We start from the raw sequence: 115,343 nt of genomic DNA, 5'->3' as shown, positions 1-115,343 counted from the left end.
TGGAGTCTTCTCCAACAGCGCTTTCTTTTTTGGCGGTGCGCGTTATTCGCGCTTGTTGTCTCCTCGTTCCTCGCCCCTATATCCTGCTGTGACGCGAACTGAGGGAGAGAATAAAGGAGCACCCAATGCACCACAAGTCAGCATTTACCCCTACGAATTAGGTTTTTTCTGACATTCGTGCGCCAGGGTGATGAGCGCATGCCCCACTCGGGTGCATTCACCACCGGCCCCGCCCACTGCTTCGCCCGCCACTCCCCGCGTCATTCGTCCCGATTTACGGCTGTTGCGACATCGTCCGGAAGAACCGGCTGCGCGCCGCGAGCTCACCCACCAGCCCGCGCCGGAAGGCCAGCACGCAGATGATGAAGATCGCGCCGATGACGATCGTTACCGACTCGCCGAGCGTCTGGAACCACGTCACACCGGTGGCCGTCGCGAGCCAGTTGCCGATGTCGCCGAGCTTGTTCTCCAGCACGATGATCACCACCGCACCGACGACCGGGCCAAGCATCGTTCCCAGACCGCCCACGAGCGTCATCAGGATCACCATGCCGGACATCGTCCAATGAACGTCGGTGAGCGTCTCGAAGCCGAGCACCACGGTCTTGGTCGAACCGGCGAGCGCCGCGAGCGTTGCCGACAGCACGAACGCGAGCAGCTTGAAGCGATCGACGTCGTAACCGAGCGAGATCGCACGCGGCTCGTTCTCCTTGATCGCCTTGAGCACCTGACCGAACGGCGAATGCACGATGCGCATGATGAGCAGGAAGCCCAGCGCGAAAATCGCGAGCACCACGTAGTACAGCGTGAGATCCGAGTCGAGCGGCAGCACACCGAACAGGCTGCCGCGCGGTACCCCTTGCAGGCCGTCTTCACCGCCGGTAAACGGTGCTTGCAGACACAGGAAGTAGAGCATCTGCGCGAGCGCCAGCGTGATCATCGCGAAGTAGATGCCCTGACGCCGGATCGCGAGCAATCCGATCACCAGCCCGAGCACGGCCCCCGCCACCACGCCCGCGAGAATGCCGACCTCCGGCGTGAAGCCGAGATTGCGAATCGCGTAGCCCGTGACATAACCCGCGCTGCCGAAGAACGCCGCGTGACCGAACGACAGCAGCCCCGTGAAGCCCAGCAGCAGATTGAACGCGCAGGCGAACAGCGCGAAGCACAGCACTTTCATGACGAAGACCGGATACGCACCGGCGAACGGTGCGACGATCAATGCGAGAAGCGCAAGGGAATACAGCACGCGTTGTTGCATCTGTTGTTGCATTGTTCCGCCCCTTACTTTTGTTTGCCGAACAGCCCAGCCGGGCGCAGCAGCAACACGATCACCATGATGACGAACACCACGGTCGCAGACGCCTCCGGGTAGAACACCTTGGTGAAGCCTTCGATCACCCCGAGCATCAGACCGGTAACGATCGAGCCCATGATGGAGCCCATGCCGCCGATCACGACCACCGCGAATACGGTGATGATCATCGACTGCCCCATGAGCGGCGAGATCTGGATGACGGGCGCGGCGAGCACCCCGGCGAACGCGGCGAGCGCGACCCCGAAGCCGTACGTCAGCGTGATCATGAGCGGCACGTTCACACCGAACGCTTCCACGAGCTTCGGGTTCTCCGTGCCTGCGCGCAGATACGCGCCGATCTTCGTTTTCTCGATGACGAACCACGTCGCGAAACACACGATGAGCGAGGCCACCACCACCCATGCGCGATAGTTCGGCATGAACATGAAGCCGAGGTTGGTCGCACCGGAGAGCGCGTCAGGCGCGTCGAACGGCTGTCCCGACACGCCGTAGATCGAACGAAAAACCCCTTCGAGCACGAGCGTGATGCCGAACGTCAGCAGCAGACCGTACAGATGGTCGAGCTTGTAGATCCAGCGCAGCATGGTGCGCTCGATCACAATGCCGACGAGGCCCACCACGACGGGGGCGAGAATCAGCATGACCCAGTAATCGAGGCCGAGATAGTTGCCGCCCATCCAGGCGAGCATGGCACCCAGCATGAACAACGCGCCGTGCGCGAAGTTAATCACGTTGAGCAGGCCGAAAATCACCGCCAGGCCGAGGCTCAGCATGGCGTAGAACGAGCCGTTCACGAGTCCGAGCAGCAGTTGGCTCAACAGCGCCGGCAGAGGGATGCCTAGTAATTCCATCGAAATCGATTCTCTGGGAGAAAGGTCGCGACGGGACACGCGTCCCGCCGCTATCAGCTATCAATGCATCGCTGACTTGCCGTGCTTACTTGAGCTTGCAGGTCGATTCGGCTTCGGTAGTGAAGGCCTTGTCGCCTGGAATCGTAGCGACCACCTTGTAGTAGTCCCACGGCTCCTTCGATTCCTTCTTCGACTTCACTTGCATCAGGTACATGTCGTGGACCATCGTGCCGTCCTTGCGGATGTAGCCCTTGCTGTACATGTCGTCGATCTTGATCTTGTGGAGCTGCTCCATGACCTTGTCGGCGTCTGTCGTGCCAGCGGCCTGCACGGCCTTCAGATACGTCGTGGTCGCCGAGTAGTCGCCCGCTTGCAGGCTCGACGGCATCTTCTTCATCTTCTCGAAGTAGCGCTTGGCGAAGGCGCGGGTCTTGTCGTCCTTGTCCCAGTACCAGCTATCGGTCAGGTACATGCCCTCGGTGTTATCCAGACCGAGCGAGTGAATGTCGTTGATGAACACGAGCAGACCGGCGATCTGCATCTTGCCCTTGATGCCGAATTCCTTCGCGGCCTTGATCGCGTTGATGGTGTCGCCACCGGCGTTCGCCAGACCCAGCACTTGCGCCTTGGAAGCCTGTGCCTGGAGCAGATACGACGAGAAGTCCGACGCCGAGAGCGGGTGACGCACCGAGCCCACCACCGTGCCGCCGTTGGCCTTCACCACGTCTGACGTGGACTTCTCCAGCGCGTGACCGAAGGCATAGTCGGCCGTGAGGAAGAACCACGATTTGCCGCCGGCTTTCACGACGGCGGAGCCCGTGCCGCGTGCGAGCGCGACGGTATCGTAGGCGTAGTGCACGCCGTACGGCTGGCACTGGTCGTTGGTCAGGGCGTCAGAACCGGCGCCGACGTTGATGTAGACCTTCTTCTTCTCGGCCGAGACCTTGTTCATCGCCAGGCCGGTGCCCGAGTTGGTACCGCCGATGAGCATGTCGACGCCGCCGCGGTCGAACCATTCGCGGGCCTTCGAGGCCGCAACGTCCGCCTTGTTCTGGTGATCGGCCGTGACCAGTTCGATCGGCTTGCCGAGCACCTTGCCGCCGAAGTCGGCAATCGCCATCTTGATGGCTTCGGCGCCGCCCTGCCCATCGATGTCGGTGTACAGGCCCGACATATCGGTAATGAAACCGATCTTCACCGTATTGCCGTCGGCACGGGCCTGCGAGGCCATTGCCGCAAAACCGACTGCAGCCGCAACGGCCAACACCTTCATGCGCATCGTCATCTTCGTCTCCTTCGTGGATTTGATCGCCTGGGTCCATCGCCCGGCACGCATGCGCGCCGGGTAGCTCACCTCATACGCCCAACAACTCATGTAGCACCGGCATCTTCGTCTCCAGCTCCGGAGCGCCGAAGCGCTCCACGATCTTGCCGTGCTCCATCACATAGAAGCGATCGGCCAGCGGAGCCGCAAAACGGAAATTCTGTTCCACCATCACGATGGTGTAGCCACGCGCTTTGAGCGTGGTGATCATGCGCGCCAATGTCTGCACGATCACCGGCGCGAGACCTTCGGAAATTTCGTCGAGCAACAGCAGATTGGCGCCAGTGCGCAGAATGCGCGCGACCGCCAGCATCTGTTGTTCCCCGCCCGACAGGCGCGTGCCCTGACTGTGACGACGCTCCTTCAGGTTCGGAAACATGTCGTAGATCTCTTCGATCGACATGCCGAGTGCGCCGTCCTCGCGACGACTGCCGCTCACGCCGATATACGGCGGCAGCAGCAGGTTTTCCTCGCACGAAAGACTCGCGAAAATTCCGCGTTCTTCGGGGCAATAGCCCACACCGTGATGCGCGACCTTGTACGTCGGCAGATGAATGGTTTCTTCGCCGCCGATGCGAATCGATCCCTGACGCTGTCCGGTCAGTCCCATGATGGCGCGCAGCGTGGTGGTGCGCCCGGCGCCATTGCGACCGAGCAACGTGACGACTTCGCCACGTCCCACGGTCAGATCCACGCCGTGCAGAATGTGCGATTCCCCGTACCAGGCCTGAAGGCCTTCGACTTCCAGTGCGGGCACATTTGCGCCTTTGCCGCGCTCGCCGCGCGGGTTGCTGCCGCCGTTACCGTACATAGCCGTCCTCACCCGTGGGCTCCCTGCAATTCGCCGTCCGCGGTGCCCATGTAAGCCTCCATCACCTGCGGATTCTTCGAGACTTCGTGATACGGCCCTTCGGCAAGCACCTCGCCGCGCTGAAGCACGGTGATGGTGTCGGAGATGCCCGCGATCACGTTCATGTTGTGCTCGACCATCAGAATCGTGCGCCCTGCCGACACTTTCTTGATGAGCGCGGTGACGCGATCGACGTCTTCGTGCCCCATGCCTTGCGTGGGTTCGTCGAGCAGCATTAGTTCGGGTTCCATAGCAAGTGTGGTTGCGATTTCGAGCGCGCGTTTGCGGCCGTACGGCAATTCCACGGTGAGCGTATGGGCGAATTCGGTGAGGCCGACTTCCGCGAGCAATTCCATGGCGCGGGCGTCGAGTTGGTGCAATGTGCGGCTGCTGCTCCAGAAGTGGAACGCGGTGCCGAGGTTGCGTTGCAGACCGATGCGCACGTTCTCGATCACGGTGAGGTGCGGGAATACGGCGGAGATCTGAAACGAGCGGATGATGCCGCGTCGTGCGATTTGGGCGGGCGCTTCGCGGGTGATGTCTTCACCGTTGAAGGTGATAGTTCCGGCGCTGGGCACGAGGAATTTCGTGAGCAGGTTGAAGCAGGTCGTCTTGCCGGCGCCGTTCGGTCCGATGAGCGCATGAATAGTGCCGCGCGCGACGCGCAGGTCGACCCCGTTCACGGCGGTGAAGCCACGAAACTCTTTCGTGAGTCCGCGGGTTTCGAGAATGTAATCGTTGTTCGCCATGTCTCCTGCCACATTCCTGGTTGGCGGTGCATGGCAGGTAAGCGCCACGACACCATCGTCTGTGACAACCGCAAGGCAGGCAGATGACGCTATGGTTCGCGTCGCCGGCAAAGTGCCTTGCGTCCCGTAGGTGGCGCCGAATTCTTGGTTCGTTCGCACATAGGGAATCGTTATTGTGTGTGGTTTGCTGCAACGCGATCATTGGGATTTGCACTTAGCTTCACCGTCCCCGAAACACGCATGCTCACACGTGTTGCAGAACGTTCGGTCACATTCCCCAGAGGTGCCCGCAGCCCTTATGGCAAAAGGCTTTTGCGGCACACGCAAATGCACTCCCGATAGCTTTTCGCGATGAGCGTTCGCCGTTCGCGCGAGCGACATTAGGTATTACTACGTAAGTTTTTCGATGCGAATCCGGGAATCCGGAAAAAATGGTTTTCGACCGGCCGTTTATTTCCACTTTTAACGCAAGACTGTCGCTCACCGCCCGTTGCCCGCGCCAGGGGCATCAGAAATCGGAATATCACCAAACCCACCTACCTTGGACCGTGAAAGGATTGACCTGCCTCCATCGAGGCGTTCTTTACTTTCCACAATAGGAGACTGTCATGAAGGAAATCCGACTTGAATCGAGCGTTTTGGCCAATTGGACGCAAGCAGCCATCGCACTTAAGTAAATCCGACTGACAACAATGGGCACCTTAGGGGTGCCCATTTCTCCATCATGCCAACCTATTTCAATCGAGACATTTTCCTGCAAGTCTCAAAAGAACAAGTGGTGCTGTGGAACGTGCGAGAACATCGCCAATACTCGATCGATTCGGCCCACGCCAAACGTTTGGTCGAGCTTGCGTTGGAAAGCGCGTCACTCGATGCATCAAACCCCATCGACGAAGCATTGCTCAACGGTGGCGCAATTTCGAACGCACCGTATCCGCCCGAGTCGTGGGGTTGGGATGCATTGGCCAGAATTTTTCATATCGGTACCAGTGATATTCCTCAGCCTTCGCCGCCGACCTCGGGTGCTCAGTGGGCCAATAGCAATCTGGCCGCATGTGCTAACGCTGCCAAGCATCCGATCCCGCCCGCCCGTGACACGACTCGCGGCGACAGCTTGCGCCTCCCTCCTCCAGACGTGATGCGCCTGCAGACGGCGTCATTTTGGGAATGCTGCAAGACTCGAAGCACTTGCAGGGAGTTCACTAGCAAGCCAACCGACCTGCAAGACGTCAGCACAGTGCTCTACGGCTCTCTGGCTTTTCTGCGTGAGCGAACAGAAAACGTCCACCCGTCCGTTCCCTCCTCGATCAACAATCGGCGCACCAGTCCCTCAGGAGGAGGTCTGAATGCATCTGAGGCGTATGTCGTGTTTCAAAACGTGGCAGGCGCTCCGAGTGGCCTATTTCACTACAACCCCATTAGTCACACACTTGGTTGCATCAAACATTCACTTAGCCCGGATTGGTTGTCTTATGCCCTCAGCGATCAATACTTCTCCCGAGAACTGGGTTTCGGTGTTTTCCTAGCGGGCAGGCTTGACCGCATGTGGTGGAAATATCCCCACTCCCGGGCGTACCGGGTCTCCTTGCTCGATATCGGCCACTTGTCGCAGACCTTCCTGCTTTGCGCCACAGCTTGTGGTCTACATACATGGCTCTCGGGAGCATTCCGCGATCGAGAAGTTCGCACACAGCTATTGATCCAAGACGATGGCGAGCAACCGCTATTCTTCGTCGGTGCCGGACATGGCACGGGTGATGAGCTGGACCCTGAGCGCAGAGCCATCCTTTCCAATTCCGAATCGATCGGAGCGTCACCATGACCGCGACTGCCTGCCCTATCAGCGATTGGGACACGACATCCTCAGTACGATCAAAGCCGATGACTTATGGCTGCCTTGGTCTGCCGAAATCTGAGATCCATGGCCGAGACTGGTTCTTTCGGAACGCACTCCCCTATTTGCACAAACCTGATTTCGCAAACTTGGGCGAGCCCGTCATCCAATCGCTACTTGCGGCGAACCTCATCTACTTCCTTGAGTACACAACCCTACTCGAACATCGGGTCGTGAATCGATCCGTGGAATCAATCGCGCACGGTGAACTCCCCGCACCTATTCCCGATGAGTTCCGCTCGACGGCTCTGAAAATCTATGTAGACGAGGGATATCACGCAGTCATGTCCTCGGACCTCGCGTCACAAGTTGGCATTCATTTTGCGTTTGCGACGGAAGTCCCACGAACGTTTCCTCGTATCGAAAAGCTAATGGGCATCGCGAGCAGCACTGTCGAAAGCGACCGGCCGTTGATCTCGTTCCTGATTGGCTTCGTCTCAGAGACCGTCATAACGCGCGCCTTTCTACAAGTAGTTCGCCCTACCCTCATATCGCCCGTTTACCGAGTGCTTCGAGATCATCTTCACGATGAGTGGCGCCACAGCCATTATTTCTCGAAGCTGTTCCAATTGGTTTGGGAGAAACTGCCCCCACGTCAAAGGACTCTCTGCGCGAACACATTGCCGCAGATTATTCTCGAGTGCTTCTCGCTAGACAATGACTGGTTATCCAAAACACTTTCAGCACACGGCATCTCATCCGAATCCATCGCTGAGATAACCTCAGAGCGCGCCACAGTATCCGCACTTCGCCATAGGGCTCGCGACGGTGCCAAAGCGACATTGGCCGCTCTGGCCCAAAGCGGAATACTGACGTCGCCGGCCTATCGTTCCGCATTTCTCGACGCCGGCTTGCTTGTGAAAGAGGAGTGCTCATGACGCCTGTCGCAGCCATCGCTCTTACCAGTGCGCTCACCGCGCTTAGCGCATTGCCTCTAGACGTCATGCTGCCGTCGTTCGGTGCGATCGCCGACGAGTACGAAACCAGTGTCGACGCAGTGGCGTCCCTCGTGGGTTACTTCGCGATAGCCTTCTCAATGCTGCAACTTGTCGTTGGCCCACTCTCCGATAGGATAGGCAGACAGCGTGTGCTTATCTTTGGATTGGCGATCGCAACGATTGGGGCGATCGGTGGCACTTTGGCGCAAACGTACACCGCTCATCTGGCATTCCGTCTGATACAAGCGTGTGGCTGCTCATGCTTCGTATTGGCACAGGCCATTCTTCAAGACACTTTCCCTGGAGAAACCGGACTGCGTGCCAGAATCTTCAACGTCACATTCGGTGGCCTATGTATTGCTTGCTCGCCGTTGCTCGGTGCTGTGCTACAGGAAAATTTCGGGTGGCGAGCGAGCTTTTGGCTATTTTCTGCGATTGGAGCCGGCGTTTTCCTGCAAGTGCTGTCACATCCCAGTGACCGGAATCACACTTCGACGCTAACCCTGGCAAGTTGCGCACGACGCTATCTTCAAATAGCAACAAATCGTGCTTTTTTTGCATATACGCTTCTCGGCGCAATGGCTTTCGCATCTCATTTCGCGTTCGTCATTCTTTCCCCAAGCCTGTTTATCGAAGCCCTCAAGTTCTCCTCGTATGACTACGCCTACACGCTGTTGTTGTACGGTGCCATATATCTACTCGGCGGCTTCGTCGCAAACCACGCATCCAGACAGATCACGGTTTTCAAACAGATCCAATTAGGCATCGCGCTTCTGAGTGTTGCCAGTGTCGTCATGACCACGCTTTACGTTTGGCTTGGCGACCATTTTGCGACGGTGATAGCACCGATGCTGTTGGCAACGTTGGGCACCACCCTCATACGCCCGGCAGCGGCAACCCTGTCCATGAAAATTTTCGAAACACATGCGGGCACTGCGGCAGCCGCAGCAGGTGCCATCCGATTCTCGATGGCGGGAATCATCAGCATCGGCGTCTCCAGCGTTCCGCTATCTAAGTTTCTTCTGCTCGCACTGCTGCTTCTGAGCGCAGCCGCAATCTGCATGGCCATTCAGTGGGTCCAATTCAAGCGCGACGCTGCGGAGTTCGTATGTTGAAACCCTCGCCTCTTCTAAGAGACCTGCACGGCGACTCGTTCGCGTCACTCAGTCAACGCACGCAACATGACTTCGCAATAGCCTTGGCCGAGACTTCGTCCATCGGCATCGAGAAAGCGCAAGAAAAAGCGTCTCAACTCTACGCACGCATTCTGCCCGAGGGACAATACACAAGCGGGCACAAATTCTGGGACATCGTCGATCCGTCCAACGGGAAATCCATTGGACAGGTGTGGCTGAAAATCACGCCAGACGGAGCAAGCGCATTTCTGTACGACCTTTTCATCGCTCCCCCCTTTCGACATCAAGGATTTGGCCGCGTTACGATGACGGCCATCGAATCGTTCGCCAGCGAGCGAGGTTGTAGCTCGATAGAACTTCACGTATTTCCCGAGAATACGGCCGCCCGGCGGCTTTATCACGGCCTGGGCTACAACGACACCAACTCGCCGAATGTTCTCCGAAAATTTTTCCTCCCTTGCCCGACCCTACTTCCCTGACTTGCGCGCCGCGCGAATCATGTCGCTCGCGCGTTCGGCGATCATGATCGTCGGCGAATTGGTGTTGCCCGACGTAATCGCCGGCATGACGGACGCATCGACCACGCGCAGGCCCTGCACGCCGCGCACGCGCAACTGCGCGTCGACGACGGCATCGGGGTCGTCCGCGCGCCCCATGCGACACGTGCCCACCGGGTGGAAGATCGTCGTGCCGATGTCGCCTGCCGCGCGCTTCAGGTCGTCATCGCTCTGGAACGACGGCCCCGGCAGATACTCGCGCGGCTCGTAGCGGGCGAACGCCGGTGCGCCCACGATACGGCGGGTCAACTTGATGGCATCCGCCGCCACCTGCAAATCCGCTTGCGTCGACAGATAGTGCGGCGCGATGTTCGGTGCGACGCGCGCATCGGGCGACGTCAGATGCACATTGCCGCGCGACGTCGGGCGCAGATTACAGACCGACGCGGTGAACGCATTGAACTTGTGCAGCGGCTCGCCAAACTTGTCGAGCGACAACGGCTGCACGTGGTATTCGAGATCGGGACGCGCCACGTCCTCGCGACTGCGCGCGAACGCGCCCAATTGCGACGGCGCCATACTCATCGGCCCGCGTTGCGCGAACGCATATTGCATGCCGATCTTCAGCCTGCCGATCAGACTGTTGGCGGTGAGGTTGAGCGTTGTCACGCCGCGCAGTTTGTACACCGTGCGCAATTGCAGATGATCTTGCAGGTTCTCGCCGACACCGGGCACATGCGACACGACATCGATGCCGAAACCGCGCAGCCGTTCGCCATCGCCCACGCCGGACACTTCCAGCAGATGCGGGGAATTCACCGCCCCCGCGGCGAGAATCGTTTCGATATTCGCGAGCGCCGTAAAGTCGTTGTTCCCCCCGCGGTACGCCACGCCCGTGCAACGCGTGCCCTCGAACAGGAGACGACTCACACTCGCGCCCGTAATCACCGTGAGGTTCGGTCGCTGCGACGCAGGCCGCAGGAAACCCTTCGACGCACTCCATCGCACGCCGCGCCGCTGATTCACTTCGAAATAGCCAATGCCGAAGTTGTCGCCGCGATTGAAGTCGTCCGTTTTGGGGATGCCGATCTGCTCGGCCGCGTCGGCAAACGAATCGAGCACACGCCACGACAAACGCTGCTTCTCCACGCGCCACTCGCCGCCACTGCCGTGAAACTCGGTGCCGCCCGTGTAGTGATCTTCGCTGCGCTTGAATAACGGCAGCACGTTGTCCCAGCGCCAGCCGTCGTCGCCCGTCGCGTCGGCCCACACGTCGTAATCCTCGCGCTGGCCGCGCATATAGATCATGCCGTTGATCGACGAACTGCCGCCCAGCACCCGTCCGCGCGGATACGCCAGCGAGCGCCCGTTGAGCCCCGCTTCCGCCTGCGTGCGATACAGCCAGTCGGTGCGCGGATTGCCGATGCAATACAGATAGCCGACGGGGATGTGAATCCAGTGATAGTCGTCTTTGCCGCCCGCTTCGAGCAGCAGCACGCTGACGTCGGGGTCTTTCGTAAGACGATTGGCCAGCACGCACCCGGCTGACCCGGCCCCTACGATGATGTAATCGAAGCGCTCATGCTTCTCCGCCTGCTTGCTCATTCCCGCGTGTCTCCGTCGATGGCGCGGCACTCGCCATGGTGCGGTGCCGGCTCTGGTGCGGCACCCGAGTGGGATGGACTGGCGCCACCCGTATCGGGTTCATTTTTGTCGTGATATTGCGCGCAAGCCGCCGTTAGGCCCCAGCTTACTTCGCCACCGGCATCGTGAATTCCGCGCCCTTGGCAATGCTGTCCGGCCAACGCTGCATCACGCTCTTGTAACGCGTGTAGAACCGAATGCCCTCTTCCCCGTAAGCATGATGATCGCCAAACAGCGAGCGCTTCCATCCGCCGAACGACTGCCACGCCATCGGCACCGGAATCGGCACATTGATGCCCACCATGCCGATCTTCACCTGGCGCGAAAACGCACGCGCCACGCCGCCGTCGCTCGTGAAGCATGACACGCCATTGCCGAACTCGTGCGCATTGATCAGTTCGATGGCGGCCGCGAGGTCGGGCACACGCACGACCGCGAGCACCGGCCCGAAGATCTCGTCGCGATAGATCGTCATTTCGGGGGTGACGTGATCGAACAGTGTCCCACCGAGGAAGAACCCCTGTTCGTGCCCCGGCACTTGCAGTGTGCGCCCGTCCACGAGCAAGGTTGCGCCAGCGTCGATCCCTTGCGCAATATAGCCTTCGATCTTCGCCTTGTGCACGGCAGTGACCACCGGTCCCATCTCGGACGCCTCGTCCACGCCCGGCCCCACGCGCAACGCCTTCACACGCGGCACCAGCGCATCGACCAGCCGATCCGCCACCTGCCCCACCGCCACGGCCACCGAAATCGCCATGCAACGCTCGCCGGCCGAGCCGTAGGCGGCGCCGATCAACGCGTCGACGGCCTGATCGAGATTCGCGTCGGGCATCACCACGAGATGATTCTTCGCCCCGCCCAGCGCCTGCACCCGCTTGCCGCGTCGCGTACCTTCCGTATAGATGTACTCGGCAATCGGCGTCGAGCCGACGAACGACAGCGCCTCGACGTCGGGATGCGCGAGCAGCGCATCCACGGCGACCTTGTCGCCCTGCACCACGTTGAACACGCCGTCGGGCAACCCCGCTTCGCGCAGCAATTCGGCGATCAACAGGCTCGCCGACGGATCGCGCTCGGACGGCTTGAGCACAAACGTATTGCCGCAGGCGAGCGCAATTGGGAACATCCACATCGGCACCATCACCGGAAAATTGAACGGCGTGATACCTGCGCACACGCCCACCGGCTGGCGCAGATGCCAGTTGTCGATGCCACCGCCAATGTTGTCGCTGTGCTTGCCCATGAGCAGATTCGGCGCGCCGCAGGCGTATTCCACGACCTCGATGCCGCGCGTGACTTCGCCGCGCGCATCGGAGAACACCTTGCCGTGCTCTCGTGTGATGATGCGCGCCAGTTCGTCCTGATGTTCGTCGAGCAACGCCTTGAACTTGAAGAGTATGCGGGCGCGCTTGAGCGGCGCCGTCTCGGACCACGACGGCAGCGCAGCCTTGGCTGCCGCAACGGCTGCATTCACGTCCTGCACGCTGGCCAGCGCCACGCGCGCACTGACGGTGCCCTCTGCCGGATTGAAGACGTCGGCGAAGCGCTCGCCGTCGCCCGCTACACGGCGGCCACCGATGAAGTGCAGCACGCTCGGAATATCAGCATTACTCATGTTCGTCATGTCCATTTCCCCGATTCCGGCGACATCGATGCTCCGGCCGCCTTCTCGTTATGCCCAACGCCCGCCCGACGGCGCGCGCCACGTTGAACACCGAGGGTACTGCCGCGACGGACCGTAATCCAATGAGAAATTATGAAAAGCAATATAAGATCTACTTATGTTGCTCGGCCGATGCCTCGCCAACACGACGCACGCCTAGCGCCCACCGCGCACGCCTGACGCCATCCCGACGGTCTTTGTATGGAACTCGCCCATCTCCGCGCTTTCGTCGCCATCGCCCGTGAAGGCAATCTCACGCGCGCCGCGCAACGACTGCATCTGACACAACCGGCCGTCAGCCTGCAGGTCAAGGCATTGCAGGAGGCGCTGCGTCTTACGCTCTTCACTCGCACGGCACAGGGGCTGGCGCTCACGCGAGACGGTCAGGCGCTGCTGCCGCAGGCCGAGCGCATGCTCGCCGCGCTCGCGGATCTTCAGCAAGCCGCCGGTGCGCTGCGCGAAACCGTGCGCGGACGTCTTCGCATCGGCACCATCCTCGATCCGGAATTCACCCGGCTCGGCGCGTTTCTCAAGCGCCTGGTCGAGTCGTATCCGCAGATCGAGACTGCACTGCGGCACGGCATGTCGGGTTCCGTGCTGCAACAATTGGAGCGCGGCGAGCTCGACGTCGGCTTCTACATCGGTAGTCCCGACCCCGAGCGCTTTCACGCGATCACGCTCACCCCCTTCTCCTATCAAGTGCTCGCCCCCGCAGGCTGGCGCGAGCGCGTGGCGCGTCGCGGATGGCGCGAACTCGCCGCCCTGCCCTGGATCTGGACACCGCCCGAATCGGCCCACCATCGCCTGCTCTGCGCCTTGTTCGATGAGGCGAACGTCTCGCCCGTGAAGGTCGCGGAAGTGGATCAGGAGCCGTCGATGCTCGATCTGGTGAAGTCCGGCATCGGGCTGTCGCTCGTGCGCGACTCGATTGCATTGCGCGAAGCGCGGGCGCATGGTCTGGTGATCGCCGACAGCGTGTCGGTGCCGACCGAGCTCACGTTCGTCACGCTCGCCTCGCGGCGCGAAGCGCCCGCCATTGCCGCCGCATTGCAACTGGTCGCGGCCGTCTGGGCGTGATCGTCCCACACCCCCGGATCGCAATTCGAGCGCATAATCCATGCCTGCTCAGGCCTTCGTTTCACGACATTCGAAAGGCCAACTTCCCCGCAATTCATTGTCATGACGTGGCGCGTCCCCCTATGACGTGCCATGCCAGATGTTCGCTAACGCTCTAGAATTTAATTCTCTCTTCGAGGAGTCGATCATGTCTGATGTGCGAATGGAACGCGATACTTTCGGTGAAATTGCCGTACCCGCCGATCGTCTGTGGGGGGCGCAAACGCAGCGCTCGCTGCAGAACTTCAAGATTTCTACCGAGAAGATGCCGCGCGAACTCGTGCGCGCGCTCGCTCGCGTGAAACGCGCCGCTGCCGAGGTCAACAAGGTCCTGGGCGTGCTCGACGCGAAGAAGGCCGACGCCATCGTCAAAGCCGCAGACGAAGTGATCGCAGGCCAGCATGACGACGAATTCCCGCTGGCCGTGTGGCAGACCGGCTCGGGCACGCAGTCGAATATGAACATGAACGAAGTGCTCGCGAACCGCGCCAGCGAACTGCTCGGCGGCGTGCGTGGCGAAGCGCGCCGCGTGCATCCCAACGACGATGTGAACAAGGGCCAGTCGTCGAACGACGTGTTCCCGACCGCCATGAGCGTGGCCGCCCTCGACGCCCTCGTGAATCACCTCAAGCCCAGCGTCAGCCAACTGCGCGACACGCTCCACGCGAAGGCGCGCGCCTATGACGATATCGTCAAGATCGGCCGCACGCACTTGCAGGACGCCACGCCGCTCACACTCGGCCAGGAAATCTCCGGCTGGGTCGCACAGATCGATCACGGCCTGAAGCACGTTGACGATGCCCTGCCCCACGTGGCCGAACTCGCCCTCGGCGGCACCGCCGTCGGCACGGGCCTGAACGCTCCCCCCGAATTCGCGAAGACGGTCGCCGACACGCTCGCGCGCGATACCGGCCTGCCGTTCGTCACCGCCCCGAACAAGTTCGAAGCGCTCGCCGCGAACGACGCCGTCGTCCACGCGCACGGCACGCTCAAGACGCTCGCCGCCAGCCTGATGAAAATCGCCAACGACGTGCGCTGGCTGGCCAGCGGCCCGCGTTGCGGCATTGGCGAGTTGCAGATTCCGGAAAACGAACCGGGCAGCTCGATCATGCCGGGCAAGGTCAACCCGACTCAATGCGAAGCGATGACGATGCTGTGCGCTCAGGTGCTCGGCAACGACGTGGCGATCAACGTCGGCGGCTCGATGGGCAACTTCGAGCTGAACGTGTTCAAGCCGATGCTCATCCACAACTTCCTGCAAAGCGTGCGCGTGCTCGCCGACGGCGCCGTGAGCTTCAACGACAACTGCGCCATCGGCATCGAACCGAACCGTGCCCGCATCAGTTCGCTGCTCGAAGAGTCGCTCATGCTCGTGACCGCGCTCAACCCGCACATCGGTTACGACAAGGCCGCGCAGATCGCGAAGAAGGCGCACAAGGAAGACACCACGCTCAAGGCGGCCGCCCTGGCGCTTGGCCACGTCACGGCCGAGCAGTTCGACGCCTGGGTGCGTCCCGAGCAAATGGTCGGCAAGCCCGGCAAGGCGTAAGCCTTAGCACCGTCACCGCGCATGCCCATCTCGCCGCTGCCGCCGCTGCATTGCCTGATCGCTTTCGACGCCGCCGTGCGTCACGCGAACTTCACCCGGGCGGCCGCGGAGCTCAATCTCACGCAAAGCGCCGTGAGCCGTCAGATTGCGCAGCTCGAGGAATTCCTCGGGCGCGCGCTCTTCACGCGCGAGCATCGCAGGCTGCGGCTGACGGTGGCCGGACAACGCTACGCCGAGCAGATTCAGCGCCTGCTCGGCGAGTGCGCCGAAGCCACCGCCGATCTCATGAAGCGGCGCGGCGATCTGGAACTCACGGTCGCCTGCTCGTCCGGTGTGGCCGTGTTGTGGATGACACCGCAACTCATGCGCTTTCGCGCCGCCCACCCCGACGTCAAAATTCGCGTGATCGTGAAAGACGGCATTACGTCGCTTTCCGCTTCGGAATTCGATCTGGGCGTGTATTACGTGCGTAACGACCTACCGCCCGATTTCGCCGGACGGCGTCTGTTCGACGAGGAAGTCTTCCCCGTCTGCTCCCCCGCCTATCTCGCTGGCCGCAAGCTCACCCCGGCCGATCTCGTGAGCGAGACACTGCTCTTCATCGAAGACGGTCAACGCAAATGGATGTCGTGGCCCGACTGGTTCGAGCTGCAAGGCGTGGCCGCGCCGAAATTCCCGCGCATGGTGAGCGCCAATTACTATCCGCTGCTCGTGCAGATGGCCATCGAAGGCGGCGGCCTGGTGATGGGCTGGCGTCACATGATCGATCCCTGTCTCGACGCCGGCCTGCTCGTTCGGACCTGCGATGCAACGGCAAGTCTGGGCGGCGGCTACTATCTGGTGTGGCCTGCCGAGCGCCACGAGCATGCCGCGGCACGAATTTTCCGCAACTGGATTTACTCGGAAACTCGTTTCCCATCATAGGGGTTACGTGACATTTCGAAAGTTGCCATGCGCTGCACGCATGGCAACATGCGGAATTATCGTTTTGCTTGTCATTTTGTCTGAACTACTTTCTGTCATATCCGCACACGTCTGGCAGCGGCTTTGGCCGAATTTTGCCGCGCGGGCAGACGTGATCCGACAAAAAAGCAGGCGTATTACCGGCATGACGTGAAGGCAAAGCACGCGACGGACGCCACCCATCCTCCGGGAGACCCAGATGCAGGCGACCTACGCAGTGCCTCAAGACAACATGGCCCGTCAGCGCCGTCACGCGATCGTGGCGACGGTGATCGGCAACGGTCTTGAATGGTTTGACTTCACTGTCTATAGCTTCTTCGCGGCCATCATCGCGAAGCAATTCTTCCCCACGGGCGACGACCTGTCGTCGTTCCTGCTGGCCGTTGCGACCTTCGGCGTGGGCTTCTTCATGCGCCCGGTCGGCGGCATCGTGCTCGGCGTCTATTCCGACCGCGTGGGCCGCAAGGCAGCGCTCTCGCTCACCATTCTGCTCATGGCTGCCGGTACCGCCATGATCGGTCTGGCCCCGACTTACGATCAGATCGGTCTGGCCGCGCCCCTCATCATCGTGCTCGCCCGTTTGCTGCAAGGCTTCTCGGCCGGCGGCGAAATGGGTGGCGCAACGGCCTTCCTGACGGAATACGCACCGCCCAATCAGCGCGCGTACTACTCGGCGTGGATTCAGTCGAGCATCGGCTTTGCCGTGCTGCTGGGCGCCGCCGTGGGCACGTTCGTGACGACCGAGCTCGACAAGGCATCGCTCGAATCGTGGGGCTGGCGTGTGCCGTTCATCGTCGGCATGCTGATCGGCCCGGTCGGTTTCTACATCCGTAACAAGATCGACGAGACGCCGACGTTCCAGCACGCCGAAAAGTCCGATACGCCGCTGCGCGACGTCTTCTCGAAGTATCCGAAGGAAACGCTAGCCAGCTTCTCCATGGTCGTGCTGTGGACGATCTGCACCTACGTGCTGCTGTTCTACATGCCGACGTATGCCCAGCGCGTGCTCAAGCTGCCCGCCTCGGACGGTTTCACCGCAGGCATGGTCGGCGGCGCGATGATTCTGGTGTTCGCCCCGGTCGTGGGACGTCTGGCAGATCGCTTCGGCCGCCGTCCGTTCCTGTCGGGCTCCGCTGCGCTGATCCTGTTGCTCGCATGGCCGATGTTCACGTATCTGAACGTTGCGCCGGGCCTGCACTCGCTGCTCACGTTCCAGATCGTGTTCGGCTTGCTGATCGCCTGCTACACGGGTCCGATTCTCGCGGCGTTCGCCGAGCTGTTCCCGGCGAAGGTGCTCTCGACTGGTCTGTCGGTGGCGTACAACTTCGCCGTGACGATCTTCGGCGGCTTCGCAGCGCTCATCATCACGTGGTTGATTGCCCGCACGGGCAGCAACATGGCCCCGGCGATCTACGTGATCATCGCGGCGGCCATCAGCCTGGTCGGTACGCGCTTCGTCAAGCCGCTGCCGAAAGACGCCAAGGCCTGAGTTTCCCCCAGAACAAGGCGCGCCCCACCCGGCGCGCCTTGTGCATTTTTTCTCAAGGAATTCCCCATGTCCCCCACGACCGTTACTCTGCTTCGCGGCGGCAACGTCCTCGATGCAGCCGTCGGCCGCCTGCTCGAACGTCACGATGTGGTCATCGACGGCAATCGCATTACGTCGGTCAGCGCCACGCCGCTGGATGTGCCCGGCGCCACCGTGATCGACGTCACCGGCAAGACCGTCATGCCCGGCATGATCGACTGCCACGTGCACGTGCTCGCGTCGCACCCTAACCTCGGCACCAACGCCAGCCAGCCGAACGTGCTCACCGTGCTCAAGTCGCTGCCGATCATGCAGGGCATGCTCAACCGCGGCTTCACAACCGTGCGCGACGCGGGCGGCGCCGACTGGGCGCTGCAACAGGCCATCGAACAGAACGTGATCCCGGGCCCGCGCATTTTCCCGTCGGGCAAGGCGCTGTCGCAAACCGGCGGTCACGGTGACTTCCGTCCGCGCAGCGACGTGCTTGAGCCGTGCTCGTGCGCCTTCCGTGCAGGGGCGATCGGCCGTGTGGTCGATGGTGTCGATCCGATTCGTCTGGCCGTGCGCGAAGAGATTCAGAAGGGCGCCACGCAGATCAAGCTGATGGCGTCGGGCGGCGTGGCGTCGCCCGTCGACCCTATCGCCAACACGCAGTACTCGGAAGACGAAATCCGCGCCGCCGTGGCGGAAGCCGAAGCCGCACAGACCTATGTGATGGCCCACGCCTACACGCCGAAGGCGATTGCGCGTGCCGTGCGTTGCGGCGTGCGCACCATCGAGCACGGCAACCTGTGCGACGCCGAGACGGCGAAGCTCATGGCCGAGAAAGGCGCCTATGTGGTGCCGACGCTCGTCACCTACGACGCGCTCGCCAAGGACGGCGCCTCGCTGGGCCTGCCGCCGGAATCCGTCGCCAAGGTGGAAAGCGTGCAGCGCGCCGGACGCGAATCGCTCTCCATCTACCGCGACGCGGGCGTGAAGATGGGCTTCGGCTCGGATCTGCTCGGCGACATGCACAAATATCAGTCCGACGAGTTGACGATTCGTGCCGAGGTACTCGGCGCGGCCGATACGCTGCGCTCAGCGACGGTGATCGGCGCCGAGATTCTGAATCGCGTGGGCGAACTGGGCGTGATCGCGCCGGGCGCACTGGCCGACGTGCTGGTCGTCGATGGGAATCCGCTCGAGTCGATCGACGTGCTCACCGGTCAGGGCGAAGGCATTCGCTGGGTCTTCAAGGACGGCAAGGTCACGAAGCAGCCGCACTGATCGTAGGGTGACGCGCGTATGCGCGTGAGCCCGCTTCCCGAAAGGAACGCCGTGATGTCTGATACGTCGCGGCGTTCCTTTTTTGTCTTTCGGGAACGGCGCCGCCGGCGGGCGCGCTACCGCGCGGTGACGTCCATTTGCGACACTGGGCAACACGAATCGAAAGCGCGAGCGAAGTGACGCTGCGTAGACTCCGGCATGCCTCTATCGGAGTACACCTCATGCCGTCGCTATTCCAGCCCGTCGCTCCGTCGAGTTTGTTCTACGTACCCGCCGACAACTCGCCGCCCCCCGCCCGGTCCGAATGGGGACAGATGACCGTCCGCTCATTTGCGCCGTCTCATACGTCCTCCCCCGAGGATGCCGAGTCGTTGCCGTCCATCGACACACTCGGCGCAGGCATTCTCGAGAACTTCACTGCCATCAAGCGCGAATGGGATGCCGCCGCGCAAGCCGTAGCGCCCAGAGCGGTACATGACAGGTTGTCCGGCAACTACGACACCATCGTGAGGCTCTCCGTCGCCGTCTCGACCTACAAGGCCTCCGATCTTCTCGGGGTTGACGAACTGATCCGCAAGTTCGAGACGGCCATCGAGAAAATCGGCGGCGCACGCGACGTTTCGCTGGGGTCGTGCAAGCGCGTGGACGCGCAGCGCTCCATCACCGATGTCGACCAACTGAGCCCGAAGGCGAAAGCGGCATTCGAGGCGCTCGGTCATCTGAAAACCGCGCTCGACACCATGGTGTTTACGTTGTCGGCAAAGCGCAGTCTGGAAGATCACCGGCAGGCGTTGCGACATCCGACAGGCCCCATGACGCCACAGGCATTGGAGACAGCCCGGGCAGAGCTATCGGACGCGCTGGAAGTCACGGCCGAACTCGTCAACAAGACCGAGCCATTGATCAATCACTGCCTGACGCTGGCGCAGGCCGCCATTCCGGCCGAGAAACGGCGATGGAAGACAAAGATCGCGATCCTCGCAACGTTCCTGCTCATTACCGTGGCGTTGGGTATCGCCTCGGCGCTCGCGCCCCCGTTAATCCCTGCCGTCGCGGGATTCGCACTGGGACTGAAAATTGCCACGACGGGCATGGGTGTGATGACTGCGCTGAACGGAATGTTCAACGTCTTCGGGTACGCGCGCAATCGTGGCTGGAGCAAACTGTCGAGCGAAATCGCTGCGGTCAAGAACCTGAACGACGCCATCAACCACGGATTCGAAGCCAGAAATAGTCTGCTGCACTCGAATGAAACGACCGCGATACAAGAGCAACTCGGCCAGATGAATCGGGACGTCGCGGCGGCTAGGCGCAAGCATCTGCTCATCGACCGGAAGCTGACCGAACTCTCCGACACCACATCGAATAATTCCACCGACATTGAAGACACGCCGCTTTGATGTCACGTCACCGGCCCGGCGACGCATCATCACCAAGAGGAGATATCACCTTGCTACCATCAGCCACCAATTCGTCATCGACCCATCTGGCGCAAAGTTATCAGGCGCTGGCAACCGGGGGGCGAATCCAGAACGCCATTCAGGGGGTTCGTTCGGAGCTCGCGGACCTCGACCGGATGCAAAATGCGACATTGAGTCACCTCGACAACCTGATCGCCAAAGCGAAATTGGGTAACATGAAACGCACCGCATCGGAAGACACGCCGCAGGCGCGGCCCGATAGCGAGACGCTCGACCGCGACCTGACGCGATGCCGGTCATGCTCGGACGTGAGTCACCTGTGAGTGACAGTCGGCAATAAAAAAGCAGCCCATACACGGGCTGCTTTTTAACGTTACGCGCAATCGCCAGGGGCGAACTTACGGCTTCCAACCGGGCGTGACGAACACGGAGCGCACGTCGTCGAGCGTCTGTGCCACCGTCTCTCGCGCGCGCTCCGTACCGGCGCGCAGCATGTCCCACACCTCGCCCGGATTCTTCGCGTACTCCTCGCGACGCTCGCGCATCGGGCGCAGCAACTCCTGCAAACGATCTTCCAGACGCTTCTTCACGATCGAGTCGCCCAGACCGCCGCGTACGTAGTGATCCTTGAGCGCCTGCACGCCTTCCTTGTCTTCGTCGAAGGCGTCGAGATAGGCGAATGCCACGTTGCCTTCGAGATGCCCCGGATCTTCCACTCGCAGATGCTGCGGATCGGTGTAGCACTTCTTCACTGCCGCGCGAATTTCGTCCGGCGTCGAGGAAATGTTGATCACGTTACCGAGCGACTTGCTCATCTTGGTCTTGCCGTCGATGCCCGGCAGACGTCCGATCGGCGGCACCAGCGCCTTCGCCTCGGTGAGGATCTCGCGATCGGCCAGACGATTCAGACGACGCACGATTTCGTTCGTCTGCTCGATCATCGGCAACTGATCTTCGCCCACCGGCACCAGCGTCGCACGGAAGGCCGTGATATCAGCCGCCTGGCTCACCGGATACGTGAGGAAGCCGGCGGGAATATCGCGCTCGAAGTTGCGCAGACCGATTTCCTGCTTGACGGTCGGATTGCGCTCCAGGCGCGCCACCGTCACGAGGTTCAGGTAATAGAACGTGAGTTCGGTGAGCTCGGGCAGCCACGTCTGCACGCAGATGGTGGACACTTTCGGATCGATGCCGACGGCCAGATAGTCGAGCGCGACTTCCGAGACGTTGCGATGCACCTTGCCGCGATCGTCCGTGTTGTCGGTCAGCGCCTGCGCGTCGGCCACCAGAATGAATTGCTTGTACTCGTGCTGATACGCCACACGGTTTTTCAGACTCCCGACGTAGTGGCCCAGATGCAGCGGGCCCGTCGGACGGTCACCCGTGAGGATCACCTTGCGATCCGCAGGTGCCTTCGAAACACTCATTTTCCTCTCCGTAATCAAGCGCTTATGACGATCGCCGATGGTCCTTTCGCGGCGAGCGGTTCGGCCAGTGGCGTCAACTCTCAGTCAACATAACCTCCCGAATGGTAGCGCGTCAGCCGGATGCCGGTACAGAAGCCCGCACAGATGGTGAGAAGGTCTTCGCCCTCCGTGCGCTTCATAGTTCCACGACGGCTGCGCGGCCTTTGTCCAAAACGGCGTCCTGGAATTCTCGCACGAAGCGGAGAAAGACTCCGCGGCTCGGTATGCCGCGCTTGACCGCTCTTCCATTGTGAATGCGTTGGAGGAAGTGCGCTCCGCTCCCGATGTAATTGCCATCAGCGGATGGGAGGAGATGCGGGGAAAACGCGTGAAAGCAATTGGCGATGGAGATATGGGCATCCAATCACCAACGATTCGGCAGACAATCATTTTCGATCGGCGAGCAACACTCTTCTCTTCGTCTCGCGCCGTCGGCGCGGCGATCCTGTGGATTGACTTCACCCTGATTTTTGAAAGTCTCGCATTTCGCTGGAACGTCGACGCGATCGTCATTGGATTTGCCATGACCTTCTATGGCGTTCCCGGCGTGCTCGCCGGGCCCTGGGTCGGCGCGCTGGTGGATCGCAAGTGCCCATGGCTAATGTTGCGTTGGAGCTACCTGATTCGCGCTGCGGCGGCGTTGGCGCTCTGGCGGGCTCCCACCCTCGCCATTTTTCTTTTCTGCGTCGCGCTGAAAGGCTTCGCGAATCTCATACCGGGTCCGGCAGAACAACAATTGTTTCGTCGCTTGTTGGCGAACGATGCCTTACCGGGGAACGCCAGCAAAATCACGCTGATCGATCAGATGGCCAAGTTGATTGCCCCGCTTGCAGCCGCCTTGCTCGCAACGTGGCATCTTCCGGGGTTCGCCATCTCAGCGGCCCTGAGTCTCGCCGGCATCCTGCTATTGCCCCGCCTGCGCATACCCGAACGCAAACCCATGACAACGACGGCTCCCGCACGCCCGGTTTGGGCGGTCTTCCACTCGGTGCTGAAAGGCCATGCCCTTCTACGACGCGTATTCGTCGTCACGCTTTGTCAGGCCTTCGTTCTCGGCTTTTACGACGCGCTGCTCGCTCTCTTTCTGAAAGCGCGAGGCTATCCGGACGGCACGTTCGGCAGCATTGTGGGATGTACAGCCGCAGGCGCCATTCTGGGCACGTTTGGGTTCAAAATGGCGGTAAGACGTTGGTCCCCCACCCACCTGCTGGCGATGTCGTCACTGCTGTTCGGTATCACGGTGCTCACGCCCGCGATGCTGGTCTACGCAAAGGTTCACATCCCACTGATCGTCATGCTCGCGCTTTGGGTCGGCAACGGGCTGGGGTACGGCATCGGGGTCATGCTAATGATGCTTTCATTTCAACGATACTGCCCACGCGACGCATTGGGGACGGTCACATCCACCGGCAGAAGCCTTCAATTGCTGCTGATGATCGTCGCACCGCTCATCGGCGGCGCGCTGTCGAACGTCACCAGCATCGAGTTCGTCTTTCTGTGCGCGGGCGCAAGCGCCATTAGCCTCGGCCTGTTCGCCCGTGTGGTTCCGGTTGCACAGCCCGCGTGAGGCAGGTGAAATTCCAGTGCGAACACGCAAAAGAAAACGACGGGGCGTAGTGCGTGGTTAACGCCTGCGCCACCGTCGTCGGGTCCGTCACGCTCCGCCTTCCGGCGAAAGGCCTTTCTCTCTTTCTCTCGCTTAGCGGCTCGTCACCACCGGAATGCCCTTGAGCGATTTGCCGCTGCTGCGTGCATGCGCGAGGGCCTGTTCGACGGCGTCGCCCGTGGCGGGGGTGATACCGAGGCGACCCGCGAGCGTCGCTTCGATGCGCTTGGCCATCGCCAGATTCGCCAGCTTCACATGACCGTAGCCGCGAATCTTTGCCGGGGTTTCGGCCAGAGCGATCACGTCCGCCAGCGTGTCGGCCGAGAGTGCCGCCAGCGCGCGTTCGAGCGTTGCGCGATAGTCCGCGATCAACTGACGCTCCATACGACGCTCCAGCGTGTAACCGAAGACGTCGAGTGCACCGCCGCGCAAGCCCCGCAGCTTCGACATGCCGCGCAGCACCGGCCACAGCCACGGCCCGATAGTCACCTTCTTCGGTGCGGCACCGTTCTTGCCGCGCGCGATCAGCGGCGGGGCCATGTGGAACTCGAGACGGAAGTCGCTGCCCGGCTTGCCTTCGAAGGTCTCACCCAACGCGTCGGTGAACGCCGTTTGCGCATACAGACGCGCCACTTCGTACTCGTCCTTGTACGCCATCAGACGCGAAAGCTGCTGCGCCACCGCGCGCGCCAGACGTCCCGGCGCGCCGGCCACACGCGTCTCCGCGTCGGCTACCCGCTTCACGAACGCGGCGAACTGCGACGCATACGCCGCGCTTTGATATTGCGTGAGCAAGTCCATGCGATGCGCGACGAGCGCGTCGAACGTCATGTCGTCGGCAACCGGCGCATGCAACGGGGCATGCGCCGCTTTGGCCGTCGTCTCCGTCAACGCGGCGGGGTCGCCTGCGGCGAGACGGCCGATGGCGAGGGCCAAATGGTTCATCGGCACCGCAACGTTGTTCAGCTCGATGGCGCGCTGCAATGCATTCAGCGACACCGGCACCAGCCCCAACTGCCACGCGTAGCCGAGCATGATGATGTTCGAGCCCATCGTGTCGCCGAGGAAGCGCTGCGCGAGCGCCTGCGCGTCGCACGCGTCGAGCTTGTCGTTGCCAGCCGCATGACGCATCTTTGCGAGCAGCGCGTCCGAATGCAGATTCGCATCGGGGTTCTGCACGAACGTTGCGTTCGGAATCGCGTGCGTGTTGACGACCACACGCGTGCGGTCGCGACGCACGGTCTGCAACGCGTCGGCGCTCGCCCCCACGACCATGTCGCATGCGAGCAGCACGTCGGCCTGCTGCGTGTCGATGCGCACCTGATTGAGCGCCTGCGGCGTGTTCGCAAAACGCACGAACGACAACACCGCCCCGCCCTTCTGCGCGAAACCCATGAAGTCGAGCACCGAAGCACTCTTGCCTTCGAGGTGTGCCGCCATGGTGATGAGCGCACCGATCGTCACCACGCCAGTGCCGCCCACGCCAGTGACCATGATGTCGAACGGCGCATCGCCCGCGAGCGCGACCGGTTGCGGCAGCGCATTCAGACGTCCTTCGAAAGCGGCCTGATCGAACGCGGCGGCGAGCGCCTTCTTCAACTGCGCGCCCTTGACCGACACGAAGCTCGGGCAGAAGCCGTTCACGCAGGAGAAGTCCTTGTTGCACGACGACTGATCGATGCGACGCTTGCGCCCCATCGCCGTTTCCACCGGCTCGACCGACAGACAGTTCGACGCCACACCGCAGTCGCCGCAGCCTTCGCAAACGGCTTCGTTGATGAACAGGCGGCGATCCGGATTCGGGAATTCATTCTTTTTGCGACGACGACGCTTCTCGGCCGCGCACGTCTGATCGTAGATGAGCACGGTCGTACCGGCGATCTCGCGCAACTCGCGCTGCACGGCGTCGAGTTCGCTGCGGTGATGGAACGTCGTGCCCTTCGGGAACTGCCCTTCGTGACCGATGTACTTCTCCGGCTCGTCGCTCACCACGACGAGTTTCGCAATGCCTTCGGCTTCCACCTGACGCGCGATCTGCGGCACGGAAATCGAACCGTCGACAGGCTGACCGCCGGTCATCGCGACGGCATCGTTGTAGAGGATCTTGTAGGTGATGTTCGCCTTCGACGCCACCGCTTGACGAATCGCCAGCAACCCCGAATGGAAGTACGTGCCGTCGCCCAGATTCTGGAAGACGTGCGGGCGCTTGGTAAAGTGCGAATGCGCCGCCCAGTCCACGCCCTCGCCGCCCATCTGAATCAGCCCGGTGGTGTCGCGATCCATCCACGACGCCATGAAGTGACAGCCGATCCCCGCCTGCGCGATGGAACCCTCCGGCACCTTCGTCGACGTATTGTGCGGACAACCCGAGCAGAAATACGGCACACGACGCACACCGTCGGCCGCGTTCGACAGAATCTCGTGCGCGACGAGATCGACCACGCGCTCGCGACGATCCAGCGCCGGACGGTGCTTCGCCAGCCACTCGGCGAACACCGGCAGCACGCGCGACGGACGCAGTTCGCCTAGCGCGGAGAGCAGCGCATGGCCTTCGGCGTCGGTCTTGCCGAGCACGACCGGGCGCGTGCCCGTGGTGCGGTTGTACAGGTATTGCTTGATCTGCTGCTCGACGACCGGGCCCTTCTCCTCGATCACGAGAATTTCCTTCAGCCCTGCGACGAAGGCGTCCAGACGCGACATATCCAGCGGGAACGACAGCCCCACCTTGTAGATGCGCACACCGGCAGCCGCAAGATCGTCGACGGTAATGTCCAGGCGGCGCAGCGTCTCCATCAGGTCGAGATGCGCCTTGCCGCACGTCACAATGCCGATGTCCGCTTCGGGCGCCGGGGCGATCCACTTGTCGATGCTGTTCACGCGCGAGAAGGCACGCACGGCGTCGAGCTTGTCTGCCAGACGCGCTTCGAGCGCCAGACTCGGCAGATCGGGCCAGCGGTTATGCAATCCGCCCGCGGGGCTCACGTAATCGAGCGGTTCGGCCCAGTCGGTGCGGATCTTGTCGAGGTCCACGGTGCCGCGCGACTCGACCGTCTCGGAGATGGCCTTGAGGCCGGCCCATGCGCCGGAAAAACGCGAAAGCGCGTAGCCGTAGAGACCGAATTCGACGAGCTCGCCGATGTCGGCCGGGTTGAGCACCGGCATGCTCCACGACATCATCGTGAAGTCGCTCTGATGCGGCATCGACGACGACACGCAGCCATGATCGTCACCCGCCACCACGAGCACGCCGCCGTGGCGCGACGCGCCATACGCGTTGCCGTGCTTGAGCGCATCGCCCGCACGATCCACGCCCGGCCCCTTGCCGTACCACATGCCGAACACGCCTTCGACGGTCCGCTCCGGATCGGCTTCCACCCGTTGCGTCCCCATGACGGCCGTGCCGCCCAACTCTTCGTTGATCGCCGGCAGGAACTTGACGTTCGCCGCGTCGAGCAACTTCTTCGCCTTCCACAACTGCTGGTCCACGCCACCGAGCGGCGAGCCGCGATACCCGCTGATGAAGCCGGCCGTGTTCAGGCCGCGCTCGGCGTCGAGCTGGCGCTGCATGAGCAGGATACGGACCAGCGCCTGCGTACCGGTCAGGAAGATCTGACCACGTCGTGCGGTGAGGGCGTCGGAGAGCTGGTAGTCGGGATGGGCCAGGGGATTGGCCGTGGGCGACGCAAGCGCGGCGCGCATGGGGGCATTCATTGGGTATCTCCTGATCCCCCTCGCCGGCCGGTCGAATCGATGTATCGATGCGCCGGGTGTGCTTCGGGGGCATTTGTTCTGTTCGTCTCGACGCGTTTGCGCATAGTGCGGCCACGCATCGGTTATGGAAGCAGTGTATGGGGAGGCAGGAGAAAGATTTTTACTATTTCACCCCGTTTAGCGCACAATAAGAAACATTCATTTCGAAAAAGGCGATTTTTGGAAATGGAATTACTCGATAATTTTGCCCGAGAGATATTGCGACTTTTGCAGATCGACTCGCGCCGCTCGTCCCAGGAACTGGCCGAAAAGGTCGGTCTGTCGGCAACGCCTTGCTGGCGACGCATCAAGGACATGGAGAAAGACGGCGTGATCCAGCGCTACACGGTGCTGCTCGATCGCGAAAAGCTCGGCCTGCACGTATGCGCACTCGCCCACGTTCAGCTCACGCGCCACACGGAAGGCGGCACGGAACAGTTCGAGCGCGAAATCCGTACGTGCCCGGAAGTCACCGAGTGCTACAGCACCACGGGCGAGGCCGATTACATCCTCAAGATCGTGGCGCCGGACATCAAGGCCTACGACGCGTTCCTGCACGAACACATCTTCCGTCTGCCCGCCGTAGCCAACGTGAAGACGAGCGTCGTGCTGCGCGAAATCAAATTCGACACGAGCCTGCCGATCGAGGCGACGACGGCAAGCGTGAGGTGACGCTGGAAGCTATCAGTCTCTTCCCAATTGTTGACTTTACGAGACAGCGCCACTTGACCTAACGGACGTTCTCCGCTAAAAATGCAAATGATTCTCATTTAGCACCAATTTCAAGCTCTTCGTCTCAAGGCCGAACTTCTACGGCCGGGTGGCGTGAGATTTTTTCGCCAGCCGCGCCTGCCAGCGTGTAGTCAAGCGTCATCGATGACGCCGCCACACGCCGATTGCCACGAGCGCTTGCCAGCCAGCAACGGGGTCTTTTGCACTGGGAGCCAGTAGTGAAGCAGTCGTCGAGCGGCGGGGGCCGCGCATTTGTCATATCCACGCGCCGGAGTGATCGGAATTTCGGCGCCAACGGTTCGAATCGCGCCACGCATGGCGCCCGGACCGAAGCCTCGCAACGCCAGCGTGCGTGCGAGCCACGTCGGCGTCTGCACCCGCTCGCCGGCGCGGTGTTTGCCGCGTTCTGGTTGCCTGCCGCGTTCGCGCAACAGGCGCCGGCCGAGGGTTCGGCGCAGTCCGCCGCGCCCGGCCAGTCCACCCAGACCCTGCAGGTCGCGCAGGCATCGCCCGTCGCCAAGGTACAGCTCGCCGAAGCCAATCTGCGAGAGGTGAACGTGACGGCGACGCGCACCCCCACCGAAGCGGAACGCACACCAGCGTCCATTTCGGTCATCACCGATCAGGATCTCGAAGAACAGCAGGCGCAAGACATCAAGGAAGCGCTACGCTACGAGCCCGGCGTCACCGTGCGCCGCTCGGCGTATCGCCCAACCTCAGCCGCACAAGGCGGTGGTCGCGACGGCAATTCGAGCATCAACATCCGCGGCCTCGAAGGCAACCGCGTTGCCATCTTCGAGGACGGCATCCGCATGCCCTCCTCGTACTCGTTCGGCCCGCTCGAAGCCGGTCGCGGCGACTATGCGAGCATGGACCTGCTGCGCCGCATTGAAATCCTGCGTGGCCCGGCCTCGTCGCTGTACGGCAGCGACGGCCTGACCGGCGTCGTCAACTTCCTCACCAAAGATCCGCAAGACCTGCTCGACGTGTTCGGCAAGTCGACCTACTTCTCGCTGCGTCCGTACTACAACTCGAATGACCGCAGCTTCGGCACGACCGCGCAAGCAGCGTGGGGCGGCGAGCAGTGGCAGGGCATGGTGATCGTCGACGGCAACAAGGGCCACGAGCTCGACGGCAAGGGCAGCAACAATACGGCGAGCACCGCGCGCACGACGGCGAACCCGCAGGACAGCAACGGCGACTCCGTGCTCGGCAAGCTCGTCTTCAAGGCAACGCCCTTCTCGACGTTCAAGCTCACTGGCGAGACCGTGCGCCGTCGCGTGGACTCGGATGTCCTGTCCGCCGTGAACCCGCCAACGACGCTGGGGCTGCACACGAGCGATCGTCTCGAGCGCAATCGTGTCAGCCTCGATTACGACTTCAACGACGCCTCGCAGTCGTACATCCAGAACGCCCACGCCCTGCTGTACTTCCAGGACGCGAAGAACAGCCAGTATTCGTACGAGATGCGTACGTTGCCCGATCGCACGCGTGACAACACGTACAAGGAGCGCACCGTCGGCGGCTCGTTGCAGGCGGAGAGCAACTTCGCCACCGGTCCGCTCACGCACAAGCTGGTGTACGGCACCGACGCGAGCCTCGCATACGTGACCGGCTACCGCAACGGCACGGTGCCGGGCGCGGGCGAGTCGTTCCCGAACAAGGCCTTCCCGGATACCGACTACACGCTCTTCGGCGCCTATTTGCAGGACGAGATCCGTTACGGCGCGCTCACGGTGACGCCGGGTATCCGCTACGACGCCTACTGGCTCACCCCGAAGCAGAACGATCCGCTGTACGTCTCGCAGTCGGCCAACGGCGCCTCTGCGCAACCAACGTCCTCGAACGACTCCGCGTTCTCGCCGCGCCTGGCGCTCATGTACGAGATCGCGCCGTCGCTGATTCCGTACGTGCAATACGCACGCGGCTTCCGCACGCCAACGCCCGATCAGGTCAACAATGGGTTCTCGAATCCGCTTTACGGCTACATGTCGATCGCGAACCCGAACCTCAAGCCCGAGACGAGCGACACGGTCGAGCTGGGTCTGCGCGGACGTCTGGCCACCACGCTCGGCCCGGTCACATACAGCACCGCCGTGTTTGCGGGCAAGTATCGCAACTTCATTTCGCAGCAGAACATCCGTGGTTCGGGCCGCCCGAACGATCCGCTCATCTTCCAATACGTGAACTTCAGCCGCGCCAATATTCAAGGCTGGGAAGGCCGCGCCGCGTGGGCGCTCAAAGGTGGCGTGACGTTGCGCACCGCCATGGCATATACCCACGGCACGACGGAAGATGACGGCGCACCGAGCCAGCCGCTCAACACCATCAACCCGTTCTCGATGGTCGTCGGTGTGCGCTACGAGCCGAACAGCACGTGGTTCGCTCAGGCCGACCTGCTGTTCCAGGCCGCCAAGTCCCAGAGCCAGATCGCGAAGTCCTGCACGTCGGGCATGCAGCAGAACCAGAACTGCTGGGCGCCGCCGTCGTCGATCGTGCTCGACCTGTCGGGTGGCTATCACATCAACAAGAACGCCACGGTGTACGCCGGTATCTACAACGTATTCGACCGCAAGTACTGGAACTGGTCGGACGTTCGCAACATTGCCGAGAACTCGACCGTGAAGGATGCCTATTCGGCACCGGGCCGCAGCGTGGCTGTGAGCCTGAAGCTTCAGTACTGATCTTCGGATCGATCGTCAGAACCGCGCCGGCGCGCATGCCGTTTCGCCCGCCGGCGCATGCCAGCCAATGCCAGCAAACACGCAATCAAGGAATCGCATGATGAACGCTCAAAACGCCACCTCCACCGCCCGCCCGGCATTCCCCGCCCTCGCCGACGTCACCCGTCTGCGCAGCGAATTCCAACGAGTGAAGACCGAACAGAAACTGCGCGATCGCGACGCCGCCGCCGCAATCGGTGTCTCCGAAGGCGAGACGGTCGCGGCTTTTGTCGGCGAGAACGTCGTGCGTCTGCGTCCGGAGTTCATCGAGATCGTCGAATCGCTGCCCGCGCTGGGCCGTGTCATGGCGCTCACGCGCAACGCCGCTGCCGTCCATGAAAAAGACGGCCCGTACGAGAAGCTCTCGCACGACGGCACCGTCGGCCTCGGTCTGGGCAAGGAACTCGACCTGCGCATCTTCTATCACCAGTGGGCTTTCGGCTACGCCGTCGAAACGCCGACGGAAAACGGCCTGCGCCGCTCGCTCCAGTTCTTCGACAAGTCCGGCACCGCCGTGCACAAGATGTTCCTGCGCGAGCACAGCGACGTGGCCGCGTATGACGCTCTCGTCGCCCGCTTCCGTGCAGACGATCAGACGCCGGGCGAGCATGTCGCGCCTGCCCACGCCCCGAAGGCGGAGACGCCCGATGCCGACATCGACGTGGCCGCCTTCCAGCGCGACTGGCTCGCCATGACCGACACGCACGAGTTCTTCGAATTGCTCAAGCGCTATGGCGTGTCGCGTGCCCAAGCCCTGCGCCTCGCGCCCGAGGGTCACGCACAGCGCGTGCCGGCGAGCGCCGTACGCACGCTGCTCGACGACGCCGCAGGCACCGATCTGCCGATCATGGTGTTCGTCGGCAACGCGGGCATGCTCCAGATTCACACCGGTCCGGTGAAGACCATTCGCGTGATGGGCCCGTGGGTCAACGTCCTCGATCCGGACTTCAACCTGCATTTGCGCGAAGACCTCGTCGACACCGCATGGGTCGTGCGCAAGCCAACCGCCGATGGCATTGTCTCGTCGCTCGAACTGCTCGACGCCGAGGGTATGGTGATCGCCATGTTCTTCGGCGCCCGCAAGCCGGGTCAGGCCGAACGCGAAGACTGGCGCGAGACGCTGGTGCGCGTGCAAGGCACGCAAGGCGTTGTGGAGGCATCGGAGTGAACTCGTCATTCGACGCGCGCGGCGCTTCGCGTCGTGCCTGGCTGACCGGGGGGGCCTCGCTCGGGGCGCTCTCCTGGCTCGGTGCGCTTCCGGCGTCGCTTGCCCATGCTGCGACGGCCGCCGCGCCCGGGAAAGACGGCCCCAAACGGGTGATTGTCGCGGGCGGCGCGCTCACCGAGATCGTCTACGCGCTCGGCGCGCAGAACCGCGTGATCGCCAACGATCTGACCAGCCTGTATCCGGAGGCGGCCACGAAGCTGCCCAAGATCGGCTATTTGCGCACGTTGTCGGCCGAGGGCGTGCTGTCTTTGCATCCCGATCTGCTGCTCGCCGGCGCGGAAGCCGGCCCGCCCAACGTGCTCTCGCAGATCGAAGCGGCGGGCGTGCCCGTGCAGCACTTCAAGCACGGTTACACCGCCGAGCTGGTGCGCGAGAACATTCGCGGGGTCGCGGCGGCGCTGAAGGTGAACGACGACGGTGCGCGCGTTGCGGGCCGCTTCACCACCGACTGGACGCGCGTTCGCTCGCAGGTCGACGAACGGTACGGCGCGCAGAAACGCCCGCGCGTGCTGTTCATCCTTGGCCATACGGGCAATCAGGTGATGGTCGCCGGACAGGACACGGCGGCCGAAGCGATGCTCGCGTACGCCGGTGCCGATAACGCACTGCGCGGATTCACCGGATACCGTCCGCTCACAGCGGAGGCCGCCGTGGCCGCACAGCCCGACGTGTTGCTCACGACCACGACGGGGCCGTCGCCGGTCGATCCGGCAGCCACGCTGCTCGCCCAGCCGGGACTGGCGAACACACCTGCCGGACGCGCGAAACGCGTGGTCAGTTTCGACGCGTTGTATCTGCTCGGTTTCGGCCCGCGTCTGCCGCAGGCGGTCGCCGATCTCGCACAGCGCGTGCACGCTACCTGAATACGTCCCCAACGCGTTGGGTGACGTTGCGAATGTCTTCGTAACGTCACCTGCGCCGGGGTCGTCCCGAAATCCGCCATTCGCCAGTCAACGAAGCCATGTCAGCCGCTCCCCCGATTCCGAAGCCGTTGCCGTCCAGCCGGTCTGAGACGTCCAACGCCTCGGCCACCACCACCATGCCGGGTCCGGCGGGCCATACCGGCGGTGTACGCCGCCGTCCGCCGAGATGGCTTGTCATGACGGTGCTCGTCGGATTGCTGGCCGTGGCAATCCTCGCCGCCCTGTGCGGCGGTGCGTATCGCATCGCCCCCGGCGAAGCCATCCTGGCGCTGTTCCGGGGGGCGACGGGCGACTTCGCGCAGGATCAGGCGCGCAACGTGATGCTGCAAATCCGTCTGCCGCGAATCGTGCTCGGCATTCTGGTGGGTGCCGGTTTCGGCGCGGCCGGGGCCGCATTGCAGGCGCTCTTCCGCAATCCGCTGGCCGACCCAGGACTGATCGGCGTGGCCAGCGGTGCCGCGTTGGGCGCGGCCGGTGTGATCGTGCTGGGCGGCGTGTTGCTGCCCGCGGCACTCGCGGCGTCGCTCGGCCTGTGGATGCTGCCGGTGGCGGCGTTCGTCGGCGCGCTCGGCGTGACCGCGCTCGTCTACCGTCTGGCTGCCGGACGGGGGCGTCTCGCGCTGCCGCTGCTGTTGCTCGCGGGTATCGCAATCAATGCCGTCTCCGGTGCCGCCATCGGCTTGCTGACCTACCTCGCCAACGACACTCAACTGCGTACGCTCACCTTCTGGACGCTCGGCAGTCTTGGCGGCGCGCAATGGTCGATGCTCGCGGTGATCGTGTGGCCCGTCGCGCTGGGAATCGCCGCGCTCGCCACCCAATGCCGTTCGCTCAATGCGTTGTTGCTGGGCGAAGCCGAAGCGCTGCACCTCGGTGTCGCGGTGCAGTCGGTCAAGCGGCGCGTGATGGTGTCGTGCGCGCTGTGCGTGGGCGCGTTGGTGGCGTCGAGCGGCATGATCGGGTTCATCGGCCTGATTGCGCCGCACATCGTGCGTCTGGTGGTCGGCCCCGATCCGCGCGCCGTGCTGCCCGCGGCGGCGCTCTTCGGCGCGATCCTGACGCTGCTCGCCGACCTCGTCGCCCGCACGTGGGTGGCCCCGGCCGAGTTGCCACTGGGCATTCTGACCGCGCTGCTCGGCGCGCCCTTCTTCCTCATGCTGCTGTGGCGACGCCGTGGGCAATTCGGGCTGTAACGGCGTTGCCCGCCGATTGACGACACCAGGACATCGCCATGCTCAGTGCATACGACCTCACGATTGCCCACGCCGGTTCGACCGGTGTGCCCGTACTCGACGGCCTGTCGCTCGACATCCGTCCCGGCGAATTGCTGGTGCTGCTCGGCCGAAACGGCGCGGGCAAGAGCACCCTGCTCAAAGCGCTGGCCGGGGAGCCGCTGCCGCCGCGCACGCACACGAGCGGCGCCATCACGCTCAACGGCGCGCTGCTCTCCCAATATTCGAGCGCGGCGCTTGCGCGTCTGCGTGCCGTGCTGCCGCAGACGGCGCAGTTGTCGTTCCCGTTCAGTGCCCTTGAGATCGTGACGATGGGGCGTCTGCCGTTCCCGAAATCCGGCATGCGCGACACGGAAATCGCGACGCTCGCGCTTGAACAGGCGGGCGCGTTGGCGCTGATCCATCGCGACGTGATGACCCTCTCGGGCGGCGAATGGGCGCGCGTGCAGTTTGCACGGGTGCTCGCGCAGTTGTGGCCCGATGACAGCGCGCCAGCACCGTCGGTACCGCGTTATTTGCTGCTCGACGAACCGACGGCGGCGCTTGATCTCGCGCATCAGCATCATCTGCTGTCGCTCACGCGCGAGCTTGCGAAGTCATGGGGATTCGGGGCAATGGCGATCGTGCACGACATCAATCTCGCCGCACGTCACGCCGACCGCATGGCGCTGCTCGCCAATGGCCGCATTCTCGCGACGGGTGCGCCGCGCGACGTCATGCGCGCCGATCTGATCGAGACGACGCTGGGTCTGCCGGTGCACGTAATCACGCCCGAGACGGCGCCGGGTTACCCGACGCTGACGGGCGTGAGCGCAGGCGTGCCTTTCGCGTTGCCGGCGTAAGGAAATGAGCCGTTGAGTGAATAAGAAAATGAGTACGTCACTGGGCGAGTGGATCACGCGTCGGCGCGATCCACGTCACCGGTGACAGACAACGCTGGACAGCGCCGGACAGCGCCTCAAGGCGCCGGCACACCGTCCTTCGCCAGATTCGCACGTGCGCACAGCACCGCAGCGAGATCCCACAAGGCGTAGCCAACGCTCTTGAAGAGCACCGGCCCGCTCGATCGGAAACGATCGGGGGTGATGATCGCGTCCATCAGCGGCGCGGCGCGGCCCCAATCGATGGCGGCATGCAACAGATCGCCGGCCTCGTGCTTGACCTCCCATGTGTCGACCACCAGCGTGCCGCGCACGGCCGCGTCGCGGCACAACTGCGGCGGCAGCTCGCGCATGTCCGGGCGGAATGCGCCGACGCCCGCCACGAAAATATCGTCACGCCAGCGCATCGTGTCGCTGTCGGGCAGCACCGGTTCGCTGCTGGTCGTCGCCGTAATCACAATGCTCACGGTGCTGAGTACCGGCTCGATGGCGTTGACCACCGTCGCCTCCACGCCGAGCGTCGCCGCGTGGTCTGCCAACGCGTGAGCACGCTCCGGACTGCGGGAAAAGATCATGAAGTGGCGCGTGCCCATCCCCGCGGCGAACGCCTCCAGATGCGCCCTCGCCTGCACACCCGCGCCCACGATCAGCACAGGTCCCTTCGGGCGAGGCGCAAATTTCCGGGCGGCGAACAACGTGACTGCCGCCGTGCGGCGCCCCGTCACCGTCGGTCCGTCGAGCAACATCTGACGCTCGCCCGTATGCGGATCGAACACCATCACTTCGCCGATGATGGACGGTTTGCCCGCCCGGCAATTCTCGGGATGAACGGTGATGTGCTTGGTCATCGCCACGTCGCGATTGACGGCTGGCATCACCAGCAGCACGCCAGTTCGGCGGCCGCGCTCAGGTTCAGTGAGGGGAAAATGCAGACGCTCAGGCGCGCGCGCGGTGCCCGAGCGCATTTCCATGAGCATGGCCTCGATACCATCGGCCAGTTGGGGATACGGCAGCAACTGCGCGGTCTGCTGCGCATTCAGCGTGATCATCGATATGTCTCCGCTTCGAGGCGTGCGCCACCAGCCACGGAGTTCGCACTCGTCGCCATCACATCGCGTCACGCTTTGCCAAGTCTTGATTCAGTGTAACGCGCATCGCGGGAACGCGTCTGCCGCATCAAAAATTATTGGGGACATTTCGCGGTGTCGCACCCACGACATACGGAAGAGACGGCGCGCACATGCGCTCAGCGGCTCGCATTGCGCATGCGCTTGCCGTCGTTGACCGTCGCACCGCGTACCTCGAAACGCACACTGTCGCGAACCGTACCGGAGGCGTCGACAAGCTCAAGCGTGTGACGTCCCGGCCACGGCAACCACCCCACGCGTGCAGAGCCCGAGAGCGGCTTGCCGTCGAGCCGCCACGCCGCCCCTTTGGGCCATGCGGCGGCGACCTGAAACCACAGGCGCTGGTTCGCTGGCGGAATGTCCGGATCGAGTGCGACGATGGTGCCGTCGGTCGGCCCGGCGATACGCCAGAGCGGTCCGCTCGGCGCCTTCGTCGCGAGGGCCGACAAGGCAATCGTGCTCTGCGACGTACCGGGAAGAAACCACTCTTCGCGCGCCGGTTCGACGTGCTCCGCATACTGCACTGCGACATGTTCGAGCCCCGGCGGCGCGGCAGGCGGCAGGCTCGCGGTGCGGCGATGCAGATAGTCCATCACCCGATGCCAGATCGGCGCTGCACCGGACACACCCGAGACGTCCCACATCGGCGCGCCATCCGCGTTACCCACCCAGACACCGACGGTGTAGCGTCGCGAGTACCCCACGGCCCAGTTGTCGCGCATATCCTTGCTGGTGCCCGTTTTCACGGCCGTCCAATAGCGTGTGGAGAGCGGACTGTCGAGGCCGAATGTTCGCGTGCGCGCCTGACGATCGGCGATCATGTCCGACACGATGAAGCTCACCTGAGGCGAGAAGACGGACACGTGTGCGACGTCGCGCACGCTGTCCTTCGCGCTGGCCTTCGATGCGTCCGTTCCCCGTGTGCGCGGCGTCTGCGGCATGCGATCGGGAATGCGCGCATTGACCCCACTGGCAGTGCCGCCGTTGGCCAATGCGCGATAGGCATTCGTGAGCGAGAGCAGCGTGACGTCGGCGCTGCCAAGCGCGAGGCTGAAGCCGTAGTAATCGCCGCTTTGGGTAAGCGGCAACCCAAGCGAAACGAGCGTCTGCGCGAACCGGCGCGGCGTGACCATCACGAGCGTACGCACGGCGGGCACATTCAGCGACGAGCCCAGCGCCGTGCGCGCACTGACCCATCCCTTGAAGTGACGATCGTAGTTCTGCGGAATGTACAGACCGCCCCCCGTGGGCAAGTCGATGGGCGAATCGTCCAGGAGCGACGCGGCCGTCAGCCGGTGCTCGGCAATCGCCTGCGCATAAAGAAACGGCTTGAGCGTGGAGCCGGCCTGACGCAACGACGTCACGCCGTCCACCTGTGCCGCCGACGACAACGCCCCCGAAGAGCCGACCCACGCGAGGATGTCGCCACTGGCGTTATCGATCACGACAATCGCCCCATCCTGCACATTGCGCGAGCGACCCGGCACGCTTAGCTCCCGGAGTGTCTGCTCAAGCGTGGTGACCGCCACGCGCTGAAGATTCGCATCGAGCGTGCTGGTAATGCGCGTACCCGCTGGAGGACGGCTTTCGGTGAAGACGCGCCGGGCAAAATGCGGCGCGAGATTGACAGCGTCACGCGTCGTCATCACGCTCGCCGGACGCGAAAACACGAGCTGCGTATAGCCGTCCAACCCATTGCAATCGGCCGCTTGTCCCATATCGCGCAAGATGCCGCAGGCGCGCTGCGAAACTCGCGCGGCCGGCGCATTGGGCGCGCGCAGGAGCGCCACGGCCAGTGCCGACTCGCGGGCATCGAGCCCGACGGGTAGTTTGCCGAAGAGCGTCTGCGAGACGGCCGAAATGCCCACGAGCTCACCACGAAACGGGACGAGGTTCAGATACGCCTCAAGAATCTGGTCCTTGCGCCAGCGCTGCTCCAGCCACACCGCCGTTGCCGCCTGACCGATCTTTTGCGTCACCGAGCGATTGCGGGCGCTCGGGCGCAGATCGTCGTCGAGCAGCCCGGCCAATTGCATCGTCAACGTTGACGCGCCGCGCGTGCGCGAATGCCAGAGATTGCCCCACGCGGCAGCGGCCACGCCACGCCAATCGACCCCGCTGTGCTCGTAGAAACGCTTGTCTTCGGAGACGATCAGCGCCTGGCGGAACGCAGGCGATACGTCGGCGAGCGTCACCCAGTCGCCCCGTTGCGCCTGCATGTCGGCGCGCAAGCGCTGCAAGGGCTCACCGCGACGATCCAGCAGAATCCAGTCAGACGCGCGCCAGTCCTGACGCACCTCGTCGAACGACGGTGCCGCTTGCGCGGGCGCAGACGCCTGAAGCCAACCAAGCGCCAACGCGACGCTCAGCACCCCCCGACGCGCAACGCCCCTAAGGCAGCCCCCACATCGAACCCTACGTCGGCCATCAGGCACTACAAACATGCGCCTCATCCCTTTTCATGCCTCATGCGTCGGTAGCTGCAGGCTTTCCCTGCGGCGCTTGCGACACCCGTGGCGTACGCACCGCCATGATTCCCGCCACCAGCAGCAATTGCGCGAGCGCGTAGAGAATCCAGATGGCGTACTCCTGTGCGGGAATCGTGCCGACGAATCGCGTGGTGCCGATGAGGGCGTCCGATACGGTGAACAGCAGCGCCCCCACGGCAGCCCATTCGCCTCGCAGTTCGGCCAGCAGCGCCGCCGAGGCCATCATGGCGAGCACGACGACGTAACACGCCACGGGTGCCTTGAGCTCGCCCATGCCGGGCCAATACATCACATACGACAGCGCCGCCGCGACCCACACCAGCACAATGGCGACCCGATGCCAGCCGGGCACCTTCGCCCAGGGACGACGCACCCGCCAGAACAGTACAAAGTAGGCAAGGTGCGCCAACAGAAAGGCGCCGAGTCCCAGCACGAAGCCTTGCGCCATCGTCGGAATCGCAAGCAGGACGTCGCCCGCCCCCGAGAAAATCAGCGCCGCGCACAACCACACGCGCTCACGCGGCACCCGGTGATACAACGCCGCGAACAGCAACAGCGCACACAACAGGACTTTCGCGACAGCCTGATCCGCATACGGTGCGCCACGCAACGCAATGGCGTAGGCCGCCCCTGCCACGGCGGCGAGCCACCAGAAGCGGCGCGCCTCTCGCGGCAGCGCGGCCGCCGGCGCAAAGAAGTTCAACGTCATGTCAGTCCGGCTCCCGTTCGTCATGGCTTTGCGGGCACCACTTGCACCGGTGCATTCGGGGTCTCGCCATACATCGCCGGTTCGTACATGGCTTCGACGCGCGTAGGCGGTGTCGCGAACTTGCCGACGTTGTTCAGGCGCACGGTGTACTCGATCCGATGCTGCCCCTTCGGCAGATAGTCGTAGTACGCGCGGTAAGCGTCCTGTGCGCGCTCCTCGAACGCGGGCATGGCACCTTCGCTCTTCTCACCCTGTGTAGCAATGGCCGAGTCGCGTCCGAGGCCGCCCCCCAGCACCGTCGCACCGCCGGGCAGCGGATCGCTCACCACGACCCAGCGCATATCGGCCTGCGCATCGATGTCGAGACGCACCCGCAGCACGGCCCCCCGTACGAAGCTATCGCCCGAGCGATCCGCAGCGTCCTGCACCTGGACGCTGCGCGTCACGCGGTAGCCCGCCGCAAACGGCGCCTTGAGCGGAACGGCCGCCAGACTCTGGATCGTCGCCCAAGGCTTGCCGACACCGGTCTGCTCAAGACGCAACACGTCGCGCGCGTTGTCCGTTCCGGTAGCGGCGTTGCTCAGCCACGGCAGCGAAACGGCGGGCGGCACGGCGCCTGCCTTGAGTTTGTCCCAATCGACGCTCTGCACCCCACCGTTCGTCTGGTTGTCGCGCTGCCACTGGATCGTGGTCTGCCCCGTCGGGGTATCGCGCTCGAAACGCGCCGAGAAGCGATCCACGGCCAGGCCGCCCCAGACGTTGGCCGTCGTCGTCGACCACGCGCCACGCGATTGCAGGCCCAGCAGCCCGATCACGAGGCGCGGCATCTCGTCCTTCCATGCCGGGTTCGCATTCATCAGCAACGCCAATCGCGCCGCGTTGGTTTCCGGACCGACCATGAGCCACCAGAGACCGTCGGTGCCCTGCGTCGAGAAGCCCACGCGTGTGCCTTGATACGACAGACGCGCCCGCAGGATCTGCTCGGCCTGCGCCATGCGCTCGGCACGCTGTGGCGCATCGGGCAGGCGTTGCAGGATCGCATACCAGTCGATTACCGCAGAGGTCGGCCAGTCGTTCGGTGCGATGGTGAGCGAGCTCAGCATGCGGGCGTTGGCGCGACCGTAACGCGACAGGGCCTCGATGGCACTGAGCTTGCGCAAGGTCAGGTCGTCACGCGGTGCCCAGAAGCGGCGCGTGAGACGCCCTTCCACGAACGCCGTCAGACCATCTTCCATGCGAGCCAGAGCGTCGTCCGGCAGGACATACGCCGGATCCAGCGCCTTCGCCTCGTTGCTCATTGCCAGCAGATAAGCGGTCAACGTATCGCTGCCCTGATTGGCAAACCCGTCTTGCGGGGGGAAGTAGCTCGCCAGGCCGTCTTCATCCAGATAGGACGGCAACGTGCCCATCACCCGCTTCCATTGCGCAACGTCGCGCAAACCGAGTGCCTTGGATGCCTGTTGTTCCAGGCAAGCGTACGGATACAACTCGAACCAGCGCGTCACCCCCGGCAGTCCCTGCGACAAACGCGGCTGCATGCTGATGCGAACCCCACCGCGCAGCTTGCCCGTACTGTCGGCCACCGCGCCAGCGGGCGGCGCCATGGGCAGCGTGAGGCTGCCTTCGACCTGCGTGAGCACCGACTGCTGCACGCTCGCGGGCAACGACGGCTGAATGTCCTGTCCCACCTTGATCGCATCGTTCGCCGCGGGGGCGCCACCGGCCGCCGGCGCCTGCGCGCTGACCTCCCACAACAGCCGTTGCGCACGCGTATCCGCCAGCCCTGCCGGTGCGCTCACTTCCCACGCCACTTCACGCGACTCCCCAGCAGGAACGTCGATACGTTGCGGGGCCAGCGTCAGTTGCGTCGCTCGCGCGGTCAACTGCACCTGCATGGCGTGTTGGGTCGTATTGCGAACGGTGAACTGCGCTCGGTAGTTGTCGCCTTCACGCACCAGCGGCGGCAACCCGGAGATCAGTTGCAGGTCCTGCGTGGAGCGAATCGTGGCAGAACCGGTGCCGAACCAGCCGAGCGCCTGCGTGCCGGGCTTACCGTCGTCGGCCACTGCCACGATGCGGAAGCTCGACAAGGAGTCGTTGAGCGGCACGTCTACCGTCGCTTCGCCCTTATCGTCGAGCACCACGCGCGGCTGCCAGAGCAACAGCGTGTCGAACAGCTCGCGCGTCGGACTCTTGCCCCCGCCGCCACCTGCCGGGACCGCTTTGCGACCGTAGTGACGACGGCCGATGATTTCCATCTGCGCCGTCGCGGTGGTCACGCTGTAGCTGCGACGCTGCCACATGGCATCGAGCAGGTTCCAACTGGTATTCGGCGCCAGCTCCAGAAGCGCTTCGTCGACCGCCGCCACTGCCACTTCAGAGCCGGCGGCGACCGGCTTGCCGTCCGGCTGCGTCACCTTGATGCGCACCTTGGCATGCCCGCGCACCGGGTAAGTGGCGGCATCGGGCTTCACCTCCACCGCCAGCCGCTGCCCGGCCGTGCCCACCCGCAACTCGGTCAAGCCGAAGCGATAGGCCGGTTTGCCCAGATCCACGAGTCCCGTCGGCGCCTGATACTCACGCCCCTCGTACCAGAAGGCCCGAAACCACTCCAGAGGCTGCTTCCAGCCCCATTGGAAGAACGAATACCAGGGCACTTCGTGAATTCGGCCCCGCACCGCCAGCACCGACACATAGACGTTGGGGCCCCACGTCGGATCGACCTTGAGGGAGATGTTTGGGTCTTTGCCCGAAATCTCCATCGTGCGCGTCTCCAGCACGCCTTCACGCTCGATGGCCACGAGCGCAGTGGCCGAGCGGAATGGCATGCGCACCTGCAACTTGGCCGTCTCGCCCGGCTCGTAGGCACGGCGCTCCGGCAACACGTCCATCCGGTCGGTGTTATCGCCGCCGAACCAGACTTCGCCCCGGCCCGTCACCCATACGCCGGTTGTCGACGTGCTCAGGTTGCCCTTGTCGTCTTTCGCCTGCGCAACCAGCGTGATTTCGCCGGGCTGGGAAAGCGAGACGTCGCATGACAACTGGCCACGCTCATCCGTCTTGCCGCTGCATACCGTGCCGAGATCCTTGACCTCGGTGCGGTTGTCGTACGCGTAGAAGCCACCCACCATGCGCTTGCGGCTGCTGGTTGTGATGCGCGCCTCGGCGCGCACATCCATCGCCACGCCCGCTTTCGGCTTACCCTGCAGGTCGAGCGCCAGCGCCTTGACCGGCAGTTTGTTCGTCACCGATACCCAGCTTTCGCTGCGCACACCGGTGATCAGATTGGCCGGCCACAAGGTGGCGTTGCCGCGAAGGGTCTGAATCTCGCCGTTGGGATCGGCAAAGCTCGCTTCGAGCACCAGATCGCTCGGACGATCGACCTTCGGCAGATCCTTGAGCGTCAGGCTGCCCGCCCCATTGCGGTCGAGCACCAGCCGTTGTTTGTCGGCCACCAGCTTCTGATCGCTCGAACCCGAACTTTCGTCATTGCCCTGGTCGTCGTCATCGGCCCCCGACTGTGCGGACGGCGGACGATACGGCGTGAAGCTGAAATCGTCGTATCCGTCGAACGTCAGATCGCGCACGCGCAGGAGCGCCGAGACACGCACGGGCAAGTTGCCCGCCGGGCCGCCGGCCACATAGTTCACCTGCACGTTCACCGGGGCTTCGGTCTTGTTGATGAGCGGCGACTTTGCCGCGTCGCGTACCCCGATCGAACCGGCAAGTACCGGCAACCGGAAGGCTTCGACACGGAAACGCCCCGCATCGAGCGATGCCGGATAGGTCTTCGGACGCGCATCGGTATCCGTGTAATCCAGCGTCACCGCATACTCGCCGAGCTTCGCGCCTTGCGGGATCTGGAAGGTGCTCTCCGCCAGCCGCCCGTTGCGCCACTTGATCGGCTGCGTGTAAGTCTGCCCGGACCCCTCATGCGTGATCGTCAGTTGCGACGGCAGGCTCGCGGGCAACGCCAGACCCTGCATCGTCTCCTGACGAATGAAATGCTTCATCGACACCGTCTCGCCGACGCGGAACAGCATGCGATCGAACACCGTCTGCGCACGCACTGTGGGGCTGTTGCCGCCATCGGTCGGCACATGGAAACGCCACGGCTCAATGCCGCGATTCCAATCCGACGACACGAACGCCATATCGGGATCGTTCCCCTGCGTACGGGCAACCACGAAGTACCCGGAACGGGACGTCTTCTCGCAATACCGGTATTGCTCGAACGCCTTGTCGATCTTTGCCACGCCGGTCTTGTCCGTTACGGCGGTGGCAACTTCGCTGCCGTCGCAATCGAGCACCCGCACCTTCGCATTCGCGACGGGTTGGCCTTTGTCGAGCGTTGTCACCCAGGCGACGGCGTTCTCGCGCCCCATCTTGAAATGCACGCCGAGATTGGTGACCAGCACCGTGGTACGCACGTACATCGGCAGCGACTTGCCGAGCAGCGCCGCCCCCAGCGACGGGGACGCCAGCTCCACGACATAGAAGCCGGGCTTCTGGAACGGAATGCCGACCACCTCGAACGGACGCGGGTCGGTCTCCTTGGGCACAGGCAACGTCAACGCCTGCACCCCCGGCAAGCCGGAAAGCAACGACAGGCTACGCGAGTCATAGCGCGTGACTTTCTCCTCGACGATGGCCGCTGCGTTGGGGCCGAACGTCTCCTTCGCGGCAGGCGCGGTGAGTATCGACGGCATCTCCTGCGCGATCTGCTTGCGCGTCATCGTCGTTTCGTCGAAGCGACGCACGCGTGTCATCCACGTCATGACCTCGGCATCGTCGTCCACGCGTAGTTGCAAGGTGCGGCCGTTCTCACCCGGCTTGGCCGCGTTGGTTGATTTGGCCGCCTCGCCCGCAACACCCAGCCCGTTGATCTGCAGCGCCGGCTCGACTTTACGCAGCGTGACCGGCAACATCGGCGGCATGCCTGGCTCGGCAAAACGCTCCACGATCCCGAACGGCGCAGCCGCAAACTTGGCCAGCGGCGGCATCGTCGCCGTCTTCGTCTTCAAGGGGAATTCGCTGGCGTTCTCGAGCGCACGGCCACTGTCGTCCGTGAAGCCCTTCGGCAGCGAAATGGTCAGTTCGGCCTTTTCCGGGAACGGCGCCTCGAACGTGACAACGCTCACACTGGACGAACGATCCGAATCGCTGAATTTCGGGGAACGCTCGGCCCCCGCGCCTTGCACGCGGATCTTGGCCGCCATATCGCGCGCGACCGGCGAGTTGAACGTCAGACGCAGCGGACGCAACGGCGTGCATGGTGCATTCGCATTCTCGCGCTCGCAACTGAAGCTGGCGGTAAATGGCTGACGCACTTCGTACTCGAAGCGGCGCGCCTGCCGGGTCGCCACCCCCGACGGCGTAGTAATGCCCGCCCCCCAGACCAGATGCATCTTGGCACCGGCGGCGAGCGTGCGATTGCATTGCAGCATGACGACACGTGCCGACTGCTTGTCGAGATTGAACCGTTTGAGCAACGCGGTACGCGTGTCGCCATCGATCCATTTCACACCGATACGCTCCCCCACATCTTCCGTCTCGCACCAGGCGTTCTGTCGAACACTGGCAGGCTGCACCTCGCCATTGAGCGTGAGGATGAAAATCTGGTTTTCGTCGATGGGACCGTAGGACGGACGAATCGACGAGACAGCCGGGCCGCCGGTATTGAATGCGTAACGTGTAGTGCCGGAGAGTGCCGTGCCCGAGACGGCGGACAGGCCGCTGCGCATCTCGACGGAGCACTTCGCGCCTGGCGGCAACGCGTCCTTGAAGTCGTAGACCCAGATCTTGGGTTCGAGCCAGTGCCCGTCGCCGGTCAGCGAAGTATCGGCACACCGAACGGTGGCCGGTGCACTTGCGCGCGGATCGCCCGCCGGCACCATGGCTTCGTCGAACTTGACGACGACCTGGTTCACACTGGCGACCTCACCCTGCGGGCTGACACTCACGACGCGCGCCGCCTGAGCAGGCGACATTGCGGCCATTCCAAGACAAAACGCCGCCCACGCCAACGGCGCAGCCGACCAGACACATTGCATTCGGCGATGCATGCTGGACTCCTCCCGAGTTCTCGTGTGGCGATTCTAACCCTTGATCTTTGGCATCTCGAACCGTTTCCCATCCTATCCGGGGCAGAACACGACAATTCGGACGGAATACACGGCAGAGTCGGAATCGTCTGCGCGATGCTTCGGAACGCGCCTCAAAAGTCGCGTCGGAAACGTTCGGGAAACCCGCTTTTAAGGCGCGCTATGTCACACTGGCGTCTTTCCGCATACGTCGCCGGCCCCCGCCCATGTCCGTCGCTTTTCTGCATCCGAAGAAGAACGCACTGGTCTATCTGATCAAGATTCTTAGCGGCTCGCTGATCGTCTGGTTCGGTCTGCGAGCGGCGGGCTTCCATGAGCCTTATTGGGCGATGATCTCGCTCATCATCGTGACCGAGCCGGACCCGCTTCAGGCGCGCAGCAACTTCAAGGCGCGCTCGATCAACACGATCACGGGGGCGGTCGTGGCTTGTATCGTCTTGCTGCTGATGGGGCCTGGGCTGGCGGCGATGCTCGTGGGGATCACGATCGCCACACTGGCGGCAATGCTGGTGCAGAACTATCCGGCGAACTGGCGTCTGGGGCCAGCTACGGTGGTGATTCTGATGTCGGCGGCGCTCAGCGGGCAGGGGCAAGGACTGCATGAAGAGCTCAGCCTCGCCATGCTGCGCGTGATTGAAGTGCTGGTCGGCTCCACGGTCGCGCTCATCCAGTCACTCATCTATGGACGCTACGTGAAGCCCTGGCTGATGCCCGCCGATTGATTCGACGACCACCCCGTGCTCAGCGGGGCGGCTTGCGCTCCGAATCGTCATCCCTCGACGGTTTCCGGTCGTGATCGTCGTCCTTGCTCGACGGCTTGCGGGCGGTGACATACCCCAGCGGCAGCGCATTGCTCTGCTTGAAAGCGCTCAGCACGATGTTCGAGCGCACATTCTCTACGCCCGGCACCTGCATCAGCCGTTTCATCACGAATGCCGACAAGGCGTTCAGATCCGGTACCACGATCTTCAACAGGTAATCGGCCTCGCCAACGACCGCGTGGCACTCGAGCACCTCGGGCAACAGTTCGATTTCCCTCTGGAAACGCTCGATGACCTGATCCCCATGATGCTGCAGACGTAGCGACGTGAAGGCCGTTACCGACAGGCCCAACGCCTCGGGCCGCAACACCACCCGATACCCCTCGATGATGTGGTTGTCCTCCAGCCGTTGCAGTCGTCGACCGATCTGCGACGTTGAGAGCGCCACATGCTCCGCCAACTGCTGATGCGTGGCCAGCCCCTCCTTCTGCAAAGCGTTCAAAAGGGCCAAATCGAAGCTATCCAGTTCAAGCATGACGATTCTCCGCAATAACTCACATTTTTATGCGAAATTTATGCAAATGGCTTTCACCACAGGCGCATTATGCGCCCTTTTCGCACGCAATGCGCAATACACTTTAGGGACTGTCACCGCTTATTGAATCGTTCGTATTATGTCCCTTACCGCCATGCTCCAAGAGCAATTCGATGCCGGTCTCACGACCCGGCCCGACTTCACCATCGATCAGCCCGTCGACCAATACGGCGCGGTCGATCATGCGGTGTGGCAACAACTTTACGAACGTCAGACAGCCATGCTGCCGGGCCGCGTTTGCGACGCCTTCATGGACGGCATTCGCGCTCTCGACATGGACGCACGTCGCGTGCCGGAGTTCGAACGCCTGAACGAAAAACTGATGGCCGCGACCGGATGGCAGGTCGTGGCGGTGCCCGGTCTCGTGCCGGACGAGGTCTTTTTCGACCACCTCGCCAATCGCCGCTTCCCGGCCACGTGGTGGATGCGTCGCCCGGACCAGCTCGATTACCTCCAGGAACCCGACTGCTTCCACGACGTGTTCGGCCACGTGCCGCTGCTCGCCAATCCGGTGTTCGCCGACTTCATGCAAGCCTACGGTAAGGCCGGCACGGTCGCGCAATCGCTGGGGGCGTTGCCGTTGCTCGCACGTCTGTACTGGTACACGGTCGAATTCGGTTTGATGCGCGACGGCGACGGCCTGCGCATCTACGGCGCGGGCATCGTCTCGAGCCGGGGCGAAACGGAATTCTCGCTGACGTCGCGCGAGCCGAATCGCATCGGGTTTTCGCTCGAACGTGTGCTGCGCACGCAATACCGCATCGACACTTTCCAGCAAACCTACTTCGTCATCGACGACTTTGCCCAGTTGTTCGACGCCATGCGCGCCGACCTGCCCACGCTGTTCAAAACGTTTGCCGAACAGCAGGCGTTCGAGGCAAACGCACGTCGTCGCGAAGACACGCAAATTCTGCTGCCGGCATGATGGCACGGCCCGGTTCCGCCCGGGCCGCTTCGCCGTCAGACCGTCCCCGCGACGGGCGCCAGTCGCATCTCACCTGACGTCTCGCGCTCGCTCCCACACTGCGCCTGCCTGTGGAACAATAGATCGCATGAACCGGCGACCCTGTCGTTTCATGGGCGCTGCGAACGGCTAAGCCGAGCATCCTCCTGACACCGTACGCAGCCATCATCGGCGCCACGCCGGCACCGGTGGATTCAAATCTGCCCGATTTGCACTAAACGCTTTGAAAGGAATGCCATGACAACACGACTCTCATCCGAGGAACGCGCCAGCCTGGCCGAAGTGCTGCCCGAGTGGCACCAAGTGGTCGGACGCGACGCGATCCAGCGCAGCTTCACGTTTCACGATTTCAATGAAGCCTTTGGCTTCATGTCGCAGGTCGCGCTCAAGGCCGAGAAGATGGATCACCACCCGGAGTGGTTCAACGTCTACAACCGCGTAGACATCACCCTCTCGACGCACGACGCCGACGGTCTGACCAAGCGAGACGTCGATCTGGCGCTCGCCATCGACCAATTCGCCGGCGATCGCACCTCGCGCTGACCTTTTCCGAACTTCACGCGCTCAGCGCTTCGGCGCGAGCAGCGTGCCGCGACACGCCTTGCTGCCACAGTGACAAGCGTATTCGCGTTTGAGTTTTGCCGTGTAGCGGGCGTCGATCACAAGACCGTAATCGTAGAAAAGCTCTTCGCCCGCATCGATATCGCGCATGGCATAGATATAGACGTGCTCCCCCTCTTCCCGCGCTTCGCAGTTCGGCGAGCATGCGTGGTTGATCCAGCGAGCATTGTTGCCGTCGACTTTGCCGTCGATGCAGCGACCGTCTTCCAGGCTGAAGTAGAACGTATGTGTCGGATGCTCCGGGTCGTGCGGATGGCGACGCAGCGCCTCGCGCCACGAAATGACCTCGCCCTTGTATTCGATCACGCGATCCCCCTTCTTGAGGCGCTTGACCGCGTACACCCCCTTACCGTGAACGCCTGATTTCCTGACTTCGATTCTGCGCTTGGCTGCCATCTCTATACGATGAGGTTTCGTGGATGCAAAAAAGCGCAGTGTACAGGCACGCGACGGTCATGTGCGTGACAAGTCTCGACGAAAAAAAACGTCACCCGGTCGCGGATGACGTTCTCCCCCTGATTCGCACCGCTCAGGCGCGCCACCGGAGCGCGGCGAACGCCGCGCCCGATGTTCAGCTCTTGCTGTACAGCTTCCAGATCTTGTTGCGCGTCGCGATACTGGCTTCTTCGTGCGCATTGCAGTCGATCGCGAGACGCGAATCGTCAAACGTCGTATTGAAATAATTGCAGTGGTACATGCCTTTGCCGCGTGCCGCCGTTTCGAGGTGCTCGCAAGTCAGGCACATGCGCTGCCGCGTCATGTCGCCACGAATTTCCATCGTGGAAATGAGCTTGAGGAGCATGCGGTAGAGCTGTGCCCGATCCTTATCGCTCATCAGGTCGGCCGCCGTCGTCACGAAGCTCGCCCACTGCGACGCCCGTTTGGCCGACGTTCGACCTTTGGTGGTCAGACGCAAGCCCAGCGCACGACCGTCGTTGGCATCGCGCCGTTTCTCGACGAGTCCCTTGCTCTCCAGGGTGCTCACGGCCTCGCTGACCGTGGCCGACGTGAGCGCAGCGTCTTCCGCAATCTTGCCCAACCGCATCGGCACGCCACGCAGTAGCAGGAGCGTGAGGATCTCGCCCTGCGTCGGCGTCAATCCAGAGAGTGCCGCGCCTTCCCACGCGTGGCTGCGTAACGCGGTTCCCATGCGCAACAAGCCTGTCGTTACGCGCGAGGAGAGCTTTTCATCAAGTGGGGTCGAGGTAGCCATGATTTTCTTTAGGATTTCTAAAAACTATATGTCGTTAAAACAGCTTGTCAAATGAACTCACAGGCGGTGCATCTCACGAGTCATCCTTGCGCTTCACATATTCTGGCGCCCCGCCCGGGGGAAACCCTAAGCTACTTCTGTGTCGATACTCGACGGCAAGTCGCTGTTGAACCTGCCGTCCCACCACGATTCCATTGTGTGTTCTGAGTTTAATTTTGGCGTATCAGTTCTTGTACTGATCTCCCAAATCCTACTCATGATGTTTACAAAATATTGGTGTCCTGCGCACTCATGGTGCGAAGCGTCGTATCTCAGAAAATATTTCGCATCCCATGCGAATTACACCGCTCGCTGAATAGTTGTAACGCGCGCAGGGGTGTCGAACCGTGTCGTACCCCACACCAATTCTCCCCCCTCTCGCAAAGCCTCGCCGGGCGTGGCTCATAGCCCATCGACACGCGCGGCACGGATGCCGCGTCCCCATGACGTCCCGCAAAAATTTCTCTGGAAATTCGAGACGTCCCTACCGTGCCTGACTTGTGACGAGCGCACGTAAACCGTCCTGCGTTTAGGACATAACGCAAATGATTTGAAACACAACTGTCGGTCGTCAGACGCCGAAGGTCGTGTTGCGCAGAAAAATTGGGGAAGAACGGATCGGCGCGTCCTCTGGCCACAGCTTCGGGACACGCGAATTGAGAAATTTGACGGTACGGACGATTTCGCTCGTTACGGCCAACAAAACCAACGTCATTCACTTCTTACACCACGTACGGCAGGTCACAAAAACAGCGTGGCGAGATTGTATCCGCGAACCGGTCGGCCAACGTGAGAAGGTCAAAATTATCCACAAACCCCCGTTTTTGGGGGTGTCTTGCACAATATTTAAGCACCTGTGGATAACTTTCTGGATAACTTGTCGGACTAGTTGTGCATGGGTTCGGGATAAGTCGCGAATGTATCCACAGGGGGCAAAATCTGTTCAGAGTTGTTCTTCGGATACCCGCTGTCTTTCCATCCAGTTCTCATTCCGGCAACTTCCTGTTTACTCAGTGTTAACTGTGGTTATCCACAGGGTTGGGCTGCCTTTGTTAACTACTACTATGTATACATACAGTAAACCTATTAAAACCTTAAAACCTTGCTACGAGCGACGCGAAAACGGCAAAACCCCTGTCGGTCCGAACAGTGGAAAACGCAGCGCTGGCGATGCGTGATTCAGCTGTCGTAGTGCCCTTGCGCCCTGTTTTCCTTTGAAAAGCGGTGCGAACGAAAAGGACTTCCTGCCAGGTCCCGCTCAAACCACCTGCTGCCAACCGCGCGGGCAAGAAAAAACCCCGCCTTGGCGGGGTTTCGTTACACCGAACGCATAACATCGGGCGTTAGCTCAAACAAACGGTCTGCGAGACGCACCGTTTGCCACAGCGTCAGGTCATGCCGCCCATCTCAAACATTGCTGCCGAACCATTTCATTGAGCGACTTGGCGTCGGCATGGACGTCACGCAGCCAGACGGCGTCGTTCTTGCCCGATGAGACAAGCTGGCGGATCTCCTCGCAGGCCGCCTCGGCTTCCAGCGCGGCTGCATGGGGTTTGATGACTTCCAGGGTCTTGGCAATGTGATCGCCCAGCATCGAGCGCTCGCCCGTCTGCGGATTCACGTAAGCGCCTTCCAGACCGAAACGGCAGGCTTCGAAGCGATTGGACGTGTAGACCAGGTAATCGTCTTCACTGAGTTCGAACGGACGCTCGTTGAGCAGGTAATGGGCCAGAGACTGGATATAACAGGCGATGGCGGCCGCCCGGTCGACCGACAAGGGGGTATCCATCACCCGAACTTCGATCGTCCCAAAACCCGGCTTAGGCCGGATATCCCAGTAGAAATCCTTCATGCTTTCGACCCCACCCGTCTTCACCATCTTGTCGAAGTAGGTCTCGAAGTCGTCCCACTTCAACACGAAGGGGGCACGACCCGACAGCGGGAACGCGAAAACCGAGTTCAGACGGGCTGAGTGAAAGCCGGTGTCCACCCCCTGCACGTAAGGCGACGAGGCCGACAGCGCGATGAAATGGGGGATGTAACGCGACATGGCGTGCAACAGGTACAACGCGCTATCCGGATCGGGACAACCGATGTGCACGTGCTGACCGAAAACGGTGAACTGCTTGGCGAGGTAGCCGTAGAGTTCGGACAGGAAATGAAAGCGCGGCGAGTCGTAAATCGTACGCTCGCTCCAGCGCTGGAACGCATGCGTGCCACCCCCGCACAGGCCAACGTTGAGCTGATCGCTGGCGGCGACCAGTACATCGTGTACCCGGCGCAGTTGCGCAACGGCGTCGCTGTGGTGATGGCAAATATCCGTCGAGAGCTCGATCATGCTCTCGGTCATTTCCGGCTTGATCTCGCCCGGATGGGTTTCCTTGGCGACCAGCCGCATGACGTCGGAGGCCGCTTTGGTCAGATCGTAATCGTGACGATTGACGATCTGCATCTCCAGTTCCACTCCGAAGGTACAAGGCTTCGAGGGAATGAATTCTTCTAATGACATGGCTTAATCCTTCCGTTCGCCGACAAGGGCTAACGCCCAATAGACCACCAGCGGACCGGCCAGTTGCAGCAACGCGATGGTGCACATCACCACGGCCTTGAGCATCGGATCGAATTGCGGGTAGATGTCGTACGTGTCGGCAACGAGTACGAACGCGAGACTGGCCATCGGGCACAACGACAACCCGAGCGCGATGGCCTGCTTGTAACTGATACCTGCCTGATGGGCGACGGCGACCGTCCCCACCACCTTGGCAATGCCGCGCACGACGATGATCGCCAATGCCGCCAGCCCGCCGAGCACGAGGTATTCCCACTGGAACGCCAGCGACGTCAGCACGAACAACACCACAGCGAGCAGCCATCCGGCCGTGCCGAAGTACGCCGGCCACAACTGCGGACGCTCCTCCAGATTGCGGAAAATGATCCCGGCGAGCAGCAGCGTGAGCGAGTTCGGCAACTTCAGCATATGCACCAGCGCGACCATCAGCATGATCAGGCCGATGAGCATCACGAAGGCGTGATGGTCCTGACTGCCGAACTGACGGAACACCAGATTGCACGCCTTGGCCAGCACGAATGCCAGCACGATCGAGCCGATGAGCAAGTACAGCGGATGGAACAGCACGACCCAGAAACTGGAGTGGTAGGCCTGGTGCATCCAGCCGTAGACAAGGTTGACCGCCACGACCGCGTACACGCTGTTGAGCGCCGCCAACGCCAGCAGACGCTCCGTCACCTGACCCTCGGCCCGCAGTTCGTTCTTGAGCTGGATGACTACTGCGGGTGACGTCGCCATGCTGATGGACGCAATCAGCACCGCTGTGAGCGGCGATACGGAGAACACTCGCAACACGACATAGACCGCGATGAAAGTGAGCAAAGCCTCAAGCGCACTGGTGACGATGATCCAGGGGTTGGCCCGCATCCATTTCAGGTTGAGGCGGCTGCCCAGTTCGAACAGCAGCAGGCCCAGCGCCAGGTCGATCAGTAGCCGGATGGCTGCGCTTGTCTGCGCGTCCAGCATTGAGGAAAGACCCAGGGTGCCACCGACCAGCCCGACCACGGCGTAACCGGTGATGCGCGGCAGGCGCAATCTCCGGAAACAAATTTCCCCGGCGAGTCCGGCAAAGACCAATGCCAGCCCGGCGAAGAAAACGGGATCGGGCGCCGGCGGCCAGCCCGGAAAAAGGGACAGTTCCGACGTCATTAATGCTCGCTTTGCGCCGCTTGACGGCGCATCAAGTGGTGAAAAGGAAAGAAAGCCGCGCGCGGGGTTGCAGATGAAGGACAAATGCGCGACGAACCCGAAGGGTTGGGTTCATTTTGCCACACTCGGTTTCTGGGGCCTTCAAACGGGCGTCACGGTGCGTGCAGCCCCGTTATACAGGCACCTCCGGCCAGTTCGCTGCCAGATGCCGGTTTTGCGCCCTGTCGACTCAGGAAGACGCGGGCCTTCGGACGCCTGATATCGGGGCTACGGCCGGAAAGTACGGGGGCAAGCGCCATCGGCGCGTCGCCCCCGCATGGGGCGGGCGTTGAACCCCTATAGGGTCAGATTCGATTTATTGAGACGGTCCCCGTTTTCGGAGAACGGCGGTATGACTAGGTCTCTGGCCACACCCAGGGGACCTGAAGGGGGCGCTAATAACGGACAGTGCTGGGTTTTGTCTGGTGATCCGCGCTGGGGTCGGCGCTGCGTTTGCGGGGGATCCGGCAGCATCACCCTTTGCGCAGCGCCTGCATCAGGAAGCGGGCGGGATCGATGGCATCCGCCAGATCGCTGCCAATGGGCCAGGGTTCGCCTTCGATCTGGCTGGCGACCAGTTCCGCGCACAGCGACGCGAAGACAAGCCCTCGCGAGCCGAACGCGAAGCTCGCGTATAGCCCGTTGAGCCGCGGCAGATCCCGCAGATGGCCGCCCGTGAGCCGTTGCCGTTGCCGCTCGATGGCCGTCAGATCCGGCAGTTGCCCCGCCATCGGCAGACGATCGGGCACCAGCGCCCGGAACGCCGTGCGTCCGCCCAGTTCGGCGGCGGCGTGCTCACTGGCCAGGCCCGCGTTGCCGAAAACCTCGGCGTGAGCGGGCAGCAGCGCGGCAAGGCGACGCAAATTGGCTTGATGATCGCCAACGCGCACATGCTCGTCCGGATCGTCGAAACCGTACGTCGCGCCTGTGATCGGGCCCGCGCCGCCCAGTAGCGATGGCGCCACGTAGCCGTCGCCGCAGACCGGTATGCGCAGTTCGGGCAAGACGTCAGGCGGCAAAAAGGTCAGTTGCCCGCGTACGCGTTTCACCGGGACGAACGTTGGCGCGAGGTAAGGCGAGAGCAATTTCTGGGAGACGTCGGCGGCCGTCACGATGACCACGTCGGCTTCGGCGAGCACGCGTCCGGTCTCGTCGAGCGCCGCCCATCGTCCGCCCGCGGCCCCTTCACTGGGCGGGCGCTGCTCAAGCCGTTCGACGCTCACCCCGTAACGGGCGTCCAGCGACGGGCCCGCGGCCACCAATTCTGCGCGGCACAGCATCGCTGGCGCGAGCCAGCCGCCTTCCGGGAACCAGACGCCGCCATGGGCGAGCGTCTGCCCGGCGAGCGCGCAGGCCTGCGTCACGTCGACCCATTTGGCGTAGGCCTCCGGATACGCATGCGCGGCCATGAGCTCCTGCAAGGCTTGCGCCTCGGTGTCGGTCATTGCGACCTGTAGCAGCCCGTCGGCACGGCCCGGCAGGCCGCCCGGCAGCGTTCGCCATTGCGAGAGCGCGTAGAGAAAGCCGGCGCGGGTCAGACGCGACAACACGTTGTCGTCCGCTGACAGTTGCGGATGGAAGACGCCCGCCGGATTGCCCGACGCGGCTGCCCCCGGCGCTTGCGCCCGCTCGAAGAGCCGCACGCGCCATCCGCGCGCGACGAGCTGCCGCGCCATCGCCGCCCCGGCCATCCCGGCGCCGACGACAATCGCCTCACGCGCGCGCGGCCCGGGTGCCGTGGGCGGATCGTAACGACGCATGCGGTACGGCGGCGCGTAAGGCCCCGCGAGCATCGAGCGCTTCGGACCGTAGCCGTCATGGCGCTCGACCTGGAATCCGGCGGCAATCAGGTCTCGCCGCACCTGCCCCACGGCGGTATAGGTTGCGAGCGTGGCGCCGTCGCGGGCCAGCCGGCCGAGCGCTTTGAAGACCTCGGACGACCACATGTCGGGGTTCTTCGCCGGGGCGAAGCCGTCCAGATAGAACGCATCCGCGCCGGCCCGCAGCGTTGGCATCAGGTCGAAGAAGTCGCCGAAACCAACGCTCAGGATCACGCCCGGCGCCAGCTCCAGCCGATGCCACCCCGCCACGGGAGACGGCCAGACGTCGCACAAACGCTGCACCAGCGGCGCCAGTTCGGTCATGCCGGGTTGCACCAGTATCGGTTCGAGCATGCGACGCAGATCCAGCGGACGGAACGGAAATTTCTCCACCGATACGAAGTGCAGACGCGCCGGCCGTTGCGGATCGTCGCGCCACGCGGCCCACGTGGCGAGGAAATTCAGACCCAGCCCGAAGCCGGTCTCGACGATCACGAACTGGTCGCGGCCACGCCAGCGCTCGGGCAGCCCGTTGCCACCGAGAAAGACATACCGCGCCTGGCCGAGCGCGCCGCCCGTGCTGTGATAGACGTCGTCGAACGCTTCGGAATATGGCGTGCCGTCTTCCGTGGTCGACGGCCGTGCGGGGGTGATGGGGCGACTCCCCGGACGGCGGCTCATTCGCTGCCCCGCTCTTCGGTCACGATTTCGATGAGTCCCGGCAGCGAGACAACACCCAGCCACTTGCCCTGCGCGTCCGCGACCGGCACCCAGTCGGCGTGCATCTTGCCCACCGAGCGTAGCGCGCTGACCAGCGCCATGTCGCCGTCGAGCGCCTTGCACGGGGTGACGACCTGCGTCCACAGTTCGGGCTTGCCCGTGGCTTGACGCTGCCACCAGCTTGCGGCGTCGAGCGTGCCGATAAGACGCCCGTCGGCTGCGCGCACCACCAGATTGCGGTAGCCCGTCGCCACGAAGCGCTCGCTGATGGTCTGCGCGCTGTCGGCGGCGCTCACGACGGCGTCGTTGTCCACGGCCAGCGCGGACAGGCGCATCTCGCTGCCCTCGCCCGTCATCGACAGCCAACGGCCGGCAACCTGATTGCGACGTAGCGACTTCGCGTACACGGAGTCCGCGCGCAGCGTTTGCGCCGTCAGATAGGCGGTGACACACGCCAGCATGAGCGGGAGGACGACCTGATAGCTCAGTGTCATCTCGAAGATCATCAGAATCGACATCAGCGGCGCGTAGGTCGTGGCCGCAAGAAACGCCCCCATGCCGACGACCGCATAGCTGCTGGCCACCGACGCCGTCGCCGGGGCCAGCGCGTTCATGGCGAGGCCGTAAAGACTGCCGAGCGCGGCGCCGACGAAGAGCGTCGGCGTGAAGACACCGCCCACGGCGCCCGAACCGGCCGACGACGCGGTGGCCAGCACCTTGAACACCAGCACCATCGCAAGCGCCTGCCACGCCCAATGCGTATGCAGGATCGAATTGACCACGCTGTAGCCGTTGCCCCAGACCTGCGGCACCCGCAACGACAGCACGCCCACAACGAGTCCGCCGAGCGCCAGACGCAGGAACAACGGGATCGGCAACGCGCCGAAGCGCGCCTTCGCGGTGTCGAGCAGGCGCAGGAACAGCGGCGCAAGCACGCCCGCGAGCACGCCGAGACCCACGTAGAAGAAGACTTCCCAGCCGGAGACGAAGTCGAAGCGCGGCATCTGATAGACCGCGTCGTAACCGAGGAACTGGCGAATGACGATGTTCGCAATGACCGACGCCACGACCAGCGGCCCGAGCGTGGCCGTCGAAATCGAGCCGTAGACGATCTCGGAGATGAACAGTGCGCCGGCAATAGGGGCGTTGTAAGCCGACGTGATACCGGCCGTCGCCCCGCAAGCCACCAGCAGGCGCAGACGCTCGGGCGGGAACGCGAGAATGCGGCCGACCACGGATGCAAACATCGCCGCGAGCTGCACCATCGGCCCTTCCCGGCCGATCGATGCGCCCGAGGCTACCGAACACAGCGACGACAGGCTTTTGACGAGTGTCTGGCGCAGGCTGAGCACGCCGGTGCCGATGGCGATCGCTTCCATATAGTCGTCGGAGCCCTTCTTCGGCACCCACAACGTGGCGTACTGGAGGATCAGGCCGGCGATCAGGCCACCGGCGCTTGGCAGCAGCAGACGCTGCCACCAGTCGAGGTTCTGCGCCAGCTCGACCATGCCGCTGCGGTGCCCCGCGAGGAGGAATTGCAGCCCGGAGAGCGCTTCGCGAAAGGCGACGGTCGCCAACGCGCCCAGCAGCCCGACGATGCCGGCAAGCAGCAGCGTGATTTGCAGGGTGTTCGGTGCGAACTGACGCCGCACCCACACAACGACGGGCAACTTGGCCCAGGCGGACACTGCTGGCACGGATCGGAGGCTGTGGAGGTCGTAGTGGGCCTCATGGTATCGACCGACGCCTTTTTTTGAAAGCGCGCCGCCCAAGGGATGATGTTTGCGTCAAAAACTGAGGGTTGCTCAGGTAACGTATTTTTCGATGAGCATTCGATGAGGTGGCATGTTGCCGGACGGCGGCGACGAATTTATGCGGGGTGCGTCGAGGGCATCGGATGTGTAACGGGTGTGTATTTCGCTTTGAATGCTACTTTGGACGGGGGGATTTGCCAGCGTCATTTTCCGTCCCGGCGCGACACCCGATTTTCACCCCCTTCGAGATCGGCACCGAACTGGGCCGCCACCATCGTCGGGACGCGGTTGGGATGCGTCTATTTCGGCGCGGAACAGGGCTAAACCTGAGAGTTACTCAGATAAGGTGTTTTTTCAGGGGGGGGCGACGCGGCAGTTCATCGTGTGATTCGGCCGCTCGGCAGAGCGGCATCGATTTCCACCCTTTCCACCTTTTTCGTACTTTTCGGCATTTCTGCGTCGATGGGGATTTCCCGGCGTACCGGAGCCGCACGGCTTTTCTGAACGTTATTAACCCCGCAGGCGCCCTGCTCGGCCGCCGCACACGGCCCGTCGCATCGTCACCGGCTGTTCGCTGCTTTTCCCGCACACCGCTTCGCTGGTCACATTCCACGCGGTGAAATAGAATGGCACGCAATCGAATTGGAACTCAAGCGTAATACCCGAATGGCAGTCAGCAAAAAAGCCGCACAAAAAACGCCCGTGCGTCTGGAAGAACAACTGGGCTTCGCGTTGTACTCGGCATCGCTGGCGATGACAAAAGCACATAAGCCGATGCTCGACAGACTCGGTCTGACCTACTCGCAATATCTCGCGATGGTGGTGCTCTGGGAGCAGGACGACATCGCCGTCAATCAGCTTGGCGCACGACTCGGACTCGACTCCGGCACGCTGACGCCGTTGCTGAAAAGACTGGAAACTATGGGACTTTTGACGCGTCGTCGCGGCGAAGCGGATGAGCGTCAGGTGTTCATCGACCTCACGCCACGCGGGGTGAATCTGCGACGTGAAGCGCGTCAGGTGCCCGCACAGATACAAGCCGCAACCGGTCAATCCGATACCGCACAAAAGACACTTCGCAACCTGCTTCTGCAACTGCGAGATGTCCTCACCGAGGTCTGATGCAAAACAAAACGCGCGCTTCCTTGCGGGGGAGCGCGCGTCATTAAGTTGTGCGCAATCAATTGTGAAATCGGCAGAAACTCAGTGGGCTGGAACGAGAAGTTCCATGCCGTCAATCTTCTCTACGGTGTAACCGGCGTCACGCCAGGCATCGAGTCCGCCGAGCAGCGGACGCACCTCCGCGAACCCCTGTTGACGCAGTTCCTGAGCCAGCTTTGCGGCCGTGACTTCGTTCGGGCATGCGCAAAACACCACGATCCGGCGATCGCGCGGCACGTCGCGCAGCTTCTCGGCGATTTCGTTCGGCTCGATGGCCAGCGCGCCGGGAATCGTGAACGGATCGACGGCCCGGCGGGCGGCCGAGCGCACGTCGATCACCACGGGCGTGATCTCGTCCTTCATCCAGCCTTCGAGCGTCTGTACGCCGATACGCGCCATGCGCAGCGAGCGCAGCAGCCGGTAGCGGTTGAGCCAGCGGTTGAGCAGATACAGCGCGAAGAGGAGCACAACCAACCACAGCACGCCGCGGCCGAGCGTATCGAAGGCGCCGAGTACGGCCACGATGTGCGACGCGAAGCCCACGCCCAGCCCCACCGCCACGCCCGACCAGAGCACCGCGCCAATGGCGTCGTACAGCAGGAAGGTGCGCCACGACACGCCGAGCGCACCGGCCATCGGCACCGATAGCGCCGAGAGTCCCGGCACGAAGCGGGCGAACATCAGCACACGTACGCCATGACGCCCGATCGCGCCTTCCGTACGGCTCACGCAAGTGTCCGGGGAGATCGACAGGCGGCACATGAGCCGCAGGATGTGGTGGCCGTAGCGTCGCCCGGCGAGGAACCAGAGTGCGTCGCCCAGCAGCGCCGCGAACACCGCGAGAACAACGATCAGCAACGGCGGGAACATCGCCGTCGACGCCGTAACGATAAGCGTGGGATAAGCCGGCAGCGGCAGCCCGAGCGCCTGTCCGAAGATATTCAGAAAGACGAGCCAGAGTCCGAAGCGGGCGATCAGATCGAACAACATGCCGGGTACCTGTTGGCAAAGGGGGCGAGTGCGCGCAATAACGCATGTTAGTCCCGTGCCGTGACGGCCAGAAGCCTCGAACCCGAAAAGAATTGTTGTTTTTCTGGAACGATCGCCGCAAAAGACCGCGAAAGGCCGTCGCTATTCGCCCGTTGTTGGCGGTTCGTCAGGGGGGGGCGTCAGTGGCCCGTCGACGCCGAGACCCCCTTTTTCGGTCTGGTCAGCCAAACCAGCATAGCCATCGCGAGGAAGACGTAACCGGACAGATGGAAGATGTCGTTCGTCGCCAGCATGAAGGACTGGCGCGTGACGAGGTCGTTGAGCATGCCCACGTCGGCGCCGTTCGTGAGGCCCAGCGTCTGGCGGAGCTGGTCGAGATAGCTCGTTGTGGCGTCGGAATACGGCGTGATGCTCTCGGCGAGCCGCGCGTGGTGGTAGATCGCGCGGTCTTCCCACATTGTCGTGCTCACGGCCGTGCCGATGGCGCCGGAGAGCGTGCGGAAGAAGTTCGACAGGCCCGAGGCTGCGGCCAGACGATCGTCAGAAATGCTCGAGAGCGTGATGGTCGTGACCGGCACGAAGAAACAGGCAATGCCGATACCCTGCACAAGCCGTGGCTCGATGACCTTCGCAAACGACAGATTCAGCGCGAAATGCGAGTTCCAGAACGACACCCCCGCGAACACGAAGAACGCGAACGAGGCCACCGCGCGAAGATTCAGCCGGTGCATGTTCTGCCCGATGATTGGCGAGAGCACGAGCGCGAGTATGCCGACCGGTGCGGTCGCCAGCCCGGCTTTGCCTGCCGTGTAGTCCATCACCGTTTGCAGCCAGAGCGGGAAGATGACCACCGAAGCGAAGAACGTCATGAAGCCGAACGAAATCACCACGACGCCCAGCGCGAAGTTGCGATCCTTGAACAGCGTGAGATCGATGATCGGTTTATCGGACGTGAGCTCCCACAGAATCAGGAACGACAGGCAGATGGCCGCCGTGAGCGCGAGCGTGACGATCAGACCATTGTTGAACCAGTCGCGGTCCTTGCCGAGGTCGAGCATCATCTGCAACGAGCCCACGCCGATGGCCAGCAGCGCGAGCCCGATCAGATCGATGGGCAGCTTCTGCGTCTTCGTCTCATGGCCGCGCAGCAGCACGAAACACGACAGCGCCGAGAAAATCCCGACCGGCACGTTGATGTAGAAGATCCATGGCCATGTGTAGTTATCCGTGATCCATCCGCCCACCACGGGGCCGAAGATCGGCGCGACGATGACGGTCATCGCCCACAGGCCGAGCGCGAGGCCGCGTTTTTTCTCCGGAAAGCTGCGCATCAGAATGGTTTGCGAGAGCGGCACCATCGGCCCGGATACGAGCCCTTGCAGCAGCCGGAAGAAGACCAGCGACTCCATGTTGGGCGCCAGGCCGCACAGCATCGACGCGATCGTGAAAGCCGTCACCGACGAGACGAACAGCCTCGCTTCGCCGACCCGGCGGGCGAGCCATCCCGTGAGCGGCACCGCGATGGCCGCGGCCACGGCGTACGAGCTGATGACCCAGGTGCCCTGGCTGTTCGAAACCCCCACGCTGCCGGCGATGGTCGGCACGGCAACGTTGGCGATGGACGTGTCGAGCACTTCCATGAACGTGCCGAGCGCGAGTCCCACCGTGAGGATCGCCAGTCGCGCGCCGGCGAGCGGTGCGCCCTGTGGTGCAGCGGTGGGGTTTGCGGCGGTGGCGTCTGCCATGTGATGCCTCTCCCTGAAATGACGGCCGGTCGTCACGAGCCCGCTGGACCCCGTGAATCCCGGTCGATATCTTCCCCGGATGTTGCCGTACAAACCTGCGCTTTGTGCGACACAGGTTTGGACACAAGGCTCTAAATCGCCAGACGACGCGCGCGACTCTCTCGCAATTTGGCTCGTCTTGCGTGAATCTCGCGTCCCGCAAGGCTTTCCGAGCGGCCGGAATCTCGGTGTCCGAAGGCCGTGCGGTCATTCGACGTTTCGCGTCCAGCGTCAGATGCTTTTGCCCCTTGACGCCGTTCGGGCGGCGAGATTGAATCGCCGCTGACGCCCGACGTTTGCGAGGCAACGTCGCGGTCCCCCTGGGCGTTGTCGTGCAGGCTCACACAAGGATCTCTCGTCTGCGCCCCTCCGGTGCCCGGCGACAGCAAAATCACAGGATAAGCCCATGCAGCCAGGTAGCGTCGTTCCTTTGTATTACAGCGAGTTCCTTGTCCTGCTGTCTTTCGTGATATCGGCGCTGGGGGCCTATGTCGCGTTGGTGGCCGCGTCGCGTATTCGCGACGAAGACGGACGCATCAGCCTCGGCTATCTCGCGGTGTCCGCGCTGGCGCTTGGCGGTATCGGCATTTGGGGCATGCATTTCATCGGCATGGCCGCGCAGCGCATGCCGTTCCCCGTCTCCTATTCCCTCTGGCCGACGCTCGGCAGCCTGGTGCTCGCTGTTGTCGTCTCCGGGGCTGCGCTCTGGTATGTCGCGCGGGCGCCTTATCGCAATCTGATGCAATGCGTGGTTGCGGGCACGGGCGCCGGGCTGGGTGTGGCCGGCATGCACTATCTCGGTATGAGTGCCGTGCGCACGCAGGCGTATTTCGACTGGGATCCGACGCTTGTCGCGCTGTCGGTGTTGATCGCGATCGTGGCGGCGAGTGTGGCGCTGTGGCTGGCGTTCCATCTGGAAACGAGCTTGCAACGCGCACTGGCGGCGCTGGTGATGGCGATGGCTGTTTGCGGCATGCATTACACGGGCATGCGGGCGGGCACGATCATCTGTACTGCCGAGACGCGCGCGCAGGTCAGCGTGCGTTTGCACGGCGATACGCTGCCGTACGCCGTCTTCCTGATCGGGTGCGTGGTGCTGCTGGCCATGGCGGTGCTGCTCTATCGCACGTCGCGCAAGCGGCGCGAGCGCATGGCGGCGCGGCTCGATGCGCTCATGCGTGAGCGCGTGGGGTAGATCTGCGGTGTTTCGCGTCTCGTCGGAAAGGGACCCGGACCGCGCGCCGAAAGGCGAACGCCGCACCAATGTAAAACGCCGGCCTGTCTGACGACGGGCCGGCGTTTTGCTTTCCGAGCGCCTGGCGGCGCTGCAAGATGTTCAGTGAAGGATGGGGCTTGCTCCAACGGGCATGACATCGCCTGTTTCAATCAGGTCAACGATATCGAACGGTTCAGTGTTGAGTTCGCGCGACGCGCCGGGCTGGCCGGCGTACCACTTCACCATCGCCATGTGACCCAGCACACGGATCACGATGCCAATGGCACCATGCGGCACTGCGATGTGATTGGATTTGACGATTGATCCGACTTGCACTTGAGCCTCCTGCGAATGACGAGAAACCGATACTCCGGCGGACGTCCGGCGCATCGTCATCCGACTATACCGTATTGCGTTGCCGGTATTGGCGATTTCTCGGCAGACGTCGCGGTAAGGCCGTCCGGCTGCGCGCCGTAGTGTTCGGCGAGCACGCGGTAGTGCGGCCCGCGCGGGGTGCGTACCGAGTGGACGAGGACGTAGCCGTCGCAATGCCAAACGAGCGGGTGCGGATGTGGGTCCGACGGCGCACGTCGCGCGTGACGCAGCAGCGAAACATGGGGACGGAACGTCTGCGTCACCACGCGAGCGCCGGTCGCACGCCATTGCGAGAGCAGCGTGTCGCGCGTTGCGATGAGATTGTCGGGCACCGTCGGCGCGCCTGCCCAGACAATTTTGCGATCCGACCAGTAGCCGAGATGATCGAAGGTCAGCGTGAACGGCTCGAGCGGCGTGCGCTGCATGAGCGCGAGCAGCACAGGCAGACGCGCGGGATCGACTTCGTCGAGAAATGCGAGCGTCAGATGCAGGGTCTGAGCGCGCAGTACGCGTCCACCGCATTCCGCATGAGCCGACACAGCCCAGTCGTGAAGCTGCGCGCGCACGCCCGGCCCGGGCCACAGAGCAAGGAAGAGTCGCATGAGAACACCAGGGAATGGATTCTGCTGATGTTTCTCATAGTAGTCGGGCGATCAGATGAATGCCAGCCACGCCGAGCGCGAACGGGCGTCTGAGATCGGTTGGCGCGCGGGGCGGGTTCGGGCGGGTTCTATGTGTCGCGTGCGTTCGATACATTCGATACGCATGATACGTATGGCATGTGCGAGACGTCCGATGAGGCGCCCCCTCGCCTTCCCGATGCGGGTGCGTGCGCCGATCAGTTCGATCAGTTCGTCGAGATGCCCGGCGTGACGCCACGACGACCGCGGCGCGGCGTATCCGCAGGCTTGTCATCGGGTTTGGCCTGCACGGGCGGATGCATGATGCTGTTCCAGTTGTTCTGGATGGCGGTGTCGGTGGTGTCGCGGGAGACGGCGCGCGAGATGTCGGCGCTCGGATTGAAGGCGGGCGCATTGCCTGCCGACGCCGATCCGGCGCCGCCGTTGGCACCATTGGCCGGTGCGGGCGTGTTCTGCGCGTGAGCGTACGGCGCGCCGAGCAGCGCGGCGGCGATGGCGGCGGGCAGCGTCATCCACAGCGTCTTGCGCAGCAGCGAGGCTTTGGGAGCGGAGCGGACAGTCGAATCGTGGGCCATCGGGTATCTCGTGCGAGGTGACGTATGACGCCGACGTCTGCCCCTCGCGAGGGGGGACGTCGGCTTGGCGTCTGTTATGTCTTTATCGGATCAGTAGGCGCCGGGAGGCGGTTTCCAGCCCGGGGGCGGAGGTGGCGGCGGTGCATAACGCTGGATCGGCTCCGACGACACCATGTCGCCGCGAACAGGAACGCGATTGCCGGACGCATACATGCACTGAACGTAGGCCTGATCATAGCGGCTTTGCGTCATATATGCAGACGACTGGGCGTTGCCGGCGCCCACTGCACCGCCCGCGAGCAGACCGGCGCCGGCACCGATCGCGGCACCTGAGCCGCCACCGATCGCGGCACCGGCGGCTGCGCCAAGGGCGGTGCCGAGCACGGCGCTGCCGATGGCGCTGTTGTTGGCGGCGGTCGCGGCGTCCAGTCCGCCGTTCTGGCCGGAGGCGAATTGACGGCAGTTGAAGTCGTCCCGACGGAACTGATCGAACGATTTGCCGGTGCCGGGCAAGGCCATGATGCTCGGCCCCGCGGGCACCACGGCGCAACCCGCGAGGGTAGCGGCGGCGATCACGAGCGCAAGCGGCGCGGCGAGTCGTGGCATGCGGCGCGGCCCTGCCGGGGGCGTGACAGCGTCGACGGACTTCGTCGATGGATTGCGGGCGCTATGGGCGGTAGGCGATTCGAATGACATCACGTGTCTCCCGATCAGTTCGACGCCGGTTGCGCGGGCACTTCGCGCCATCCGGTCGGACACGTTTTCACGTAGGGATAGTAGGCCCCGGACTTGTCGCAGTAGTACCAGGTGTCGCTGTTCGCGCCGGGCTGATCGGATTGTGCGCCGGGCGGCGCTTGCTCGATGTATTGCTGGGGTTGACTGGGGACGACGACGAGGGGCGGCGCGTAGTACGGCGACGGGGCGGCATACGGATAGGCGTAGGGATACGGGTAGTAGCCGGGGCCGACCCAGACGCGCACACCGCCGCGCCATGCGAAGGCACTGCTGCTGGCCATGGCAGCGGCTACGGCAACAAGGCCGAGGACCACAGGGAGACGTTTCACGACACTAACCTCGAAGAACGAGCTCTGGGCGCGGTGGATTCCGCCTCGCGTACGCGCGTCGCAAACGAGGAGAATGGAACCCAATCCGACCTGATTCGACGCATCGCCGCCCTGGAGCTGACGCCTCCGAGTCTAGGCCTCGCGCCCCTGCGGAGCAATTACGATGCCTGTTAGAAGTGTTTCAAAGCATTACGTTTTTTACCGGAAAGCCGCATGGATGAATGCGCTGCAGGCGGCGTGAAACGCGGGACAACCACGTCTTAAGATCCGCTTAAGTTTGGCTTCGCATACTGGGCTCGACACTAAAACCACTCGCATCACCAGCACCACTCGTGTCGCTCACAGAGGTCAATCATGAATCAGCAGGAATTGCAGGCACTTCAGGGTTTTCTGACTCAACTCACGCAGGCGCAGGCGGGCGTCAAGGACGAACAGGCGCAGGCGTTGATCGCCGACGCCGTGCACCGTCAACCGGACGCCGCCTATTTGCTCGTGCAGCGCGCATTGCTGCTCGATCACGCGCTCGCGTCGGCTCGCGCCCAGATCGCGACGCTGCAATCGCAAGTCTCGCAATTGCAGGCGGCGCAGGGCGGCGCTCACGACTCGTTCCTCGGCGGCGCAAACGCCTGGGGCAATAGTGGGAATGCCGGGGGCTACAACGGGGGGTACAACGCAGGCGCGGGGGCGGCACCCGCGCCGAATCCGGCGCAGATGCAAGCGCCGGTACAGGCCTCTGCGCCCGCACCGGTTCAGGCGCCGGTGCCGTCTGCTGCACCTGCACAACGTTCGGGATGGCTGGGCGACGGCGCTCGCAGCACGCTCGGCAGCATCGCCACGACGGCCGCAGGCGTAGCCGGCGGCGCTTTCCTCTTCCAGGGCATCGAGAGCCTGTTTCACCGCGGCGGGGGCGGATTCTTCGGCCAGCCGGCGATGGGCGGCGGCATGATGCCGTCGGAGACGATCATCAACAACACGATCTACGAGGACGGAAACGGCGGCGGGAACGGCATCGGAAATGGGAACGGGAATGGCTTCTTCGATACGTCGAACTCGGACTTTTCGAACATCGACGATGGGCTGATGGATTCCGGTGATTACGACGACGATTCGAACTTCATCTGATGAGGAAGGACGCAGCGGGCGCAGGTGATGCGCTCGCTGTGTTGGTACCGATCTACGTGATGGATTGTTATGTCTTACCGCTTCTGGTAGCGATCCCCTGTTTTGGCATTTTTGTAGGTTCCACCCTTGTGTGATGAGCCTTTGCCACCTGCGTAATGACCACCTCTGCTGGCGTGACTACCTCCGCCGCCACGACTGCCGCGAGCGTCCGAGATTAGCGGCGCACTAGCAAACACTAGTGCGAGTACACCGATTAGCATTCTCTTCATAAATCCCCTTTTCCATATTTGATCTTGTACTGGTAGGCAAATCGTCTGGAGTGAATTGCCGACGATTGCTGAAAAAGGCTATCACGACGAAGGAAAGTTTCCCCGGATTGTGCCTGGAGCACGTACACCCCCACGCGATGCATTGCTCCGCTTTCCCTCCGCTCAGCGCGCACAACGGTCCTGATCTCATAGTCGTGGTTGTGTCGTAACTCGTGGATTCGTGGGCGTGGATCGTAGCAGTCCAGGTAGCGCATTAGCTCAAATGTAGCCAGGTTTCCTAGTTACACTTGGACTTATCCACAGGCGGATGACGAGGGGAGTCGGAGGCTTTGGGATCAACATCGGTTTGGACTACTGATGGCGATAGCATTGGCTTCGTGTTCTCGGGCGGTCCTATATCCATTCGTTATGCCGATGATTTCTTTGCTCGACACATTCACTCTCTGGCCGCGGATTTGCGAAAGATAGCCGGCGGTTCAAGTGGTGAGGTTACGGTGGAAGCGTTGCAAGCGGAAACGTGGATTGCAGCGGCCGGGATTTCGGATGGGGAGGACGCAGAGTCAGAACTGATGGATGACGATTTTCGTGGAAAGATTCTAAGCTGGCTTTGGAGGAAGTTCGGACGCTTCACTGACCGGCCGCTCAAGTTTGCCTATCGTCTCGATGACGACTAAGAAGGTGGGGACGGTGTCCGGGAGAACAGCGTTTCGGCATCTCTTCAGGCGCCATCGTCGTTTGAGCCGGAAGAGGCATTGATTGCCCGGCAAGAGGCGCTCGAGAATGACGAAGAACCTCGACTGGCAGAGCGTTTCGCCGAGGCCGTCGCCTATGTGCGAGTGTCTGATAGTTTCGACAGGGATTGGCCGGCAATAGCATCGCATCTGGCGATCGCCGAGATGCACGCTGTTTAAGCGCATCAGGCGCGCAAAGCGGACTATGGAGGTTAAACCTTCCATGTTCGATGGGATAGAGCACGTGGCCCAGGACTTTATGCCACCACAGCGGCGTTGAGCCCGCCCACTGCCGCCGCCTCGTTCGATGTGGGCTGCGGTGCTGACGGCATTTCGGCGCCGTCACGCGAAGTTGTTCCCCCGCGCACCCATACCGATTCGCAAGGTCGATCAATAGGCCCAATAGTTCGGCCGTGTTCGCCTCGCGCTACCGGAAACTGCCGATGGGCAGTCTCCACGAAACTACTTTTATAGACGGGAAAAATGCCTTTCCCCCATAAATCGACCGTGGTTACGGAGCGTCGGCAGTGGCCGATCTCGGCAATTCTTGCATGGGGTGTTTTCGCAAAGGATGGCGGTACCTTGGCGGGGCGCTGTCAGAGAATGGCTAGGTGGCCTGTCTGCCAATGGATTGCGGTAATGCGTCCGGCCCAATCCGCCAAGGCTCGGTCATGGCAAAAATGGTCAGAACCGTGGCAATCTGAATGGCAACCAGCCCGAGCCGTGGTGCTCGGGTTGGTGACTGCTGCGTGATAACTACGCTAGACGGTGGATATCGGCCCCGGGCTCGTATTTGCCGTTGTACACGTACCCGCCTCCGCTTCTGTCCCGGCCACTGGCCGCACCATTTCAGAACTGGATGGTTTCGCCAATCCCGGGGATGTCGGCAGAAAAACTAACAATATATTCCCCGTCAAAAGCAGGTTGGCGGAATTCGTTGCCAAACGCGCGCATAGCTTGGCAGCAGGTTATTTCCCGATACAAAACCGGCTGAAAATCACCCCGAGTAAATCATCCGAGGTGAATTCGCCGGTAATCGTGCTGAGTTGTTCCTGCGCGAGGCGTAGTTCTTCGGCAAAGAGATCGAGCGCGCCTGCATTCTGACGCGCGTGCTGTTCCGCGATTTCGATGTGGTCTCGCGCCGAGCGCAGCGCCGACAAGTGGCGCTCACGCGCGAGAAACACGCCTTCGTTGCCTGCCTGCCATCCCGCAATCTTCAGCAGTTCCGCGCGCAGGAAATCGATCCCCTGCCCGCCCTTCGCCGACAGACGCACGCCCAGCGGCGCAGTCCCTTCTTCCGGCAACACCGTCGCGGGCTCGCCCGCCAGATCCGTCTTGTTGTACACGCGCACGATGGGCACGTGCTTCGGCAATTGCGTCGCGATGACCTCGTCTTCCGGCGTCATGCCGGTACGCGTGTCGAGCAAATGCAGTACGGCGTCCGCCTTCGCGATCTCGCTCCAGCTGCGCGCGATGCCGATGCGCTCAACTTCGTCCTCCGTCTCCCGCAAACCCGCCGTGTCGATGATGTGCAGCGGAATGCCGTCGATCTGAATGGTCTGCTGCACCTTGTCGCGAGTGGTCCCGGCGATCGGCGTGACGATGGCCAGCTCGGCCCCGGCCAGCGCATTGAGCAACGACGATTTGCCCACGTTCGGCTGCCCCGCCAACACGACGTTGATCCCCTCGCGCAGTAACGCACCCTGCCGCGCCTGCGAGAGCACTTGCTTCAATTGCTCGCGAATGCGCCCGAGCTGACCGAAGGCGTCGGCGGCTTCCAAAAAATCGATCTCCTCTTCCGGGAAGTCGAGCGTCGCTTCGACAAGCATGCGCAGATGAATCACCAACTCCACCAGCGAATGAATTTCGCGCGAAAAAGCGCCATCCAGCGAGCGACTCGCCGAACGTGCCGCTGCCTCGGTGCTCGCCTCGATGAGGTCGGCCACCGCTTCAGCCTGCGCCAGATCGAGCTTGTCGTTCAGAAACGCGCGATGCGTGAATTCGCCCGGCTCTGCGAGACGCACACCCAGTTCCGCGCCTTCGTCGATACAACGCTGCAACAGCAATTGCAGGACGATAGGTCCGCCGTGACCTTGCAGTTCGAGCACGTCCTCGCCGGTGTACGAATTCGGACCCGGGAAGTACAGCGCGATGCCGCGATCAAGCGCTTCGCCCGAGGCGTCGAGGAACGGCAGATACGACGCATGTCGCGGCTTCAGCGGCTGCCCGACGAGGCCCTCGATGACACGTTGCACGGCGTCTCCGCGATGCTTGCCGAAGGACACGCGCACCACTCCGATACCACCGCGTCCGGGGGCGGTGGCAATGGCGGCGATGGGGACAGTGGAGACGGTGGCGCTCATGGAACGATTCGTTGAAAAACAGTGGCCTATTTTGACATGCACCAAACAAAACCGCCCGCGAGAGACTCGCGGGCGGCTGTGTCAGTCAGACGGTCGGACCTGAATCGTCAGGCCGCCTTTTCCTTCTTTTTGGTACCGAGCATCCGGTTGATCGACCATTGCTGCGCGATCGACAACGTGTTGTTGACCACGTAATACAGCACCAGGCCCGATGGCAGGAAGAGGAACATGACCGAGAAAATCAGCGGCATGAACATCATCATCTTGGCCTGCATCGGGTCCGGCGGCGTCGGGTTCAGCTTGGTCTGGATGAACATCGACACGGCCATCAGCACCGGCAGGATGTAATACGGATCCTGCGTCGAGAGGTCATGAATCCAGCCCAGCCAGGGCGCACCGCGCATTTCCACCGACGAGAGCAGCACCCAGTACAGCGCAATGAACACCGGGATCTGAATCACGATCGGGATACAGCCGCCGAACGGATTGACCTTCTCGGTCTTGTACAGCTCCATGAGCGCCGCGTTCATCTTTTGCGGATCGCTCTTGTAGCGCTCGCGCAGCGCTTGCATGCGCGGCGTGATTTCCTTCATGCGCGCCATCGACTTGTAGCTTGCTGCCGACAGCGGGAAGAACACCAGCTTGATGATCACGGTCACGGCGATGATCGCCCAGCCCCAGTTACCGATCAGCGCGTGCAGCTTCGAGAGCAGCCAGAACAGCGGCTTGGCGAGGATCGTGAAGTAACCGTAGTCCTTCGTCAGCTCCAGGCCCGGCGCGATCTGCTCGAGCATGTGCTCTTCCTGCGGACCCGCGAACAGACGCGCATCGACCGTCTCGCTGCCATTCGCGGGAATGCTCGCGAGCGGCTCTTTCACGCCGACGCGATACAGACCGTTATCCAGCTTGCCGATGTAGTTGTCGCGCGTGGCGCCTTCCTTCGGAATCCAGGCCGTGGCGAAGTAATGCTGCACCATGCCGATCCAGCCATCGCTCGACTGCTTGACGTACTTCGCCTTGTCCTTGTCGATGTCGCTGAACGTGATCTTCTGGAATTTCTCGTCGCTGCTGTAGACCGTCGGGCCCGTGAACGTGTGCGAGAACTTCGCGCCGCTGATTTCGCGGCCGTCACGCACCAGTTCCATGTACAGCGTCGGCTTGATGGCGGCGTCGGTCTTGTTGACGATCGTGTTCGACACGTCGATCACGTAGCTGCCGCGATGGAACGTGTAGGCACGCACCAGTTGCAGGCCGCCCTTGACCGGCGATTCGAACTTCACGGTCAGTGTGTCGCCCGTCATCGTGGTCGGGCCCGGCACTTGCGTGAAGATGTCGTTGTGGTTCGGGAAGTCTCCGCCGATCAGGCCCGTGCGAGCGAAGTACTGATGGCTCGGGGCGTTGTCGAACAGCACGACATGCTTGTCGGCTTCATCGGCATCGGGCCACTTCGTGAGCGCGAGGAACGACAGCGTGCCGCCTTGCGTGCTGATGTCGGCCTCGTAGACGTCGGTCGTGATGCGGACCTTCTGTGCGGTGGCGGCAGCAGGCGCGTTACCCGGCGCACTGCCCGCAGCCGCAGCGGCGTTGGCAGATTGCGGCAGGTCGTTGGCCGGTGTCTGATTTGCACCCGAGGCGGCCGGAGCCGAGGCTTCGGGCGTCGGAAAAAACAGCGACGAATGGCCATTGGCGCGTTGCCAGTTGTCGAAAAGCATCACGACAGACAGCGCGAAAATGACCCAGAGTACGGTGCGTTTGATGTCCATGCGGTAACTCGTGGTGGACGAAACTCAGGAATGGCCCGGCGCGCGGCGCGTAACTGCCGATGCGGCCGCGGGCCCGGACGAGACCGGCTGCTTGACTCGCGACGTGTCGCTTCCGGCGGCCTTGTCGGCGCCATCGGCGGTTGGATCGGGAGCGTTACAGACGTGTCGAGCCGGCGGTACGGGATCGAAACCGCCGGGGTGAAACGGGTGACAGCGGCATAGACGCCGGGCCGTGAGATAAGTGCCGTAACCGGCACCGTGCTCGATGATGGCCTCGCGCGCGTAGTCGGAGCAGCTCGGATGGAAGCGGCAACGGTTTCCCAGCCAGGGACTGATCACCAGCTTGTAACCGCGCAGGAGCAACAACAGCACGCTTCGCATCTCGATTCCGCCTGTCAGTCCGGCCGAGTTGGCCGGGTGGGCGGCGCATGCCCGGGGTCGGGCGCTACCGTGTGGGGACTAACTACCTTCCGTCTTGTCGTCGGTCGTGCGGCGCTTGCGCGCAGCTTTCTCGGCTGCGTCGAAGAGCTGCGCGAATTCGGTCTGGCACAGTGTATTCAACACTGGCGCGGCCGCAGCGGTGTACGTCCCCTTGTCGAAACGCCGGGTCAGTCGCAATACGAAGTCCCAGCCGGCCAGTGCCGCACGACGCTGGCGGAACATCTCGCGAGCCTGACGCTTGATCAGATTGCGAGTGACCGCGCGCGGTGCATGCTTCTTGCCGACGACAATGCCGATGCGGCCTTCATGAGGCGGGGCATCGGCAGGGGTGTCCGGCGCATCTTCGCGCCAGCGCATGTACAACACGAAGTGCGCGCTGCGACGCAGGGGGCGCAAACTAAAAACGGATGAAAACTCATCCGTTTTGAGAAGTCGCGCGGCCTTGGGAAACCCCAGAGCCGGGACTTCGCGCCTTGCGGATTTGACGCGCAAACCGCGGTACGACCGAGAACCGCGATCAGACGGCCAGGCGCTTACGGCCCTTGGCGCGACGAGCGGCGATGACCTTGCGGCCACCACGGGTCTTCATGCGAACCAGGAAGCCATGGGTGCGCTTGCGGCGCGTCACGGAAGGCTGAAAAGTACGTTTCATGATGCACTCACTGTGTGAAAAAATTCCCGCGCAGCAGCATCGTAAAACGCCACAAGGACACCGTGAAAACCTGCGAATTCAAGGACTTTCACGCGCGACCCAGCCGTCGGGAGTTGGATAAGAATCCGGTTGTCTTTCTAACGAACCCGCTATTTAATCGGCTTTTCCGTTGTGTGTCAATAGGTTAGGCATTGCCCCATATACGCTCGCACACGATCGGTGTCGCGTTTGTCGCGGATCCGCCGCCCGGCGGCCCTGTGGCTCTGGATGGTGGCGGAAATTGCCCGTAACTTCATTGCGTGCCGGTGGATAAATGGCATCTCGCGCGCGCATTGGGTGTGGTCGCGGCAAATCGTCGCAATTGCCAGGCATTTGCGCACCCGTCGCGCGAAGTCAGGCGGGTTAACGCGGTGCGCCCGCCCGTAGATGCTGGCGCTGTGGGCATTCCTGTGGATAACTCGCTTTGCCGACGCTTTGGCGGTAAAATCCCCCATCACAATTTTCCCAGCAGAGTACCGGTGACGCCGCCATGTGGATAGCGCGCCGGGTTTTGTCGTCTGCGCGCGCCGGAGAAACCGGCGGCACGCGCGAGGCCGAACCCGAATGCAGCGCCATGGGGCGTTTGATGCCGGACGTCTGCAATGCGCCGCTGGTCCGACTCGACCCCGGCTGGTCACTCGTCCCAACCTGCCTGTGGGACGGGCTACCGGCTTGGTTTGGCGCGTTCTGCCCCCATATTCGATGTAACGGATAGTGGACGGCAAGAGCGCCAACCGAAGCAGTCGGATGGGCCCCGCGCCACCTGGACACACGCTGCATGAACGACTTCTGGCAACACTGCGCGACCCGTCTCGAACAAGAGCTCACGCCCCAGCAATTCCGCACCTGGATCAAACCGCTGGCGCCGCTCGACTTCGACGAACAGGCGCGCACGCTCAAGATTGGCGCACCCAACCGCTTCAAGCTGGATTGGGTGAAAAGCCAGTTCTCCGGGCGTATCCAGAGTATGGCGTCGGATTATTGGAATGCCCCGATCGAGGTGACATTTGTCCTCGATCCGAAGGCCGGCCTGCGCGTGCCCTCCTCGACCCCGGCACCCGCCCCCGTCCCTGCACCGAGCGCGGCGCCCACCCCGGCGCCGCCGAATGTGACGCGCACCCATCCCGCAGCCGCTGCAGCGCAAACCGCCGTGGGGGGTACCAACGGCAGTCATGCGGCGGATGCCGCTTCGCTCGATGGGGAACGTCCCGATCTGGAGGCGAGCGAAGCCGACGCGGTGCGCCGCAACTGGCGTGTCACGCCGCAGGAGCCTGTACAGCTCGGCGAAGTCGAGTCGATCTACGAGCGCTCGAAGCTCAACCCGGTGTTGACCTTCGACAATTTCGTGACGGGTAAGTCGAACCAGCTTGCCCGCGCGGCGGCGATTCAGGTCGCGAACAATCCGGGCACGTCGTACAACCCGTTGTTCCTGTATGGCGGCGTCGGTCTGGGTAAGACCCACTTGATTCACGCCATCGGCAACCAGTTGCTGGCCGAAAAGCAGAATCCGCGCATTCGCTACATCCACGCAGAGCAGTACGTGTCCGACGTGGTCAAGGCCTACCAGCGCAAGGCGTTCGACGAATTCAAGCGCTACTACCACTCGCTCGACCTGCTGCTGATCGACGATATTCAGTTCTTCTCGGGTAAGAGCCGTACGCAGGAAGAATTCTTCTACGCGTTCGAGGCGCTGATCGCGAACCGCGCGCAGGTGATCATCACGAGCGATACGTACCCGAAGGAAATCACCGGCATCGACGACCGGCTGATTTCGCGTTTCGATTCGGGGCTCACGGTGGCCATCGAGCCCCCCGAGCTGGAAATGCGCGTCGCGATCCTGATCAAGAAGGCACAGGCCGAGGGCGTGGGGTTGTCGGAGGACGTGGCGTTCTTCGTCGGTAAGCATCTGCGCTCGAACGTGCGCGAGCTGGAAGGCGCGTTGCGCAAAATCCTGGCGTACTCGAAGTTCCATGGCCGTGAAATCACCATCGAACTGACGAAGGAAGCGCTGAAAGATCTGTTGACGGTTCAGAATCGTCAGATTTCTGTCGAGAACATTCAAAAGACGGTCGCCGATTTTTACAATATCAAGGTTGCCGACATGTATTCGAAAAAGCGGCCTGCCAATATTGCACGGCCGCGGCAGATTGCGATGTATCTGGCGAAGGAGCTTACGCAGAAGAGCCTGCCGGAAATTGGCGAGTTGTTCGGCGGACGCGACCACACGACGGTGCTGCACGCGGTACGCAAGATTGCGGAAGAACGTGGCAAGGATGCGCAACTCAACCACGAGTTGCACGTACTGGAGCAGACGCTCAAGGGGTAATCCCCGGCGAATATGCGGGATGACGGGCGGGGTTGCCGGTATCCCTGTGGATAAGCTGGGTGCGGTTTGGGGGGGAACTGGTGTTTTCGGGCACAATAGCGGATTGGCGCACAATGCGTGCCCGACTCGTCCACAGCGTTTTCCGCCCTGTTATCCCTTCCGCAAGCGATTGATTAATAAGGGAATATTCGGGTTTTCAGCAGAAACTGGCACCCGTTAACAGTTACTACGAAGGATAAATATGCAATTGGTCAAAACTCCACGAGACAATCTGCTGCGGCCGCTGCAAATTGTGAGTGGCATCGTCGAGCGTCGCCACACGTTGCCGATTCTGGCCAATTTGCTCATTCGCAAGCAAGGAAAGGACGTCTCTTTCCTCTCGACCGATCTGGAGTTGCAGATCACCACCACCACCGATCACGGTGTCGGCGCCGATGAAGTGGCGACGACCGTGGCGGCACGCAAGCTGCTCGACATCCTGCGCAACATGCCGGACGCAGACGTGTCGCTGGCCCTCTCCGACAAGCGTCTGACGGTGCAGGCGGGCAAGAGCCGCTTCCAGTTGCAGACGCTGGCGGCCGACGAATTCCCGATCGTCGCTCAGGCCAACGACTACGCCGCGAGCTTCGAGCTGCCGCAGAAAGTGTTCCGCCAACTGCTGGGCATGGTCCACTTCGCGATGGCGCAGCAGGACATCCGTTACTACCTGAACGGCATGTTGCTCGTGGTCGACGGCCAGAAGATCGAAGCTGTGGCGACGGACGGTCACCGTCTGGCGTACTGCAACATCAAGATCGAGGGCGCGGAGTTCGCGCGTCAGGAAGTCATCATTCCGCGCAAGACGATTCTCGAGTTGCAGCGTCTGCTCGAAGACGTCGAGGATCCGTTGCAGATCGACGTGGCGCCGAGCCAGGTCAAGTTCCGTTTCGCGGACGTCGAGTTGGTGTCGAAGCTGGTCGAGGGCAAGTTCCCCGATTTCACTCGCGTGATCCCGACGGGTTACAACAAGAGCTTCACCATCAGCCGTGAGGAGCTGCATCGCTCGTTGCAGCGTGCGGCGATCGTCACGTCGGACAATTTCAAGGGTGTGCGTTTCCTTGTGAGCGAGAACCTGCTGAAGATCAGCGCGAACAACACCCAAAACGAAGAAGCACTGGAAGAAATCGAGATCGATTACACGGGCGAGTCGGTGGATATCGGCTTTAACGTGACCTATCTGCTCGATGTGCTGTCGAACCTCAAGGTCGAGCAGGTGACGGTGAGCCTCGGTGACGCCAATTCGAGCGCGCTGATCACCCTGCCGGACAACGACAAATTCAAGTACGTCGTCATGCCGATGCGCATTTGAGCGGATATTCCGCCATACGCGCCGTCACATATGCGCGAAGGGGCCGAGCGCCCCTTTGGCGTTTCTAGAGAATTATCCTTTTGCGGGATAAGCCGCCTTCGGGGCGCCAGAAGCGCGCGGGGGGCGGCAGGTCATGAAGCAGTAATTCGTCAGAAATGACGCAGTAACCGGAAGATTGTCATGAGCGAACAGCAAAAGCAGGCCGAAAGCGGCTATGGTGCAGCCTCTATTCAGATCCTTGAGGGTCTGGAGGCTGTGCGCAAGCGTCCCGGCATGTACATTGGCGACACGTCGGACGGCACGGGTCTGCATCACTTGGTATTCGAGGTGCTCGACAACTCGATCGACGAGGCGCTTGCGGGTTACTGCGACGACATCCACGTGGTCATTCACGCGGACAATTCCATCTCCGTGACGGACAACGGTCGCGGCATTCCCACGGGCATCAAGTTCGACGACAAGCACGAGCCGAAGCGTAGTGCTGCGGAAATCGTGATGACCGAATTGCACGCGGGCGGCAAGTTCGACCAGAACAGCTACAAGGTGTCGGGCGGTTTGCACGGCGTGGGCGTGTCGTGTGTGAATGCCCTCTCGTCGTACCTGAAACTCACTGTGCGCCGCGATGGCAAGAAGCACTTCATGGAGTTTCATCAAGGGGTGCCGCAAAACCGCGAGATCGAAGTGGTCGACGGCATCGAGACCTCGCCGCTGAAATTGCTGGGCGACACCGACAAGCGCGGTACGGAAGTGCACTTCCTGGCTGACGAAACGATCTTCGGCAAGGTCGAGTTCCATTACGACATTCTCGCCAAGCGCATGCGCGAGCTGTCCTTCCTGAACAACGGCGTTCGAATTCGTCTGACGGATCAACGCACGGGCAAGGAAGACGATTTCGCGTTTGGCGGTGGCGTGAAGGGTTTCGTCGAGTACATCAACAAGTCGAAGACGGTGCTGCACCCGACCGTGTTCCACGTGATGGGCGAGCGCGACGGTATCGGCGTGGAAGTCGCCATGCAGTGGAACGACAGCTACAACGAAACGGTGCTGTGCTTCACGAACAACATTCCGCAGCGCGACGGCGGTTCGCACTTGACGGGTCTGCGCGCGGCGATGACGCGCGTGATCAACAAGTACATCGTCGAGAGCGAAATGGCCAAGAAGGCCAAGGTCGAGACGACGGGCGACGACATGCGCGAGGGGTTGACTTGCGTGTTGTCGGTGAAGGTGCCGGAGCCGAAGTTCTCGTCGCAGACGAAGGACAAGCTGGTGTCGTCGGAAGTGCGCGCGCCGGTGGAAGAGTATGTGGCGAAGGCGCTCGAGGACTTCCTGCAAGAGACGCCGAACGACGCGAAGATCATTTGCTCGAAGATCGTGGAAGCGGCGCGTGCGCGCGACGCAGCGCGCAAGGCGCGTGAAATGACGCGTCGTAAGGGTGTGCTCGACGGCGTGGGGCTGCCGGGCAAGCTGGCGGACTGCCAGGAGAAGGATCCGGCGCTGTGCGAGATCTACGTGGTCGAGGGCGACTCGGCAGGTGGTTCGGCGAAGCAGGGTCGCGACCGCAAGTTCCAGGCGATTCTGCCGCTGCGCGGCAAGGTGCTGAACGTCGAGAAAGCGCGTTTCGACAAGCTGATTTCGAGCGAGCAGATCGTGACGCTGATTACCGCGCTGGGTTGTGGCATCGGCAAGGACGACTACAACATCGACAAGCTGCGTTATCACCGCATCATCATCATGACCGATGCTGACGTGGACGGTGCGCACATCCGTACGCTGCTGCTGACGTTCCTGTACCGTCAGGTGCCGGAGCTGATTGAGCGTGGCTACGTGTACATCGCACAGCCGCCGCTGTACAAGGTCAAGCACAACAAGGACGAGCGTTACATCAAGGACGAGAGCGAACTGGCGCAGTACATGCTGAAGCTCGCCTTGAACAACGCCGAGCTGACGCCGTCGACGGGTGCCGCACCGATTTCGGGCGACGCGTTGGGCGAACTGACCCGCAGCTATCAGTTGGCCGATGGTGTGATCGAGCGTCTGAGCCGCGTGTACGAGGCGTCGGTGCTGACGGCGGTGACCGAAGGTGTCGAGATCAATCTGGACAATGAGGCAGCGGCGAAGAAGTCGGCTGCGGCATTGGAAGCTGCGTTGAGCGACGATCCGCTGGCGCCGGAAATCACGATCACGGCGGTGATGGAAGACGTCGAGAACGCCGACCCGGTTGTATCGTTGCGTGTCGACCGACGTCACCATGGCAACGTGAAGGTGAGCGTGATCGATCCGGACTTTCTGCAGACGGCGGATTATGCGCAGTTGCAGAAGACGGCCGAGACGTTCAAGGGCTTGATCGGTGAAGGTGCGACAATCAAGCGCGGCGAGCGTTCGCAGCCGGTGACGAACTTCAAGTCGGCCATGAAGTGGCTGATGGCGGACGCCGAGAGCAAGGTCTCGAAGCAGCGCTACAAGGGCCTGGGCGAGATGAACGCGGAACAACTGTGGGAAACCACGATGGACCCGACAGTGCGCCGCCTCCTGCGCGTACAGATCGAAGACGCCATCGCCGCAGACGGCATTTTCACCACGCTCATGGGCGACGACGTTGAACCGCGCCGCGCGTTCATCGAATCGAATGCGCTGCGGGCTGGGAATATTGATGTTTGATAGGGGCTGTCTGCAGGGAAACGGAATTGGTGAGATTAGACGCTAGTTCGTGAGACTGAAATAACGCAGTTGTTGAGACTATCTGGACTCGAATTGTGAAGCATGGGTACCGCTGGATTTAAGCCAGGATGACGGTACGAAAATTCGTGGAAAATGCGAAGAAGGCCTTGAATTTCCAGGCCCTCTTTTTGTTCGAGATAGGGGTGCAACTCTGTCGGTGAGCGCCACCGTTCGCCCGGTAGGACATATGGGAGCGGGCTGATAATTGAGCCAACTGGGATTGGTTCCGACCGCGAAAATGAGCTCGTGGCGCTTCGTCGAATAGTGTTTTTCCGATGGTCTCCCTTCAGCCAGTTGCTGACGCATAATGGCATACGCGAGCAGACGGTCAAACGGCCGCTCTGCCTTGGTAAGGGGCCCTTGGAGCGTTGCTCGTTATGAAAGATGCCGGTCTTCAACGCGCGAGAATCCGCCCAAGCGGCTCATTGATGTGTCCAAACGCTTCAATGACTTTGTCCATTACAAAATCAATTGCTCGCCCGTATCCTTGTTGAAGGCTTGCGGTGTCAAAGCCGAGATCCTGTAGACGAGGCAGCGCGAGCGAAAACGTTTCGTGTGCATCAGCTATTCGTAAATCGTAGCCCACGAACAACGCAGCCAACCTCTCATTTGGCTCGTTCCATCCTTCTTGAGCATTTGTGCCATTGAACGCATTCGCGTCCTCATCTTGCGCATCCAGTCGCTCCGAAACGTTGAGAATGGCCTGAAGGAGTTTCACGCTTCCGAGTTTTTCAGTCTCACCCTTGGGGCATCCGGCTGCCTGGAGGATTCGTTTCAGGAAGCCGTTCGGAATCTTCTGCCAAATTTCGTGAAGGCTTTTGCATCGCCCCAGAAACTCTTGTTCCGACATCGATAGCGGAGCAACCTGCGCCAGGCGGCTGAGCTTCGGATAGTGAAGCCACCCGTTATCTTTGATCTCGGTGGCTGAAAGGCCGACAAGTTCTTCGGCTGACTTGTTCTCTCCAACAATTGCACCGAGCTGAGAAAGGTTATCCCCTAGCGCCAAAAGCGCAGCCACAAACCTCTGGGTCTTGGCCGCTATGTGTTCTTCGTTCGGGTCGAACTGAGCCACCTGTGCTGGCTCGAGCGCGAACGAATGCGCATGAAGGATTTCTTGGTCAGGCTTCGGCTTATACAACTCTCTCAGCCCCACACGTATCAAGTTTCGTCCTACGCGCCTGCAATCGGAGAAGCTCCATCGCCCGCGATACGAAGGACTGCAAAGCCACTGTCCGTGAGCGAACACCGGGGTTGTGTCGTAAAAACTGCTTTGCTCGTATCGATTGAGGAATCCGTCATTGAGGTAAATGACATGATGGTCTCTGTCCGCGTTGGCACTGGCACGCGTGACAGATCCTTCAACGCCAGGCCAAACGAGATTGTCCGCCGAGAGCTCAGGGCACATCTGACAAGAGACAGCGTCAACGGATGCCCACACCTGAAGCAGTAGCCGACCTCTTTGTTCTTGGATATCTATCTTATACCAGCCCAAATCGGACTTGAGATCAGCGTGTCTCTGGCCGTTCATAAGCTGCCTGAGTTCCGGCGAGTCTGGGAGACTTGCTTGATAGAAAAAGCTTCGAACGCCTCGTGCGCCACGCATCCAAAGGTATTTTCGCAGGTGGGCATTAGACATCCGCCACGAAACGTTGCGAGACGACTGGAAATAATATTCGCGAGTGAGTTCGCCCTCGGCAACTGCGAACTCAGGAACGCCGAGGTCGTCATAGACGACGCGTTGCTGTTCGTTACCTAGGCACCTTGGCGATAATCCGAGTGCCATCCAGACCTTTTCGGCGAGGGCATACGTGTAATGGGATCCGTCGCCCCAAGACGCGACAATGTAATCAAAACCAGACATGCTGGGCGAAAACCCAGCGCTCGAGCCCTTGTTACCAAGAACGGGGACCGAGTGAGACACCACACCATCTCCGGCCTCATCCAGGATGGGCACGGGACTTTCAACCGCCTCGGGGACGACTGCCATTAGCATGTGTACGTATTCGCTGTTCGGCCCGTGATTGTCGAACTCCAAGTCGTTGGTAACGTCCACCTGCTCCAGAGGATCAAGACCTACAGGACTGAGAAGCGCACGCAAGCGTAACGGTAGCGCGGCTCCCTGAATGGGGAACGTGGCGATATGGTCAACAGTTGGCATGGGTCTGGTGGTTCAAAAGCATGAGTCTATTGATTTGGTCATGGTAGCCGGTCGTCGATTTCGCGTACAGCCGCCAAGCCCCCGACAACCTGAGGAACGGAACGCTTCAACCGTTGGCGCACGAGACCGTCTTGAGTTGGACGCCGAGCTGAACGTTCGTTGCCCTTCGTTAAGCTGCCGTCGTTCTCGCGCAGGCTTGACGGGCAGGTCAGGGTCGGCTTCAGTCAGTCACGTAGGACTGTATTCGGCGGGGAGCGGTCGCTCAATGGAGTCGGTTCGAACGACCGCTTCTAATCTACCGGTAGGCGGAATTCAGGCGAACCATTTCTTCCCACAGATGGCGCTGAAAGCGTAAGTCGAAGCAGCACCGCTAGACGTCAACAACCCGCCATCGGTTTTCCCCGCTCGGTTCGACCAGCGACGTCCTGACGCCATTCAACCCAAAGATGTTCGTTCGTCGCTGCAGTTCTCTTGCAGTTACGTTCCCGTTGAGGTGTTTCAGACCCAAGCGCATGGTCACTGCGTCAAGATTTCGAGCAGTTGCTGAGTGCGATGCATTGCAACGATTCTTAAAAATTCGATGCATTATGCAATAAAATCGTCGCATGTGTACCGATTTGCGTTACGATTCGGCGGAAACATGAAACACCTGTGAGGTTTGCTGTGGAACACATGTCCGAGGTTCTGAAAATTCTAGATGGCGCATTGAAGGCCAACGCCTCGATGGCAGGCAACTACGCCGGCTTGCTCGCGGACAAGCTTGAACGGAGTGGCGAACGAGAGGATGCTCTGCGCATTCGCGATCGCCTTGCTAGAGCTCCGTCGGCCATGGCTTTTGCGCAAGATGGCTCTCGCATGGCAACCGCTGTGCCAACTGACACTGAGAGCCGTCTCGAAACTGTAGACGTTTCCTATCCCCAGTTTCAGGGAAATGGATTTCATCTGTCTTCGGCAGCGGCAAGGCGAGTGCAGGAATTTATCGGATCGGTATCCAATTACGACCGGTTCGCCGCAGCCGGCGTTGCATCGGTCAATCGTCTATTTCTCTACGGCCCTCCCGGAACGGGCAAAACGATGACCGCGCGATGGATTGCTAGCGAGCTTGCGCTACCGCTAGCCACCGTACGATGCGACACGCTGATCAGCAGTTTGCTCGGTCAGACCAGTAGAAATTTGCGTAGGGTCTTCGATTTTGCCGAACAGACGCCCTGTGTGCTGCTGCTGGATGAGTTCGATGCATTAGCGTCTGCGCGAGGCAATGAGCGCGATGTGGGGGAGCTGCAGCGTATCGTGATTGCACTATTGCAGAACATCGATGCATTGCCTGGCCATGCGATCGTGGTCGCTGCGACAAACTTCGCGCAGGGAATCGATCCCGCCGTCTGGAGACGGTTCCCGTTTCAAATATCTTTCGCCGTTCCAGACGCCTCCTTGCGGGAAGCTCTTTGGAAGACGATGCTAGGGGGCTTCTGTCCGGCGTCGTTGCATTGGGATGAACTCGTGAGCTTTTCCGAAGGCATCTCAGGCGCCGTCATTGAGCAGGTGTGCCAGGATGCTATCCGCACGGCTATTATGGCCGGGCAATCCGAAGCGGATGCCGCTGAGATCCTCCGAAGATTGGGTCTTGCCATTTCCTTACTGAATGGGCAACATCTGCCGTCAATAGAAGACGAAGTGCGCTGGTTGAGACAATGGAGAGGCGAAGCCTTTTCCTTGCGGGAGCTCGCTAAACTCTATGCGGTCTCGACCCGGCAAATCTCGAATATGCTGAGGGGACCTAATGCCGGTAAAACCGCGAGCAAAGCAACGAAACGATCGGGCAAGCCGCGATAATCCTTATGTACATGTCGCGTTCCAGGCCAAAGATCAATTTGGTGTGGAGTCGCGAGGTGGAGGTGGCACTGAGTTTGTTCCGGTCACGCCTGCACTACGCAACCGGTTGCGTAAATCTCTGTCGGCGGCCGTCGAAGCAAGTCGCCGGGATCTGAGCATCCCCGACGTTCCTGCAGTCCTCGTACTTGAACTTCGCAGCGAGGCCATCGCGAAAACCCATCGACCCACCACCCTTGCCGCTGAAAGCCAAGCGTTGCGGGTTGGCCATGGGGCTCTGAATGAAATGCTTATCGCAGCAGACGCGAGCGCCATGGTGGCGTTGGATCGGGTGATCCAGTCGAGAACAACGAAAGCAATTCGCGAAAATTTGAGCACTCTGGAGGGCATCCACTCGTGGGGCATGCAACGCAGGCTACCGTCGACATTTCGGGACCTAGACGCTAAGGCCTTGCATAGCACGATCACGGCGGCGGCCGAACGCGTGCTTGTCCGGCTCTTTTCATACGCGTCAGAGGAAACGTCAAAGAAGGTTCTGCAGCGCTTCCTTGAATTTCTTAAGCGATACAACCTAAGCGCGGAACAGCTTTCCCAGAGATCAGGGGCGCCAGTGTTTTTGGTGCCAATGAAGCAACTGACAAAGGACCAACTAGTAGAACTGCTACGCTTCCCGGCCGTCCGCAGGATCATGCCGGAGCCTCAAGTCCACAGTTCTGCAACCCAGGTAGCTACCCCATCTGGCGCTCACTCGCTTCCATTGCCTGATCCGGATTTGCCTGTTGTGGGGGTTTTCGACAGTGGTGTTGCGCCGAAGCTGAAATCCCTGGCACCGTGGATCGCTGGACGCGACACCTACGTTTTGCCACCGGATACAAATTACGAGCATGGGACTTATGTTGCCTCGCTGATAGCTTGCGCAGCGCACCTGAACGAGGAAGACAATGGCTTTCCGCGAGTACCTTGCCGTGTGCACGATGTGGCCGCGGCAGAACTCGGTGGCACGCGACTAGGAGACCTCATACTTCGTTTGCGCACCGCCATAGCTAAGCAACCCAATGTCCACATTTGGAATCTCTCGATCGCCACGGCTTCTGAGGTCAGCGATGAAGAGTTCAGCGAATTCGCTCGCGAGCTTGATAACCTGAGCGACCAGCATAATGTTCTCTTCGTGGTTTCTGCGGGTAACTACGTAGCGCAACCGCGGCGTACGTGGCCTGCAAGCGATGGTTTGCTAGACCGTCTTGCAAGCCCTGGCGATTCCGTCCGAGCTTTAACAGTAGGTGCGGCCGCGCATCGAGCGAACGCCGTAACACTTGTGCAGTCGGGCGAGCCGGCTCCTTATTCCCGGCGCGGGCCCGGCCCGGTTTTCACGCCGAAACCCGATGTCGTCCACTTCGGCGGTAATGCAACCACAAACTGGGAAAGCACTGGCGTAGGCGTGAGAATTCTGCATCCGAGTGGGAAAACAGCGCGCGTGTTTGGGACCAGTTACTCGGCACCCGTCGTCGCTGCACTCGCTGCGCATACTTGGCGCGATCTGGAAGGCGGGACCCGTCGCAATCCCATTCCAGTCTCGCCCACGCTTGTGAAAGCGCTGATTGTCCACGCCGCCGAACTGAACTCTCCACCGCGTACAGCGCGGGACCGTAGGTACTTTGGGGCTGGCATTCCCTCCGATCCTGTAGGCGTGCTTTACGATTCCGATTCTAGTTTCACGTTGATGTTCGAGATAGATCTCGTCGATGGTGCGAAATGGCGCAAGGCGCCTTACCCCATCCCGGAATCTCTGTTGGTCAACGGCAAACTCCGTGCTGAAGTGATCATGACTTGCGCCTATGCGCCGCCTTTAAATGGGGATGCTGGAGCCGAGTACGTACGCTTTAACGTCTCTATCGGCTTCGGGACGCTAGAGCAAAACAAAAAGGGCATACCCGAGTTCGCAGGCCAACTGCCCGGTGACCACGAAGAAGGTAGCCATGGATTTGAAAGCGCCCAAATCGAGCACGGAGGGAAGTGGGCGCCTGTCAAGGTCTTCCGGCGCTCAATGAAAAACGGTGTCGCTGGTAATACTTGGGCTGTGCAAGCGTCTGTCCTTCGGCGCGAATTCGAGCCTATTTTGACCAAGCCGATGAGGGCGGTCGTGCTCGTCACACTTCGGTCCCTCGACGACAACCCGAACGTCTATGCCGACGGTCGTCGGGCGCTGCAACGAAGTGGATGGATTACCCAAACGTTGCCGACTGGAGTGAGCATCAATATCTGACGTTGCGGGAGGTTCTAGTCAATCGAAGCAGCGACACAACCTCGGGCAGCTAAGCGATTGAAATCGGACTATGCCATCCTAGACGATAAATATGGTAACAGGGCGGCGGGAGTCAGTTGCTCTGCAGTACCGCTTTGCAGCGGGAAGACTGAGAACGAGTACTTTGGTATGGCCATTGGCAGGTCGTGTTAATTAAGACTACAAATATTTTTCCACATGGCAGCGACATCGGTGATTCGTTGATTTTCGCGCCCACTTAGTAGGATCGACCGTGACGCCCTCCGCCTGTTCTGACGCAAAATGCCCCCAGAGAAATGAGCCTCAATCGAGGGAGGGCTCAAACCGGGGGAGGAACTGTACCCGTCGCGCTACCAATTCTTCATTGTCGTATCGATGAGCCGGTTCCTGTCCGAAACGGTCGAGCTCGTTATTCACACAATACGGGCCAGCGACTTCACCTATCTGCGTGATTTTTTCGTTTCGCTGGTCTCCGGTTTGATGGGGCCGTTTCTTGCTCATCAGGCATGATTGTCGATCGTCTGCCAGTGCCTGATTCAACGTTTCCAGCATCTCCTCGCCTAACTCCGGGTGCATGCGTTTCACCATTTCTGGTCAGCCAGCAATGCTGGACATCTAATTCTTTGGGGGGCGCGGGGGCGGATAGGGCTCGAAGACTGTCGGCCCCAGCTTGGACACCTCGATGCGGCTCACCAATGTTTTCCTTCGCCGTAAGGGGCGGGGCACGCTCACGCATGTATCAGCGGAAAACCGATCAAAGTCCACGCCGCCACGGATTTCCAACGTAGGAAGTCACACTCTCGACAAAGTGAAATTTAAATATCACTTTTAAATCAATGACTTGAGTGTTGACTCGGTTTTGGCTTTGGTCTAACGTTGGAAACATCTATGACCGCCCGCTAGCATTTCACGATGTCAACGCCGATCGGTATTCACCTCAAGACGCTTCGATTGAAAGCTGGCCTTCGACAGCAAGAGCTTGCTGCTCGGCTTGGGTATGACGCGTCGCACGTCTCGAGCGTCGAGGTCGGTCGCAAAAATCCGTCCCAAGAATTCCTTGATCGCTTTGCTAGCGCACTTCGGCTTTCACCAGACGAAATTACATATTTGGAAAGCGAAATGTCGGATTCTCCTACGAGCATTCAACTGATTCCGGATTTGCCCACCGACGAGTACAGGATGTACGCAGAACTTGCTCGGAAGCTTGGGAGATTGTCGCCTGGACAAATCGTGGCGATACGGAAGATTGCCGGGCTCGACGAGGAGATACGGATGCAGCCCACTTATCAGCCGTCACGTATCAAACGCCGAGTAAAAGAGGAGGCGCCAATGTAAAAACGGGACAAACCTCGCGGCCTGTCCCGTTGCGAGTCAGCGAACGACACTAACCCGGTTAGCGCCTTTAGTATCAATCGCAGCCTCACGACAGTCAAGCCGCTTTTTCGTCGAAACATGGAAAGCGCGCGAACCCTGTGTGTCCGCGTAAGGACACTATGTCGCCTGAATTCCAGCATATCGGCAGCTGACGTTGTGAACACGACGTGGCCGACATCGGCATTGGCTGGTTCCAAGTTTCGTCTTCAGCGAACCCGCGCGTCTTATACGACGCGCGCGGACTCTTTCGTAGGTGCGGACATGGAAATTGAATTTAAAGACGCCGGCACTAGCCGCGGCACCTTTTCCTCCTCGTCACACAACCTCGTTCCGGTGCGCAATCCTGTTACTCCGTCCGGTCGAGGTTTTCGGGCGAAATTCTTCTCACCCAAAAACCAGCGGCTTGTCCGGTGTGAAAGCCTTCTCGAGTTTGACTGCTTACACCTATTTGAATTTGCGCGCGGCGTGACGAGCTTCGTCGAACAGCCGAAAACGATTCGATATCAGTTACGAGGTCGCTCGCGCACGTACACGCCTGACTTTGCGGTTGATTGGGCTGATGGACAACGCTGGCTGGTCGAAGTAAAGCCAGCGGACGTACTGCAAGCGCCTGCGAACAGAGAGAAGTTCGAGCGACTCGCAGAGGTGTTTGGTAACCAGCAAGACAAATTCGTGATTCTGAGTGATAGACAGATACGAAACGCCGTCCGGCTCAAGCAGATCAAGCACCTGCTGCGCATTCGTTATGAAAAATGGTTGGATGGAACGGCGGATGCGGTAGCACCGTCGAGCCTGGAAAATCGCACGATTGCGCAAGTGCTTAACGCCGGAGCGTCTGGGCGGGCGATATTACATCGACTTGCTTCACGCGAAATCGTTTGTTCTCTGGACGAAGAAATCACCGGCGCGACACGCTTGCGCGCTTTTGAGGAGCGCGACGATGCCGTCCTATTCCTTTAAGGTTGGCGAGATGATCGCGCTCGAGGACAAGATCTTCCTGATTGAACACATGATTGGCGAGATGATTCACGTGGTCGGCGCGACAGACGCACAACGCACCACCTACCCGGCCGTCACCCTTCTGGAGCACTTTGCACAAGGGCGGCTGAAATTCATCACGCGCGGAGAACTCGAGTCTGGCGTGAGCGCTATTTCGACCGAGGCAACGCTCGAACGCAGCCTCTCGGATTTTCCGTTGGCGCTCCAGCAAAGCGCGCTACGAAAGTGGCGATACCTAAACGCGATTTGCCCCGATGGTCGGCTTGGGGTCTCGCGGCCCGTGCTGGCTCAAATGCTCCGGACTGTGTGGTCGGGGCTTGGTGCTCAGTCGGGCGGTGCCATGCCGCCGTCGGTACCGAGCTTTTACCGCTGGCGATCGAAGTGGGTCTGGTCGAGGCTCGATGTTCGTTCGCTTATCGACAAGCATGAACTTCGGGGCCGGCGCCCGACGTCGTTGCCCGACAGATTATCGGAGCTCATCGACGAAGGGATTGAGAAGATTTACCTCACGCCGCAGCGAGAATCGCTACGAGAAACTCGGGACTGGATTCAGTTGAGGATTGAGCAGGAGAACCGACGACGGACTCCCACGCAGGCGCTTCCTGACGTTACGCATCGGATGTTGCGCCAGGCGCTCTCTCGCATTGACCGATATGCGATTCTCAAGGCCCGCTATGGGCAGCGATACGCGCAGGATGCGGTCCGCGTCTACGGAAAAGGCCCGGCATGTACGTATCCGCTGGAGCGCGTCGAGGTCGATCATACGCCGCTGGACGTCCTGGTCGTCGACGCTGAGACCGGACTGCTTCTGGGGCGACCTTGGATCACGGTCATGATCGATGGGTACTCAAGGATGATCGTTGGTATCCATATTTCATTTCGCAATCCGAGCGTTCGTTCGGTGCTTCGATGCCTGAAGCACGCGATCCTGCCCAAAGTCGATGTGAAGGAGCGCTTCCCCAAGGTCAACGGTGAATGGAAAGCGTACGGACTCATCCATCAACTGGTGTGCGACAACGGGCTTGAGTTTCACGCCCACGATTTGGAGGCGGCATGCGCTGAGCTTGGCGCGCACGTGGTCTATTGCCCGACGAGATCCCCGCAGATGAAAGGCCGCGTTGAGCGCTTCCTGAAAACGCTGAACTATGGTTTCGTTCACTTGCAGCCTGGAACGACATTCGCGACCTACGACAAGCGGCATGTGTACGACTCTGGCGCCACTGCGGCGCTCACGCTCGAATCTCTGCAGGAAATCGTTCACCGCTGGATCGTCGATGTCTACTCGGTGACTTTCCATCGGGCAATTCAAAGCACACCCAGCCAGAGGTGGGATGAGGGAATACAAAAGTTTCCCCCGCGCCTGCCCAAATCCGCCGATGTCGTGAATGCTTACCTCGGGAATTGCAGCCGCCGGCACCTGACGAAGAACGGGATCGAGGTCCATTCCTTACAGTACAACTCGGCAGCGCTGCAAGAGCTCAGGCGACGATGCGGCAACATTGAGGTATCCGTCAGGACCGATCCTGATGACTTGGGCGCCATTTTTGTTTTTGATGATCAGTCAAAACGATATCTTGAAGCGCGATCCACCATGCCAGGCTATGCGGATGGCGTCAGTGTGGAGCAACACCGATGGATACGGTCCAAGGCACGTCGGGACTACGCGGCCTCGCCGATGCGACACGCTTTGCTCGCCGCGAAAGCAGACTTGCGCGCCGACACGGAAAAAGCCATGGACGCGGGCCGGGCTTTGCGGGGCAAGGACCGAAGAAAAACGCTGCCCAAGCATGAGCGGGAGCTCATGGTGCAACAGGCGGAGGCGCGACAGCAAAACCTGCCGCTGGAGCTCGAATCCGATGAGCCGTTTGCGCCGGATGAACCGACGGAAGACCTCGCGCACGATCACGAGGTCCCGCTTTTCCCAGTTCGTCGCGGCACGAATGGAGTGCCACCTGCGCGGGGGGGCGGCGAGGACAATCCCGTCGGAGGCCCGGCCCCCCACAGGAGGCACTTGTCATGAGTGACGTCATTAGAGCGGGGGCGCAGCCGCCGAGCAGGGTAAGTTCGAGCGAAATCGCGTCGATGTCTTCGTCCGCGATTGGAATAACGGAGATCGTGGCCGGAGTTCGGGGCACACTGATCGAACACCCGGCATTCGCTGCAGGAATTGCGGCGATTCAACGATGCCACCGCATGGGGCGGTTTGCGCTCGAGGAGCCCGGTTGCTTGTTAATTACCGGTGTTTCGGGCAGTGGCAAGTCCACGCTTCGTAAGGAGTACGCGAGGCATCATCCTCGCCGGGAGACCCCTGAGGGGACGGAAATTCCGGTATTGCATCTTGAATTGCCTGCGCAACCGACAATAAAAAATGTTGCTGAACGCGTGCTTTGGGAGCTAGGTGATCCGCTATTTACCCGGGGTTCTGCTGAAGCGATGACCTCGCGCATTGTGACGTTATTCAAAAACTGCAAGGTCGAACTGGTGGTTCTCGATGAGTTCCAGCATTTCATCGACCACTCGAGTGAGAAGATTGAAACTCGGGTTGCTGACTGGTTAAAGCATCTGGTGAACATCACGAAAGTGCCGTTCGTCCTAATGGGACTGGGGCGATGTCGTCGCATTCTTCAGAGTAACGAGCAACTACGCCGGCGTTTTTCGCGACACATCGCACTCGAACCCTTTGGTAATTCTGAGAAACGTGCCAGACGCATCTTTGATGGCCTAATGCGCTCCATCTGGGCCAACGTCCCGGTGATGCCGTCACCGGATTTAGTGGAGGATGGCGATATGCTGGACCGAATTCACTATGCGACGTATGGCCTGATTGGTTACATCATGACGCTTGTGAGCACGTCGGTGGAGATCGCATTGGACGAGAAGCGTTCGAGCATCGACCGGGAGGTGCTCGCGCACGCATTTGTCGAGTCCGTTTGGCCCGAAGCACGGGGGAACAATAACCCATTTCATCCTCGCTTCATCATGAGGCCTCTGACGCACATTGGGGAGCCCTTCGGTGGTTATGCCGTCTGAAATCGGTGGCCGTCGCTTTGTCCGCCGGCCGCGTCCGGCGGATGACGAGCACGTACTGAGTTACTTCATGCGCCTTGGCGAGGCGAACGGCTTCACGGGTAGGAAAGCGCTCGGGAGCTTGGTCCGATATCTCACCGCCGCGCTTGAGCGCCCGAGTGAACGGGCTGCAGTTTCAGGCGCGCTGGACGTAGACGAATCCGTCATGAGGGAAATCAGCCTACGTCATCAACGCGTTCACGGTTTTGCGGGGCACGCTAAGGGCTACGCGCGCCGCAATTTCTTTCGTGACCCGCACGTGGCGTATTGTCCGGCGTGTGTCCGGGAGCGAGGACTCTTCAGGGCCCTATGGAATTTTCGTGCGCTCGCCGTTTGTGAGTCGCACGGACTCTGGCTTCTGGAGCGTTGCCAACGTTGCTGTGCGTTGGTGGGATGGGATCGTCCCGGGTCGACGACCTGCGCATGCGGGTTCGAGTTCGGGCAAGCCAAGACCACTGCGGCCCCCCATGAGGCTGTACTCATCAGCATGCTGATCTCCGCCGCTATTGTGGGTTCAGACGCGGCGAATTTCGTAGATGAGCAGCATTTTTGCTCGGAAGCCCGGCAAATGAGTGCGATCGACTGGTTAGCCGTCGCGAGCTTCTTCGCCATTTTTGTTGATGGCGAACCTCGCGTCAGCCCGCGACGAAGGGCGAACCTGGACGCAGAAAAGCGTGCCACCTTGCTGGCGGTAAGATGGTTCACTCAATGGCCGCGGGGTGCAGAACAGGAGTTGAACAGCAGCACTCAGGCCCTGTGTGACCCCGGCGGTCCGCTACTTTTCGCATCGCGACACTTGCGCTCCAAGATACCGGCGCGATTCCTAATGTATCGCTGTGGAGAGCTCACCCTACCCGACTTCATGATTAACTTAATTGAGGGTTACGGCCATTCGCTGTTTGTGTATAGCGACGGATGCGGTCTCGTCGTCAATCCGAACCGACTGGTGTCTGGGGAGGATGGGGTGCTCGGCCTCGAACTGCCACGTGCTGAGCACGTGCGTTCATCAGCGGGCAAAAAGCGGCGGAATTTTCTGCCACTGGCGCGCTTTATCAGGGGCGTGCGCGCCGCGAACATCGTGCTTTACGACAATCGAGAAGTGGAAATCCTGATTGGGGCCACGGCGATCCAACGAGCTGTGCTTGTCGATGGTGGTTTCCTCAAAGTTGACGACGAAAGACGGAACATGTTGTCGACCGAAGTCGAGCGATTCCGTACTTGGCTGACGAACGCCAGCACCTATATCACGGACCTCGACGATATGCTGCCGCTGAGCCAGTTGTCGGTGCGAAGGAAGGATTTACTGTTGCAAATTCTAAGGGCGGCTGCCGCCGCTCGCATATCCCTGTTCAGAGACACCAAAGGTACGGCAAGGCTGGATGGGTGTTATGTTCGACGAACTGAGCTCGACGAACTCGCAAGGCAGAGCGGTGACTAGGCTCCTTGTGCGCCCTGTGCCGATGCCCGGTGAAAGTATGACGGGTTACCTACTTCGGCTCGCAGAAGGTAATGGTTTTTGTTCATTGCTCGACCTCGATTTATTAGTATCCAAAACGGGCGGCAGCGACGCTCGCACGAAGCTTACGTCGCTACTTATCGAGCAGAGATTGCACGCACTACGCGGGCCAGTCACCCACTTTCGGAACCTCCGAATTGCTGACTCAGGAGGCGTTGATGCGAAGTACTGGAACGGCCGAAGGCCACGCTACTGCCCGGTGTGCCTCGCGCAGATGCCGTATTGGCGTGCGGAATGGGACCTGACGTTGATGGTGGCGTGTCCGACGCACCGGGTACTGTTGTGCGATGCGTGCCCCGGGTGCCATCGCGTGCTGTCGTGGAAGCGTCGGCGCATGGTCGAGTGCGACTGCGCTCAGTCATTGGCCGAGGCACAACCGGAATCTGCGGGCGACGCATTGGTTGCTGTTGGGGCCTATTTGAGCGCTGCCATGAATCCAGAAAATGCCACCACCTCGGCGTATTTGCAATCGGATATTCGCGCGCTCTCGCTCATCGATCTCCTTGCCCTCTGTGCGCAATTTGGAGCGTATTTTTCCCCACAGGGGCCAAAGCCCACCAAGATGGCGCGGCTTGACGATGTATCGGTAGCCACTTGCGTGGCAAATGGCGCCGGGCAGGTCTTGGTGGATTGGCCGCGAGGGTTTCACAGATTACTTCGCGACATTGGCCATCGTGGGGCGCCAGATGACGCATTTAGCCGCATGTCGGCCCGATTCGGATACTTTTATACTGCGTTGTATCGTCGTTTCGGCGCTCATCCGTTCGATTTTCTTCGAAGCGAGTTCGAGGCGTTTGTCGGGCGGGAATGGATGGGGCAATTGACTGAGCGCAACAGCCGTATGTCGTTAGCCACACGGCGCGAGCATGCATGGGTTCCCCTCACGGCTGCCGCCAGATTGCTCAGAATTCGGCGAGAATCTATCCGGGCGTTGATCGAGGATGGAAGCCTTGAAGGACAAATGCGTGTATCGCCTGCCGGCAGGACATGGGGCACCGTGAGCAAGCGAAGCGTGGATGCGCTGCGCGAGTCCATGGGACAGTGGATGACCTTGACGCAGGCGCGACAGGTATTGCGCATCTCACGCAAGCGCGCTTATGTCTTACTGCGCTCAGGCGATTTGCGAGCCGTTCGGGGCCCAACTGTTGACGGCTCGCCGGTCTGGCGATTCGTTGCGCGGGAGGTGGTGGCACTAAGTGCAGCATTGCAAGAATCAGTACACGACTAGCGCAGGCTATTCAACGTGGCTGGGGATGCTCAGGAGGGTTGAGGTTCCTGGCGGCACATGTCGCTGTAGATCACGGGATTCGATTTCATGAAAAATACAAGTATGGACTATCGACTGAGAGGACCAATACGCAAGCCCAGCCGACGCGAATCGAGTTCGATTTTCTCGGGCGACCCAACTACGCTCGCGCAATATGTTGGGTGCCCGGACCCGACCGCGAGATGTTTTCATGTGCACAAACGAGGGGACGATAATCCTATTGGGTTCATTTGGATAGCGATATCCAACGAGGATTTTCCTGACCTCTTGTACGTGCATGTTGATTACGTTTATGTGTTGCCCAGTGAGCGTAACGGGATGGCAGCGGTGCTTGCCGACAAAGTGTTTGCTAAGTTTAGACGGTGGGCCAACGATGAGCGAGTCGCTGAGGTTCATTCCTCATCGACTGCCGTTTCGCCTCAAGGCGCGCGGTTCGTCGGTCACTTGAACCGGCAACTACGCGCCTGGTGCGACGAAAAAGGGCTCGAGTTTGTCGCGACCGAAACCTAGGCACGGTCAAAGCGAACATGTGCACGTTACATCCCTGGGAGTGTCGAATATATATCGACACCGAATTTACCGACATCGTCTCGCCGGAGCTCATCAGTCTCGGGATGGTTGCAGAGGATGGCCGCGAATTCTATGGCGAACTCACGGACATTCCCATCGAACGTTGCAGTGTTTTCGTGCGCTCACACGTGTTACCGCAGTTGCGCACGGAGCCTGCTTGCATCATGTCGGAGGTCGATCTCGGTGACTCCGTGCGCAAGTGGATGGGCGGCTTTGAAGGTCAGCGGCGCAGACCGGTGATTTGCTACGACCATCCCGTTGACGCGCAGCTTCTCTGGCAGCTCATCGGTGGGCGACGCCCAGGATGGAAGGAAAAATTAATCGCGCAGAGGATGAATCACCTCCGCAGAGAGCAGTATTTTGACGAGCATGGCGGTCGACATCACGCCTTACACGACGCAAGAGCTAACAAAATATCGTGTCGATAGAGGTGAATCGACTGACCGTGGTGAGCTTGGTCAGCAGCCGGCCGAAGCCTGTCGAGAGCTGCCCTACAGGTTCATTGCTCGATTGCCGTTGAGTATCCCAAGCGCGCCATTCTCAATGGCTGTCGGTGCACTCCATCTTCACGAGTTCGCGTGCGCCGACAAGTAAATTTCACGCGTCGAATGGCCTGCACGCGGTTGCCGACGGGGCCTCATCACAGCTTACCCATCGATCCAGGGGGTGCGTTACGCGCAGGCATGGGCTTAGATGGGCATCCTGAACCATGGGCGTGTTTCGCATGGGCTTCGCCGACTAGCGCGCACCGTCGTCTTGCTGCCGTGAGGGTGATGTTTCTATAGGAGTGTGATCGTGAAAAGTGACAATGAAAATACGACGTTAGATCCCAGGAATTTGTCGGGCACGCGAGTCGCGATAATATCGGAGTCCCCGGGAGCTGCTGCCTGTCCCGATCCGCGAGACGCTCCGTTATCGGAGGGGCCCAGTTTCTCGCGGATAAAAAGCGCTTACAAAGAGAGTGTGTCCATGCTCAAGGATACGCTGGATGTGGCGTGGCGGTTTGCTCCGGCCGCGCTGTTTCCCGCTGCATTGTTCTTGTGGATACACCTTAAGTCGATTCACTGGACATCGCTTTTCCAATACTCGGCAATGACGGGGTCGGGCCTTGCCTACCTGCTTTCCGCCGCGATACTACTGGCGCTTGCAGCTATGCTGCAATTTGCCCTGCCTTCCGTGATGCTCATCGGTACGGTCTCGGTATATCGACTCGATCGTAAGATACCGAAGGCGGTTCCCCGACTGTATCAGTGTGCGATGGGTGGATGGATACTTGGATTTGTACTAGTTATCGGATTTGACTCCGATCGGATATCGGTGATCTGTGCGCTGGCTTTTGGCGCTGCCTTGATCTACGCATTAGCGCGTCGAGACGAACTAGGACTGCGTGCCGGGCCCAACGGATGGCGCCATAAGCCGATCGTGTGTGCAGTTGGTCTGGCATGTGCGGCTGCCACAACGATGTTAGTGACTTCTGCGCCCCTCCTGCTCGCATTTCGCCTTGCCGTGAGGTACGTCCATGGCGGCATCGGCGAAAGTGTTGTGGGCATCCTTGTGTGCACCGGAACCGTTGTCATGAGCCTTTTACCTGGCTACATGTACGTCAACGCGCGGACATGGCGGGTCGGCGTATATCAGCCCGTGAAGCTGGCCTTGCTGGGGGCGTTTTTTCTAACTTATGTCGTTCTGATGGTTGCGGCAATGCTCGTTCCCGTGTCCAGCACAGTTCTGCAGCTTGCAGGTATCTATAGCAATGAGCTGCAAACCTTCGTCATCCTGCAGCCAAATTTGACAGATGCAGCGCGCACTGCCGGACTTTCGGTGAGCGACGATGGCAAATTGACGCTGCTGCGTGGGTACGTTCGGTATGATTTTGGCGGCACTCGACTGCTATGCAGCACGTCCTTCGATCCGGAAAAGGTTTCCGTTGATGCGATTAGGCAGGCTCGCGACGATAAGGCACCCGATCCCGGCGTGGTTGCGGGTGCCGGATGCGTGCAGGCGTCGACGTCCGAGCTGCGCGCACTGCGACTTCCATCGTAGAACATAGCGATTGCATCGTCGATGCGCGTTCATCGCTAACTGCACCGTGGTACGAATTGGGATCGATACGCGATAAAATCACGAAAAGCGAGTTATCGAGGCGGTTTAATCCCGAAGAGTTGTTCGGCAGTGCTGAACAGGGTTCCAGAAAAGCGGGAAAGTTTCCTGTCATTGATAATCGCCATCGATAGCGAAAAGATCCGGCGAATTGAATCGCCGAATGCCTGGCAATAGTGTCAGGCATTCTTTTCACATAGGCCGGAAGTGAGACATCAACAGCGCCATGCTGCGACACGATGCTAGATCAGATACACGCGTTTCTCGCCGATAACCCAAAGTCCAAAGCCAAGACCATTGCAACGGCGCTTGGAGTCGATAAGCCTGACATCAATCGCTTGCTGCATGACAACACGGGGCGGTTCGAGCAAGACGAGGCTTTCAGATGGTCTAATCGACGAGCTGCCCGCCAGATTGAATTTGGCGGGCGTGGTTGGTTGACCTCGGTCAATTTTGATCGGGCGTTTTCCGGTGTTTCCCCCCTGTCGTCATCAGATGATGCGGTCGTCCTGGTGCTCAAGGACGACGCGAAACCCATGTTGGCGTTCATCGCTCGACTGCTGGCCCTTTGTAATCAGCTTGTGGCCGCGGGCAAGCACGTCACCCTGGACTTTGAGGAATCCCAGAAAGCGCTTTCCTATTTGGATCGTGTCGGATTCTTCGGTGTGCTCGACAGTGCGATCGAGGTATTGCCGCAGCGCCCCAGCGGAGATTTGTCGAAGGCGTACCAGGGCAACAACAATGGTGTCATCGAGTTCAGACTCATCGACCCGGCTGCTCCAGATGCAAAGATTCCCAAATTGCTGCGGAACAGTCTCGTCAGTTGTGCGGGAGAGAGCTACTCAAAGCTTGCATTTACCGTGCTCGCGGAGCTGTTCGGTAATGTTGTGGATCACGCCGATGCATCGTCGCACGGCTTTGCCGGCTTGCAATTCTATCCAAAGGCAAGAAAAATCCAAGCGGTTATTTCGGATAACGGGCGCGGCATTGTGGGTACATTAGCTCCTGTGGTGCCTCACAAGTATCCTGAGGTCGCTATAAAAATGGAAGAGGCCGAACATGCAGGCGTCGCTTTGCTCACCGAGGTGTTTACCCGGGGTGGCCTGAGCCAGGTCAATGACGAAGGTCGCGGAGTTGGATTGAAGCGCTCTGGCGACGTCGCGGAAAAGTTCAAGGCAACAATATACGTGCGCCAAAGTGACTTCGAGCTGCGTGTGTACCACGAGCACGATGGGGTGAATTTTGACCACGTTCTCAACCTGCCCTACTTGGAGGGCACTCACATTTGTTTCGAATTCAAGCTTGACGTGCCACAATCTTCTGATTAAATTAATGATATGAACCAGAACTCTATTGTCGTCAAGTTGCTGGACTTCACGAGTAGCGCTAGCCCTTATGGGAACATTGAGGGCAAGAGCGTCTATCGGAAGCTCCTCGAGTTCGTCGAGAAGCATCCACACACACAAATCTTCGGCATCTCTTTGAAGGATGTCGAGGCGACCGACGCGTCGTTTCCGCGTGAGAGTGTGGTTTCGCTCGCGAAGTTCTTGCGCGGTGAGCGCGGTTTCTACCTGACAGAGCTTCGGGATCGGGACCTGATCGATAACTGGACGTACGCGGCACGCGCCAAGGACCAACCCCTGGTCATCTGGAACGGCACGGATTTCGAGATAATTGGTCCGGAATTAACCCCTTCGACCCGCAGCCTGATTGAGTACGTACTTGAGAAGCGCGCGGTGGTGGCCGCCCAGGTTGCCGCTGACTTGGACCTCTCGGTGCAGAACGCTAGTACGCGTCTGAAAAATCTCGTGCAGGCCGGGTATCTCTTGCGCACGGAAGAAGTTGCCGATTCTGGTGGGATTGAGTACCAGTATCGTGCCATCCAATAATCTGCTTCATCTGCTTTCTTTAATCAGAATAACGCGATAGACTAGCCTCCAAGCTTTCGGGATATCGCTGCGAGCTATGTTAAACAGCTTTATTTAATCAGAATTATGGAGGCAGTATGCAACAAAATGTACATGGCACGGACGGGCAGGAATGCAGCGTCCACGACGGTTACCCGATCCAGATCGGCGACGCGTCCCTGCAATTCGAGACCAAGACCGTCCAGGACCCGGTGGTGACCGGCGCTCAGGTTCTGGCCGTGGCGGGTGCGGTCCCGGCCAGCGAATTCTTGGTGTTTCAGGTGCTGCAAAGCGGTGCGCTGGAGGTGGTGCGTCCGGAGCAGACCGTGGATTTGCGTCACCCGGGGGCGGAGAAATTCGTTCTGTTTCGCAGCGATCGGACGTTCCGCATTTTCGTGAACGAGCAAGCGTTCGACTGGGGAGCCTCGCATATTTCGGGCGCGACACTCAAGCAGCTCGCGGGTGTGCAAGCGACTCACACCGACCTTTGGCTGGACAAGGCCGGAGGGCACGACCGCTTGATTGCGGACCACGAACTGGTGGACCTCGCCAAGCCGGGGGCTGAACGTTTTGTGACACGGCCCATCCGGATTTCGATCAAGGCCAATTCCCGCGATCGTGAAGTCGATCACCGTGTGCTGACGTACTGGGAGGTGGTCAAGCTGGCGTTCGCGCAGTCGGTCCCGAGCGATCAGATTATTTATTCGATTGATTACGCCAGCGGCCCGCACCAGAACCCGAGCGGCTCCATGGTGGAAGGTCAAACCGTCATCGTCAAAGAAGGGATGAAATTCTATGTCACGCCTACTGATAAGTCGTAATTCGCAGCTGCAGCGTCTGATTGATGACGGGTATGACATTGAAATCCGAAGCGGCCATCTGCTGGTCCACTCGGTGCCCTATGTCACCTCGAACAAGCAGATTGCACTCGGCGTGGTCGTCTCCGAGATGAGCATGGCGACCCCGGATGTGCTCGGTCGGCCGAGCACCCATCAGGTTCACTTCATTGGCGAGCATCCGTGCAAAGCCGATGGCTCGGATCTCATCCAGATCCGCTGCCAGAGCGCGGAGTTCAAGTTGGCCGAAGGGATCACCGCCCAGCATTGGTTTTCCAACAAACCTCAGCGCGGTTACTACGAGGATTACTACGAGAAGATCACCAGCTACGTGCGTGTTATTTCGAGCCAAGCCAAGGCACTAGATCCGAGTGTTGATGCGCGAACGTTCAAGACGCGTGAGCCGATCGAAGACGATTCAGTTTTCCTGTATCAAGACACCGCGTCGAGTCGTGCTGGGATTCAGCGGCTCGCCGCCCGATTCCAAAAGCAGCGTATCGCGATTGTTGGTCTGGGCGGCACGGGCAGCTACACGCTGGACTTGGTGGCCAAGACGCACGTGGCTGAGATCCATCTTTTTGACGCCGACGTGCTGCGCCCCCACAACGCTTTTCGTCTCCCGGGGGCTGTGTCACGGGAGATGCTTGATCGGGAGCTGACCAAGGTCAAGTACTTCAGTGAGAACTACTCGACGATGCGCCGCGGGGTTGTGCCGCACGAAGTCATGATTGCCGAGAACAACGTGATGGAGCTCGCGTCGTTCGACTATGTATTTCTGTGCGTCGACCGCGGCGAGGTACGGCAACTGGTGCTGCGCGCCCTTGAAGACACGCAGGTCGTTGTGATTGACGTCGGGATGGGGCTGAACCTCACCGACGACCAGGAATCGATCTGGGGGACGTGTCGCGTGACGTCAAGCACACCGTCGACGCGGGCAATCGCACTCTCGCGCGTACCCAAGGCCGATCGGGACGAGGAGCTGTACGCCTCGAATATCCAGGTTGCAGACTTCAATTGCCTGAACGCCGCGCTCGCGGTGACGAAGTGGAAGCGAATGAGCGGCTTTTATCTCGACGACCACAGTGAGTACGAAAGCACGTTCAGCGTCAACCTCAACCAAGTCAGTCGGCTCGAGGCACAATGAAATCGACAAAATTCAAGTACGAGTGGGTGACGTCGATCCCGGAAGTGTTGCAGCCTGGCATAGTCTACGTGGCGAGGGCCGGCGACGTGGCGGGGCATGCTTGCGCGTGCGGATGTGCGCGTGAGGTCATCACCCCCCTGTCCCCCACCGATTGGACCCTGACATTTGATCGGCGGGGGGTGACGTTGGATCCGTCTATCGGAAACTGGGCTTTTGCCTGTCGGTCGCACTATTTCATCATCGATGGGACCGTGGTCTGGGCAAGTGGCATGTCGGCGAAAGCGATTGCGCACGGCCGCCAGCGCGACAAGCGTCGAAAGCAGATTTATTACAAAAATCTGAGTGCCACACCGCCTGCCGCTCAGGCATCGGATGTTGCACCGACAGCCACGTCGCTGCGCGCGTACGTCCAACGGCTGATCACGTGGTGGCGAACGATTTTCAAGCGGTGAGCCACATCGCGACAACGACTGGCCAAGACGTGCCGTCGTACTTGCATTGAACAGATAGGAGATGACGAATGATTTTGCCGCTACGCGTGCGTGATGTGCGGGATATGGTGGATGGTGCCGCACGGCGGCGTGGGACCGTGACCTTCAAGCAGTTGTTCAGTGTTTTTCCCGAACATACGCCGGCGAGCGACGTCTACGATACGCTCGAGAAGGCTTGCTTGGAGCTTGGTCCACCAAGCGAGGTGATTTACTCGGCGGTGCTGGCCAAGAAGGGAGACGGCCTGCCGGGGGATGGGTTTTTCGACATGTTCATGACGCATCGTCCAGAAGAATATCGGCAAATTGCGGCCGAAACCAAGACGCTTGAACTGACCGATGAGCAACGCTTGAAAATCACGAATATGGAGCGCGAACGCATTTATGCGCACGCAAGCGTACAGTGATTGCATCGGGCACGGGGTGCATGGGTAATTTTCGAGGCGCTTCATAAGTCCGCGGCACTCGTGACGAAAGTGATCGGCACCGCCGACAGATTTCAGTCAATTAAGTCTCTTGGCCGGGTGGCGAAGGCGTTTTCTACCTGCGCATCGACGGTCGCTATGCCTATAGCCCTGGTGCTGTCAGCCCCGTTGTTTGCATTGGAAATCTGGGTTGTCAGGGCATTGAAGATTCCTCCTGATCCGAGAGCGATCCCCGCATTGTTGCTACTCGCACCTGAAGAATTTCTTCCTATATTTTGAGGTGTTGAGTTCATCGTGCATCTGAGCGTGCGCCGTTTTTTCTTTCGACAGCGTTCGCAAACACCTGTTAAAACTGGCATTTGCCGCTGTCATCTGATGGAAATTTTAGATACGAGCCACGAATGAAATCCCCCCTTTTCAACATTGACAAGCAGCTTCAAGAAGTAGGTCTCGCGGACAGCGCAGGAGTGAGTATCGACAACTTCCTCGCGACGCTGTCATACAACTTCGTTGAATACATAAAGCAGCCTGAGTGGTTGTGGCAGCAGGTTACCTACTCTTCGCGAATTTGGGACGCGGTTCGACATGATGCCGATCGACGGATTTGGCTAGCGTACGAGAGTGTTGAGCTTGCAGTGTACGGAGCACGTGAAAACTGTGGCTTCATCCGCACGTACAGGTACCGAGGTTCGCCGAAAGCTGCAGGCGTGCCTTCTGAACAGGCTTTCATGCGTGGAGCTGTGGAAATATTTAACGATGAGTATTCGTTAATCAATTCCCTTCAGACTGAGAGCACGATTCAATTCTTTCGACAATGGAGAGACGAGCAGACACGACGCTACGCCGCTCATACGAAAATGGCCGAGGGACGAATCAGCAATACATCGGTAGAGAAAACGTACATCATAGGAAGCGGCGAAGGTTGCTTGGTCTGCGGCAAACCGGCGACGCGCTACGCGCATTCTACCGTTGGTAGCAATGCGGCCGTGATGTTCATGTTGCAGCTTTGCGCTCAACATCAGGAAGAGGTACAGGCTCACCCATCGGTTCTTGCTTTCATGAATATTGTGTTTTCGATGGGTCTGGATCTTTCGAATCTCGTTAAGGCGACCTCAATACCGAAGGAGCTTATCGACCCTCTCGCTGAATATCTGCGAGCGAGTTTAGGGGCGACTACCGTGGCGAGAGATGATCGCGAAAATGGGGTTCATCTCACGTTCGCTTACCCGTCAGGTTGGCAATGGAAGCTGCGACTGCAATCCTTCACCGACTACGCGTACGTTCTCATGGACCCTTCTGGAGAGCACAGGGCCAAGGTAGATTCAGCGGCCCACCATCCGGACGTGCCGTTTGGTCCGGATCATTGGCATGTGAATGCGACGAAGAAGGTGAAGCGAGACACGATTTTGCCGAGCTTCACCTACGGCCTACCGCTGTTCGACTTTACTCTCTTGAATCGAATCGCGAGAGACAAGGGGGCTATTCTGCCCGACGGTCAGAGCTGACTCGAATTAGCCGTCGCCGTTATGGCAGCCTCCAGGTTGGCCTGATGTAGATCGTTGCCGCCTGTTCAACTCTCGGCGACGAGTGCGCCCTCGCTTTTCTGCCAAAAAAATCAGACTCAATGAGGATCGTTTGTCAACCACACTGCTAATCATTTCTGCGATCTCGGCAATCCTTGCGTGCTTTGCCAGTCTGCATAAAGATCGTATCAAGGATGGTAACAATCCACATGTACTGAGAGCCATTAGAATTTCAGCAGTTGCATCTTGTGTGGTGGTAGCAGTCGCTGTGCTCAACCAGTACCACGCACGCCTGCAGGCCAGCACATTGCGTGCCGCGCAGCTTCAGCTCACTGCCTTAACCCGCTTATCCGACTACCGCGTCGAGATTCTCGATGATTTTTCATGGTTAGTGATGCATTCGCTAACGACGAACAGCTACTTGGATTACGAAGCTGTTAGGGCATCATCGGCCGAGGTTGCTGCCACCGTTCCAGCCTGGGAAAAGGTGGTATCAGACGTGACGCGTTTAGAACTCATCAAATCGAAAGCTGCGTTTGATCAACTTCAGAAGATTTCACGAACTATCCTGATGGACGCTAGCACCTATCCGTCGATGATGCCGAAACCTTTAGTTGAATGGGCGAGCGTCACCTTGGCATTAAAATTTTCGGACCTTCCCAGGTTCATCGATTCGTATCACCCTACGCCGGAGTCTATTGATTATGCGAACTTGACCGGTCAGGCCGTGGGCACAATAACGGGCGGGATAATGAGCTCCGCAGAAGTCGTCGCGAAGTAGTCGCTTTCGTAGGTCCACTTTGTTCCTGCCTAGTCCTTGCCGCGGTCGAATTTCCGGGTGGGCTACCTAGCCTTCGATGAGTATGTTGGTGATAAAGCCACCAGCCGGAAAGAATTTTCGGCAGAGCTGCGCGTTGGCTTGAGGTACGACCGAGCGATGTGGCGCGCGAATGCTAAAATCAAGCTGCGCGACAGGATCGCCGAGCTATGACAGCAACAATTCGAAGTTTGTTGGAGTCTCCCAGAAGCCGGAGCCTCTTATGGCCCTGCGGAATGGATTTAACGGCTGTCTCGACGAGGGAGAGCAAGCCAGTCTAACGAATTCGCGTCACAAATCCGGGCAGTCTAACTATTTCAGTTAGGGAGATCAGAAAGTCGCGGCCGAATTTGTTGGCAAGTCATTGATTAATAAGGGTTCAAGATCTAACGAATTCGTGATCCCTGCATGTCGTCGTAGGGCTCCAGAGTAAGTGCGATTGGCGCCACAGTTTTGCGACTGCTCTACCATTCAATCAAAGTGGCGACACTGAAGCTGGAAAAGGCCTTGATGATCAGGGCCTTTTCCTTTTGGGCGATCTCCGAATGAGCCATGCTGGCGGAGCGTGCCGGCCGACCCGCATCACCCACTTCAGGACAGTTTGGCAAGCAGCTTGATGAAGTTGCGTCTAGCACGATATGCCGCCCGAATCGCTTCCAGTTCGCTGGTGAACGCGGCACGTTCATCCAGCTTTGCCCGTAGCACGCCGATGGCCTGCACGATTTCAAATGCCTCGTCATATCGGGCCTTGTGCGAGCCGCTCTCGACTGCCACCGGCAGCAGGCGGTGATAAAGTGCGATGGCGTCGCGCGGATGGGTTTTGCCGCGCACAGACGCCATCTTAGGCCAAAGCTGGGTTGCGACCGGCCCCCCGTTGAACGTTGCCCATGCGATGTCGTTCTCCTTCCCCGCCAGAAAAACCTTGACCAGTTCGGTCCGCGTCGCGCGCTGCCAGACGCTGCGCTTCGATTTTGAGGCCGACTCCTCCTCGCTGACCCGTGCCCAGAGATGTCTGAGAGCCCGCTCCCGGGTGTCGTCATGTCTGCCGGCGGCCGTAGCCACCTTCATCAAGGCGGGAAAAGCTTCGGCAGTCGGGTGCAACTCAAAACGGCGCCACGCGAACGCATGGGCCTTGTCGAATTCGCTGCGGCGCAGATACGCATCAATACAGAAATCGAACAGGCGCGGGTCAAAGCTCTTGTCGAATTCCTTGATGCCGCGCTCGGCCCATGCGAGCCCCTCGTCCGGGCGGGCGTGCTTCACACAAAGCTCTGCCACAAGCAGAAAGCGGTACGGACTCGAGAGGTCCTTCGAGCGAATTCGAATCAATGTATCCACGTCTGCGTCGAGCTCGGCTATCGCCGCCATCGCGTGTTCGAGCTGCATGCGCGGCGAGTCGTATGATCGTCGATCCTCCTTACCGAAGGGGAGCGCGGGCAGTGCTTCCCAGGCCTCGTTGACGAGTTCTCGATAGCGGCTCAACCCGCTCTTGCCCAATGGCTCCGCATAGGCCGGAAGGACGTTGTAGAACGTATCCCACTTGCCCTCAGTCTGGAAGCGGAAGAGTCGCTCCGCCAGCTTCGCCGGGTCGGGGGCCGTCAACGTGCAGGCATCGAGGTGAACAGACGCCAGATCGAGGATGGCCGGCATAACGTCCCCACTGGAGTCGTCAATCTGTTCGAGGCTCTTTTCCGCGCCCGCAATCGCCAGTTCGGAAAGTTCGACCACCTGTGCGGCGTGCGGCCCCGCAAGTCTCTGGCGCAGCATGTCGGCCAGTGACATCAGACCATCGCCATATGCGCCAGATTCCCGCCAGTTCAGTGGTCGCGAAATGCGTGTCGCCTGCCTGACGGCGGCCTTCATGCCGGACAAATCGGATGCCCCCGCAACACGCGCAGCGAACAGCAGCTTGTCACGCAGCGTCAGGTCGTGTTCGACGGCGTCCATCAATAATTCCTGAAGCGTGTCTTTGCCCAGGGTCGCCACATATTCGCGAATCACTTCGTCGAAGGTTTTTCGTTTCTTGCGTGGCTTCCCTGGTGTGGATTCTTCGACGTGAAACACCTCTTCACCGGAATTTTCGAGCCAGGAGAGCGCAAGGGCGACAGCGTGCTTGCAGAAAGCGCCTTCTTTACCCACCGGGCAGTTGCAGTTGTATGCGAGTTCGCCGTCGTCGGCAGAAAGCTCAACCCGATAACAGTGCGTCCCGCGCACGGTGGCGCGAACAGCTTCATCGCGCGCATCCAGGCGGGAGACCGCGCCATCGTGAAAATAAGCCTTACCGCGCGCAAAGGTCTTCGTGTCGGCCCGCGACTGGACTTCGGCAAGCGTGAGAACCTCGGGTAGCTTTGGAGACCGGGACATTGGATGACTGGTGAAAAACGGATATTGCCGCGGCGCGCGGCGCATAAACAAGATGATACGGCGATGAGCAAGCCGGCGCTGGACTCCGAACGTGTGAGTTGGGCCGCCCGCGTGTCCGACGGGCGACGCGAAGGTCAGAACTGCGCCGTGAGCGAGAATCCCACCGTTGTGTGTGCGGTTTTAAAGGCCGTCGGTTTGTAGACCGGCGTTCCCGCAAAGACTTCTCCAGCAACGAAGCCGAACGGCAACCTGGCATTGCCCCGCATCCCAATGACAGCGCCAGCGAGTTGCGTGCCTGCGAGATAGGTGGCATTCGGACCGCTCACGCGCCCGTAGTCGATGCCCGTGAAGAGTGAGACGCCGGACGCGCCCAAGATCCACTGAAGTTCATTGCGCCAATAGAAGCCCTTCTCGGCCGCCAGGGACGACTCGCCATCAAAACCTCGCACGGTGTAGCGACTACCGATGCTCAAGTCGTCGATGTAGTGCAGAACGTCGTTGGTGAATTGCCCGTGGAACGTCGTGGCATAGCGCAGAGGCAACTGGCCAAGCGGCAGCGAAAGGTTGGCATCGAGAACGGCCATCTTGAAGCGGTACGTGGGCGTGCCGGGCACGGCGTCGTCCGGCGCGGCGCCCAATCCAGCGACGCTTTGCCGATACATGAGACTACCGTCGAATTGCCCGGCGCCGACGTAGTGCCGATCCACGAATCCGAACTCGACAAACGTGTTGTTGCGGTACTGCTGATCGATTTCGGCGTCTTCCAGGAAGCTACGCCCGAAACGTTTGCTTAATCTGACCTGAGCGCTCAGCACGTTGCTTTGACTACGTTGGAGAACGCGCGATAGCTTGAAATCGACGTTCTGCGATTGGCCGCGCGTGACGAACGTGTCGTTCACCCCTGCGATCTGCTGGTTGTACCGGTTCGCATACGCCGACAGCGTGGCGGTCCAGTATCCCCACGGAATCGAATAGAGGGCATTCCATCCGTTCGAGCCGAACCGTTTGTCGGCAAACGCCAAGTCATGCGTTGCGCCAACGCTCAGGATGTCATTCAGCCCTAAAGGATTATCGATTCCGAGCGCGAGGCTGCCCTGTAACTTTCCCGTGTCGCGAGAGCCCGAGTTGTCGATGGATGCCACCACGCTCCATCGCTTCGCCCGCTTGACTTCAATGACGACGTCACTTTCTCCCGGTGCTTCCGCCGGCACGATCTGCATGGTGACGTCCTGACTCGCCACCCGCTTCATTTGCTCCAATCCCTGTTCCAGATCACGCAATTCCAGAATCTCGCCCGCCGCTGTCGGAAATGCCGTGCGCCACGTGCCGTATTGCGATGAATCGGTGAAACGAATATCCCGAATGATGCCGGGAATCAAGGTGAGCTTCAGTTCGCCCGTGGTGAGGTCCTGTTCGGGCACGAGCACACGGGTTGTCACGTAACCCCGCGCCAAAATTTCCCGGGTCAGACCGGCTGTGATCGCGGTAATGCTCTGGCGTCCGAGGCATTGGCCGTGAAAGTGGGCAAGCCAGGATGCCGCAAAGGCAAACGGGTCCATCGGAAGGGCCGACGCCCCAGCAGACTGAGCGCGTTGCGAAAGTGTTGCCGGTACTTCCAGTGAGAATTTCTCAATCCGAAAGCAAGGCGTTTCCGCGGGAAGCGTCGGAAATCCGTCGGATGAGGGCAGCGCCGAGCGGACTGCTGGCGCACTGATTGCCGAGGCACGCTCCTGAGCCTGGCGCTGTTGTTCAAGGAGTTGCTGTTGCCGTGCATTCGATACGGCTGCGTCGACCGCCGGCGCAGGAGGTGTCTGCGCCATCGCCTGAAATGGCAACGAGGGCAATGTCAGAACCATGACGGTCAGCAGATGGCGAATGTTCGTGGCAACGCAACTCGATACGGGATTCATTGGGTAGCGATTGAAAGGGGCTCGCGGAGACAAGACGAACGCTCTCCCGGCGCGAAAGCTCGGGCCGATGCGCGATGTCAATGGCGGGATATGCACGTCTTGTGCGGGACGACCTTAAATCAGGCGTCGAAATCCATCATGATCCCCGGCGATGTTGATTCGGATTGTTTGTTTTTCCCGGATATTACCGTTATTTAACAATCCTAGGAAGAAAGATTGGCAATGCGAACAAATACTGAAATTATTAGTACTATTCGGTATGCGAAGTTTGTATTGATAGAAGTAAAAGATTGGGCGAAGACCCTCATAAAAATAGTCATACAAAGATCAGATGAAAACACACGTCAATCGGCGCGCTCGGGGCGCGCTTCGGGGAAGTGCTTTGGAAGTGGGGTTGCAGCGGGGCATCGTTCGTGCGTTGGTGTTCGCGCAGATCATTGCGCCGATTTCGGTGCGCGCGCAGATCGTGGCTGCGCCGGGAGGTCAGGGCCCCAATGTTGTGCAAACCGCAAATGGATTGCAGCAGGTCAACATCACGGCACCCACGGCCGCAGGCGTGTCAAAGAACGTCTATTCGCAATTCGACGTACCGCGTCAGGGTGTGATCCTGAACAATTCGCCGACCATTGTGAATACGCAACAGGCCGGTTACATCAACGGGAATCCTAATCTCGCACGTGATCAGGCAGCGCGCGTCATTCTCAATCAGGTCAATAGCAATTCACCAAGTCAGCTACGCGGATATCTCGAAGTCGCGGGAAAAGCCGCGCAGGTCGTAGTCGCGAATAGCGCCGGCATCATGGTCGACGGCGGCGGATTCATCAACATGACGCGTGCAGTGTTGACCACCGGCATTCCCATCATGGGTGCGGACGGCAGTCTGGCGGGGTATCAGGTCAATGGTGGGCGGCTGACGATTCAGGGGGACGGCCTGAACGCGGGCAACGTGGATCAGGTTGATTTGATCGCACGGGCCGTGCAGGTGAATGCCGCGTTGCACGCGAAGCAGCTCAACGTTGTGACAGGGACGAACCGTGTCGACCACGAGAGCCGCGCCGTCCAGAAGATCGCTGGCGACGGCGCGCCGCCTGACGTTGCCATCGACGTGGGGCATTTGGGCGGCATGTACGCGCAGCGCATTTTTCTCGTGGGGACGGAAAACGGCGTTGGCGTTTCGAACAAGGGCGTTATCGCCGCGCAGGCGGGCGATCTGACGCTGACGACGCAGGGCAAGCTCGTCAATACCGGGAAGACAGAGGCCAGCGGGAATCTCGCGGTCAACGCGCGCGACGGGGTCGACAACCAGGGCAACGTGTACGCGGGTAGAAGTGCTGACGTGCGCACTGGCGGAGCGCTCGAAAACCGTGGTCTGTTGAGTGCTGCGGATAACGTTAGTGCTCAGGCCGCGAGCGTGGTGTCGGATGGGACGTTGGGCGCAGGTATCGATGCGAATGGCCAGGCGACGCTCACCGGCAATCTGAGCGTCACGGCTTCCGGCAAGGTGACGGCAACGGGGCGCAACGTCGCGCGAGGCGATCTGAGCATCACCGGCAGTGCGTTGGATCTGTCGGGTAGCCGGACCGACGCTGGCAGCGGCCTCACACTCACGTCGCAAGCGGGGGATATCGACATTCAACGCGCCATCGTCTCGGCGTCTAATGCGCTGAAGATCAGCTCCGCGCAGCATTTGCTGAATGCGAGCGGCAATCTGGGCGCCGACACCGTCACGCTGGCCGCGTTGGGACGGATCGACAACCGCGACGCGCAATCGGTCGCCACGACCCGTCTCGATGTCAGCGGCACGGGTATCGACAACCAGCGCGGGTTGCTGCAATCCGGTGCGGCGCTGAAGATCCGGGGCGCTTCGCTGGACAACTCGGCAGGGCGGGTCGTTTCGCTTTCAGGAGACGATGCGACTATCGACGTCGACGGCGAACTTCGAAACGCAGTCGGGACGACCGAAAACGGCAAGACTGGGGGTGTGATCGGCGGCAACGGGGATTTCAAGGTTCACGCCGATTCGCTGGTCAACGCGGCGCAGATCGTAGCGGGCAAGGCGTTGAACGTTACCGGCCGCCAGTTGGATAACACGGGCGGGACCGTCTCCGGCGAGCATATCGACGCCACACTGAGGGGTGCGCTGATCAATCGGGACGGCGTAGTCTCTGCGACGACGTCCAGCCTCCTGTCCGGCAGTCTGGACAATCGGAACGGTTTGATCGATGCCGATGCGTTGTCGCTCACGGTCACGGGCAACGCCTCGAACGGTGCCGGGCAGATCAAGCAGTACGGTCAGGCGGTGCAGACCATCAAGGTTGACGGCATCTTCGACAACGGCAGCGGGAATGTGGTTTCGAACGCAAGCGGTCTGACGCTCGACGTCGGCGATTTGGAGAACGATCGCGGCAAGGTGAGTCATCTTGGCAGCGGGGTGCTGAGCGTCCTCGCACAGGGCGGTTTCACGAACGCATCGGGCATTCTTGGCAGTCTCGGTGCCCTGACCATGACGGCTGCGCGCATCGACAACACGGCCGGCGAGCTGAGCGCGGGCGACGCAGCGACGCTCTCGTCGACGTCGTATCTCCGCAATCGAGATGGCGGAAAGGTCTACGGCACCGGGGGCCTCACGGTCTCTTCAGATGGTGATGTCGACAACGCCGCAGGCTCCCTGCAATCGGCAGGCAATGTGAGCGTAGACGCCAAGGGCGCGCTGACGAACACCGGCGGGCGCATCAGTGCCAACGGCGTGCACGATACGCTGACGGTTACGGCCGACAGTATCAGTAACGCGTCGGGCCAGATCACGAATGCTGGTGACGGTGATGCAGCACTCACTGCGGTGCGAGATATCGCCAACGCGGGTGGAACGCTCGGTGGCAATGGAAAACTTGCGGTAGCGGCGGCGTCGCTGAGCAACGTGTCCGGCGGGAAAATCATTGGCGGCGGCGAGGTCACACTCGGCGTCAGCGGCACAATCGACAACACGGGGGGGCGTGTGTTTGGCGGCACGTCGCTGGCAGCGACGAAGACAAGCGCAAGCGTCGTCAATGCGGGTGGCACCCTGGAGAGTGCGGGCGATGTAGCACTTCAGGTCGCGTCATTGGACAATGCGGGCGGCGTGATCCGCTCGAATCAGGATGTCGGCGTGGGCGGCGCCATGAGCGGCGCGGGCCGGATGACGGCTGGACGCAATCTGACGCTGGCGGCGATTGGCGACTACGTCCACTCATCCGCCAACCGTCTGCAGGCCGACGGTGTGCTGACGTTGACGTCCACGGGGCGTTTCACCAATGACGGCACGCTTAGCGCTCCTGGCACGCTTGATGTGCATGCCGCCCAGATCACCAATAGCGCGAACGGCATCATCAATGCGGCCACAGCACAACTGAGTGCAGACGGTCTGTTCTCGAACTCCGGCAGCATCGGCGGTGACACAGTCCGACTAAAGGCGAACTACTTCAGCAACGTCTACGGCGTATTGGGCAACGACGTGCAGATCAACGCCGTGGATATCGAGAACGGGGGTGCGCCTGCGGTCATCGGGGGGGCTCGCCGACTAGCGCTGTATGCGTCCAACTCGGTATCGAATCACGACGGTGCGCTGATCTACGGCGCCAAAGACATCGAGATTGCACGAGACGGGGCGCGCGATGCAGAGGGGTTGCTCGCCAATCAAATGGCGCTGCTGACGAATAGTTCAGCCACCATCGTTGCGGATGGGAATCTGGATGTCGCTGCCCGTGTCGTGGAGAACAAGCGCACGAGCGTTGTGACTCGCAAGGGCGCGCCAGAAAGCACAACACAGGTGTTTGGCCTCTGGACGGCCGGTTTGAGTGGCCTTCCGCTCAACATGCACTTCAGCGCGACATTTCGAAATTGGCAATGGGGTGGGAATCACGCCACCATTCAGGCGGAGCTGATCAATGCCTTGTCGCAACCTGTTACCGTGGAGGTGCCCAAAGCAGAGGTCGTCAATCTGGATCCTTCGAACAAGACGTTCGGCCTGACGAAGCCGATAGTCGAAGAGTACAACGATCGTTCTACGCAAGGTAACGGTCCCTGCGACGACCACGGGATCTGTTGGAGCATTCCGACAACGCGTCAGATTGCTATGAATCCGACGCAGTATTACAACGACATCGTCGACACCGGGGCGACCTACCGCATCACGTTCTGGCCTGACTGGAATCCAAAGACGATGATGCGGCCCGATCAGGTAATGATTCGCCACGATCTGGATATTGATCAACGCGACTACAACGAAATTCAGCGCGTTATCACGACGACTCGCACTAGAGATGAACTCGTCAGCGCCAGCCCTGAAGCGAAGATGCAGGCGCAAGGCTCGATTCGCATCAATGCGGACGGCGGCGAGATCAACAACCGTTCGTCAACGATGACTGCAGGGCAGAATCTCAGCCGTCGTGCGACCGGGGGGAGCGTCAACGACGCGGGTATTCTGCTCCAGGAGACTGTGACTCAAACGCAGACGTCCACCTTTTACTGGCACCAGAAGTCTGGCGGCGATGAGAATCAAGTCGATGTTGCCTATCCGGTTACTCCGCTACAGCCGACGACGCTGGCGTCGCTTCCGGCGATTGCGGTGGGCAACCAGTCGGTGCAATCGGTTGGGCGCAATATCACGGTGTCCAGTGTCGAAAGTACCGGCAATACCGTGGGTAGCGCGGGTGTGACCGGCGGCAACGCGTCGGGCACGCAGTTGGGCAATATGTCCGGCGCGATCACGAGCCGTCAGACGCTGGGTTCCTCGGCACAGGCGATTCCTGGGCTGGCCCTGCCGCACAATGCGCTGTTTCAATTGCGCACGGCACCGGGTCAAACTTATCTGGTTGCTACAGACCCTCGCTTCACCGACTATGGGAAGTTCATCTCCAGCGACTACATGCTCGGCCAGTTGGGGCTGGATCCGCAGACGACGCAAAAGCGTATCGGTGACGGCTTCTACGAAACGCAGCTGGTCCGGGATCAGATCACGTCGCTCACCGGAAAGACGCTGCTTGCCGGGTACGCCAACTATCTGGACGAGTACACGGCACTTCTCAACAACGGTGTGGCGTACGGAAAGCAGTTCGGCCTGAACGTCGGCGTCGGGTTGTCAGATGCGCAGATGAAGCAACTGACAACCGACATGGTCTGGCTTGTCTCGCAAGACGTGACACTGCCGGACGGTTCCGTCCAGTCTGTGCTCGTCCCACAGGTCTATCTCGCGCAAGCCAATACCATCGACCTGACGAACTCTGGTGCCATTGTGTCCGGTGGCAGCGTCAAGCTCGCCGCGACGGAGGGTGTGACCAACAGCGGCCAGATCGTCAGCGATACAGCGACCACGATTCTGGGCGACGCCATCGTGAATCTCGGCGTGATCGGAAGCGGCGGGACGACGGCGCTTTCTGCGATTGGCGATATCCGCAACACAGGCGGGCGCATTGGCGGAAAGGATGTAGTAGTGCAGGCCGGACGCGACGTCATCAATGAGTCGACAACGCTGACGCAGGTGGCGGGTACCAACAGCGGTGGCTTCTCGTCATCGGCGTCGGCTACGGGGTTGGGGGCGGTCGGGATCATTTCGGGAACGAACAGTGCCGCGGTGGTCGCTGGTCGCGACGTCACGCTTAACGCAGGCGCCATCGCGAGCGATGGTTCGGTGATCGTCGCCGCCGGGCGCGACATCAACCTGAATACGCAGACCGTTGGACAATCGCAAACCGTTGGCACAAGCGACGGCCAGAACGGCGGGCGCGATGTCGTTATCCAGCACGTCGGCAGCGCGATCTCTGCGGGTGCAAATGTGGCGACGGTTTCCGGTCGCGACACGACATTGCGTGGTGCGACGATTGCTGCGGGAGGGAACGCGTCCGTCCTCGCGGGCAACGATGTCACGATCGCAGCCGTGAAGGACTCGCATTCGCACGACGAGTACTCGTTCGGCGGGTCGTTGCAGTACACAAAGTCGTCGTTCGACGAAGCGGTGAATGGCGCCTCCGTGAGTGCGGGCAACAACGTGTTGATCGGCGCGGGGCAGACGAGTGCAGTCAACGGCGTACTCGGCGCTTATCAGGTCAGTCCGGTTGCCGCATCGTCCGGGTCAGGGAATCTGACGGTGCTTGGCTCGTCGGTGTCGTCACAAGGGACTGGCACTGTAGCGTTGGCCGCTACGGGGGATGTCAAGATTGGTGCGGTCTCGGAGACGCATGACAGCAGCGACTGGAAGCACGACAGTAGTTCCGGGTTCCTCTCGAAGACGGAGGAAACCTCGGAGTCTCGCTCGCATCAGACGCTCGCGGTGGGTTCTACGGTATCGGGCGATTCCGTGGGGATTGCGGCAGGCAAGGATCTCATCGTCAGCGGATCGACGGTGGTCGGCACCAACGACGTTGCGTTGCAGGCGGGGCGCGACCTTCACATCGAAACGGCGGAGAACGTGAGCGAGAGCAGCTCCTTCTATGAGAAGAAGCGCTCGGGCTTGGGATCTTCGGGAGGTGTGGGGATTTCGTACGGAAAGAACGAGCAACGCGACTGGACCAACGATAGCGGTGTGACCCAGACAGGGAGCTTGGTCGGCAGCCTGAATGGCAACGTCAGCATGGTGGCTGGCAACGACCTGCTGGTTCGTGGCAGCGACGTCATGGCGGGCAAGGACATCACGGGTACCGGCCAAAACGTCACGATCGAGTCGGTGCTTAATCGTCAGCATCACGACGAGACGCATGAGTTCAAGAGTTCTGGTTTCACACTGGCGGTGAAATCGCCGGTAATCGATGCTGTGCAGAACGTGACCAATCAGGTCAAGTCGGCTGTCGACTCGGGCGGCGATGCGCGGGTGTCGGCACTGCGGGGTTACGCTGCGGCCAGTGGAGCGTATGGGGCTTACAACGAAGCCAAGGGGGCGCTCGATGCCCTCAATAGTCCGGACCCGAATGTAAAGCCGGAGGGGAAGGTTGAACTGAGCTGGGGCTCGTCGAGCAGCCGCTCGATGTCGTCCGTCGATAGCACGCAGAACGTCTCGAGCAACATTAAGGCGGGAGGCACCACAGCGTTCATAGCGATCGGGGATACGGCGTCAGGGAAAGGCAACGTCAACATCATCGGCTCGAACATCGATGCTAAGGACGTTCTCCTGCAAGCGAACAATCAGGTCAACGTACTCAGTAGCAAGGATACGGAGTCGACGTGTAGTGACAACGAGTCGAAAGGCGGAAGCTTTGGCGTGTCGTTCGGCACGAGTGGCTGGGGCGTATCGGCATC

Annotated in this window: 83 protein-coding genes and 3 pseudogenes; 50 read left to right on the top strand and 36 right to left on the bottom strand. The window is 60.9% G+C overall.

All coding sequences use genetic code 11. The annotated features are described in order from the left end of the window. Nucleotides 1-274: 274 nt before the first annotated feature. The 5 genes from ACIPHM_RS20540 to ACIPHM_RS20520 all read right to left on the bottom strand — a co-directional run bounded on the left by ACIPHM_RS20540 (nt 275) and on the right by ACIPHM_RS20520 (nt 5,092). The gene (locus ACIPHM_RS20540) at nt 275-1,273 is read right to left on the bottom strand and encodes a branched-chain amino acid ABC transporter permease (RefSeq protein ID WP_400332244.1); all 999 of its coding nucleotides are present in this window, start codon (nt 1,271-1,273) and stop codon (nt 275-277) included. An 11-nt stretch (nt 1,274-1,284) separates the two neighbouring features. Continuing rightward, entirely contained in the window at nt 1,285-2,169 is an 885-nt protein-coding gene (locus ACIPHM_RS20535) for a branched-chain amino acid ABC transporter permease (protein ID WP_400332241.1), read from the bottom strand. An 85-nt stretch (nt 2,170-2,254) separates the two neighbouring features. After that, nucleotides 2,255-3,448, bottom strand: coding sequence for an ABC transporter substrate-binding protein (locus tag ACIPHM_RS20530; protein ID WP_400332502.1), 1,194 nt, complete (start codon nt 3,446-3,448; stop codon nt 2,255-2,257). Between the two features lie 76 nt (nt 3,449-3,524). Next, entirely contained in the window at nt 3,525-4,304 is a 780-nt protein-coding gene (locus ACIPHM_RS20525) for an ABC transporter ATP-binding protein (protein WP_400332240.1), read from the bottom strand. A gap of 8 nt (nt 4,305-4,312) precedes the next feature. Beyond that, the gene (locus ACIPHM_RS20520) at nt 4,313-5,092 is read right to left on the bottom strand and encodes an ABC transporter ATP-binding protein (protein ID WP_400332238.1); all 780 of its coding nucleotides are present in this window, start codon (nt 5,090-5,092) and stop codon (nt 4,313-4,315) included. 724 nt (nt 5,093-5,816) lie between these two features. Between ACIPHM_RS20520 and ACIPHM_RS20515 the strand changes: the two genes are divergently transcribed. Genes ACIPHM_RS20515 through ACIPHM_RS20500 form a run of 4 tightly spaced genes read left to right on the top strand, consistent with a single transcriptional unit; the run spans nt 5,817 to nt 9,539 of the window. Further along, nucleotides 5,817-6,914, top strand: a complete 1,098-nt coding sequence (locus ACIPHM_RS20515) for a SagB family peptide dehydrogenase (protein ID WP_400332235.1) — start codon at nt 5,817-5,819, stop codon at nt 6,912-6,914. After that, on the top strand, nt 6,911-7,864 hold the full coding sequence (locus ACIPHM_RS20510; protein WP_400332232.1) for a diiron oxygenase: 954 nt from the start codon (nt 6,911-6,913) through the stop codon (nt 7,862-7,864). The genes ACIPHM_RS20515 and ACIPHM_RS20510 overlap by 4 nt, the downstream gene beginning before the upstream one ends. Further along, on the top strand, nt 7,861-9,039 hold the full coding sequence (locus tag ACIPHM_RS20505) for an MFS transporter (protein WP_400332229.1): 1,179 nt from the start codon (nt 7,861-7,863) through the stop codon (nt 9,037-9,039). Before ACIPHM_RS20510 ends, ACIPHM_RS20505 begins: the two co-directional genes overlap by 4 nt. Next, nucleotides 9,033-9,539 (top strand): GNAT family N-acetyltransferase, encoded by a 507-nt coding sequence (locus tag ACIPHM_RS20500; RefSeq protein WP_400332226.1) that lies wholly within the window; start codon nt 9,033-9,035, stop codon nt 9,537-9,539. The genes ACIPHM_RS20505 and ACIPHM_RS20500 overlap by 7 nt, the downstream gene beginning before the upstream one ends. Here ACIPHM_RS20500 and ACIPHM_RS20495 read toward each other — a convergent pair. Beyond that, on the bottom strand, nt 9,528-11,162 hold the full coding sequence (locus ACIPHM_RS20495; RefSeq protein ID WP_400332224.1) for a GMC family oxidoreductase: 1,635 nt from the start codon (nt 11,160-11,162) through the stop codon (nt 9,528-9,530). The genes ACIPHM_RS20500 and ACIPHM_RS20495 overlap by 12 nt on opposite strands. Nucleotides 11,163-11,307: 145 nt before the next feature. Then, the gene (locus tag ACIPHM_RS20490) at nt 11,308-12,816 is read right to left on the bottom strand and encodes a CoA-acylating methylmalonate-semialdehyde dehydrogenase (protein WP_400332221.1); all 1,509 of its coding nucleotides are present in this window, start codon (nt 12,814-12,816) and stop codon (nt 11,308-11,310) included. 249 nt (nt 12,817-13,065) lie between these two features. On the opposite strand from ACIPHM_RS20490, the gene ACIPHM_RS20485 reads away from it, so the two are divergent. The 7 genes from ACIPHM_RS20485 to ACIPHM_RS20455 all read left to right on the top strand — a co-directional run bounded on the left by ACIPHM_RS20485 (nt 13,066) and on the right by ACIPHM_RS20455 (nt 21,033). Continuing rightward, on the top strand, nt 13,066-13,941 hold the full coding sequence (locus ACIPHM_RS20485) for a LysR family transcriptional regulator (protein ID WP_400332218.1): 876 nt from the start codon (nt 13,066-13,068) through the stop codon (nt 13,939-13,941). A gap of 187 nt (nt 13,942-14,128) precedes the next feature. Next, a complete protein-coding gene (gene fumC / locus ACIPHM_RS20480; protein WP_400332215.1) occupies nt 14,129-15,529 on the top strand; it encodes a class II fumarate hydratase in 1,401 nt (466 codons plus the stop codon). A gap of 21 nt (nt 15,530-15,550) precedes the next feature. Then, a complete protein-coding gene (locus ACIPHM_RS20475; protein ID WP_400332213.1) occupies nt 15,551-16,453 on the top strand; it encodes a LysR substrate-binding domain-containing protein in 903 nt (300 codons plus the stop codon). 238 nt (nt 16,454-16,691) lie between these two features. Then, a complete protein-coding gene (locus ACIPHM_RS20470; RefSeq protein ID WP_400332211.1) occupies nt 16,692-17,981 on the top strand; it encodes an MFS transporter in 1,290 nt (429 codons plus the stop codon). A 66-nt stretch (nt 17,982-18,047) separates the two neighbouring features. Beyond that, nucleotides 18,048-19,289 (top strand): amidohydrolase family protein, encoded by a 1,242-nt coding sequence (locus ACIPHM_RS20465; protein WP_400332209.1) that lies wholly within the window; start codon nt 18,048-18,050, stop codon nt 19,287-19,289. Nucleotides 19,290-19,510: 221 nt separating this feature from the next. Beyond that, nucleotides 19,511-20,689 (top strand): hypothetical protein, encoded by a 1,179-nt coding sequence (locus ACIPHM_RS20460; RefSeq protein ID WP_400332207.1) that lies wholly within the window; start codon nt 19,511-19,513, stop codon nt 20,687-20,689. Continuing rightward, on the top strand, nt 20,686-21,033 hold the full coding sequence (locus ACIPHM_RS20455) for a hypothetical protein (RefSeq protein WP_400332205.1): 348 nt from the start codon (nt 20,686-20,688) through the stop codon (nt 21,031-21,033). The genes ACIPHM_RS20460 and ACIPHM_RS20455 overlap by 4 nt, the downstream gene beginning before the upstream one ends. A gap of 75 nt (nt 21,034-21,108) precedes the next feature. On the opposite strand, the gene trpS is transcribed toward ACIPHM_RS20455, so the two are convergent. Beyond that, nucleotides 21,109-22,137, bottom strand: coding sequence for a tryptophan--tRNA ligase (trpS, locus tag ACIPHM_RS20450; RefSeq protein ID WP_400332202.1), 1,029 nt, complete (start codon nt 22,135-22,137; stop codon nt 21,109-21,111). Nucleotides 22,138-22,504: 367 nt separating this feature from the next. On the opposite strand from trpS, the gene ACIPHM_RS20445 reads away from it, so the two are divergent. After that, the gene (locus ACIPHM_RS20445) at nt 22,505-23,743 is read left to right on the top strand and encodes an MFS transporter (protein WP_400332199.1); all 1,239 of its coding nucleotides are present in this window, start codon (nt 22,505-22,507) and stop codon (nt 23,741-23,743) included. Nucleotides 23,744-23,875: 132 nt separating this feature from the next. On the opposite strand, the gene ACIPHM_RS20440 is transcribed toward ACIPHM_RS20445, so the two are convergent. Then, on the bottom strand, nt 23,876-27,493 hold the full coding sequence (locus tag ACIPHM_RS20440; protein WP_400332196.1) for an indolepyruvate ferredoxin oxidoreductase family protein: 3,618 nt from the start codon (nt 27,491-27,493) through the stop codon (nt 23,876-23,878). A gap of 225 nt (nt 27,494-27,718) precedes the next feature. On the opposite strand from ACIPHM_RS20440, the gene ACIPHM_RS20435 reads away from it, so the two are divergent. The 6 genes from ACIPHM_RS20435 to ACIPHM_RS20410 all read left to right on the top strand — a co-directional run bounded on the left by ACIPHM_RS20435 (nt 27,719) and on the right by ACIPHM_RS20410 (nt 35,212). After that, on the top strand, nt 27,719-28,204 hold the full coding sequence (locus ACIPHM_RS20435; protein ID WP_400332193.1) for an Lrp/AsnC family transcriptional regulator: 486 nt from the start codon (nt 27,719-27,721) through the stop codon (nt 28,202-28,204). Between the two features lie 431 nt (nt 28,205-28,635). Continuing rightward, nucleotides 28,636-30,948 carry a TonB-dependent hemoglobin/transferrin/lactoferrin family receptor gene (locus tag ACIPHM_RS20430; RefSeq protein ID WP_400332499.1) on the top strand — a complete coding sequence of 771 codons (2,313 nt, stop codon included), beginning with the start codon at nt 28,636-28,638 and terminating at the stop codon, nt 30,946-30,948. A 97-nt stretch (nt 30,949-31,045) separates the two neighbouring features. Then, nucleotides 31,046-32,155, top strand: coding sequence for a hemin-degrading factor (locus ACIPHM_RS20425; RefSeq protein WP_400332190.1), 1,110 nt, complete (start codon nt 31,046-31,048; stop codon nt 32,153-32,155). Then, nucleotides 32,152-33,078, top strand: coding sequence for a hemin ABC transporter substrate-binding protein (locus ACIPHM_RS20420; protein WP_400332187.1), 927 nt, complete (start codon nt 32,152-32,154; stop codon nt 33,076-33,078). The genes ACIPHM_RS20425 and ACIPHM_RS20420 overlap by 4 nt, the downstream gene beginning before the upstream one ends. Nucleotides 33,079-33,176: 98 nt before the next feature. Beyond that, the gene (locus ACIPHM_RS20415) at nt 33,177-34,331 is read left to right on the top strand and encodes a FecCD family ABC transporter permease (RefSeq protein WP_400332185.1); all 1,155 of its coding nucleotides are present in this window, start codon (nt 33,177-33,179) and stop codon (nt 34,329-34,331) included. 38 nt (nt 34,332-34,369) lie between these two features. Next, complete coding sequence (locus tag ACIPHM_RS20410; protein ID WP_400332182.1) at nt 34,370-35,212, top strand: heme ABC transporter ATP-binding protein; 843 nt, start codon at nt 34,370-34,372, stop codon at nt 35,210-35,212. 116 nt (nt 35,213-35,328) lie between these two features. Here the strand turns inward: ACIPHM_RS20410 and ACIPHM_RS20405 are convergent, their stop codons facing one another. The 4 genes from ACIPHM_RS20405 to ACIPHM_RS20390 form a co-directional block, all read right to left on the bottom strand. Continuing rightward, entirely contained in the window at nt 35,329-36,300 is a 972-nt protein-coding gene (locus tag ACIPHM_RS20405) for a delta(1)-pyrroline-2-carboxylate reductase family protein (protein ID WP_400332179.1), read from the bottom strand. A gap of 197 nt (nt 36,301-36,497) precedes the next feature. Continuing rightward, nucleotides 36,498-38,822: a penicillin-binding protein 1C gene (gene pbpC / locus ACIPHM_RS20400; protein WP_400332176.1), complete on the bottom strand. Its 2,325-nt coding sequence runs from the start codon at nt 38,820-38,822 to the stop codon at nt 36,498-36,500. A gap of 22 nt (nt 38,823-38,844) precedes the next feature. Further along, nucleotides 38,845-39,576, bottom strand: a complete 732-nt coding sequence (locus ACIPHM_RS20395) for a lysoplasmalogenase (protein WP_400332173.1) — start codon at nt 39,574-39,576, stop codon at nt 38,845-38,847. Between the two features lie 20 nt (nt 39,577-39,596). Continuing rightward, on the bottom strand, nt 39,597-45,641 hold the full coding sequence (locus tag ACIPHM_RS20390; RefSeq protein ID WP_400332170.1) for an alpha-2-macroglobulin family protein: 6,045 nt from the start codon (nt 45,639-45,641) through the stop codon (nt 39,597-39,599). A gap of 245 nt (nt 45,642-45,886) precedes the next feature. On the opposite strand from ACIPHM_RS20390, the gene ACIPHM_RS20385 reads away from it, so the two are divergent. Next, nucleotides 45,887-46,402 carry an FUSC family protein gene (locus tag ACIPHM_RS20385; RefSeq protein ID WP_400332167.1) on the top strand — a complete coding sequence of 172 codons (516 nt, stop codon included), beginning with the start codon at nt 45,887-45,889 and terminating at the stop codon, nt 46,400-46,402. Between the two features lie 85 nt (nt 46,403-46,487). Here the strand turns inward: ACIPHM_RS20385 and ACIPHM_RS20380 are convergent. Then, nucleotides 46,488-46,976, bottom strand: a pseudogene (locus ACIPHM_RS20380) (Lrp/AsnC family transcriptional regulator); the annotation flags it as partial. A 154-nt stretch (nt 46,977-47,130) separates the two neighbouring features. Here ACIPHM_RS20380 and phhA point away from each other — a divergent pair. Further along, nucleotides 47,131-47,961 carry a phenylalanine 4-monooxygenase gene (phhA, locus tag ACIPHM_RS20375; protein WP_400332164.1) on the top strand — a complete coding sequence of 277 codons (831 nt, stop codon included), beginning with the start codon at nt 47,131-47,133 and terminating at the stop codon, nt 47,959-47,961. 276 nt (nt 47,962-48,237) lie between these two features. Further along, the gene (locus ACIPHM_RS20370) at nt 48,238-48,543 is read left to right on the top strand and encodes a 4a-hydroxytetrahydrobiopterin dehydratase (RefSeq protein WP_400332162.1); all 306 of its coding nucleotides are present in this window, start codon (nt 48,238-48,240) and stop codon (nt 48,541-48,543) included. A 21-nt stretch (nt 48,544-48,564) separates the two neighbouring features. Here the strand turns inward: ACIPHM_RS20370 and ACIPHM_RS20365 are convergent, their stop codons facing one another. The 6 genes from ACIPHM_RS20365 to ACIPHM_RS20340 form a co-directional block, all read right to left on the bottom strand. Then, complete coding sequence (locus tag ACIPHM_RS20365; RefSeq protein WP_400332159.1) at nt 48,565-49,017, bottom strand: SET domain-containing protein; 453 nt, start codon at nt 49,015-49,017, stop codon at nt 48,565-48,567. Nucleotides 49,018-49,192: 175 nt separating this feature from the next. Then, nucleotides 49,193-49,834 carry a MarR family winged helix-turn-helix transcriptional regulator gene (locus ACIPHM_RS20360; RefSeq protein ID WP_400332156.1) on the bottom strand — a complete coding sequence of 214 codons (642 nt, stop codon included), beginning with the start codon at nt 49,832-49,834 and terminating at the stop codon, nt 49,193-49,195. A gap of 1,432 nt (nt 49,835-51,266) precedes the next feature. After that, nucleotides 51,267-52,382: a YbdK family carboxylate-amine ligase gene (locus ACIPHM_RS20355; protein ID WP_400332153.1), complete on the bottom strand. Its 1,116-nt coding sequence runs from the start codon at nt 52,380-52,382 to the stop codon at nt 51,267-51,269. A gap of 3 nt (nt 52,383-52,385) precedes the next feature. Further along, on the bottom strand, nt 52,386-53,591 hold the full coding sequence (locus ACIPHM_RS20350; RefSeq protein ID WP_400332150.1) for a cation:proton antiporter: 1,206 nt from the start codon (nt 53,589-53,591) through the stop codon (nt 52,386-52,388). Between the two features lie 512 nt (nt 53,592-54,103). After that, nucleotides 54,104-56,131: a bifunctional tRNA (5-methylaminomethyl-2-thiouridine)(34)-methyltransferase MnmD/FAD-dependent 5-carboxymethylaminomethyl-2-thiouridine(34) oxidoreductase MnmC gene (mnmC, locus tag ACIPHM_RS20345; RefSeq protein ID WP_400332147.1), complete on the bottom strand. Its 2,028-nt coding sequence runs from the start codon at nt 56,129-56,131 to the stop codon at nt 54,104-54,106. Then, nucleotides 56,128-57,822 (bottom strand): ClcB-like voltage-gated chloride channel protein, encoded by a 1,695-nt coding sequence (locus ACIPHM_RS20340; RefSeq protein ID WP_400332497.1) that lies wholly within the window; start codon nt 57,820-57,822, stop codon nt 56,128-56,130. The genes mnmC and ACIPHM_RS20340 overlap by 4 nt, the downstream gene beginning before the upstream one ends. A 768-nt stretch (nt 57,823-58,590) precedes the next feature. Here ACIPHM_RS20340 and ACIPHM_RS20335 point away from each other — a divergent pair. Beyond that, nucleotides 58,591-59,046 carry a MarR family winged helix-turn-helix transcriptional regulator gene (locus ACIPHM_RS20335; RefSeq protein ID WP_400332144.1) on the top strand — a complete coding sequence of 152 codons (456 nt, stop codon included), beginning with the start codon at nt 58,591-58,593 and terminating at the stop codon, nt 59,044-59,046. An 81-nt stretch (nt 59,047-59,127) separates the two neighbouring features. On the opposite strand, the gene ACIPHM_RS20330 is transcribed toward ACIPHM_RS20335, so the two are convergent. Together ACIPHM_RS20330 and ACIPHM_RS20325 are read right to left on the bottom strand one after the other, a co-directional pair. After that, nucleotides 59,128-60,075, bottom strand: a complete 948-nt coding sequence (locus ACIPHM_RS20330; protein ID WP_400332141.1) for a DedA family protein/thiosulfate sulfurtransferase GlpE — start codon at nt 60,073-60,075, stop codon at nt 59,128-59,130. A 179-nt stretch (nt 60,076-60,254) separates the two neighbouring features. Then, the gene (locus ACIPHM_RS20325; RefSeq protein ID WP_400332138.1) at nt 60,255-61,820 is read right to left on the bottom strand and encodes a DHA2 family efflux MFS transporter permease subunit; all 1,566 of its coding nucleotides are present in this window, start codon (nt 61,818-61,820) and stop codon (nt 60,255-60,257) included. Between the two features lie 445 nt (nt 61,821-62,265). Here ACIPHM_RS20325 and ACIPHM_RS20320 point away from each other — a divergent pair, with 445 nt between their 5' ends. Beyond that, on the top strand, nt 62,266-63,054 hold the full coding sequence (locus ACIPHM_RS20320; RefSeq protein ID WP_400332136.1) for an MHYT domain-containing protein: 789 nt from the start codon (nt 62,266-62,268) through the stop codon (nt 63,052-63,054). Between the two features lie 141 nt (nt 63,055-63,195). On the opposite strand, the gene ACIPHM_RS20315 is transcribed toward ACIPHM_RS20320, so the two are convergent. The 5 genes from ACIPHM_RS20315 to ACIPHM_RS20295 form a co-directional block, all read right to left on the bottom strand. Continuing rightward, nucleotides 63,196-63,411, bottom strand: coding sequence for a hypothetical protein (locus ACIPHM_RS20315; RefSeq protein WP_400332494.1), 216 nt, complete (start codon nt 63,409-63,411; stop codon nt 63,196-63,198). 56 nt (nt 63,412-63,467) lie between these two features. Next, complete coding sequence (gene thpR / locus ACIPHM_RS20310) at nt 63,468-64,052, bottom strand: RNA 2',3'-cyclic phosphodiesterase (protein ID WP_400332133.1); 585 nt, start codon at nt 64,050-64,052, stop codon at nt 63,468-63,470. Nucleotides 64,053-64,297: 245 nt separating this feature from the next. Further along, nucleotides 64,298-64,666 (bottom strand): hypothetical protein, encoded by a 369-nt coding sequence (locus ACIPHM_RS20305; protein WP_400332131.1) that lies wholly within the window; start codon nt 64,664-64,666, stop codon nt 64,298-64,300. A gap of 90 nt (nt 64,667-64,756) precedes the next feature. Further along, the gene (locus tag ACIPHM_RS20300) at nt 64,757-65,272 is read right to left on the bottom strand and encodes a hypothetical protein (protein ID WP_400332491.1); all 516 of its coding nucleotides are present in this window, start codon (nt 65,270-65,272) and stop codon (nt 64,757-64,759) included. Between the two features lie 104 nt (nt 65,273-65,376). Continuing rightward, entirely contained in the window at nt 65,377-65,730 is a 354-nt protein-coding gene (locus ACIPHM_RS20295; protein WP_400332128.1) for a hypothetical protein, read from the bottom strand. 354 nt (nt 65,731-66,084) lie between these two features. Between ACIPHM_RS20295 and ACIPHM_RS20290 the strand changes: the two genes are divergently transcribed. Beyond that, complete coding sequence (locus ACIPHM_RS20290) at nt 66,085-66,852, top strand: DUF2076 domain-containing protein (RefSeq protein WP_400332125.1); 768 nt, start codon at nt 66,085-66,087, stop codon at nt 66,850-66,852. A gap of 265 nt (nt 66,853-67,117) precedes the next feature. Here the strand turns inward: ACIPHM_RS20290 and ACIPHM_RS20285 are convergent, their stop codons facing one another. Then, on the bottom strand, nt 67,118-67,393 hold the full coding sequence (locus ACIPHM_RS20285; RefSeq protein WP_400332489.1) for a helix-turn-helix domain-containing protein: 276 nt from the start codon (nt 67,391-67,393) through the stop codon (nt 67,118-67,120). Nucleotides 67,394-67,450: 57 nt separating this feature from the next. Between ACIPHM_RS20285 and ACIPHM_RS20280 the strand changes: the two genes are divergently transcribed. After that, a complete protein-coding gene (locus ACIPHM_RS20280; RefSeq protein WP_400332122.1) occupies nt 67,451-67,795 on the top strand; it encodes a hypothetical protein in 345 nt (114 codons plus the stop codon). A 1,025-nt stretch (nt 67,796-68,820) separates the two neighbouring features. Here the strand turns inward: ACIPHM_RS20280 and mnmE are convergent. The 5 genes from mnmE to rpmH all read right to left on the bottom strand — a co-directional run bounded on the left by mnmE (nt 68,821) and on the right by rpmH (nt 73,071). After that, the gene (mnmE, locus tag ACIPHM_RS20275) at nt 68,821-70,215 is read right to left on the bottom strand and encodes a tRNA uridine-5-carboxymethylaminomethyl(34) synthesis GTPase MnmE (RefSeq protein ID WP_400332120.1); all 1,395 of its coding nucleotides are present in this window, start codon (nt 70,213-70,215) and stop codon (nt 68,821-68,823) included. Between the two features lie 107 nt (nt 70,216-70,322). Beyond that, a complete protein-coding gene (yidC, locus tag ACIPHM_RS20270; protein WP_400332117.1) occupies nt 70,323-71,978 on the bottom strand; it encodes a membrane protein insertase YidC in 1,656 nt (551 codons plus the stop codon). Nucleotides 71,979-72,002: 24 nt separating this feature from the next. Continuing rightward, a complete protein-coding gene (gene yidD / locus ACIPHM_RS20265; RefSeq protein ID WP_400332114.1) occupies nt 72,003-72,359 on the bottom strand; it encodes a membrane protein insertion efficiency factor YidD in 357 nt (118 codons plus the stop codon). Between the two features lie 78 nt (nt 72,360-72,437). Beyond that, a complete protein-coding gene (gene rnpA / locus ACIPHM_RS20260; RefSeq protein ID WP_400332488.1) occupies nt 72,438-72,875 on the bottom strand; it encodes a ribonuclease P protein component in 438 nt (145 codons plus the stop codon). Nucleotides 72,876-72,936: 61 nt separating this feature from the next. Next, nucleotides 72,937-73,071, bottom strand: coding sequence for a 50S ribosomal protein L34 (gene rpmH, locus ACIPHM_RS20255; RefSeq protein ID WP_010806664.1), 135 nt, complete (start codon nt 73,069-73,071; stop codon nt 72,937-72,939). 817 nt (nt 73,072-73,888) lie between these two features. Here rpmH and dnaA point away from each other — a divergent pair. The 3 genes from dnaA to gyrB all read left to right on the top strand — a co-directional run bounded on the left by dnaA (nt 73,889) and on the right by gyrB (nt 79,442). Next, nucleotides 73,889-75,436 (top strand): chromosomal replication initiator protein DnaA, encoded by a 1,548-nt coding sequence (gene dnaA / locus ACIPHM_RS20250; RefSeq protein ID WP_400332110.1) that lies wholly within the window; start codon nt 73,889-73,891, stop codon nt 75,434-75,436. A 241-nt stretch (nt 75,437-75,677) separates the two neighbouring features. Further along, nucleotides 75,678-76,784, top strand: coding sequence for a DNA polymerase III subunit beta (gene dnaN / locus ACIPHM_RS20245; RefSeq protein ID WP_400332107.1), 1,107 nt, complete (start codon nt 75,678-75,680; stop codon nt 76,782-76,784). 180 nt (nt 76,785-76,964) lie between these two features. Next, nucleotides 76,965-79,442: a DNA topoisomerase (ATP-hydrolyzing) subunit B gene (gene gyrB / locus ACIPHM_RS20240; RefSeq protein WP_400332105.1), complete on the top strand. Its 2,478-nt coding sequence runs from the start codon at nt 76,965-76,967 to the stop codon at nt 79,440-79,442. Between the two features lie 454 nt (nt 79,443-79,896). Here the strand turns inward: gyrB and ACIPHM_RS20235 are convergent, their stop codons facing one another. Beyond that, entirely contained in the window at nt 79,897-81,660 is a 1,764-nt protein-coding gene (locus ACIPHM_RS20235) for a hypothetical protein (protein WP_400332102.1), read from the bottom strand. A 672-nt stretch (nt 81,661-82,332) separates the two neighbouring features. On the opposite strand from ACIPHM_RS20235, the gene iteA reads away from it, so the two are divergent. The 21 genes and pseudogenes from iteA to ACIPHM_RS20130 all read left to right on the top strand — a co-directional run bounded on the left by iteA (nt 82,333) and on the right by ACIPHM_RS20130 (nt 103,767). Further along, a complete protein-coding gene (gene iteA, locus ACIPHM_RS20230) occupies nt 82,333-83,493 on the top strand; it encodes an anti-phage ATPase IteA (RefSeq protein WP_400332099.1) in 1,161 nt (386 codons plus the stop codon). After that, nucleotides 83,441-85,753, top strand: a complete 2,313-nt coding sequence (gene iteS / locus ACIPHM_RS20225) for a S8 family anti-phage peptidase IteS (protein ID WP_400332096.1) — start codon at nt 83,441-83,443, stop codon at nt 85,751-85,753. The genes iteA and iteS overlap by 53 nt, the downstream gene beginning before the upstream one ends. A 930-nt stretch (nt 85,754-86,683) precedes the next feature. Further along, nucleotides 86,684-87,106, top strand: coding sequence for a helix-turn-helix domain-containing protein (locus tag ACIPHM_RS20220; RefSeq protein WP_400332093.1), 423 nt, complete (start codon nt 86,684-86,686; stop codon nt 87,104-87,106). A gap of 300 nt (nt 87,107-87,406) precedes the next feature. Then, nucleotides 87,407-88,105, top strand: coding sequence for a TnsA endonuclease N-terminal domain-containing protein (locus ACIPHM_RS20215; RefSeq protein ID WP_400332090.1), 699 nt, complete (start codon nt 87,407-87,409; stop codon nt 88,103-88,105). Continuing rightward, the gene (locus tag ACIPHM_RS20210; RefSeq protein WP_052240866.1) at nt 88,086-90,164 is read left to right on the top strand and encodes a Mu transposase C-terminal domain-containing protein; all 2,079 of its coding nucleotides are present in this window, start codon (nt 88,086-88,088) and stop codon (nt 90,162-90,164) included. The genes ACIPHM_RS20215 and ACIPHM_RS20210 overlap by 20 nt, the downstream gene beginning before the upstream one ends. Beyond that, nucleotides 90,161-91,174: a TniB family NTP-binding protein gene (locus ACIPHM_RS20205; RefSeq protein WP_052240867.1), complete on the top strand. Its 1,014-nt coding sequence runs from the start codon at nt 90,161-90,163 to the stop codon at nt 91,172-91,174. Before ACIPHM_RS20210 ends, ACIPHM_RS20205 begins: the two co-directional genes overlap by 4 nt. Continuing rightward, nucleotides 91,164-91,550 (top strand): annotated as a pseudogene (locus tag ACIPHM_RS20200) (TniQ family protein); the annotation flags it as partial. The gene ACIPHM_RS20205 and the pseudogene ACIPHM_RS20200, both read left to right, overlap by 11 nt. A 147-nt stretch (nt 91,551-91,697) precedes the next feature. After that, nucleotides 91,698-92,648: a hypothetical protein gene (locus ACIPHM_RS20195; protein WP_400332525.1), complete on the top strand. Its 951-nt coding sequence runs from the start codon at nt 91,698-91,700 to the stop codon at nt 92,646-92,648. Further along, nucleotides 92,590-92,997 (top strand): annotated as a pseudogene (locus ACIPHM_RS20190) (TniQ family protein); the annotation flags it as partial. The gene ACIPHM_RS20195 and the pseudogene ACIPHM_RS20190, both read left to right, overlap by 59 nt. A 63-nt stretch (nt 92,998-93,060) precedes the next feature. After that, the gene (locus ACIPHM_RS20185) at nt 93,061-93,954 is read left to right on the top strand and encodes a helix-turn-helix domain-containing protein (protein WP_400332523.1); all 894 of its coding nucleotides are present in this window, start codon (nt 93,061-93,063) and stop codon (nt 93,952-93,954) included. Nucleotides 93,955-94,041: 87 nt separating this feature from the next. Beyond that, nucleotides 94,042-94,503, top strand: a complete 462-nt coding sequence (locus ACIPHM_RS20180) for a GNAT family N-acetyltransferase (RefSeq protein WP_400332086.1) — start codon at nt 94,042-94,044, stop codon at nt 94,501-94,503. A gap of 1,029 nt (nt 94,504-95,532) precedes the next feature. Continuing rightward, nucleotides 95,533-96,606 (top strand): hypothetical protein, encoded by a 1,074-nt coding sequence (locus ACIPHM_RS20175; RefSeq protein ID WP_400332084.1) that lies wholly within the window; start codon nt 95,533-95,535, stop codon nt 96,604-96,606. Nucleotides 96,607-96,902: 296 nt separating this feature from the next. Further along, the gene (locus ACIPHM_RS20170; RefSeq protein ID WP_400332081.1) at nt 96,903-97,991 is read left to right on the top strand and encodes an ATP-binding protein; all 1,089 of its coding nucleotides are present in this window, start codon (nt 96,903-96,905) and stop codon (nt 97,989-97,991) included. Between the two features lie 9 nt (nt 97,992-98,000). Further along, on the top strand, nt 98,001-98,552 hold the full coding sequence (locus ACIPHM_RS20165; RefSeq protein WP_400332078.1) for a DNA-binding protein: 552 nt from the start codon (nt 98,001-98,003) through the stop codon (nt 98,550-98,552). 116 nt (nt 98,553-98,668) lie between these two features. Next, nucleotides 98,669-99,391 (top strand): multiubiquitin domain-containing protein, encoded by a 723-nt coding sequence (locus ACIPHM_RS20160; RefSeq protein ID WP_400332075.1) that lies wholly within the window; start codon nt 98,669-98,671, stop codon nt 99,389-99,391. After that, a complete protein-coding gene (locus ACIPHM_RS20155) occupies nt 99,366-100,550 on the top strand; it encodes a ThiF family adenylyltransferase (RefSeq protein WP_400332073.1) in 1,185 nt (394 codons plus the stop codon). Before ACIPHM_RS20160 ends, ACIPHM_RS20155 begins: the two co-directional genes overlap by 26 nt. Then, nucleotides 100,547-101,002, top strand: a complete 456-nt coding sequence (locus tag ACIPHM_RS20150) for a DUF6527 family protein (protein WP_400332070.1) — start codon at nt 100,547-100,549, stop codon at nt 101,000-101,002. Before ACIPHM_RS20155 ends, ACIPHM_RS20150 begins: the two co-directional genes overlap by 4 nt. Before the next feature lie 68 nt (nt 101,003-101,070). Continuing rightward, complete coding sequence (locus ACIPHM_RS20145) at nt 101,071-101,445, top strand: hypothetical protein (RefSeq protein WP_400332067.1); 375 nt, start codon at nt 101,071-101,073, stop codon at nt 101,443-101,445. 60 nt (nt 101,446-101,505) lie between these two features. Next, entirely contained in the window at nt 101,506-101,742 is a 237-nt protein-coding gene (locus ACIPHM_RS20140) for a hypothetical protein (RefSeq protein WP_400332064.1), read from the top strand. 122 nt (nt 101,743-101,864) lie between these two features. Then, entirely contained in the window at nt 101,865-102,968 is a 1,104-nt protein-coding gene (locus ACIPHM_RS20135; RefSeq protein WP_400332061.1) for a hypothetical protein, read from the top strand. 130 nt (nt 102,969-103,098) lie between these two features. After that, nucleotides 103,099-103,767 (top strand): hypothetical protein, encoded by a 669-nt coding sequence (locus tag ACIPHM_RS20130; RefSeq protein WP_400332058.1) that lies wholly within the window; start codon nt 103,099-103,101, stop codon nt 103,765-103,767. Nucleotides 103,768-104,394: 627 nt separating this feature from the next. Here ACIPHM_RS20130 and ACIPHM_RS20125 read toward each other — a convergent pair. Next, nucleotides 104,395-106,167, bottom strand: coding sequence for an SWIM zinc finger domain-containing protein (locus tag ACIPHM_RS20125; protein ID WP_400332055.1), 1,773 nt, complete (start codon nt 106,165-106,167; stop codon nt 104,395-104,397). 134 nt (nt 106,168-106,301) lie between these two features. Next, a complete protein-coding gene (locus ACIPHM_RS20120) occupies nt 106,302-108,023 on the bottom strand; it encodes a ShlB/FhaC/HecB family hemolysin secretion/activation protein (protein ID WP_400332485.1) in 1,722 nt (573 codons plus the stop codon). Between the two features lie 442 nt (nt 108,024-108,465). Between ACIPHM_RS20120 and ACIPHM_RS20115 the strand changes: the two genes are divergently transcribed. Continuing rightward, the coding region (locus tag ACIPHM_RS20115) for a hemagglutinin repeat-containing protein (RefSeq protein WP_400332482.1) at nt 108,466-115,343 on the top strand (6,878 nt) is incomplete at its 3' end.

It is taken from the genome of Pandoraea sp. NPDC087047 (assembly GCF_044745225.1).
GTDB lineage: Bacteria > Pseudomonadota > Gammaproteobacteria > Burkholderiales > Burkholderiaceae > Pandoraea.
The sequence above is the reverse complement of the archived record's forward strand: the minus strand, read 5'-3'. Positions and strand labels throughout refer to the sequence as shown.

Excerpts from the sequence above, each read along its gene's own strand:
- ACIPHM_RS20540 (WP_400332244.1), bottom strand. The coding sequence starts at position 1,273 with ATGCAACAACAGATGCAACAACGCGTGCTGTATTCCCTTGCGCTTCTC.
- ACIPHM_RS20535 (WP_400332241.1), bottom strand. The coding sequence starts at position 2,169 with ATGGAATTACTAGGCATCCCTCTGCCGGCGCTGTTGAGCCAACTGCTG.
- ACIPHM_RS20530 (WP_400332502.1), bottom strand. The coding sequence starts at position 3,448 with ATGCGCATGAAGGTGTTGGCCGTTGCGGCTGCAGTCGGTTTTGCGGCA.
- ACIPHM_RS20525 (WP_400332240.1), bottom strand. The coding sequence starts at position 4,304 with ATGTACGGTAACGGCGGCAGCAACCCGCGCGGCGAGCGCGGCAAAGGC.
- ACIPHM_RS20520 (WP_400332238.1), bottom strand. The coding sequence starts at position 5,092 with ATGGCGAACAACGATTACATTCTCGAAACCCGCGGACTCACGAAAGAG.
- ACIPHM_RS20515 (WP_400332235.1), top strand. The coding sequence starts at position 5,817 with ATGCCAACCTATTTCAATCGAGACATTTTCCTGCAAGTCTCAAAAGAA.
- ACIPHM_RS20510 (WP_400332232.1), top strand. The coding sequence starts at position 6,911 with ATGACCGCGACTGCCTGCCCTATCAGCGATTGGGACACGACATCCTCA.
- ACIPHM_RS20505 (WP_400332229.1), top strand. The coding sequence starts at position 7,861 with ATGACGCCTGTCGCAGCCATCGCTCTTACCAGTGCGCTCACCGCGCTT.
- ACIPHM_RS20500 (WP_400332226.1), top strand. The coding sequence starts at position 9,033 with ATGTTGAAACCCTCGCCTCTTCTAAGAGACCTGCACGGCGACTCGTTC.
- ACIPHM_RS20495 (WP_400332224.1), bottom strand. The coding sequence starts at position 11,162 with ATGAGCAAGCAGGCGGAGAAGCATGAGCGCTTCGATTACATCATCGTA.
- ACIPHM_RS20490 (WP_400332221.1), bottom strand. The coding sequence starts at position 12,816 with ATGAGTAATGCTGATATTCCGAGCGTGCTGCACTTCATCGGTGGCCGC.
- ACIPHM_RS20485 (WP_400332218.1), top strand. The coding sequence starts at position 13,066 with ATGGAACTCGCCCATCTCCGCGCTTTCGTCGCCATCGCCCGTGAAGGC.
- fumC (WP_400332215.1), top strand. The coding sequence starts at position 14,129 with ATGTCTGATGTGCGAATGGAACGCGATACTTTCGGTGAAATTGCCGTA.
- ACIPHM_RS20475 (WP_400332213.1), top strand. The coding sequence starts at position 15,551 with ATGCCCATCTCGCCGCTGCCGCCGCTGCATTGCCTGATCGCTTTCGAC.
- ACIPHM_RS20470 (WP_400332211.1), top strand. The coding sequence starts at position 16,692 with ATGCAGGCGACCTACGCAGTGCCTCAAGACAACATGGCCCGTCAGCGC.
- ACIPHM_RS20465 (WP_400332209.1), top strand. The coding sequence starts at position 18,048 with ATGTCCCCCACGACCGTTACTCTGCTTCGCGGCGGCAACGTCCTCGAT.
- ACIPHM_RS20460 (WP_400332207.1), top strand. The coding sequence starts at position 19,511 with ATGCCGTCGCTATTCCAGCCCGTCGCTCCGTCGAGTTTGTTCTACGTA.
- trpS (WP_400332202.1), bottom strand. The coding sequence starts at position 22,137 with ATGAGTGTTTCGAAGGCACCTGCGGATCGCAAGGTGATCCTCACGGGT.
- ACIPHM_RS20440 (WP_400332196.1), bottom strand. The coding sequence starts at position 27,493 with ATGAATGCCCCCATGCGCGCCGCGCTTGCGTCGCCCACGGCCAATCCC.
- ACIPHM_RS20435 (WP_400332193.1), top strand. The coding sequence starts at position 27,719 with ATGGAATTACTCGATAATTTTGCCCGAGAGATATTGCGACTTTTGCAG.
- ACIPHM_RS20425 (WP_400332190.1), top strand. The coding sequence starts at position 31,046 with ATGATGAACGCTCAAAACGCCACCTCCACCGCCCGCCCGGCATTCCCC.
- ACIPHM_RS20415 (WP_400332185.1), top strand. The coding sequence starts at position 33,177 with ATGTCAGCCGCTCCCCCGATTCCGAAGCCGTTGCCGTCCAGCCGGTCT.
- ACIPHM_RS20410 (WP_400332182.1), top strand. The coding sequence starts at position 34,370 with ATGCTCAGTGCATACGACCTCACGATTGCCCACGCCGGTTCGACCGGT.
- ACIPHM_RS20405 (WP_400332179.1), bottom strand. The coding sequence starts at position 36,300 with ATGATCACGCTGAATGCGCAGCAGACCGCGCAGTTGCTGCCGTATCCC.
- pbpC (WP_400332176.1), bottom strand. The coding sequence starts at position 38,822 with ATGTTTGTAGTGCCTGATGGCCGACGTAGGGTTCGATGTGGGGGCTGC.
- ACIPHM_RS20395 (WP_400332173.1), bottom strand. The coding sequence starts at position 39,576 with ATGACGTTGAACTTCTTTGCGCCGGCGGCCGCGCTGCCGCGAGAGGCG.
- ACIPHM_RS20390 (WP_400332170.1), bottom strand. The coding sequence starts at position 45,641 with ATGCATCGCCGAATGCAATGTGTCTGGTCGGCTGCGCCGTTGGCGTGG.
- ACIPHM_RS20385 (WP_400332167.1), top strand. The coding sequence starts at position 45,887 with ATGTCCGTCGCTTTTCTGCATCCGAAGAAGAACGCACTGGTCTATCTG.
- phhA (WP_400332164.1), top strand. The coding sequence starts at position 47,131 with ATGCTCCAAGAGCAATTCGATGCCGGTCTCACGACCCGGCCCGACTTC.
- ACIPHM_RS20370 (WP_400332162.1), top strand. The coding sequence starts at position 48,238 with ATGACAACACGACTCTCATCCGAGGAACGCGCCAGCCTGGCCGAAGTG.
- ACIPHM_RS20365 (WP_400332159.1), bottom strand. The coding sequence starts at position 49,017 with ATGGCAGCCAAGCGCAGAATCGAAGTCAGGAAATCAGGCGTTCACGGT.
- ACIPHM_RS20360 (WP_400332156.1), bottom strand. The coding sequence starts at position 49,834 with ATGGCTACCTCGACCCCACTTGATGAAAAGCTCTCCTCGCGCGTAACG.
- ACIPHM_RS20355 (WP_400332153.1), bottom strand. The coding sequence starts at position 52,382 with ATGTCATTAGAAGAATTCATTCCCTCGAAGCCTTGTACCTTCGGAGTG.
- ACIPHM_RS20350 (WP_400332150.1), bottom strand. The coding sequence starts at position 53,591 with ATGACGTCGGAACTGTCCCTTTTTCCGGGCTGGCCGCCGGCGCCCGAT.
- mnmC (WP_400332147.1), bottom strand. The coding sequence starts at position 56,131 with ATGAGCCGCCGTCCGGGGAGTCGCCCCATCACCCCCGCACGGCCGTCG.
- ACIPHM_RS20335 (WP_400332144.1), top strand. The coding sequence starts at position 58,591 with ATGGCAGTCAGCAAAAAAGCCGCACAAAAAACGCCCGTGCGTCTGGAA.
- ACIPHM_RS20330 (WP_400332141.1), bottom strand. The coding sequence starts at position 60,075 with ATGTTGTTCGATCTGATCGCCCGCTTCGGACTCTGGCTCGTCTTTCTG.
- ACIPHM_RS20325 (WP_400332138.1), bottom strand. The coding sequence starts at position 61,820 with ATGGCAGACGCCACCGCCGCAAACCCCACCGCTGCACCACAGGGCGCA.
- ACIPHM_RS20320 (WP_400332136.1), top strand. The coding sequence starts at position 62,266 with ATGCAGCCAGGTAGCGTCGTTCCTTTGTATTACAGCGAGTTCCTTGTC.
- thpR (WP_400332133.1), bottom strand. The coding sequence starts at position 64,052 with ATGCGACTCTTCCTTGCTCTGTGGCCCGGGCCGGGCGTGCGCGCGCAG.
- ACIPHM_RS20305 (WP_400332131.1), bottom strand. The coding sequence starts at position 64,666 with ATGGCCCACGATTCGACTGTCCGCTCCGCTCCCAAAGCCTCGCTGCTG.
- ACIPHM_RS20300 (WP_400332491.1), bottom strand. The coding sequence starts at position 65,272 with ATGCCACGACTCGCCGCGCCGCTTGCGCTCGTGATCGCCGCCGCTACC.
- ACIPHM_RS20290 (WP_400332125.1), top strand. The coding sequence starts at position 66,085 with ATGAATCAGCAGGAATTGCAGGCACTTCAGGGTTTTCTGACTCAACTC.
- mnmE (WP_400332120.1), bottom strand. The coding sequence starts at position 70,215 with ATGAGCGCCACCGTCTCCACTGTCCCCATCGCCGCCATTGCCACCGCC.
- yidC (WP_400332117.1), bottom strand. The coding sequence starts at position 71,978 with ATGGACATCAAACGCACCGTACTCTGGGTCATTTTCGCGCTGTCTGTC.
- yidD (WP_400332114.1), bottom strand. The coding sequence starts at position 72,359 with ATGCGAAGCGTGCTGTTGTTGCTCCTGCGCGGTTACAAGCTGGTGATC.
- rpmH (WP_010806664.1), bottom strand. The coding sequence starts at position 73,071 with ATGAAACGTACTTTTCAGCCTTCCGTGACGCGCCGCAAGCGCACCCAT.
- dnaA (WP_400332110.1), top strand. The coding sequence starts at position 73,889 with ATGAACGACTTCTGGCAACACTGCGCGACCCGTCTCGAACAAGAGCTC.
- dnaN (WP_400332107.1), top strand. The coding sequence starts at position 75,678 with ATGCAATTGGTCAAAACTCCACGAGACAATCTGCTGCGGCCGCTGCAA.
- gyrB (WP_400332105.1), top strand. The coding sequence starts at position 76,965 with ATGAGCGAACAGCAAAAGCAGGCCGAAAGCGGCTATGGTGCAGCCTCT.
- ACIPHM_RS20235 (WP_400332102.1), bottom strand. The coding sequence starts at position 81,660 with ATGCCAACTGTTGACCATATCGCCACGTTCCCCATTCAGGGAGCCGCG.
- iteA (WP_400332099.1), top strand. The coding sequence starts at position 82,333 with ATGTCCGAGGTTCTGAAAATTCTAGATGGCGCATTGAAGGCCAACGCC.
- iteS (WP_400332096.1), top strand. The coding sequence starts at position 83,441 with ATGCCGGTAAAACCGCGAGCAAAGCAACGAAACGATCGGGCAAGCCGC.
- ACIPHM_RS20220 (WP_400332093.1), top strand. The coding sequence starts at position 86,684 with ATGTCAACGCCGATCGGTATTCACCTCAAGACGCTTCGATTGAAAGCT.
- ACIPHM_RS20215 (WP_400332090.1), top strand. The coding sequence starts at position 87,407 with ATGGAAATTGAATTTAAAGACGCCGGCACTAGCCGCGGCACCTTTTCC.
- ACIPHM_RS20210 (WP_052240866.1), top strand. The coding sequence starts at position 88,086 with ATGCCGTCCTATTCCTTTAAGGTTGGCGAGATGATCGCGCTCGAGGAC.
- ACIPHM_RS20205 (WP_052240867.1), top strand. The coding sequence starts at position 90,161 with ATGAGTGACGTCATTAGAGCGGGGGCGCAGCCGCCGAGCAGGGTAAGT.
- ACIPHM_RS20195 (WP_400332525.1), top strand. The coding sequence starts at position 91,698 with ATGCTGATCTCCGCCGCTATTGTGGGTTCAGACGCGGCGAATTTCGTA.
- ACIPHM_RS20185 (WP_400332523.1), top strand. The coding sequence starts at position 93,061 with ATGGTCGAGTGCGACTGCGCTCAGTCATTGGCCGAGGCACAACCGGAA.
- ACIPHM_RS20180 (WP_400332086.1), top strand. The coding sequence starts at position 94,042 with ATGAAAAATACAAGTATGGACTATCGACTGAGAGGACCAATACGCAAG.
- ACIPHM_RS20175 (WP_400332084.1), top strand. The coding sequence starts at position 95,533 with ATGCTCAAGGATACGCTGGATGTGGCGTGGCGGTTTGCTCCGGCCGCG.
- ACIPHM_RS20170 (WP_400332081.1), top strand. The coding sequence starts at position 96,903 with ATGCTAGATCAGATACACGCGTTTCTCGCCGATAACCCAAAGTCCAAA.
- ACIPHM_RS20165 (WP_400332078.1), top strand. The coding sequence starts at position 98,001 with ATGAACCAGAACTCTATTGTCGTCAAGTTGCTGGACTTCACGAGTAGC.
- ACIPHM_RS20160 (WP_400332075.1), top strand. The coding sequence starts at position 98,669 with ATGCAACAAAATGTACATGGCACGGACGGGCAGGAATGCAGCGTCCAC.
- ACIPHM_RS20155 (WP_400332073.1), top strand. The coding sequence starts at position 99,366 with ATGTCACGCCTACTGATAAGTCGTAATTCGCAGCTGCAGCGTCTGATT.
- ACIPHM_RS20150 (WP_400332070.1), top strand. The coding sequence starts at position 100,547 with ATGAAATCGACAAAATTCAAGTACGAGTGGGTGACGTCGATCCCGGAA.
- ACIPHM_RS20145 (WP_400332067.1), top strand. The coding sequence starts at position 101,071 with ATGATTTTGCCGCTACGCGTGCGTGATGTGCGGGATATGGTGGATGGT.
- ACIPHM_RS20135 (WP_400332061.1), top strand. The coding sequence starts at position 101,865 with ATGAAATCCCCCCTTTTCAACATTGACAAGCAGCTTCAAGAAGTAGGT.
- ACIPHM_RS20125 (WP_400332055.1), bottom strand. The coding sequence starts at position 106,167 with ATGTCCCGGTCTCCAAAGCTACCCGAGGTTCTCACGCTTGCCGAAGTC.
- ACIPHM_RS20120 (WP_400332485.1), bottom strand. The coding sequence starts at position 108,023 with ATGGTTCTGACATTGCCCTCGTTGCCATTTCAGGCGATGGCGCAGACA.